Raw genomic sequence first — 115,343 nt, 5'->3', positions numbered from 1 at the left:
CGTGAACAGGCCCGATTGGATCTGGTCGAGAATGATGGTCGATCCACCGTCACCGAACGGGTTGTAGATGATGAACCAACTGACGCCCATCACCACCATGATTCCGGCAGCAGTCACCTGACCGACGAACTTCGTGAGGGCGTCGAGTCCCCACTTGTCGTCGATGATCCCCACCAGGACTATGACACCGCCGGACACCAGCGCCGCTTGAACGTCATGACTGTCGAACTCGAATCCTCGTGTCAGAGCAGGCAATTGCTGCGCGAAGAGTAGCCCGGCAGCCAAACCCACATACATTCCGACACCACCGAGACGAGGCGTCGGCTGAACGTGGACGTCACGGTCGCGCGGTATCGCCACCGCTCCGAAGCGAATGGCCAGGATCCGCACTGCGCCGGTAGCCAGATAGGTGACCACAGCAGCGGTGCACAGAACCAGCAGGAGTTCTCGGATCGGTACGCCCGTTCCCCCGCTGGACTGCGCAAGGATTTCGGTGGCCTGGTGCGTCGTGATCACTGGGGAGAATCACCCGTGTTCTGGCGGGCACCGACCATCGTTACGAAACTCCCTCTACAAGGCTTTCCGGCGTGGTGCCCAACACGTCTGCGATATCTTCCGCTGACACGGCGCCGACTCGCAGAATACGGGGCGAGTCGGCGGTCAGATCCACGATCGTCGACGCCACCGCGTGTGCTGCCGGTCCGCCGTCGAGGTAGACGCTGGCCGAGCCGCCTAGCTGATCGCGAGCCTCGTCGACCGTGGTGGCCGGTGGACGTCCGGAGATGTTGGCGCTCGAGACGGCAAGCGGTCCGACGTCGCGCAGCAATTCCAATGCGACGGGGTGCAACGGCATGCGAAGCATGACCGTTCCCCGCGTATCGCCGAGATCCCAGGCCAGTGAGGGTGCTTGTTCGACAACCAGACTCAGCCCGCCCGGCCAGAATGCGCGAACGAGATCGCGTGCCTGCGGACGGACGCTGTAGACGAGTCCGTCGATGGTGTTCCAGGATCCGACCAGAACGGGAACCGGCATGTCCCGGCCGCGCCCCTTGGCACGGAGGAGGCTCGTGACGGCCTCGCTGTCGAACGCATCAGCAGCCAATCCGTACAACGTGTCTGTCGGAAGGACAACCAAGCGGCCGGCTTTGAGTGCATTCTTAGCGGCAGCTAGACCTGCCGTACGGGTATCAATTTCACTACAGTCGTAAACGGTGCTCACTGGACCATCCTGTCACTCGGCATTCCGTGGTCTCGCTCACGCTGGGCTTCCACGTCGGTGGCGACGCGTCTCGCGACAACAAAACGGGGGCGACCGGCCAGGTCCGGATGCTGCTCCACTTCGCCGAACACCCGTCGACCGGAGAACAGTGCCGCGACGCCGTCGCCGTTGGTGTCGTCGTGCTCGATCCCGGCGGCGCCGCCGATCCGCAGCCAGCGTGCGATGTTGCTGATCATGGGTTTGATGACGGACAAACCGTCCGGACCACCGAAGAGAGCCGTGTGCGGGTCGTAATCCATGACCTCGGGCTGCAGCTGCGCCCCTTCGGGAATGTACGGCGGGTTGGAGACGACGAGGTCGACTTTGCCTTCGAGAGCCTGCAGCAGATTGCGATCGGTGACATCACCTTGATGAAGATGAATCGGGGTGTCCCCCGCTGTTTCACGGTCCGCGGCGTTGCGACGCGCCCACGCCAGCGCGGCGGGCTCTTTCTCCACGGCATGCACCACAGCGTCCGGTCTTGCCTCGGCGATGGACAGCGCAAGCACGCCCGAGCCGGTGCACAGGTCCAGGACAACCGGAGGCCTACTGCCGCATCCTTCGAGGAACGAGAGTGCCCAGCCCATCAGCAACTCGGTTTCGGGCCGCGGGATGAACACACCCGGACCCACGGCAACGTCGATATTGCCCATCGACGCGCTGCCGATGATGTGCTGCAACGGGATTCGTTTCGCGCGCTGCGCCACCATGCCGTTGAACGCCTCGATCACCTCGGGGTCGACCAACGGAATCAGGCCTAGGCGGGTGCGCTCTACCCCGAGCAGATGTGACGCCAGCAGTTCGACATCATTGCGTGGGCTGGGTACGCCGGCCGCGTCGAGCTCTTTGGCTGCCTCGATCAGCGCCAAACGGAGTGGGAGTCTGCTCACGCGTACAGCCTGCCACGCCTGAGAAATTCACGAGTTGTCATGTCGCCCGCCTATTCGGCTGCGAGGCGGGCCTCGCGGTCCGCCTTGCCCAGTGCGTCGAGGAGCGGATCAAGCTCTCCGTCGAGAACGGCGTCGAGGTTGTGCGACTTGAATCCGATGCGGTGATCGGTGATGCGGTTCTCGGGAAAGTTGTAGGTGCGGATACGTTCCGAGCGGTCGACGGTCCTGACCTGGCTCTGGCGTCCGGCGGACGCTTCCGCGTCTGCGGCTTCCTCCGCGACAACCTGCAGACGAGCAGCCAGCACCTGCATGGCGCGGGCCTTGTTCTGAAGCTGCGAGCGTTCGTTCTGGCACGTGACCACAATTCCGGTGGGCAGGTGAGTGATTCGTACCGCGGAGTCGGTGGTGTTGACGCCCTGGCCACCCTTGCCGGACGAACGGTAGACGTCGATGCGCAGGTCACCCTCGTCGATCTGAACCTGTTCGACCTCTTCGGGTTCCGGGTACACCAGGACACCGGCGGCGGAAGTATGCACGCGTCCCTGCGATTCCGTGACGGGCACGCGCTGGACGCGGTGAACGCCGCCCTCGAACTTGAGTCGTGCCCATACGCCGTCTGGGGTATCGGACTTACTCTTGATCGAAATGGTTGCTTCTTTGTATCCACCGAGATCGGAGACCGTCGCATCCAGGATTTCGACGCGCCAGCCGTGACGTTCCGCGTAGCGGACGTACATTCGGGCCAGGTCGGACGCAAAGAGTGCGGACTCTTCGCCGCCTTCACCCGACTTCACTTCGAGAACGACGTCGTCGCCGTCGTGGGGATCACGCGGGGCAAGTTGATCGGTCAGCGTCTGCTCGAGCTGTGCGACCTCGGCCTCGAGGTCCGGAATCTCCGCGGCAAAGCTGGAATCGTCGGCAGCGAGTTCACGCGCGGCTTCCAGATCGTCCTGCGCAGCAGTGAGCTTGTTGTACGTCGACATGATGGGCGAGAGCTCGGCGAACCGCTTTCCGACGCGGCGGGCCGCCGTCGGATCGTTGTGCAGCGCCGGGTCGGACATCTGCGCTTCGAGACCGGCATGTTCTGCCAGGATGTCGTCGATGGCCGAGGGCTTGGTTGCGCCTGCCATGGTTCGCTCCGCTCTGAGTTTTCGTTTCCTACGGTGCGCGCTTACAGATAATTCGACGCTACTACCCGGGAAACGCGCAAAACCGAGTGCAGGCACAAAAAAGCCGACGCCCGATCTGCACATGGCAAATCGGGCGTCGGCGGAACAGCTAGTCTTCGGTCTGAACCTTGCTGTCTGCGCGCTTGCCGTAGCGAGCCTCGAAGCGAGCAACGCGTCCACCGGTGTCGAGAATCTTCTGCTTGCCCGTGTAGAAGGGATGGCACTGCGAGCAAACCTCGACGTTGATGCGTCCGGACTCTTTGGTGCTGTGAGTCTCGAACGTGTTACCGCAACCGCAAACGACGGTGGTCGCTACGTAGGTTGGGTGGATTCCTGCCTTCATGGTGTCCCTTTCAATGGTCGCCGGGTCGACGTCGCCGATCGACATCGTGAACCGGAACCGGACTCGGCCGTTCAGTATGCCAGACGTGGTGGTAGAGCCGGTAATCCGCGTCTGAACTTTCTGAAGGAAGTGGGCTGTACGAATTCCATAACGCACTCCCCCGTCAGTTTGTTCCACAGACGGAAAAACCCCACAGCCAAATCGGCTGTGGGGTTCTTCTTTCGTGACCGAAGATCAGTCGTCGATTGCGCCCGGTGCGGTCTTGGAGACCTGCATCAGGAACTCGAGGTTGTTCTTGCTCTTCTTCAGACGGTCGATCAGCAGATCGATGGCCTGATGCGAGTCCAGCCCGGACAGCACACGACGCAGCTTGTGCAGCACAGCGGCTTCGTCGGGGCTCAGGAGCAGCTCGTCCTTACGCGTACCGGACGGGTTGACGTCCACAGCCGGGAACACACGACGTTCGGCGATCTTGCGATCGAGCTTGAGCTCGGCGTTGCCGGTGCCCTTGAACTCTTCGAAGATCACGGTGTCGCCGGTGGATCCGGTCTCGACCATCGCGGTAGCGATGATGGTGAGCGAGCCACCGTGCTCGATGTTGCGGGCAGCACCGAGGAAACGCTTCGGCGGGTACAGAGCCGTGGAGTCGACACCACCGGAGAGGATGCGTCCCGACGCGGGCGACGAGTTGTTGTACGCACGACCCAATCGAGTGATCGAGTCGAGCAGAACCACGACGTCCTTGCCCATTTCCACGAGACGCTTTGCGCGCTCGATGGCGAGCTCGGCGACCGAGGTGTGGTCTCCCGGCGGGCGGTCGAAGGTCGAGGAGATAACCTCGCCCTTCACGCTTCGCTGCATGTCGGTCACTTCCTCGGGACGCTCGTCCACGAGGACGACCATGAGGTAGCACTCCGGGTTGTTGGTCGCGATGGCGTTGGCGATCGCCTGCAACACGCTGGTCTTACCGGCCTTGGGCGGGCTCACGATCAGGGCGCGCTGGCCCTTACCGATGGGCATCACCAGGTCGATGACACGCGTCGTCAGAATGTTCTGCTCGGTCTCGAGACGCAGACGCTGGTTCGGGTAGAGCGGCGTGAGCTTGTTGAACTCGGGACGCTTCTTCGCAGCCTCGACATCACCACCGTTGACGGTGTCGATACGCACCAGCGGGTTGAACTTCTGACGCTGATTGCTCTGGTCGCCGTCACGGGAGACCCGGACAGCACCGGTGATGGCGTCGCCGCGGCGCAGACCGTTCTTGCGGATCAGATTCATGGAGACGTAGACGTCGTTGGGTCCGGCGAGGTATCCCGACGTACGCACGAACGCGTAGTTGTCGAGTACGTCGAGGATGCCGGCTACCGGCTGCAGGACGTCGTCCTCGCGGATCTCGGTCTCGCGTGACTCGCTGGGTGCACCGCCCTCGCCGCGTTCGCGGCCACGGCCACGACGCTCACGGAAGCGGCGTCCGCGACGTCCGCGGCCACCCTCTTCGTCGTCGTCCGGACCGTTGTTGCGGTTGTCAGTGCGAGGGCCGGCGTTGTTCTGGCCGGCATTGCTCTGATTTCCGCGATCCTGACGATCTTGACGATCCTGGTTACCGCGCTGGCCCTGGTTGTCGCGCTGACCTTGGTTGTCGCGCTGTCCCTGGTTGTCGCGCTGTCCCTGGTTGTCGCGCTGTCCCTGGTTGTCGCGGTTGTTGCGCTCGCGGCGGGGACGCTCGGTGGTCTGCTCGGCAGAGCCGGACTGTTCGGAATCGGTCCGGGTCTCGGCGCGCTCGTTCTGCTTACGCTCGACGGGTGCTTCAGTTGCCGGTGCTACAGCGGCCGGTGCCGACTCCTGCTCGATGTTCAGCTCGCCCTGGTCGGGTGAACCGGCGCGACGTGCAGCGCCGCGACGCTGACGGCCACGACGAGGGGCTCCCGCCTCGGCTTCTTCGGACGTGTCGGTACGCGTGGCTGGTGCTGCTGCGGCGGGCTCGGCTGCGGGAGCTTCGACAGGAGCCGGAGCTTCGGCAGTTTCGGTGCGCGCGGCGCGAGTGCTCTTGGCGCGTGTGCGGGCAACCGGTGCGTCGTCGAGCGTGAGTTCACTCTGAGCGGGTGCCGCCTTGGCGCTGCCGCCCTGACGTTCCTTGATCGCGGCGATCAAGTCGCCCTTGCGCATCCCGGAAGTGCCCTTGATGCCCAGTTCACCGGCAAGACTGCGCAGTTCGGTGAGCACCATGCCGGAGAGCCCGGCGCCACGACGTGCGTCGGCACGCTTCGTGGAGGTCGCCACCGCACCACTGGGTGCTGAAGATGACGCCTGAGAATTGTCGCCTGACTGCGCCCCAGCGGAATTCGCCTTGGGTGCAGTGGTGGCGATGAGGTCCGTATCGGTCACGGAGGTCCTTTCCTTCCCTCACTTGCGCGGCGCAGAGTCGAGGGTTCGTCCCGAAGTTTCGATTGATTACCGAACTCGGAGGTGCCGTACTTAGTTGCATGTCGAGAGTTGCATGTCAAGAACTACCGGCTTGCCCGTCATCAACATGGCCGTCGGAAACCGGTGCTCGAACCGCCCCTGTTTCAAACCGACATGCTGTCGCACACCTGCCGCGACTGACGAAACATCGACGGATTGTGCCGTCGAGGATTCAGACCTTCCCGAGAAGGTACAAGTGCGAGGATCACGTCAAGGATTGTGGACCCCAATTCCCGACTGGGTAGGAGTTTGGCCCCTTGATGATGCACCGGCGACTGACGCGCACGATGTACGGACATTGCCAGGATAGCGCCGATCCACGAGTCCGGCAAGATTATCCGAAACCCGCGTGTGTCACTTCACTTCCCTGGCAACCGGGCGGGAGCCAACTCAGTCCAGGGTCGGACGAACCTCGACACCGGAAGCAATCTCGAGTTCGAGAACTCGGAGACCGTCGGCTCGCGCCGCCTCAGCCAACTGCTCGGGCAACGGTTCCGTGCTCAGCGCGAGCACGGTGGGGCCTGCGCCGGAAACGGTAGCCGCGATACCGGCCTCACGAAGAATCGAGATCCATCGTGTTGTCAACGGCAACGCGGGCGCGCGCTGGCTCTGATGCAGACGATCTTCGGTGGCTGCCATCAACAGATCCGGACGCGTCGTCAGGGCGACGACGGCCAGAGCGCTGCGGCTTGCGTTGAACGACGCATCCTGGTGCGGAACCATCTCGGGAAGCAGTCCGCGGGTGTGCGCGGTGGAGGATCGTTCTTCCGGAACCAGTGCTACTGCACGGATATCGGGATGAACGTCGAGTTTTGCGGCCGAGTAGATCGGCTCGTCGCCATCAACGATGGACGGGCAACTCCACGACACCACTGCGCCGCCCAGGACACTCGCCGACGCATTGTCCGGGTGCCCTTCGAACTCGGAGGACAACTGGACCAACTGCTCGTCGGTAAGGCCGATCTCGGCGTCGAGTGCACGGGCCAATCCGTTTGCGGCAGCAAGTCCGCCCACTGCCGCCGACGCGGACGAACCGAGCCCACGCGAATGCGGGATCACGTTGCGGCACAGCACATCCAGGCCACTGGCCCACACACCGGCAGCTTCGAGTCCGCGCTCGATGGCCCGAACGACCAGATGCGAAGGGCCCCAGGGCACGTCTGCGGCACCCTCACCTTCGACCTGGATATTCAGGCCGGAATCCGTTGTGGTGACCACGATTTCGTCGTACAACCCCAGAGCCAAGCCGAGGGTGTCGAACCCCGGCCCCAAGTTTGCACTCGAGGCCGGGACGCGTGCGGTCACCGAAATACCGACAGGCAGGGTTCTGGTCATGTCAGATACCGGATTCCGCGGAGTGGTTGACGAGTCCACGGACACTATGCAAGCTCGAGGGCAGCCGCAACGGCAACGGGATCAACACCGATGGGCTCGACGTTCGGCATGCCCTTCAGAGCGGTATCGGGATCCTTGAGGCCGTTACCGGTCACGGTGCACACGACGGTCAGTCCGGGCTCCAGCCATCCTTCGGCGCGGGCTGCGAGGAGCCCGGCAACGCTCGCTGCCGACGCCGGCTCCACGAAAACGCCTTCGGTGGCAGCGATCAGACGGTAGGCCTCGAGGATCTTCTCGTCGGTTGCGGCGCGGAATGCGCCGTTCGACTCTTCCTTGGCCGCGACAGCGCCGTTCCAGGATGCGGGAGAACCGATCCGGATTGCGGTGGCGATGGTCTCGGGATCCTTGACGGGCGCACCGTTGACCAGCGGTGCGGCTCCGGCTGCCTGCACGCCGAGCATGCGGGGCCTGACCGTGGTCAGACCGTCCGCGTAGTACTCGGAGTATCCGCGCCAGTACGCCGTGATGTTTCCGGCGTTTCCGACCGGGAGTGCGTGAACGTCGGGAGCCTTGCCCAGGACGTCCATGATTTCGAATGCCGCGGTCTTCTGGCCTTCGATGCGTACCGGGTTCACAGAGTTGACGAGACCGATGGTCGGGAACTCCGCAGTGGTCTTGCGTGCCAGCTCGAGGCAGTCGTCGAAGTTACCCTGGACCTGAATGATCTTGGCGCCGTGCATGACTGCCTGAGCGAGCTTGCCCATGGCGATCTTGCCCTGCGGGATCAGGACAGCGCAGGTCATTCCGGCCTTGGCGGCGTACGCGGCAGCCGAGGCAGAGGTGTTGCCGGTGGAGGCGCAGAGCACGGCGCGCTGGCCACGAGCGAGGGCGTCGGTGACGGCCATCGTCATGCCGCGGTCCTTGAACGAACCGGTGGGGTTGAGGCCCTCGACCTTGAGGTAGACGTCGCAACCGGTGATTTCGGAGAGATGACCGGCCGGCAGGAGCGGGGTGCCGCCCTCACGCAGGGTGACGGTCTTCCAGTTGTCGCCGATTGCCAGACGATCCCGGTATGCCTCGATGAGTCCCGGCCAAGCTTTGTGGACGGGATTGACGATGCCGGTCATTGTTCAGTGCCTTCCAGTCGCAGCACGCTGGTCACAGCGGTGACGAATTCGAGTTCGTTGAGGGCCGCCACGGTTTCGGAGAGAGCCGCGTCGGTTGCTACATGAGTGACGACCACCAGGCGGGCGCCGGCGCCGGCACCTTCCTGACGGACGACGGAGATGCTCACGCCGTGCTTGGCGAACTCGGCGGCGACTGCGGACAGCACGCCTTCCTTGTCCGCCACCTCCATGTTCACGTAGTAGCGCGTGAGGATGTCGCCCATCGGAGCGACCTTGAGCTTGGCGTACTTGGATTCGCGGGGGCCGCGGCCACCGTGAACCTTGTTGCGCGCCGCCATCACGAGATCACCCATCACCGCGGAAGCGGTGGGAGCGCCGCCTGCGCCCTGGCCGTAGAACATGAGTCGGCCGGCGTTTTCCGCTTCCACGACAACGGCATTGAATGCGCCGTTGACGGTGGCGAGCGGGTGAGTGAGCGGAACAAGCGCTGGGTAGACCCGCGCGGAGATCCGTTCCTTGCCCTTGGGCGTGACGATTCGCTCGCAGATCGAGAGCAGCTTGATCGTGCAGTCGAGTGCCTTCGCCGACGCCAGGTCCGCGGAGGTGATGGTGGAGATTCCTTCGCGGTACACGTCGGCGGCGGTGACGCGGGTGTGGAACGCGATGGACGCGAGGATCGCGGCCTTTGCTGCGGCGTCGTAGCCTTCGACGTCTGCGGTCGGATCGGCTTCCGCGTATCCGAGGCGGCCGGCTTCGGCGAGGGTTTCCTCGTAGTCCGCGCCCGTTTCGGCCATCGCGGAGAGGATGAAGTTGGTGGTGCCGTTCACGATTCCGGCAACCTTGTTGACCCGGTCGCCTGCGAGCGACTGCGTCAGCGGGCGGATGACCGGGATCGCGCCGGCGACAGCCGCCTCGAAGTACAGGTCGACCGAGTTCGCTTCGGCTGCCTCCGCCAATTCACCGGTGTGGTCCGCGAGCAACGCCTTGTTGGCGGTGACGACGGACTTGCCCGAATTGAGCGACGAGAGGATCAGCTTTCGCGGCAGCTCGATTCCGCCGATCACCTCGACGACGATGTCCACGTCCTCGCGGGCGACGAGAGATTCTGCATCCGTCGTCTGCATGTCCTCGGGAATACCGCGGTCGGAGCCGATACGACGAACGGCAACTCCCCGCAGCTCCAACGGAGCGCCGACGCGAGCTTCGAGCTCCTCGGCCTGCTCACGAATGATGCGGACGACTTCACTTCCGACGTTACCGAGGCCGAGAACGGCCACACCGATAGCGCGATGCGCCGATTGGCTCGTCACTGCGATACCTCCAAGCTGAGCAGATCTTCCACTGTTTCCCTCCGCAGAATCACGCGTGAAACTCCGTCACGCACCGCCACCACGGCTGGGCGGGTGAGCAGGTTGTACCTGCTCGACATCGAATAGCAGTATGCACCGGTCGCTGCTACCGCAAGTAAATCACCAGGTCCGACGTCCTCGGGCATCCAGGTGTCCCGAATGACGACGTCACCGGATTCACAGTGCTTTCCGACAACACGTGCAACAACAGGATCGGCCTCGGATGTACGTGAGACCAACTTGGCTTCGTACTCCGCACCGTAGAGCGATGTGCGGATGTTGTCGCTCATGCCGCCGTCGACGCTGATGTAGCGGCGTGTCAGTGCGCTGCCCACCGTGACGTCCTTGATGGTGCCGACCTCGTAGAGCGTCACCGTGCCTGGTCCGGCGATGGCGCGGCCGGGTTCGACGGCCAGTGTCGGCTCGGGCAGTCCGGCCAGTGCCGATTCGTTGCGCACGATGTGGCCGAGCTTGGCTGCGAGTTCGTCGACGGGCGGCGGGTCGTCGGACGGGATGTACGAAATTCCCATGCCGCCACCGAGGTCGATTATCGAGATCTGCTTGGTCTTCTCGACGCCGAACTCCGCGACGACGTCGCGAAGCAGCCCGATGACGCGATGGGCTGCCACCTCGAAGCCGTCGACGTCGAAGATCTGCGAGCCGATGTGGCTGTGCAGTCCGACGAGGCGCAGGTTGTCGGCGGCGAAGACGCGGCGCACTGCGTCGATTGCCGCTCCCCCGGCCAACGAGAATCCGAACTTCTGATCTTCGTGTGCGGTGGAGATGAATTCGTGGGTGTGCGCTTCGACGCCGACGGTCAGGCGGATCAGCACGTCCTGGACAACTCCGGCCTCACCGGCGACGCGGTTGAGGCGTTCGATCTCGACTGCAGAGTCGAGGACGACGTGACCGACACCAGCAGCAACACCGGCCGTCAGCTCGGCGACGGACTTGTTGTTGCCGTGCATGGCAATTCGCTCGGCCGGGAAATCGGCGTGCAGTGCGATTGCCAATTCGCCACCGGAGCACACGTCGAGTGACAGACCTTCGTCGGCAACCCAGCGTGCGATCTCACCACACAGGAATGCCTTGGATGCGTAATGCACCTTGGCATCCGGGCCGAACGCTCGCGCCATGTCGCGGCAGCGTGAACGGAAATCGTCTTCGTCGATGACAAACAGCGGCGTGCCGTACTTCTCGGCAAGCTCGCTGACCTTGACACCTGCCAGGGTTACTTCGCCGTCGTCGCCGCGAGCCGCGTTGCGCGGCCACACCTGCGGCGAGAGTTCACCGAAAGCCTCGGGACTGGTGGGACGGTCGGGCAGACCGGGGGCCTGCAACTGCTCGGCATGCTTGGGGCCGGCGGGGTGCGCGTTCACATCTGCTCCGGTGCTGTGACGCCGAGCAGTTCGAGGCCGTTGGCCAGGACCTGCCTGGTGGCGGCGCAGAGTGCCAGACGCGCGCGGTGCACGTCGGTTGCGTCTTCGTCGCCTTGCGGAAGGATGCGGCACGCGCCGTAGAAGCGGTGGTACGCACCCGCGAGTTCTTCGAGGTAGCGAGCAATACGGTGGGGCTCACGCAGGTTCGCTGCACTGGACACGACGCGAGGGTATTCGCCGATCGTGCGAATGAGATCGCCCTCCTGCTCGACCGTGAGCAGGGCGAGGTGGCTCGCGTCGGCGGAAAGTCCGAGGTCTGCGGCGTTGCGGGCGATCGCGGAGAGGCGGGCATGCGCGTACTGGACGTAGTAGACCGGGTTCTCGCTGCTGGTCTTGGTCCAGAGATCGAGGTCGATGTCGATGCTGGAGTCGACGGACGAGCGGATCATGACGTAACGCGACGCGTCGACGCCGATGGCTTCGACCAGGTCGTCGAGGGTGATGACGGTGCCTGCGCGCTTGCTCATCTTGACGGCGGAGCCGTCCTTGACGAGGTTGACCATCTGTCCGATCAGGACCTCGACGGTGTCCGGGTCGTCACCGAACGCGGCAGCGGCGGCCTTGAGCCGACCGATGTATCCATGGTGATCGGCGCCGAGCATGTAGATGCACAGATCGAAGCCGCGGGCGCGCTTGTCCTGGAAGTAAGCAATGTCACCGGCAATGTAGGCAGCGTTGCCGTCGCTCTTGATGACAACGCGGTCCTTGTCGTCGCCGTAGTCGGTGCTCTTGAGCCACCAGGCACCGTCCTCGTGGAACAGGTTGCCCGAGCTTTTCAGGGACTCGACTGCCTTTTCGACTGCGCCGGATTCGAAGAGCGAGTTCTCGTGGAAGTACACGTCGAAGTCGACACCGAAGTCGTGGAGCGTCTGCTTGATGTGCGTGAACATCAGATCGACGCCGATGGCGCGGAAGGTTTCCTGCTGCTCGTCGGCAGGCAGGTCCATGACGTCCGGGCGCTGCTCCATGACGGTCCGAGCGATGTCGGCGATGTAGGCGCCGGCGTAGCCGTCCTCGGGTGCCGGTTCGCCCTTGGCCGCGGCGATCAGCGAACGCGAGAAGCGGTCGATCTGGGCGCCGTGGTCGTTGAAGTAGTACTCACGTGTGACCAGGCCGCCCTGCGCGGACAGGATGCGTCCGAGCGCGTCTCCGACTGCGGCCCAACGGGTTCCACCGAGGTGAATCGGTCCGGTGGGGTTGGCGGAGACAAATTCGAGGTTGATCTTCTTGCCGGCGAGGGAATCGCCCGAGCCGTACGACGGACCGGCTTCGAGAACCGATACGACGATCGCGCCCTGGGCGTCCTTGTCCAGCCGGATGTTGAGGAAGCCAGGTCCGGCGATCTCGGCGGATTCGATTCCGTTGGCTGCGGTCAGCGCTTCGGCAAGCCAGCCCGCCAGCTCGCGCGGATTCGTGCCGACCTTCTTGGCTACCTGCATGGCAATGTTGGTGGCGTAGTCGCCGTGCTCGGGGTTGCGAGGACGCTCGACTGTCAAGGTTTCTGGGAGCACCGAGACGTCGAGGCCGCGTTCGGCTAGGACGCTCGCAGCGGTTCCGCGGAGCAGTTCGGCAAGGTCAGCTGGAGTCACAGGTATTCATCTTATTGCCTGCACACTCGAGGTGGAGACTCGCCTCGCGCCGGGCCGCCTGCGGGTAGGCTGACGACCGATTTGGGCGTGTCGCACGCCACTCTCCCAGATTGCCCTCAGACTCGGAAAGTACAGTGGTAATGCCCGAGCTACCGTCACGTACGTCCGACGGGAGGGTCTGCTGCATATTTGCCCACACACCGAAAGAGCCCAATCGATGCCAAGCGGTTCGGATAGTCGCGGTCCCAATAATAAATCCGGGGCCAAATCAGCCAAAGCCATCAAGGCTGCCAACAAGGGTGGCCGTCCGGCCAAGAAAGGCAAGGGAGGCGTTCCCGCCCCTCGCCAGATCCCGTGGCTGACGATCGGCGCCGGTGCGCTCGTGCTTGCACTGATTGCAGTGCTCGCCGTCAACTTGTGGCCGAAGGTCGAGGAGCAGCAGGCGCTGGAGCCCTATAAGTACAGCTCCGAGAACAAGGATCCGTCCGACAAGATCGACGGTGTCCTCAAGATCGAGTACCCGGCCGGTCAGCACGTCGAGGCCACGCAGCGCGTCGCCTACGACCAGACCCCGCCGTTCGGTGGACCGCACGACTCCACGTGGGCGAACTGCACCGGCACCGTGTACGCGGACCCGATCCGGACCGAGAACGCAGTCCACTCCCTCGAGCACGGCGCAATCTGGATCTCGTACAACCCCGATCTTGTCGACCAGGACCAGATCGACAGCTTGGCGACACGCGTCAACGGCAAGTCCTACATGCTGATGTCGCCGTACCCGGGCCAGAGCAGCCCCATCTCGCTCCAGTCGTGGGGCCATCGCCTCGAAGTCGACAACGCCGACGACGAGCGCATCGACCAGTTCATCACCGCGCTGAACCAGAACCCGAACACCTACCCCGAGGTCGGCGCCAGCTGCTCCAACCCGCTGTTCAGTCCGGAAACGTCACCGTTCGATCCCACCGCTCCGGGCCCCGACGCCGTTCCGATGGACGGCGCAGGCACCACGGCAGCTACCGACGAGCAGATTCCCGCGGGTGGATAACGTGCCAGACACCGACCAGCCGTCGAAGCCCAGTCAGCGCACCGCGCTGCTGATCATCGGGTTGATCGGCGCTATCGCAATCGGCTTCGCCCTTGGTGCGCTCACCAACATGTTGGGTCCCGACGCCGAGTCCTCACTGACTGTCCCGGCATCGGACTCCGTCGATGTGGGCTTTGCGCAGGACATGAGCGTGCATCACAGCCAGGCCGTCGACATGGCATCCATCGCGCTGACGAAGTCCACCGACAACGACGTACGCACGTTGGCCTACGACATCTTGACCACGCAGCAGAATCAGCTCGGCCAGATGCAGGCCTGGCTGACGATGTGGGACCAACCCCTCAGCAAGGTCGGCCCGTACATGGAGTGGATGTCGTCCGACTCGTCCGGGCACAGTTCGCACGGGACCTCGAGCACGATGGACATGGATCATTCGAGCCCGGTCGACACCATGCCTGGCATGGCGTCACCCGAGGACCTGGCCGCACTGCGCGCCGCGTCCGGCACCGAACTCGACGTCCTGTTCCTGCAGCTGATGTTGCGTCACCACGAGGGCGGACTCCCGATGATGGAGTACGCCGCAGCCGATGCCACCGAGGGCCCTGTGCGGTCCCTGGCACAGACGATGGTCGACACGCAGCAAAGCGAGTCCGCACTGATGACCAGCATGCTGGCCGCGCGCGGAGCCGCTCCACTGCCGATGAATTAATCCGGCTCTTTTCCAGACCCGAACTGGGCCTGGTCCTGATCTACTTCAGGACCAGGTCCAGTTTTCTATTTCCGGCATGTCCTCGAGGTGTTCGACGATGTAGCGGGAATGCTTCTCCAGCTGCGACCGACAGAATTCGGCCAGCTCCGGAGATCCGGCCGTTCGCCGCTTCGAGCGTCGTAGTGCCTCGATCACCAGGTGGTAGCGGCTCATTTTGTTGAGCACGACCATGTCGAACGGTGTTGTGGTAGTTCCTTGTTCACTGAATCCCCGAACGTGGAAACGCTCCGGCGACGGCCGCCCGTGCATGAGCTCGTGAATTGCGCGGGAGTAGCCGTGGAACGCGAACACGACGTCGGTCTGCGCGGTGAACAGATCGAGGAAGATTCGCTCACCGAATCCGTGTGGGTGCTCGGTCGGCGTCAGCAACGCCATGAGGTCGACGACGTTGACCACCCGCACCCGTAGGTCCGGAGTGTGCTCTCGGAGCAGTTGGGCGGCGGCAAGAATTTCTTGTGTCGGAACGTCTCCCGCTGCCGCGAGCACAACATCCGGCTCTTCGCCGTGAACTTCCGTTCCCGCCCACTCCCACACCGAAGCACCGGCAGCGCAGTGCGCGTGTGCCTGCTCGAGTGTGAGGTACTGCAGATGTGGCTGCTTGTCGACGACGATCAGATTCACGTGATCAGTGCTGCGCAGGCAGTGATCCGAAATCGACAGCAACGTGTTGGAGTCCGGCGGCAGCCACACACGGATAACACTGGGCGCCAAAGGAATCACGGCGTCGATCATTCCCGGGCCCTGATGGCTGAAACCGTTGTGATCGTTACGCCAACACGTACTTGTGAGCAGTACGTTGAGCGACGCCACCGGAGCGCGCCACGGCAATTCGACTGCATGTTGGAGCCATTTGGCGTGCTGGATGAGCATCGAGACGCTCACCATCGCAAAGGCCTCGTAGCTGGCGAACATTCCGTGCCGGCCGGACAACAGATAGCCTTCGAGCCAACCCTCACACAGGTGCTCGCTGAGCACTTCCATGACTCGTCCGTCTGTGGAGAGTCCGTCGTCGAATTCGGTGATCGGCAATTGCCAACAGCGCTCGGTTGTCTCGAAGACGGCGCCGAGTCGGTTACTCGACGTCTCGTCCGGACAGAAGAGTCGGAAGATTCCGCCGCCGTCGTCGGTTTCGGTGGCGGCGTAGACGTCTCGGAGCAATTCCCCGAGCACCCTGGTGGTCTCGTGGAACGTCGAACCCGGCGATTCGATGGGCAGCGCGTACTTCTCGAGGGCCGGCACGGGAAGGTCGACGCGCAGGCGCCCACCGTTGGCGTACGGCGTGCTACCCATCCGCTTGTCGCCGGCAGGGGCCAACGCGGCCAGGTCGGGTCGCAATGATCCGTTAGCGTCGAACAACTCGTCCGGCCGGTAGGAACGCATCCACTCTTCGAGTTGGCGCAGATGCGCTTCGTTGGTGCGCACTCCCGACAGCGGCACTTGATGCGCCCAGTGGGTACCTTCCACCAATTTCCCGTCAACCGTGTGCGGCCCTGTCCACCCCTTGGGCGTGCGCAGGACAATCGCCGGCCATTTACCCGACCACTCCTCGCCGCCGCGCGCCTTCGCCTGCCGATCACGAATCGTGTTGTGAGCATTGACTATTGCTCGGTACAACTGCGGGAAGACCGCACCGGGATAATCTCCGGACACAACAACGGGATCCCACCCCTGACCGCTGAGAAACGCCTTGACATCCTCGTCGCTGCTGCGCCCGTACACCGTCGGTCCCGCAATCTTGGCGCCGTTGACGTGCAGGATCGGCAGCACCGCTCCATCGCGACGCGGATTGAGGAAGGCCGGGAGTTTCCACGATCCCGACAACGGACCCGTTTCCGCCTCACCGTCACCGATGACACATGCCACCAACAAGTCCGGATGGTCGAACGCGGCGCCCGCCGCGTGTGCGAGCGCGTACCCCAACTCGCCACCTTCGTGAATGCTGCCGGGAGTCTGCACGCTGACGTGACTCGGCACACCGCCCGGAGCCGAGAACCGTCGGCACATCCGATGAATGCCCTCACCGTCCGCCGGTACGTCGGGATAGATCTCCGAGTACGTCCCTTCCAGGTACGTCGACGCGACCAATGCCGGTCCGCCGTGTCCGGGCCCCGTCACGTACAGCCAATCCGCGTCGGTGGCAACGATATGCCGATTCAGCAACGTGTAGATCATCGACAAACCCGGACTGGTTCCCCAATGCCCGAGCAGTCGGGGTTTGATGTGCTTCGCTTGCAACGGTTCTCGCAGCAAAGTGTTGTCCTGCAGGTAAATCTGCGCGACGGTCAGATAGTTCGCGGCTGCCCACCACTGCAGGTCCAGCTCGAGATCGTCGTCGGAATACTGATGATCGGTCATCGTCGACTCCCGTACTTCACGAGGGTGCCCGAGCGGTCCGCCCGAACCTGTGCCCAGAGGCGAGCCTAGGTGCAAACCGCACGGATGTCTTAGTTACCGACGCTCGACGCATTCTTATGTGGGGCCGGTTTGACCACATACGGGTGTGATGCGCTACGCTAACGCAGCCCAAGTCGGCACACCGATTTTTATCGGTGCGCCCCCGTAGCTCAGGGGATAGAGCGTTCGCCTCCGGAGCGAAAGGCCGCAGGTTCGAATCCTGCCGGGGGCACCACGACAGCGCAGGTTTTCTTACCGGCTGCGCGTCTCGGTGCCACATTTTTCGGGCCTCATTTCTCAGCGACTACCGTTGGCAGCATGCCGCGCCGCGATTCTGCCCCGACCTACACGATGCGTCAGCTTGCCGCGTTTGTGGCGGTAGCAGAGACCGGAACCATCACCGCTGCCGCCGATCTCATGCACCTCTCCCCCTCGGCACTGTCAGCGTCCATCACCGAACTCGAACGCGCCCTGAAAGTTCAACTGTGCGTTCGTCGTCGATCATTCGGCGTACAACTCACTCGCACCGGCGAATCCGTTCTGGTGCGCGCACGCGCCCTCCTGCAACAGGCCGACGAACTCGAGTCCGACGCACTCGGAACTGCCGGCACCGTTTCCGGGCCCATTGCGATCGGGTGCTACCCCGCATTGGGGCCGACAATTCTGCCGTCGATGATCGCCGGCTTCACACGCACCTACCCGGCAACACAGGTGGAGTTTCGCGAGGACAACCAGAACCGACTGCAGACCCATCTGGAAAACGGCGAGTTGGATCTTGCGATCGCGTACGACCTGGATCTCTCGTCGGAACTGCGCACGATTCCGTTGACCACCCGACAACCTCTGATCGTCTTGGGCGCCGAGCACCCGTTGGCGCAATCGGAGAACCCCATTCATCTCCCTGATCTCGCCAAGTTTCCGATGGTCCTCCTCAACGCGCCACCGAGCACCAAACACGCACTCGACGTGTGTCGCCTCGGCGGGTTCGTCCCGGACGTTGCCTACCGAACCGGGAACTTCGAGACGGCGCGAGCCTTTGTCGGGCGCGGTCTCGGCTGGACGCTCCTGCTCCAACGCCCGAAGATGGACATTACGTACGAGGGCCTCGAGGTAGTCGTGAAAACGATCGGATCGCCTGCAGTTCCTTCGGTGGACGTAGTGCTCGCCTGGCACCAGGACGCACGCCTCAGTCGAGTGGCACGAAGTTTTATAGAATTCGTTTCACAGCAGGACGATCGCCAATAACGACCCGACCAGGACAAATCTCTCCTTCCATCATTTTTCCGTGGAAGAACCTCCAATTCTTTAGCTTTTCAAGTGTTGTGGCGCGCGTCATTGTGTCTTCAAGCGATATTCATGTCGAAAGGCAATTCATGACCTCCACCGCCACGCCGCATACGGTGCGCGCTGCCGCGAGCGCCAAAGCGCGCAAAGCCGCCCTCGGCAGCTTTGTCGGCACCGCCATCGAGTGGTACGACTTCTTCATCTACGGCACCGCTGCGGCGCTTGTACTCGGCACGCAGTTCTTCCCCGGCACGTCCGAACTCGCCGGAACCTTGGCCGCCTTCGCGACACTCGCCGTAGGATTCATCGCGCGCCCCATCGGCGGAATCGTGATGGGACATTTCGGCGACCGCATCGGACGCAAGTCCATGCTCGTACTCTCGCTGCTCCTGATGGGCGGCGCGACCGTTGCCATCGGCCTGCTGCCGAATTACGACTCTATCGGCGTCTTTGCGCCCGTCCTCCTCGTGACATTCCGCTTCATCCAGGGCCTGGGCGTCGGCGGCGAATGGGGTGGAGCAGTCCTGGTTGCGACCGAAAATGCACCAGAAGGCAAGAAGGGCCTCTACGGCGCGGCGCCGCAGATCGGCGTGCCGGCCGGTGTGCTGATGGCCAACCTCGTGTACCTGCCGCTCGCCGCGTTCATGGACGACAGCACCTTCAACTCCTGGGGTTGGCGAATTCCGTTCCTGCTCAGCGCTGTTCTGGTGGGCGTCGCGATGTGGATTCGACTCGGACTCGAGGAAAGTGACGAGTTCACCGCGTCCAAGGACGACGCTCCTGCGGAGACACTGCCGATCCTCGAGGTGCTGACCAAGCACTGGAAGACCGTGCTGCTCGCCGGTGGCACCTTCATCGCCACCAACGGAATCGCGTACGCGTACATGGTGTACGTCCTCAAGTACGGCGAGAAGGAACTCGGATTCAGCAAGACCACGATGCTGTTCCTGCTCATCGCGTCCTGCCCCTTCTGGATGGCCGGAATGGCATTCAGCGCGCACAAGTCGGACTCGATCGGACGCCGAACCGTCTACATCCGTAGCTCCATCGCGTTGGTCGTCGCCGCGGCAGCATTCTTCCCGCTCATGGACACCGCGATCATCCCGGCGATGTTGTTTGCGATGATCGGCCTTGGCTTCACGCTCGGCTGCTGCGCCGGCCCACAATCCGCGCTGTTCGCCGAACTGTTCCCCGCCCACATCCGCTACAGCGGAGCGTCGCTCGGCTACCAGATCGGTGCCATCCTCGGCGGCGGCCTGGCCCCGATGATCGCCACCGCACTCTTTGCCGGATTCGGCACGTCGCTCGCCATCACCGTCTACTTCGTGGGAATCGCCGTGATCAGCCTCGTCTCGATCCTGTTGCTCCCCGAACCTTCTGCCGCACAGAAAGCCTCGTGATCATGTCGACTTACTTTCATCCGAAGAAGTACGCCGCCGAGGATTTTGCGTCCCTGGCTCCGTCGGCCGACGCGCTCCCGGTAGTGATCGTCGGCGCCGGCCCCGTCGGCATGGGCGTTGCCATGGGCTTGGCCCAGCGCGGCATTCCCGTCACAATTCTCGAAGCGGCAGATCAGGTTTCGTTCGGCAGCCGCGCAATCTGCGTGTCGCGGCACAGCCTCGAAGTTGCCGAGCGTCTCGGCTTCGGCGCCGAACTCGAAGACATCGTTCTGCCGTGGGTGGGTGGCCGGAGCTACTACCGTGATCAGGAAGTGCTGCACTTCCGCATGGCCTCCGCCGATCACGATGCGCGCGGCCCCATGGTCAACGTGTCGCAATCCGAGTTCGAGCAGATCATGACGGACAAGCTGCTCGCTCACCCCCTCGTGAACTTCCACTGGTCGTCGTCGATCGCGGGCATCGCGGCCGGCGACGACGAGGTGACGTTGACCGTCGACACCGCGTTCGGAACTCGCGAACTCCGTGCCGCCTGGGTCGTTGCCGCCGACGGTGGCCGTAGCAAGATGCGCGAACTCAGCGGAATCCGCCTGCAGGGCAACAGCTACGAGGGCAACTACGTCATCGCGGACATTCATTGGGAATCGGAACTACCGGCCGAGCGTCTGGTGTGGTTCGACGCGCCGAGCAACCCGGGTTCCACGATCATCATGCACCGCCAGCCGCGTGACATCTGGCGCATCGACTACCAACTCGACGCGTCGGACGATCCCGAGGCGGAGACGCAGGAAGATCGCATCCGCGACCGCATCACGCGCCACCTCGAATGGCTGCAGAGCGACATCCCGTGGACCCTCGAATGGTTCGGTTTCTACCGCGCTCATGCACTGGCCTTGGAAGATTTCACGCACGGCCGCGTGCTGTTTGCCGGCGACGCAGCGCATCTCGTCCCTATCTTCGGTGTTCGTGGCCTCAACTCCGGCATGGAAGACGCCGAAACCCTGGTGTGGCAGTTGGCCTCCGTCATCAACGGAGCGTCCGATACCGCCATCCTCGACGCGTACTCGACGGAACGTCGCAGCGCGTGGCAGCAGAACGTCGACAATGCAGGCAAGTCGACGCTCATCATGTCCCCGGGTAGCCACGGACACCGAACCACTCGCGACGCGGTGCTCGAACTCGCCACCACTCGAGGCGAATTCGCGCACCTGATCAATCCGCGCCAGTCGAGCGCAACACACGCCCACCTCTCACCGCTGACGTGGCCAACCACTCCCGGCACCCAAGGCGTCCTGCCCGGCGATCCGCTCGAAGACAGGATCGTCGAGGTCTCGGCGGGCGGCTCGGAAACCTCCTTGAATCGTTTGCGCGGTACGGGATTCGGTGTGCTGGCCTTCGGCCTGTCGGCTGAATTGGCTTCCGAACTCGCCGCGCAGGCCGACGTTCTTGCTCGCGCACTTGCACCGGAAACCGTGCGGGTAATCACCGTGGGCGGTGCCGATGCCACGGTCGACGACGCTAGCGGTGACCTTGCTTCCGCCCTCGGTGCTCGCGTCGGCGAGATCTTCGTCATCCGCCCCGACGGTTTGGTTCTGTGCCGGATCAGCGATCCCGCACAATTGGGCGATGTAGCCAAGCATCTCACCGCCGGAACTGCGCCGACCCACTTCGACGCGGCAGTGTCCGTGACAGCTGCAGCGGTCGGAGACGATGCCCGTCGTGAGCACGTGTGGTTGGCACTCTCCAACGCACTCGATCAGGCCGAGCCGGCTGATCGTGAAGGCATGTTGGTGCGCCTGGCCATGATCCTCGGTTCGCAGGCGAGCACTGCCGACTTCGACAGTGCTCTTGGGTCCGCTTCCCGCTAGTCCACGATTCACACGTTCAGCCGCGCAGGAATTCTCCTGCGCGGCTGAACTTTTTTACTAGGAGACGGGCGTCAACTCCTTCTCCGCATCGGTGCGCTTTCCACGTACCGATCTTCCCCGCACCAAGGGCGAAACGGTGATGGCCAAGCCCACCAGCGCAACGCCGGTAACCAGGATCAGTCCGGGATGGAACTGTTGGAACCCGGCAGTCCCCGCGCCAGTCGCGGTGTGCGAGCCAGCGGTGACCAGGGCCGTCGTCAGTGCCAGCACAAGGGCCGCACCGACCTGAGCCGACGTGTTCACCAGACCCGAGGCCAAACCTTGCTCCGAGTCGTCGACGCCAGAGGTTGCCTGAGCCATGATCGAGGTGTAGCCCAAGGCAAATCCAAGGCCGAGCAGAATGACGCTGGGCAGAATTGCCACGACGTACGACGGTGAATCACTCCCGGCAAACAGGAACCAGAGGTACCCGACGCTCAGCGACGTCAGTGCCGCGATGATGAGTGTGGCACTGCCGTACAGGTCGACCAACCGTCCGACAAACGGCGAACCGAAGGCAACGATGATGCCGGCGGGGAGCAGTGCCATTGCCATCTTCAGGGGCGACCAGCCGAGGGCGGACTGCAGGAAGATCGTCATCATGAACTGGAAGCTCAGATAGGACCCGAAGAGCGCGATGATGGCGAGATTCGCGCGGACGATGCTGCCGACGCGCAGAAGTCCAAGGCGCACAAGCGGGTGCGCCACCTTCTTCTCCACGACGAAGAACGTCGCCAAGAGCACCGCTGCCACGGCAAACGACCCCAAGGTCATCGGGTGCGCCCAACCACGAGTCGGAGCCGAGACCATCGTGTAGACCGTGAGCAGCATTCCCGTCACCAACGTGACGGCGCCAACCAGGTCGTGTCCGCCGTTGTCCGCGGGACGGTCCCGCGGAATGAGGAAGTACCCACCGATCAGCGCGATGACAGCGAAGGGCACCGGCATCAGGAACGTGAATCTCCAACCGGCGCTGGTCAACAGCCCGCCGAGAATCAGTCCGGACGAGTAGCCGCTGGCACCGAATACCGAGAACACGGACAGCGCCCGGTTACGGGCCGGACCTTCTTTGAACGTCGTGGTGAGGATGGACATCGCGGTCGGAGCGGTGAACGCGGCAGCGAGTCCCTTCACGAATCGTGATGCGATCAGCAGTGTTCCGTTGTCGACGAGGCCACCGACCAGCGAGGCGATTGCGAACACGGTGAGAGCGATCAGGAAGACCTTCCTACGCCCGAGGAGGTCGGCGGTGCGTCCACCCAGTAGCAGCAGTCCGCCGAATCCGAGGACGTAGCCGTTGATGATCCACTGCAGCGAAGTAGTGGAAAGGCCCAGTTCATCGCCGATGGACGGTAGAGCGACGCCCACCATCGACACATCGAGACCGTCGAGGAACAACACGAGGCAGAGCACCGCGAGGATGCCCCACAGCTTGAGGGACCAACCCTCCCCTGTGGCCGGATCCGTGGATTCCGTAGAACCCGGGGATTTCGGCGAATCGAATGGTTTGAGTGTCGAGTCTGTGCAAGTCACGTCAGCGAGAATAGATGCACATGCACTTAATGCACAAGCATTTAATGCAATTGCACGTAATCGAGTCTTCAACTAGAATGCGGTCGTGACGTCGGAATCCGAATTGCGCAACACCTGGCGCTCGCTGTCGACCAGCTACAACGACATCGCATGCGAACTCGATCGCCAGATGCAGTCTGCGCATGGCCTGAGCATGAGCGACTTCGAGGCTCTCGACCGACTCATGGACACCTCGTGTGAGCGTCCACGGATGCAGGATCTGGCCTCGGAGATGTACCTGAGTCCCAGTGCGCTCTCCCGCAGCGTCGCCCGTCTCGAGAAGGCCGGACTGGTTCAACGAGCGCTGTGCGAGGCCGACCGGCGCGGAGTCTTCATCGACGTCACCGACAAAGGGCGCGAAGTCCACTCGGATGCCAGCAAAATTCAACTGGCCGTGCTGAATTCACACCTGCGCGCGCAATAGCCCTTACTCACTCGACCGTACCGTCGCATGCCCGAACCCCGGGCGATCAACGAACACGGCTAGACTGGCCTGGTACCGACGCGCTTTTCTGACGCCGTCGGCGATCGACAGCAGCGCACCCAGCACGCCCTCAGGCGGTCCTGGTCCAGGCATTCTGCCAGCGTTCCTGCGGCTTCTGCTCTTCCCTCAGGCTCCTGCCTGACATCTCTACCTGCTCCTATCGAGAGATACACAATTGAACAACGTACGCACCCTTGGAGTCATCGGACAGTCGAGCAAACCGGCAGAACGCCGGTTGCCGATCCACCCTGCCCATTTCGATCGGATCGACGCTGAACTTCGCTCGCGCATCTACCTCGAAGAGGGCTACGGCCATGCCTTCGGGTACTCAGACGACACCCTCTCAGGCCTGGTGGCCGGAATCCGCACGCGCAAGGAAATTTTGGCGGAAACCGATGTGGTTCTCCTACCGAAACCGTTGGCGGCCGACCTCGCCGAACTCCGCACCGGCCAGGTGCTCTGGGGCTGGCCGCACTGCGTGCAGGACACCGAACTGACCCAGATCGCGATCGACAAGAAGCTGACTCTCATCGCTTTCGAGGCCATGAACCACTGGCACAGCGACGGATCCTTCAATTTGCATGTCTTCCACAAGAATAACGAGTTGGCGGGCTACAGCTCGGTTCTCCATGCCTTGCAGTTGATCGGTTCCACCGGCGACTACGGGCGACGCCTCACCGCTGCCGTCATCGGTTTCGGTGCCACCGCCCGCGGCGCCGTCACGGCACTCAAGGCGCATGGTATCCATGAAGTCGACGTGCTGACCCAACGCGGCGTCACCGCCGTCAGCTCCCCCATCCACTCGGCTCGGATGGTCTCTTTCGACAACAACAACGGTGATGTTCGCGGCAGTCACGTGATGATCGACAATCACAGCGTGCCGGTTCCCGGTTTCCTCGCCGAGCACGACATCGTCGTCAATTGTGTACTGCAGAACACGGATACACCGCTGACGTTCCTCACCGAGGAAGACCTCGTGAACTTTCAGCCCGGCAGCCTCATCGTCGACGTCTCGTGCGACGAAGGAATGGGATTCAGCTGGGCTCGCCCCACCTCGTTCGCGGAGCCGACCTTCATCGTCGGTGACAACATCACCTACTACGGCGTCGATCACAGCCCGTCGTACCTGTGGAACTCCGCATCGTGGGAGATCAGCGAATCACTTCTCCCCTACCTACCTGCCGTCATGGCGGGCGAGACGGCGTGGAAAGCAGACGAGACCTTGGATCGGGCCATCGAAATCCGTGACGGCGTCATCGTGAATCCGGCCATCACCCGATTCCAGCACCGCTCACCGGACTACCCACACCCGATTCTGGCGTAGTGAACAATCAGCCCTGGCCGGCTGCCGCCGTGATCGGCGCCATGTCGAAGTAGTCGCGCCAGGCGCTGATTCTCCCGTCACGGACTTCGAACACGCCCATCACCGGTAGCGCTACCTCCGCGCCGTTGATGCTGAAGACGTCGATGCGCTCGTTCATGACTACGTCACCGCCTGAGACCTGACGCTTGGTCTGAAAGTCGATGTTGCCGAAGGCACCCACAAACTGCTCGATGAATGTCCGGACGGCCTCGCGCCCGACCACGGGTTCCATCGGAATATTGTGGTAGACGATGTCATCGGTGAAGTAGTCGACGATCTTCGCGATGTCCGCGTCGGCCCATTCCTTGCAGAATTCGGTGACCAAAGTGTCGGGTGTCATTGTGCGTCATCCTTTTTCGGGTGCGGTTCGATAATTGCCATGATGCTTTCGATCTCCCCTGCCGGTATTCCGAAGTACTCGGTGATGAACACCGTGACAGCAGGCGCTTGGCCCGGGGTTCCGAGGTCCATCAGATACCGCGCTACGACGCTTTCGCCCCACTCACGCAGCGCGAGTTCACGTATGGCGACAATTCCGCGGTACTGCTGCCCCTGTTCGAGTTCATTGCTGATGAAAGCGCCGGTGTCACCGGTTCGTTGACCGTTCTCCACGCGCCACGCGTCGGCGGCAAAACGGACCTTGGTTGCGTCGTGAGTGAGCAACGCGTTCACGTACTCCCGCGCCATCGCAACGCGTCCGCTGACGGCAGACTCCGTGGAGTGCTTGGCAATTGCACGCAGAATCGACTCGGCCAGCTCTGGTCGGCAGACCACCAGGTCCGGCAGATACGGATGAGATTCGTTGTACAACAACGGCGAACCGTCGATGCGGCTGCAGTGCAGCCCCGCAGCCTGGGCTACACCGACGGGTGCAGCCGAATCCCATTCCCACTGCCCACCGGCATGCAGGTAGGCGTCGACGTCGCCGCGCACGACGGCCATCGCCTTGGCACCAGCCGAGCCCATGTGCACAACCTCTGCGCCAAGCTCCGCCGCCACCGCATCGGTGAACGCGGGCGGGCGCGAGCCGCTGACAACAATACGAAGTGGCTGGTTGGCCGGTGCATCCGCCACTGCGTCGTTACTCGAGTACACCTGCCCGAGCGCTGGTTGCGACACCGCCGCCGCAGTTATGCCATGTCCGCGTTCCCAGAGCGCGACGTGCACAGCCCAATCGGAGCGAGCGGGCATCCCGTATTCCTTGGATCCGTCGAGAGGGTCGATGATCCACACGCGCGAGGCTTCGAGCCTGGTGCGATCGTCGGCGGATTCTTCGGAAAGGACTGCGTCATCTGGACGGGCCTCGGCCAACTGGTCGAGGATGAAGACGTCGGCCGCTTTGTCCCCGCGCCGGCCCAATTCCCGGCCGTCACCGGCGCCGAGACCCTCCGCTCGAATACCGAGAAGGATCGCTCCGGCGGCTTCTGCCAAGTGCGTCGCCAACTCGGCGTCGGCAGTTCGGCTGTGCGTTGGTTCGCTCACCTGGCCAACACTTCCATAATTCGCTGTGCCAGTTCGGCAGGCGTTCCGTCTTCGGGTCGAATTACCAGTTCGGCGTGTTCAGGGACCTCGTAGGGATCGTCGACGCCGGTGAAGCCCGTAATCTCCCCCGCCCGCGCCTTTGCGTACATGCCTTTGGGATCCCGCGCCTCGCACTGCTCGATCGGAGTATCGACATACACCTCGACAAAACGCAGACCTGCAGCTTTGTGAGCAGCGCGGACGCGGTCCCGATCCTCTCGGTACGGACTGATCAGACAGGCCACGGCGACTGCGCCGGAATCGGCGAACAACTGCGCCACCGATCCCACCCGCCTCACGTTCTCGGCGCGGTCCTGTGCACTGAATCCCAAATCGGCATTGAGTCCATGTCGAAGGTTGTCCCCGTCGAGTCGGTAGGCGGGGGTACCTGCCGCAACCAGCCTGCGTTCGAGTTCCACTGCGATCGTGGATTTCCCGGAAGCCGAGAGGCCGGTAAGCCACACGGTGGCGCCTGCTGTCGCGCGCTCCTCTCGGGAGACTTCGGAGCTGTGCCAGACGACGTGTGAATCCTTGAGCGTCGGGCCGTTGATCATTCCCGCTGCGACGGTATTTCCGGTGATCTCGTCCACGAGGATGAAGCTGCCGGTGACGCGATTACGACGGTAGGGATCGAACATCAGCGGCTGCTGCGTTTTGATGGCGATGCGCCCGATCTCGTTGAGGGACAGCGCCTCCGCGTTCTCGTCGCGGTGCAGTGTATTGACATCGAGGCGGTAGTCGAGGCGCACAATCTGTGCCTTGGTCGAACGAGTGGTGTGCAGCAACGAGTACCGGTTGTTCTCCGACAGTGTGGTTTGGTCGGTGAGCCAACAGATCATTGCGTCGATCTCCTGGCCTACCTGTGGCCGGTTGTTGATCCGACACAGTTGGTCTCCGCGACTGACGTCGAGATGCTCGCTCAGTTCGATGCAGACGGCGGACGGCGCGAAAGCTTCGGTTATCACCGTTCCGCCCGGTCCGTGAACAGCCTTGACCGTCGACGTGAAACCCGAAGGGAGAACTACTACTTCGTCGCCTGGCTTGAAGACTCCACTGGCTACTGTCCCGGCGTATCCACGGAAGTCGTGAAGATCTGCGTCGGTCTGCTGCTGCGGACGGATGACGTACTGCACCGGGAATCGCGCATCGATGAGATTGCGATCCGACGCGATGTGCACCTGCTCGAGATGGTGTAGCAGCGACGGACCGTCGTACCAGGACATGTTCTCGGTACGCGCAACGATGTTGTCCCCCAACAGCGCCGATACGGGGATGAAGGACAGATCGTGGACGTCGAGCTTGATCGCGAACTGCCGGAACTCTTCCTTGATCTCCTCGAACCGGTCCTGCGACCACCCCACCAGGTCCATCTTGTTCACGCACAGCACGAGGTGCGGAATCCCCAAGAGAGTCGACAGAAACGCATGCCGACGTGTTTGCTCGAGCACACCTTTGCGCGCGTCGACCAGGATCAGGGCGAGGTCGGCTGTCGACGCACCGGTGACCATGTTCCGGGTGTACTGCTCATGCCCGGGCGTATCCGCGATGATGAACTTGCGATGCGGAGTGGCAAAATATCGGTGTGCCACATCGATAGTGATGCCCTGCTCGCGCTCGGCGCGCAATCCGTCGGTGAGCAGTGCGAGGTTGGCGTACTCGTCACCGCGTTCACGACTGCTGCGTTCGACCGCTTCGAGTTGATCTTCGAAGATCGATTTGGAGTCGTAGAGCAATCGGCCGATGAGCGTCGACTTACCGTCGTCGACGCTGCCCGCGGTCGCGACTCGGAGGAGTTGCGGCATCAGAAGTACCCCTCTTTCTTTCGATCTTCCATGCCGGCCTCGGAGATTCGGTCGTCCGCCCGGGTTGCTCCGCGTTCGGTGATCCGGCTCGCGGCCACTTCTTCGACGACGGCGGCGGCCGTTTCGGCGGACGACTCCACACACCCTGTACAGGTGGCGTCGCCAACAGTCCGGAAACGCACCAACGCTTCGTACGATTCCTCCCCCGGCTGCAGTTCGAGGAATCGTGTGCGCGCCAACAGCATTCCGTCCCGCGGCACTACCTGCCTTCGGTGGGCGTAGTAGATCTCCGGAAGATTGATCATCTCGCTCTCGATGTACTGCCAGATGTCGAGTTCGGTCCAGTTGGAGAGCGGGAAGATCCGAATATGTTCGCCCTTACGATGTTTGCCGTTGTACAGGTTCCACAGTTCCGGTCGCTGCATCTTGGGATCCCATTGGCCGAATTCGTCCCGGAAACTGAACACTCGTTCTTTTGCTCGCGCCTTCTCTTCGTCCCGGCGAGCCCCACCGAATACGGCGTCGAACTTCCCGTCCCGAATACCGCGGAGCAGTGCGTGAGTTTGCAGACGATTGCGACTCGCCCCGACGCCGGTTTCCTCGCTGACCCGGCCTGCGTCGATGTCGTCCTGCACGCTGGCGATCACCATGCGCAATCCGAACCGGTCCACGGTTCGATCACGAAACTCGATTACTTCGTCGAAGTTGTGCCCGGTGTCGACATGCATGACGGCAAACGGCAACGGCGCCGGCCAGAAGGCCTTGGCCGCGACATGCAGCATCACCACGGAATCCTTGCCACCGGAGAACAGAAGCACCGGCTTTTCGAAAGTCGCGGCAACTTCCCGGAATACGTGGACTGCCTCGGCCTCGAGCGCCCGTAGGTGGGACAGCTCGTAAGCGGGCGGGGTCTGGAGTGCTGGCATCGCTTCAGCTCCTACTCGGTGCCGGTACATTTTTGTACCGGACTGGTTCGAGAATGAACGCATTCACAGAATAGAACTCGTTCTACCTAGCGGTCAATGACTGCGAACCGGAGCCCGCCCACCCACCTCCGCAGTCACGGCATCGGCAGCCGCCACCAACACCGTTGCGCGTCGTTCGATCTCGGAACGCGTAATCGAGCCGCCAACATAGAGCGTCAACACCAACGCCTGATGACCCTCGGCGTCGTAAGTGGGAGCCGCGATCAACGAAACAGGATGCTCGTCGTCCGAGCTGATGTCTCGCCCGAGATAGACCCGCTCCCCCAGACTCGACACCATTTCGCCGAGCAATTCCCGCACCTCGGACGGAAGATCATGTGTCACAACACCTGCCATCAACGTATGCAGGCGTTGACCGATCGGATCGAGACTCTCCACGAGATATCCCGCGTCACGACAGTCGCGCACCACAGTCAACAACCGATCCCGATCGAGGCGCACCGGAAGGCTCGGCTCCCGCGCCAGCCAACTCTCGAGATCATGATCGCTTCCCCACAGCACGTACATCAATCCGACCGGCGGAGCGAACGGATACACCTGACCGACCTTTGCCGCTTTCCGTATACCTTCCGGCCCCGTGACTTCGAGAACGCTGATCCGGTCGCCGACCACCGCCGACGCAGTGCAGGTCGTATCGAATTCAGCGCTCAGTTTCTCCAGCTGAGCCCGGGCAATCGGGCCGACGGCAAATCCACGTTGCGCCGCCCGGCCCGCCGCGATCAGCGCCGGACCCAGCCCGTAGGTCTTCACGGCGTCGTCGCGCGTCAGATATCCACGATCCGCCAACACCGTCAGGATTCCCAGCGCGGTCGGCTTACTGATCTCGAGCGTCCTGGCAAGTTCGGACAACCCGAAACGCTGGTCGGGACGCGCCACCAGGTAGTCGAGCACCTGCACGACGCGTTCAGTGGGTGGAGACTGACGGCCCGCCGAATGCGGCTTCTCGAATTCAGCCATTGACCACTCCCTAGAACGCGTTCTATTGTCAGAATACCAAGATCTACCCCATAGGTACATATTTGTACCACGACGCTCTGGGCCGGCAAGACTGCCGGAACTGTGAGGAGCCAGCGTGCTGACGGACCCGTTTGCCCAGGCCATCGCCGAGGCCGAAAAACTCATCGAGACGGCCCCGCACATCAGATCCGAACAAGACCTGCTCGAGGGCTACCAGTACCTGGCGGGTGGAATTATCGCCACGATGCACGCAGCTTGGGCCGCCGAGAAAACCCACCCCAGTTTCATCCAGGGAACCGGACCCTTCACGAAAATGGGGCTCGACAACCCCGACACCATGTACTTCGGCGCCCGCATCAACGACGATCAGGAATACAAGGTCACGGGAAAGCGCGGCACCACAGCCGATCTCAGCTTCCAGGTCCTGAGCGGCAACTACACCAACTCGAACGTGCCCGGTAGCGAAATTGCGTTCGACGACCGCGAACTCGAGATCGCCGACGACGGCAGTTTTGTCGTATGGTTCGGCCCCGGACCGGCCGATGGCCGCGCCAATTACTACACACTTGCACCGGGATCGTCACAGCTCGTCGCGCGAGAGGTGTACAGCGACTGGAGCCAGGAACGCGGAGTAATCCGGATCGAGCGGACGGATTCGATCGGCACGGCGCCCGCGCCGCTCACCGCCGAGGAAACCGAAAAGCGTTTTGCGCGGGCCGGGAAAGCACTGGTCACGCGGGTCAAGACGTGGCTTCAGTTCCCGGAGTGGTTCTACCTGAAGCTCCCGGTCAACACGATGACCGAACCTCGCCTGACCCCGGGTGGTCTTGCCACACAGTACTCCTCGGTGGGGCACTACGAACTCACCGACGATCAGGCCATGATCATCACCGTTCCGGCCTCGGATGCGCCGTATCAGGGCTTCCAACTCGGCAGCCTGTGGTACATCTCGCTCGACTACATCAATCACCAAACGTCACTCAACAACGGCCAGGCTCAGGTAGACCCGGACGGCAAGATCCGAATGGTGGTGAGCGAGAAGAATCCCGGCGTCACCAACTGGGTCGAAACTGTCGGCCACCCGCGCGGGATCCTGCAGTTCCGCTGGCAGCGGGTCTCGCGTGAACTGACACCCGAGGACGGTCCCACCGTCGAAATCGTTGCCGTTGAGGATATTCCGAAACACCTACCACATTTCGACACCAACGCCATCACTACCGATGAATGGGCAGAGCGAATCGCTCAGCGCCAGGCCGCCATCGACAATCGAATGCTGGGGTAACAGATGACCGAATTACTGAAGGACCGAGTAGTTGTCATTTCCGGAGTCGGCCCGGCACTGGGCCGTGCTCTGGCACTACGCTGCGCCTCGGCGGGTGCGAATCTTGTTCTCGCAGCGCGCACGCAGTCACGATTGGACGACGTTGCCAAGGAGATAGTCGACGCGGGTGGACGCGCTGTCACCGTCGCCACCGACATCACCGATCAGGCGTCCGCCGAAAACCTGGTGGCCGAATCCCTCTCCGCCTACGGCAAAGTCGACACGCTGATCAACAACGCCTTTTCCGTGCCGTCGATGAAGCCGTTGGCGCGCACCGACTATCAGCACATCCGCGACAGCATCGAACTCACCGTTCTCGGCGCACTTCGACTGACCCAACTCTTCACAGCGCCGCTGGCGGAGTCGACGGGCTCGGTAGTGAACATCAACTCGATGGTTCTGCGACACTCTCAAGAGCGGTACGGCAGCTACAAGATGGCAAAGTCGGCACTGCTCGCGATGTCTCAGTCCTTGGCTACCGAACTCGGCCCACAGGGAATCCGCGTCAATTCGATTGCACCCGGATACATCTGGGGTGACACCCTCAAAGGTTACTTCGCCCATCAAGCCGAGAAGTTCGGTATGACCGTCGAGCAGATCTACGAGCACACCGCGGCCAACACCGATTTGAAGCGCCTACCCACCACCGACGAGGTTGCCGACGCGGCAATTTTCCTCGCGTCGCCGATGGCCAGCGCCATCACCGGTCAATGTATCGACGTCAACTGCGGCGAATTCCATCACTAGGAGCATCATGGCTGAGCGCACACACGTCGGAACCGTCGAAGATCTTCATGCATCCGCAACCAAGATGACGGGGCTCACCGATTTCGGCGTCGACGATTACACCGAAGCTCTGTCGGTTCTCCTCGAGTCGTACGACCGCGACGAGGACCTGACTCCGTTCGGCAGCAAAATCTCTCGCGTTTTCCTCCGCGGTGCACTTGTTGCCCGCCTCCTCAGTGAATCTGCGTGGAAGCAGCATCCGGAGCACGCCGAGGTCAAGATCGAACGCCCGATTTTTGTCACCGGGTTGCCCCGCACCGGAACCACCGCGCTGCACCGACTCTTGACGGTCGACCCCGCGCATCAGGGTCTCGAAATGTGGCTGACGGAGTTTCCGCAGCCGCGCCCACCACGCGATACGTGGGCATCGAACCCGGTGTTCGCCAAGATCGAGGAGACGTTCGGCCAACACCACGTCGAACACCCCGAGTTCATGGGTGTGCACTACATGTCCGCCAGCGAAGTCGAAGAATGCTGGCAACTGCTCCGGCAGACCTTCAAGTCCGTCTCGTACGAGTGCCTTGCCAACCTACCCACGTACTCGAATTGGCTGAAGGGCCAGGAATGGTCCAATGCCTATGCGCGCCACAAGAAGAACTTGCAGCTGATCGGACTCCCGGATCAGGAACGCCGATGGGTGCTCAAGAACCCCAGTCACCTGTTTGCACTCGACGAACTGATGGCTGTGTACCCGGACGCCTTGATCGTCCAGACCCACCGCTCCCCCACGACAATCATTCCGTCGGTCTGCAGCCTCGCTGCGCAAGCCACCGAGGGGTGGTCGAACACGTTCACCGACAAGGTGATCGGCGAGAGCCAGCTCGAATTATGGGCCCGAGGGCTCGAACAATTCGACGCGGCACGGGCCCACCACAATCCCGCCCAATTCATCGACGTCGACTACCAGGATTTTGTTGCCGATCCACTCGCCACCGTCGAGAACATCTACACCCACTTCGACCTTCCGTTGACCTCCACCGCACAACAGTCGATGGAGGCAATGCATGACGAAAGTCGTTCCGGTGCACGCAAACCTGCACACAAGTACACCCTGGAGGAGTTCGGCCTGAATGCCGAGCAAGTCGAGGAGCGATTCGGGGCGCGCTGACGCGTCCCGCTCATCGGGAAAAGTCTCGGCGACGGGCCCTCCACTGTGTGATCATCCGCGAGAACCGAACTCGTCGGTTGTAGCCGAAAACCGGAGGGCCCGCTCGCGATGACTCTGCATCTCAACCGATCTGCACTTGTTTCCGGACCGATCGGCGGCGGATCCCACGGGTTCCCCGGTACGTCGACATCGTTGGATATCGCGGCGGCAGGGTACGTCGAACGAGAGTTTTTTGTCAGCGGCGACGCCGTGTCGTACGTCGCCGCAGAAGACTGGGCGTCCGACGGTCAGTGGTCGGTAACGGAAGGACCCACCGCACGGTTTACCACCCGGATCCTGGTACGCACACCTACCGACCCCAGTCGGTTCAACGGAACCGTGGTTGTCGAGTGGCTCAATGTCAGTGGCAACACCGATATCGATGTCGACTTCGGACACATGAACGAGGAGATCACGAGAGGGTATGCGTGGGTGGGTGTTTCCGCGCAGGCTGCCGGAATCACCAGCACCGGAGGCAGCGGCCTCGGAGACGGGGTCGTGGGCCTTCTCACCTGGGATCCCGAGCGATACGGCGCACTTGATCACCCCGGTGACCATTACTCCTACGACATCTTTTCTCAGGTCGGCGCTGCCCTACGTGCGCCCGGCGATGTCGATCCGCTTGGCGGCCTGATTCCGACACAACTGCTCGCAGCCGGGCAGTCACAGTCAGGTTTCCGCATGCTGACCTACGCCAACGCCGTTCATTCTCATGCACGAGTCTTCGACGGCATGATCATTCACGCGCGTGGAGGTATCGGAGCTCCGCTCGGCGACGGCATGATGCTCATGGATCCGGCGCCTGCCCGCGTGCGCACGGATCTAGACGTTCCGGTTTTCCAGTTGATCACCGAGACCGAGCTTTTCGAACTGTGCGGTGGACCAGGACCCACCAGTTTTGTCGCGGCCCGTCAGCCCGACACCGACTTGATCCGAACCTGGGAAATCGCCGGCACAGCGCACTCCGACGCCTATTCTCTGAAAATCCTTCATCCACAATATGTTCGGCAGTTCTCCGACATCAGGGATCTGGCAGCCCTGTTCCCGATCGTCAACGACGGGCCGCAGCGCTACGTCGCCAACGCCGCTTTGCGCGGGCTGCGTCAGTGGGCTGCGGGCGGCGCGGCACCCACATCAGCACCCGTCATCGATACTGCCGACAATGCGGTGCTGCGAGACCGGCACGGCAACGCGACCGGCGGCGTGCGCACTCCTCAACTCGACGTCCCGATTGCCACGTTGACGGGCGAACTGACCCATGTGCCGCATAACGGCGCAACCATCACCTTCGACGCGGCGACACTCACTGAGCTCTACCCAAGCCACGACGTGTACGTCACCGCCTTCTCCGACGCCGCTCGGCGTGCCGTCGACAGCGGTTTCCTGCTCCCCGAGGACGCTGCGATTCTGATCGCCGACGCTCAGGGATCCGACGTCGGCCGCTAGCGGTCACTTCTGCAGGTGCTCTGCGAGCAACCGGTCCAGTTGCTGCGGTGCCTCGTCGGGTATCCAGTGGCTCACGTCGCGAAGAACTTCGAATCGGTACGGGCCGTCCACGTATCGCGTCGTGAGTTCGGCTCCCTTTCTCCCGAGCACGATGTCGCCGTCGCTCCAGATGTGCAGGGTCGGCACGTTGATGCGTCCGGAACCCGCGCTCGGACTGCTGAACGCCAATGCACGGTACCAATTCAGGCCACCGCGTAGACGTCCCGGCATGGCCAGCGCGTCCCGATCACGGCGGGCGCACTCGAGGCTCTGCCCGCTCCTGACCAGGATTGTGTCAGCGGTTCGGCGCAGTATCCATTCCGGAAGGATCGGCAGCTGGAAGGCAAGCATGTACCAGGATCGCAGGGCTTGACTGCTGGTCAGCAATGCTCGGACAAACGCCGCAGGATGCGGAACCGACAACGCCGTCAAGGTGCGGATCAAGTCCGGGCGCTCGGCCGCGACCTGCCAAGCCACTGCGGCTCCCCAGTCGTGGCCGACCAGGTGCACCGGGGCGGCGCCGGCTGCGTCGATCAGGGCAACAGTGTCGGCGGCAAGCTCGCTGCGGCGATACGCACTCCGAGCGCTCGGCCGGGCCTCCGGCGAATATCCACGTTGATCCGGCGCGAGCGTCCGATAGCCCCGGGCATGGAGCAACGGCACCAGCCCATCCCAGGACGTCGAATCCTGCGGAAATCCGTGAAGTAGGACAACTACCGGCCCGTCGAGTGGGCCTTCATCGCGGACGTCAAACGACAATCCAGAGCGTGTGTACCTTCGTAATCTCGGCACCGGGCGCGTCATAACACGACTTTAAGTGCAATTCGTTGCATTTGTGACCCAGTCCACCGTCCACAGAAGCGTGACGTTAGGTATCTTGCTTGCAGCGGTACTGGACCACAGTTCCCACAAACGTAAGGACTTACGACATGCAGTCTGTTGAAGACGTATTGCCCGAAGGCGTCACCCTCGATGACATCACCAAGGTTTTCAAGCTCGGTGCCGCTGCCATCGCCTTCTTCACCGCGGTGTCCGCCTTCAGCTGATCACCACGCTTCACAAAAAACTGGCCGGCCTTCGGGGAGTCCGGCCAGTTTTTGTATGTTGACCCAGATTTCATTCTTCCGAAAGCGGCAAACCGCCCAAAAAGCCGTCAGGCTTGCTAACTTTCTCCTGCACGGCACAACGCCGAGCACTTCAACACTCGGAGGACATTCGTGGGTTCCATCAGCACGCTCAGCACAGTCATCGACGTCCTTGCAGCGATCCAGAAGGCCTTGAAGCTTATTCCGGTGAACAGCTGATCGTTGCAGAACACTCGCCAGATGGTCGGCGAGAAACAAGCGGGGCCGACTTTTGTCGGCCCCGCTTGTCATTTGAGCGGATGGCGGGATTCGAACCCACGTGAACGGCTTTGCAGGCCGGTGCCTAGCCACTCGGCCACACCCGCGTCATGAAGTAACTATGCCCTCGATGCCGCCGCCGAACCACAGTTTTGATCAGCGTGATTCGGGCTACGCCCCTGTGTGCCTTTCCGGTAGCGGGCACTACCAGAAAGGCACACGGGGGCTTAGCCCCCTCTTTGCTGGGTTACTGACCGCCAAAGGAGGGGTACTCGCTTGGGAAATACCGACTGTGCCGTACCAGAACAGGCATGGTTCACTCGGGGCTGGAGTGACGCAAGTTACGCCATGCCCCCGAGACGAAAGGCAGCACCGATGCCCCGAGCACGACTTACGGCCGCGACTGCCCTGGCCGCAGCTGCACTGGCCACATTGACCGGTCTCGTTGCGATCGTCGTTGCACCACCTATCGCCTCGGCCGAGAGCACCAACGGCACCGGCATGGCCTATTCGGACCGGACCTTCCAGCCGTTCACCGCGTCGAACGGTCTTTCGTCGAAATACCACGTGTACGCCGCGGGCATTCCCCAAGACCATGCCGCCGGCTTGGTGCTGCAGTTCCACGGAGACGGGGCGTACGAATTCGCGAACCCCACCTCGTCGTACAGCCTCGGCGGCCCGTCGGGCATCGTGGCACAAGCCCGCTCACGGGGTTACATCACCGTCCCCGTGCGCACCCCGGACTCTGCCGGCGAAATTACGTGGTGGGAAAACGGGAGCGCAAACGCAGACTTTGTCGCAAACCTGCTCGACACTCTCGAAACGGGCTACAACATCGACACCGAGGACATCTGGCTCGTCGGCTACAGCGGGGGCTCCCAGTTCATCACTCAATTCTTCCTACCGAAGTACTCGAGCAAGATCGACGGCGGCGGCACTGTGGTCTTCGGCGGCGGCGGCGTGCCACGCGTCTCGGCGCAGCCCTTTGCCGGCGGCCTGATCGCCGACCTTCCCATGCATTGGTACACCGGGGCCGCCGACAACGGCACTAACGTCAGCGACGGTTACAACGCCGTGCTCGACGCCCAGAAGGGGTCGGCTTGGTATTCGGCACAGGGCTTTACGACGGATCTCGAGTCTCCCGCCGGCCTCGGCCACAACCTCTCCGGCACATTCGGCACGGTTCTCGCGCGTCACCTGGACGATCACGCCCCGAACAATCAGGTTCCCACAACCACCGTCGCCGCTACCCCCGAGCCGACTGCGACCCAGCCGACAACAACCACCCCAGCAACAACAACCAGCCCTCCCCCGATCACCACGACAACGGCGCCGGTCACGACTACAACAACGCCGGTCGCTACGACTACGACAACGCCACCACCGGCGGTGTGGAACTACACGCTGACTCCGACGAGGATCGGCGCAAATCTAGTCGTCACTATTCCTGCCGGAACCAGTCGGACTACGTTCCGGGTCACAGCCACCCAAGGCCCGTTCTACGTGTACAACTACACAACGCGTACCGGTCTGCGGACGCTGAGCATCGTCTCCAGTCTCGCCCCGGATACGACGTACAACTACACCGTGGAAGCCGATGACGAGATCGTCGGGTCGGGGTCCTTCCGAACACTTCCCTGACCGACGGGAACAAATCGGACCGTCCTGTTGCTGACTTGCTTCGTGACTGCCGAGAAGACCGCCACCGCACCACCCGTGGATCCCGCTGCTTCGCCGACAACGGTTGAACGCAAGCCGAGCATCGGAAAGATCCTTGCTCTCGGATCCATGACGGCGCTCGGCCCCTTCACCATCGACATGTATCTACCGGCGTTGCCGGATATCGCCGACGACCTCGGCACCTCGTCGTCGACGGTCCAGCTGACGATCACGGGAACGTTGATCGGACTGGCCCTCGGGCAATTGCTCGTCGGCCCGCTCTCGGACACTCTCGGCCGTAAGAAGCCCCTACTCGCCGGCATCGGCGTGCACATCGTCGCGTCGTTGCTGGCCGTATTTGCGCCCACGATTGCTGTTCTCGGCATTCTGCGGGTATTCCAGGGCATGGGCGCAGCCGCTGCCGCTGTGGTCACGATGGCGATCGTGCGCGATCTGTACAGCGGCAATACCGTAGCCGTCGTCATGAGTCGGCTGATGCTTGTTCTCGGCGTCGCGCCGATTCTGGCCCCCAGCATCGGCGGCGCACTGTTGGTCGCGCTCGATTGGCGCGGGATCTTTGTTGTCCTTGCATTGATCGGTGTCGGCACGGCCATGATCGGCGCTTTCGGGATTCCGGAGACTCTGCCCCGCGAGAAGCGGCGCGCCAGCGGCGTGCGATCAGTTCTCCAGATGTACGGATCGCTTCTCCGTGACCGCACCTTCATGGTCCTGACGCTGGTCTCCAGCGTCGGTATGGCGTCTCTGTTCGCGTACGTTTCCGGTGCCTCGTTTGTCTATCAGGACCAGTACGGCCTCAATCAGCAGGAGTTTGCACTGCTGTTCAGCGCCGGCGCCATTGCACTGATCGGCGCGTCACAGGTCAACGTCCGTCTGCTGGATCGCTGGACGCCGCAGCAGATCACCCGGTCTGCGCTTGTCACTGCAGTTGCCTCTGGAGTCGTGGTCATCGTGGTCGCGGCGCTCGACCTTGGCGGCCTGATCGGATTTGTGATCGCGCTGTGGGTCATGCTCGGCGCGGTGGGATTTGTTCTACCGAACGCCCCGGCACTGGCACTCTCCCGTCACGGAGAAGCAGCCGGAACGGCTGCCGCGATGCTGGGCGCGTTCCAGTTCGGTGTGGGCGCTGCCATCGCCCCGGCTGTCGGACTGCTCGGAAATACCAGTACTGCGCTCGCCGTCACGATGACGGCCTGTGTTTCCGTGGGATTGATCGCTCTGGTGGCGACAAGCCGCACGGCTCAGGTCTAGCCGGCAGCCGCAAACCACTCGCTGTAGAAGGTCGCCAGTCCGATCACGCAGGAAATGGCCACGAAAATCCAGAAGCGAGCGATCACCACCGTCTCGGGCCAACCGAGTAACTCGAAGTGATGATGTATCGGGGCCATCTTGAATACGCGTCGGCCGGACGATCGGAACACAAGCACCTGGATGATCACCGACAGGATCTCGGCCACGAACAGGGCGCCGATGATGACCATCAGTAGTTCGGTGTGTGTGGTGACCGAAAGACCGACAACCAAACCGCCGAGTGCCAATGAACCGGTGTCGCCCATGAAGATCTGAGCCGGCGCCGCGTTCCACCACAGGAACCCGAGGCACGCCCCACCCGCCGCTGCGGCAACTATCGCAAGGTCGAGTGGGTCGCGAACGTCGTAGCACCCGGCAACAGGATCGAGGACGCAGGAGTTCCGGTACTGCCATCCTGCGATGACAACGTAAGTGCCCAGGATCATGCCCATCGACCCGGCTGCGAGGCCGTCGAGACCGTCGGTGAAGTTGACGGCGTTGGACCACGCAAAGACAAGCACGCAGAAGAAGATCAGGAACCCGATGGTTCCCATCGAGAACACCGAGATATCTCGAACGTGGGAGAGATATTGACTGCCGGGCGTTACGCCCTTGCTGTTGGAGAACTGCAGAAACAGCACACCGAAAATGATGGCGCTCGCCAACTGTCCGACGGTCTTCGCCGTCTTGTTCAATCCGAGGTTGCGTTTCTTGCGGATCTTGATGAAGTCGTCGAGGAAGCCGACCACGCCCAACGATGTTGCCAGCGCCAGCACCAACCATCCCGACGCGGACAATCTGGGCAGGCGCGAACCGAAACCGATGGCATGGGCAGCTAGGTACCCGGCCCACATGCCCGCGATAATCGCGATGCCGCCCATGGACGGCGTACCGCGCTTACCCTGATGGCTCTGCGGACCGTCGATGCGGATCTCATGCCCGAGCCCCTGTTTGGACAACACCCGGATGAGGAAGGGCGTCAAGAACAGAGCGACGAACAACGAGACGCCACCCGCGACGAGGATTGAAATCACTCGGAGGACTCTACAGATGTGACGGCCCGCGACACATAATCAGACAAGGCGCTCAGGCTCTGGCAGGCATGGGATGATCGAACGTATGCCTCCCCTTTCGCCGCTTCCCATCGACCCCATCGAAGAGGCACATCGGCAATGGACCGAGCACGGTTGGAGTGACGTTGCCGACGGGATGGCCGCTGTCACGTCGGTGATGCGGGCGCAGCAGATCATGATGGCGCGAGTCGAGGAAGTGCTCAAACCGCTCGGGTTGACGTTCGCTCGCTACGAGTTGTTGACACTGCTTACCTTTACGAGGTCGGGCGCACTGCCCATGACGAAGGCCAGCGCACGCTTGCAGGTTCACCCCACCAGCGTCACGAATGCGGTGGATCGCCTCGAGAAAGCGCAATTGGTACGACGTGTCCCTCACCCCAGCGATCGTCGTACAACACTCATCGAGATTTCGGATTCCGGCCGAGCACTGGCGCTCGAGGCTACGGAACTGCTGAATGCCAAGGTCTTTGCGAACCCAGGCTTGGAACCGGACAAGCTCACGCAATTAGTGACAATCCTCACTGAATTGCGGAAGACCGCTGGCGATTTCGAGGGGTGAAACCACAACGATCCTGAAGGATTTCACTCGCTGAGCGAGCAGAATCCTTCAGGATCGTGGGGACTTGTCAGCGGTGCTTGAACTCAGCTGACCGCTTCTCGACGAATGCGGCCATGCCTTCCTTCTGATCTTCGGTAGCGAAGGTCGAGTGGAAGACCCGACGCTCGAAGCGGACGCCCTCGGCGAGGGAAGACTCGAAGGAGCGGTTGACCGCTTCCTTGGCCATCATCGCGATCGGCAGGGACATCTCGGCAATCTTGGTTGCCGTCTTCAGTGCGTCGTCGAGCAGATCTGCCGCCGGGACGATGCGAGACACCAGGCCGGCGCGCTCGGCTTCTTCGGCGTCCATGTTGCGTCCGGTGAGGCACATTTCCATGGCCTTTGCCTTGCCTACCGCGCGGGTAAGACGCTGTGAGCCACCGATTCCGGGGATAACTCCGAGCTTGATCTCGGGCTGGCCGAACTTGGCGTTATCCGCTGCGATGATGAAGTCGCAAAGCATCGCGAGTTCGCAACCGCCGCCGAGTGCGTATCCGGCGACAGCGGCGATCAGCGGCTTGCGAGCTGCGGCAACTCGATCCCACGGGGTGAAGAAATCCTCGACGTACGCGTCCATGTACGTCTTGGACTGCATTTCCTTGATGTCGGCGCCGGCGGCAAATGCGCGCTCGGAACCGGTGATCAGAATGGCACCGATGTTGTTGTCCGCTTCGAGGTCGGTTACCGCGGCAACAACCTCGTTCATCAGCTCGGAGTTGAGTGCGTTGAGCGCCTTGGGACGGTTGAGCGTGATGACGCCGACGCGGCCCTTACGCTCGAGAATGATGGTATTGAAGTCGGTCACTGCTGTCCTTCGGTCGAACGGTCTCGGATGTCGTTGATGATGGCAGAGAAGTCCTGACCACCGGCACCCGCGGCATGGTACTGGCTGTAGAGCTCAGCAGCCTTGAGACCGAGTTCGGCGTCAACACCATTGGTACGCAGGGCATTTGCTGCCAGACCGAGATCCTTGTCCATCAACGCGACCGCAAAACCCGGCTGGTAGTCATTGTTGGCCGGGCTGGTAGGCACCGGTCCTGGTACCGGGCAGTTGGACGTGAGCGCCCAGCACTGTCCCGATGCGTTGGACGCGACGTCGAAGAGCGCCTGGTTGCTCAGTCCGAGCTTCTCGCCCAGAACGAATGCTTCGCTGATCGCGATCATCGAGACACCGAGGATCATGTTGTTGCAGATCTTCGCGGCCTGACCGACACCGGCGTCGCCGCAGTGAACGACCTTGCGGCCCATCACGTCCAGCAACGGAGACGCGGCCTGGAAGTCCTCTTCGGATCCGCCGACCATGAATGCGAGGGTTCCGGCGGTTGCGCCGACAACACCACCGGAGACCGGGGCGTCGACGCTACGGTGTCCGGCGGCCTCTGCCCGCTCGTGTGCTTCGCGGGCATCGGCGACGTCGATCGTCGAACAGTCGATGAACAGTGTGCCCGGCTTAGCGACGGGCAGCAGATCGTCGTACAGCCCCAGAACGTGCTTACCGCTCGGCAGCATCGTGATGACGACGTCTGCGTCGCGCACCGCATCGACAGCCGAATCCGCTACCGATGCACCGTCTTTGACCGCCTGCTCGAGGGCTGCCGGCGCCAGGTCGAACCCGACTACCGTGTGTCCGGCCTTGACGAGATTGGCCGCCATCGGTCCACCCATGTGTCCGAGTCCGATAAATCCAATGGTGCTCATTAGTGATGCTCCTTCGGCGGTGATCAGTTGCCTTGCGGTTGAGGGGTGAGGCCGAGTTCCTGCTCGCCGAGGGGCGCAAAATACGCGTCCACGGCGGCTTCGGTGACGTCCGCGAGGGTCGCGGGCAGCCACTGCGGGTTGCGGTCCTTCTCGACCACCTGTGCGCGGATGCCCTCGACGAGATCGTGCGAACTCAGTGACGCCGTCGACACCCGGAACTCCTCGTTCAGAACGTCTTCGAGACTGTCGGCACCCTTGGCGTGACGAAGTGAACGCAACGTGACGGCCAGCGCGATCGGCGACTTACCGAGAATCTGCTCGGCGGCCTTCTCCGCTTCGGGAATTCCACTGGCGCGCAGTCGCTCGACAATCGCGACGACATTGTTTGCCGAGTACGCGGCGTCGATCCAACTCTGCTGTGCCAGTAGTTCCGAAACCGGTGCGGGCTCGGCAAATTGAGCAACGGCCTGCTCTACCGTCGACGAAGCGATCGCCTCGATGAACGTCTCGATGTTCTCGGACGGGATGAAGTGATCCGCGAATCCTGTCGCGATGGCGTCGCCGGCACTCAAGCGTGCCGTGGTGAGCGCGATGTGTGTTCCCAGCTCTCCGGGAGCGCGCGAGAGCAGGTACGTTCCGCCGACGTCGGGGATGAATCCGATTCCGGTCTCGGGCATTCCGATCATGGAACGCTCGGTCACGATGCGGACGTCGCCGTGTGCGGACACTCCGACACCTCCGCCCATGACGATGCCGTCCATGATTGCAATGTACGGCTTCGGGTAGTTCGCGATCTCGGCGTTGAGGATGTACTCGTCGCGCCAGAAGTCGAGCGAACCGGTCTTGCCGTCCTTGGCGTCGTGGTAGATCGAGACGATGTCGCCGCCCGCGCACAGGCCACGTTCGCCTGCACCGGTCAGGACAACGGCCTTGACCTCGTCGTCGGACTTCCAGGCCTCGAGTGCCGCGGCCATCGCCGTCACCATCGAGTGGTTGAGCGCGTTGATCGCCTTGGGACGGTTGAGGGTGATGAGTCCCAGCCCGTCGCGCTTCTCGATCAGAACTTCGTTCTCTTCGGTCATGCTGCTCCCTGCTTTCCCTGCCCTGCGATCACACTGCGAGCGATGACCACACGCATGATCTCGTTGCTGCCTTCGAGGATCTGGTGAACGCGAAGATCGCGAACGATCTTCTCGATCCCGTACTCAGCAAGATAGCCGTACCCGCCGTGAAGCTGTAGCGCCCGGTTGGCCACGTCGAAACCGTTGTCGGTCGCGAAGCGCTTCGCCATCGCGCACAGTTCCACGACATCGGGTGCGCCCTCGTCGAGAGCTGCGGCAGCGCGCCACAGCAGGGTTCGCGCAGCTTCCAGGTCGGTCCGCATATCGGCGAGCTGGAACTGCAGAGCCTGCGATTCGATCAACGCCGAACCGAAAGCCTTGCGGTCCACCAGATATCCGACGGCTTTGTCGAACGCCGCCTGTGCGCCGCCCACCGAGCACGCCGCGATGTTGAGGCGACCGCCGTTGAGGCCCTTCATCGCGATGCGGAATCCGCTGCCTTCTTCGCCGAGCATGTTGGCGGCGGGAACGCGCACGTCCTCCATGATCACCTGACGAGTGGGCTGTGCGTTCCAGCCCATCTTGATCTCGTTGGCACCGAAGGACAGGCCAGGCGAATCCTTCGGCACGATGAACGCCGTGATTCCCTTGGCACCAGCAGATCCGGTTCGGGCCATCACGACGTAGACATCGGAAGTCCCTGCGCCGGAGATGAACTGCTTGACACCGTTGAGGATGTAGTCGTCGCCGTCGCGAACAGCCTTGGTGCTCAAGCCGGCCGCGTCGGAACCTGCACCGGGCTCGGTCAGGCAGTAACTGCCCAACTGATCCATCGAGCAGAGTCCGGGTACCCACTTGTGGCGCTGTTCGTCGTTGCCGAACTGGTCGATCATCCACGTGACCATGTTGTGGATGGAGATGTACGCGGCGATCGACGGATCCCCCTTGGCGAGCTCCTCGAAGATCCGAGCGGCGTCGACGCGGGTCAGTTCACTGCCACCGACATCCTCGCGAATGTAGATCCCGCCCATCCCCAGGGACGCCGCCTTGCGGAGAACGTCCACCGGGAAATGCTTGGTCTGATCCCACTCCACCGCATTCGGTGCCAGATGCTCGGCCGCGAAGTCGCGGGCAGTGTCACGAATCGCCCGCTCGTCATCGGTCAGAGTAAACATGGAAAGTGTTCCGATCAGTTCATCGTGGGGATGACGAAGTGGTTGGTCTCTTCCTTCTTGCCGGAAGGCCAGCGCTGCGTCACCGTCTTGGTCTTGGTGTAGAAACGGAAGGAGTCGGGACCGTGCTGGTTCAGGTCACCGAAGCCGGAGCGCTTCCAGCCACCGAAGGTGTGGTACGCGATCGGGACCGGGATCGGCACGTTGACGCCGACCATGCCGACGTTGACGCGGGCCGTGAAGTCACGCGCGGTGTCGCCGTCACGGGTGAAGATGGAAACGCCGTTGCCGTACTCGTGTTCCGTCGGAAGACGCAGTGCCTCTTCGTAATCGGCAGCGCGCACAACCTGAAGTACGGGTCCGAAGATCTCTTCCTTGTAGATGCGCATATCCGACGTAACGTTGTCGAACAGGGTTGCGCCGGCGAAGAATCCGCCTTCGTGGCCTTCGAGGGTGAAGCCGCGGCCGTCGACGACTGCCGTTGCGCCCTCGTCGATGCCGATCTGCACGTAGTTGTTGACGCGGTCGAGGGCGTCCTGGCAGACGAGGGGACCGAAGTCCACACCTTCGTCGTCACTGCGACCGATCTTCAGCTTCGCGACGCGTTCCTTCAGCTTGGCAACCAGCGCATCTGCCGTCTCTTCGCCGACGGGAACGGCAACGGAGATGGCCATGCAACGCTCACCGGCGCTACCGTACCCGGCACCGATCAGGGCGTCGGCAACCTCGTCGAGGTCGGCGTCCGGCATGACGATCGCGTGGTTCTTGGCGCCACCGAAGCACTGTGCACGCTTGCCGTGAGCTGCGGCGGTCTCGTAGATGTACTGGGCGATCGGCGTGGAGCCGACAAAACCGACAGCCTTGATGCGGTCGTCGGTGAGCAGGACGTCGACAACTTCCTTGTCACCGTTGACCACGTTGAACACGCCAGCAGGCAGTCCGGCTTCGAGGAACAGCTCGGCCAGGCGCAGCGGCACGGAGGGGTCACGCTCGGACGGCTTGAGAATGAAGGCGTTACCTGCGGCGAGGGCCGGGCCGGCCTTCCACAGCGGGATCATCGCGGGGAAGTTGAAGGGCGTGATGCCGGCAACGACGCCCAGCGGCTGACGCATCGAGTACACGTCGATACCCGTGCCTGCGCTCTCGGTGAATTCGCCCTTGAGCAGGTGCGGAGCACCGACGGCAAATTCGATGACCTCGAGGCCACGCTGGATGTCACCCTTGGCGTCGGCGACGGTCTTGCCGTGCTCGGACGAGAGGAGGCGAGCGAGGGAATCCATCTCAGCCTGAGCGAGCTGGAGGAATTTCATGAGCACGCGGGCGCGCTTCTGCGGGTTGAAAGCAGCCCAGACCTTCTGCGCCTCTTCTGCATTGGCGATGATGGCTTCGGTTTCGGCCTTGCTTGCGAGCGGGACGCGCGCCTGAACCTTACCGGTGTTGGGATCGAAGACGTCTGCAAATCGATCGGAAGCTCCGGGAACCCGCTTGCCACCGACGAAGTGCGTCAACTCTTGAACTGCCGCATTGTCAACCATTGTGCTAACCCGTTCCTTGCTCGTTGTGGACTGCCCGAGAAGCAGCGCCGAGTATGTCTACCATCCTATAGTTGGATGTCCATGTATGTCTAGGGCCGAAGCCGCGGACAGCGCAATTTCCCGGTCGGTGACCTCATATCCACCGCTACCACCGCCCGGCCCACCGGAACCTTCGACGATCGCGCGAGCGGACAAGTGGATCGCGTCGACTCCGGTCGCCACAATTGCGGCAATATCGGGAATCCGGACGCCGCCACCGGCCATGATCTGGATCCGCCCCGCGGCATGATCGACCAGGGTCCCCAACTCCGCCAGCCCTTCGGCGCAGGTCGGGGCACCGCCCGACGTCAAGACCCGGGTTACTTCGAGATCCACCAAGATGTCGAGTGCCACATTTCTGTCCGGCACCACGTCGACGGCGCGGTGTGCGGTGACTTCGACAGTTGACGGGTCGATGCAGTCGATGATCGAACGCATCGCGTCGACATCGACCGCGGAGGTTTCGGTCAGAGCGCCGATCACTATCCCGGACGCACCTGCTGCCACTGCGGCGCGTGTGTCACGGCATATCACCACCATCTCGTCGGCAGAGTACACAAATCCACCAGCCCGTGGCCGGATCAGGACATGCACCGGAACACCCACTGCCACAACTGCTTCGATCAATCCGTAGCTGGGGGTGAGACCACCGGTTGCCCCCAGTGCCGCACAGAGTTCAACACGCGCCGCCCCCACGGCGAGTGCGATCTGCGCCCCACGAACATCCTGAACGGCAAGTTCGAGAGCGCTCATGTCAGTACGACTGCCAGGGTGGCTTGTTCTCGAGCGCGTACCGGTAGTAGTCGGCCAGCTTCAACCGCCCGGCAGCAGCTTCGTCGATGACCACCGTGACGTGGCGATGCCACTGCAGGATCGATGCGGGGCAAAATGCCGTCAACGGGCCTTCGACGGCTGCAGCAATCGCGTCGGCCTTGCCTTCGCCGGTCGCGATCATCACCAAATGCCGTGCATCACTGATAGTTCCGAGGCCCTGGGTGAGAACGTGATGAGGAACATCGTCAGGACGCTCGAAGAAACGAGCGTTGTCGATTCGCGTCTGCTCCGTCAACGTCTTGACCCGGGTTCGCGACGACAGAGCGGAACCGGGTTCGTTGAAACCTATGTGTCCGTCGGTGCCGATTCCGAGCAACTGGACGTCCACTCCCCCGGCTTCGGCGATACTACGGTCGTAGCGTTCCACTTCGGCATCGGGAATTACTGCTTCACCGTCTGGGCTGAACACCCGCTCCGGATCCAGATTGACGTGGTCGACGAATTCGGCGCGAATCACCGAATAGTACGACTGCGAATGGCTTTTCGGCAGTCCAAGATACTCGTCGAGCAAGAATGCCTGAGCCTGCGAGAAGTCCAGTCCCGACACCCGGTGACGACGCGCCAGCTCGCGGTACGTCCCGATCGGCGACGAACCTGTTGCGAGCCCAAGCGTCGTAGCACCGCGTCGGACATAGCCTTCGACGATGTCTGCTGCCGTCGAGTCGACCTCCAGCGGGGTAGGCATGATGACAATTTCCATCAGATTTCCTTTCCGGCGGCCCGACCGCCGTGTAGTACGCGCACCGGGCGCAGGTGACGATCGGTGACCAGGATGTCGGCGCGGTAGCCGGCAGTCAGCGATCCATGTGAATCGTGCAGTCCCAGCAGTGTTGCCGGGGTACGAGTGGCAGCGGTGACGGCATCGGCGAGTTCAACTCCGCTGTCGAACACGGTGCTACGCAGCACATCCAGCAGTCGTGCCGTTCCGCCGGCTATGGCCCCGTCCGAACCGTCGGATGTGGCAAGTCTGGCGACGCCACCGCTCACCACCACATCCAGAGCGCCGAGTTGATAGTTTCCGTCGGCCATTCCGGCGGCAGCCATGGAATCACTGACGAGCGTGATCTGATCTGCGCCGACGGTATCGAACACCATGGACACCGTTTCCGGAGCCAGATGCACTCCATCGGCGATCAGTTCCACCACCATCTCTCCTCTCCCGGCGGCCGCGAGGCACGCCGCCACCGGACCCGGCGAACGGTGATGCAACGGCGGCATCCCGTTGAACAGGTGTGTTGCGCTCACCCGACCGCTGCGAGCCGCCTGTCCGATCCGGGTCGACGTAGTCGCCGCATCGGCGTCGGTGTGTCCGAAGCTGGGCAGAATTTCGCGTCGACGCATGACGTCGAGCAGTTTCCCGAAATTCTCCGTCTCCGGTGCCAGAGTCATCGAACGCACGTGCCCGCGGGCCGCGTTGCACACCTCTTCGAGCAGGTCAGGGTCCCCGGAAACTATCGCTGCGGGATCCTGGGCACCACATCGAACACAATTGATAAACGGCCCTTCGAGGTGGATACCCAGAATCTCGCCGTCCTCAACCAGGTCGGCCAACATCGCGGCTTGGCGCATCAGATCCGCACGGGGCGCCGACACCAAACTTGCCAACAGACCGGTCGTCCCGTGCTCACGGTGATGCGACGCGGCCACTCGGGCGCCCGCCGCGTCGGTGTTGGGGAAACCCGCTCCCGCGGCGCCGTGACTGTGGACGTCGATCAGCCCGGGAAGTATCACGCAGTCGGTTGCGTCCGGAACATCAGCGGGATCCGGAACATCAGCTAAGGCATAGTCCTTCGCCGCCCCCACCCAGCTGATCAGCTCACCGTCGACCACAACGATGCCGTCGTCGATGCTCCCGGAGGAACCGCCGACAACGATGCCGCGCAGCACGAGTGACTCGGTCACGAGGAATTCCTGATGCTCGCGACCGCCGCCCTGCCGTCGACCGGCGTTCGGGCATTACGAGCCGCCGACGCCATCTGCAGGCATACCTCGAGATCGAGCGCCGACAGTTCCGCGCGAACGGCCCCGATCGCTGCGACGGACATCGACAGACTCGACACCCCGAGACCGACCAACACCGGCGCCAACAGCGGATCCGACGCCGATTCCCCGCACACACCAACAGGTTTGCCTGCGACGGCTCCGGCCTGACCGACCATCGCGATCAGGTCGAGGACTGCCGGCTGCCACGGGTCGAGCAGGTGTGCGAGGCTGCCCGTCATCCGGTCGACCGCACAGGTGTACTGGCTCAGGTCATTGGTTCCGATACTCAGGAAATCCAGATGTTCGAGGAGATCTCGTGCACGCAGGGCCGCAGCCGGAACCTCGATCATCGCGCCCACCTTGCCGACCCCACGGGATCGGGCGAGTTCCGCGAAGCCCGCAGCTTCATCGGCCGTCGCGACCATCGGTGCCATGACGCGCAAATCCGCGCCGGTTGCATCGGCTGCCGCAACCAGTGCGTCGAGCTGGGTTACCAGAGTGTCCGGATACAGATTTGCCACGCGGAGCCCCCGAATTCCGAGCGCCGGATTCTCCTCGACCCCGAGATCCAGAAAGGGCAACGGTTTGTCGGAACCGGAATCGAGGGTCCGCACCACGACGGCGCTTCCGGCAAAGTGCTCGAAAACAGCTCTGTACGTTGCGGTCTGCTCCGCCACGGAGGGTGCATCGTGGCGACCGAGATACGAGAATTCGGTACGGAACAGGCCAACGCCCTCACAGTCGGCGGCGCCCGCACGTTCGGCATCGGCCACGGTCCCGATGTTTGCCGCCAAGCGCACGGCAAAACCGTCGCGGGTACGTCCGGGACCGCGTGCAGTCGCGGCGCGAGCAGCACGGGCCGATGCTTCCCTGGCGACCTCACTGCACTGCTCGGGGCTCGGATCGATCGTCACCGTCCCGCTCGAACCGTCGAGGATCAGAACAGCGCCCGGGATCAGCCGATCGGTATCCGCGCAGTTCACCACCGCCGGAATGCCGAGCGACTTGGCGAGGATGGCGGTGTGACTGGTTGGCCCGCCCTCTGCGGTGAGCAATCCGACCACGTCGGTGTCGCCGAGCGTTGCCGTGTCGGCGGGCGCCAGATCCCGGGCCACCAGAATGTACGGGTAACCGGGGTTGGGGATTCCTGGCATCGGTTCGCCGCGCAGCACTGCGACCACCCGCTGAGCGAGGTCACGCAGATCTGTTGCCCGCTCGGCCATGTACCCGCCAACCGCGTCGAGCTTGGCGCAGAATCCGTCGAAGGCAACCGTCACCGAATGTGCTGTCGGCAGACCTGATTCGAGGTTCTTCTGCGCCGCGCCGACGATGGCCCGATCCCGTGCCATCGCCGCCGACGTGGTCAGGATGTCCGCGGACACACCGTCGACGGATTCGGCGCGGCGCAGGAGTTCCGCACTGACGGTGTCGAGCGCCGCTCGAATTCTGGCCAGTTCGGACTCCGGCTCGCCGGTGATCGGATCCTGCGCCGAAGTACGTTCGGGCACTGCGAAACTCAACCAGGGTGCGCAGACGACCCCGGCACTGACTCCGAGTGCACTGATCTGGTTCCGCTCGGTGATTGTTGCCGTTGCCATGCGTCAGCGCCCTTCCAGTTCCTTGTCGAGTTTCTTCTCCACTTCTGCGACGAGTGGTGCGTCGGTCCGAGTGTCGCCTTCGGCAGCGAGCGCCATTTCGGCTTCGAGGAGCGCAGCATCAGGCTCACCTGCCGCAACTTCGGCTTCTTCTTCGCGGCCTGGCGTGCGCAGGTTCCACTTCTTGATGACAAAGCTGAAGAGGAAGTAGTAGATGAGCGCGTACGCAAGTCCGATCGGGATGAGCATCCAGGCGTTGGTGGCCTTGCCGAAGTTCAGAACGTAGTCGAAGAAGCCGGCCGAGAAGGTGAATCCGTCGTGGATTCCCAGTGCGTTGACCAACGCCATCGACGTACCGGTCAGAAGCGCGTGGATGACGTACAGCGGCCACGCAACAAACATGAACGAGTATTCGAGGGGCTCGGTGATGCCGGTGAGGAAGGCGGTGAGGCCGGTGGAGAGCATGATGCCGCCGACAAGCTTCTTCTGAGAGGGCTTGGCATTGCGCCAGATGGCAAACGCCGCAGCCGGCAGGGCAAACATCATGATCGGGAAGAATCCGGTCATGAACGTCCCGGCAGTGGGGTCACCGGCAAAGAACCGGTTGAGGTCGCCGCGGATGATCTGACCGCTGGCGTTCTGGTAGTCGCCGATCAGGAACCACACTGCCGAGTTGAGGATGTGATGCAGGCCGGTCGGGATGAGCAGACGGTTGGCTGCGCCGTAGATGCCGCCGCCGACAACGGTATTCGAGGCAACTGCTTCACCGACCCAGTTCAGTCCGGAGTTGAACAGCGGGTACAAGAACGCCATGAGGACGCCGACGAGCAGGCCGGTAACGGCGGTCAGGATCGGAACCAAACGTCGGCCGTTGAAGAATCCGAGGTAGTCGGGCAGTTTTGTTCGATAGAAGCGCTGCCACAGAATTGCGGAGAGTAGACCCATCACGATGCCGGCGAGTACGCCGTAATTGATCAACGACTGATCCCCGTTGGGATCGGTTTTTCCTTCGAGAACGATCGGCGACATGGCCTTGAAGACACCGTCGATCACTATGTACCCGACCACCGCGGCAAGGGCGGTGGATCCGTCTGCCTTCTTGGCCCACCCGATCGCAATGCCGACGGCAAAGATCAGCGGCAGCCACGTGAACACGGCTTGACCGGCAGCGGAAATCACCGTGGCCGCGCTCTCGAGCGGACTGAACCGGCCGAGCAGGTCGTCCTGGCCGAGTCGCAGAAGGATGCCGGCTGCCGGGAGAACGGCAATGGGCAACATCAAACTTCGGCCGAGGCGTTGTACGCCGGCGAAGAACGTTGATTCCTTCTTGGGAGTGTCGTCGAGCGTCATCGTTGACCTTCTCTGCTCGCTGGGCCGCAACGGGTCGGCCTGCTGGTTTAGGTACGCGAAGTGGACACCTCGCCCACCGCGAGGAGCCGGAAAATCGTTTTGCCGAAACTGTTGTGGCGTTGCACCGCTAACGGGTACTGTCCGGTCATAACCAGTTGTAGTTTTGCCTGATGAAGCGCAGATGTCAAGACCGGAATGTGATTTAAGTTACGTGTTGACTCGCGTCCCGCTATCAGCCAGAGTGCTTCACCAGCGACAACAACCGACGCATTTACGACCACACACAGGAGCAGCAATGTCGAAAGCGGAAGCAATCATCAAGGGCCTCGGCGGCGCCGGGAACATCGTCGAAATCGAAGCGTGCATCACCCGCCTGCGCACCGAGGTCAAGGACGGCGCCAAGGTCGACGAAGCCGCTCTCAAGGCCGCAGGCGCGCATGGTGTGCTCAAGGCGGGCTCCGTCGTCCAGGTGATCGTCGGACCCGAGGCCGACATCCTCGCCGAGGACATCGGGGACATCCTGTGACCGTCTCCGTCCTCGCTCCGCTTCCCGGCCGTGTGTGCGCACTTGCCGACGTTCCCGACCCGGTTTTTGCCCAGCAGATGGTCGGATCAGGGGTAGCCCTCGAACCCGCCCGCGACCAGGGCCACCTCACCGTTGTCGCACCCATCGCCGGGAAGATCCTCAAACTCCATCCCCACGCATTCGTCATCTTCGGCGAGAAGGCAACGGGCGTACTGGTTCACATCGGAATCGACACCGTCAAACTCGAAGGCAAGGGCTTCACGCTCATCGCATCCGAGGGCGACACCGTCGCGGCCGGCGACCCTGTCGTCAGCTTCGATCCGGCGTTCATCGATACAACCGGCTACTCGGCAATCTGCCCGGTTGTAGTCATGGACTCCAAACCCGATACCGTCGAATCCCCTTCTGTGGGAGAAGAAGTGAAGACCGGCGACATCTTGTTCGACTGGTCTGCCTGAATACGAGCGAGGCGGGCGCACCCTCGAAAGAGGATGCGCCCGCCTGCTGTTCGGGTTGTGATCAGGCGCGTGTGCCTGCTCGTTCGTTTCCCTGAACTTCCATCTGCAGTTGATAACGATCGGAGCGGTACCAACTGCACGTGTGCTCGATCGGCGCGCCCTCGCTGAAGGAAACACGATCGAAGTACAGAACGGGTGCCCCCTTCTTCGTCCCGAGCAGGGTGGCGATCTCGATGGTTGCACCGTCGGCGCTGACGGTCTGTTCCGCGCGGTCGATCGGCTTGTCGTACTTGTCGGCCGTCGCACGATAGATCGACCCGGTCAGGTCGAGGTCGGTGAGCCCGGGCAATTGCTGCGGGTTGTACCAACCGTCGTCGACGCTCACCGGTTCACCGTCTGCCAAGCGCAGGCGTTTGACGTGGTAGCCCAACGATCCCGGCTCCATTCCGAGCGCCGACGCCGTGGCATCGGGCACGGTGTCTTCCTCGTTGACGAGGACCACAGTGGTGGGAACGTGTCCCTGGGCTCGCATTTCCTCGGTGAACGACGCGAGGTGAAGTTTGGATTGAACCTGGCGGTGAGCGACAAAGGTTCCCTTGCCACGCACGCGCACAAGATATCCGTCGTTGACAAGTTGACCGATCGCCTCACGAACCGTGATTCGGCTGACGCCGTAATCCTGCATCAGGTTTCGCTCACTGGTCATCAGGTCACCCGGCTGCAACTCGCGGGTGCACTTGTGCAGCAAAATGTTTCGCAGTTGCTCGTGTTTGGGTATAGCGCTGTCGCGCAGATGTACGGGCATCACGGCGGCTGCCCCTTTCGTGAAGTGAAAGAATCTATCGTCGACAGGTCCCTACCGGACCTATCCACCTCACGATACTGGAACAGGCACCGGGATCCTAGTGGTTGAGCTCAGGAGTCCAATTGCCGGTAAATTGCCCGCAGTTCGGCGAGCGCGACGTTTTGCTGTGCCACATCCAATCCCAGCGCAGCCACCGAGGCCCGCAACGCGTTCACGTCCAGATCGTCTATCGCAGCCCGGAATTCGACTCGCGGCAATCCTGGCAGAAGGGACGAGTCCCCGAACCAGCTTTCTACGTCGACCGCGATCGTGGTCTCGTCTTCCACTCCCCCGATCAGATCGCTGAGATCGACCCCGCGCAGGATCAGAAGTTGCAGCGGATCGGTATCGATCCGCTCGGCAGTCAGGAAGGCCACGGCCGCAGCATGTTTACACGGCCATCCCTCGTCGGGACAGGTGCAGTCGAATTGGAACGCGCCCGGCCCGTCCGGCAGGAGTTGCGCGGCGAGCATGTCCGGAACCACCCCGGAGACCAGCGAGGCCAATGAGCCTGGGACCCGGCGGAGTTTGGTGATGATGTCGTCGATATCCGTGTTGTCGAGAGTGCTGACTGCGAGAGTGGCGGTGAACGGTTCGAGCTGTGTCCCCCAGGCCTCGCCGGTCACGCGTCCCGGCCGAATATCGAGCGGCAAGACCTTGCCTGTGCGAGCAAAAGTTCGACCTCGCGAGACCCGGCCCTTGTCACCGATCTGCTCGATGACCCGGACAAATGCCTTGCCCCAGAACGTCCGACCGAAAGCGGGGCGAGACTTGATCGGCGCCGCTCGCTTACGCGCGCCGGTGTATTCACTGAAATCGGGACCTCCACGGCGCGGACTCATTCGCCTACCGCGTCGTCACCGAGTCGGAGCAATTCGCCGAGCTGTTCGACGCTCATCTCGGTCACCCAGTTCTCCCCTGTTCCGACGGCCAGCTCGGCCAATTCGCTCTTCGTGTCGATCATCGTGTCGATCCGTTCTTCCAATGTCCCGACACAGACCATCTTGCGGACCTGGACATTTCGATTTTGACCGATACGGAACACACGGTCGGTGGCCTGATTCTCGACCGCGGGATTCCACCACCGATCCATATGGACAACGTGATTCGCGGCGGTCAGATTGAGTCCCGTTCCGCCGGCTTTGAGCGAGAGCACCATGATCGGCGGACCGCCGACACTCTGGAACTCCTCGACCATGGTGTCACGGCCGGCCTTCGACACACCGCCGTGCAGGAACGGGACCCCCGTGCTGAACCGCTCGGACAGGTAGGGCACCACCAGTTCCCCGAACTCGCGGAACTGCGTGAACAGCAACACCTTCTCGTCTTCCGCAGTCACCGATTCGACGATGTCTTCGATCAATCCGAGTTTGCCGGAACGATGCTGACCGCGGCGCATCACCGCAGATCCGTCGCGAAGAAAATGCGCCGGATGGTTACAGACCTGCTTGAGTTTGGTGAGAGCGGAGAGCACTGCGCCTTTGCGCTTCATACCTTCCGTGCCCTTGATCTGGGCCATCATGTCGTCGACTACCGCGCGATAGAGAGCAGCTTGCTCTTCGCTGAGATTTGCGCGGACCGTCATCTCGAGTTTTTCCGGAAGATCGGAGATGACAGCGGGATCGGTTTTGACTCGCCGCAGGACAAACGGTGACGTGACGGCGCGCAGCCGCGAAACGGCAAGTTCGTCCTTCTCGCGTTCGATCGGCACGACAAAGCGTTTGCGGAACATCTGTTCCGAACCGAGCACACCACGGTTGGCAAAGTCGAGGATGGATCGCAGTTCGTCCAACCGGTTTTCCACCGGGGTTCCGGTCAGTGCGACGCGATGTGCCGCCGGGATGCTGCGAGCGGCGCGCGCCTGCGATGTCTTTGCATTCTTGATGTGCTGGGCCTCGTCGAGCACAACGCGGCGCCAATCGAGATCCTTCAGGGCAGCGACGTCACGCGTCATCAACGCGTACGTCGTGATCACCAGATCGTGGTTGCGTACTGCGGCCTCGAGCGCCGCGCCCGTTGCGCGATCGGAACCGTGATGGACGTACACCCGTAGGCTCGGAACAAACCGCGCCGTCTCGCGTTGCCAGTTGCCGACCACCGACATCGGGCACACCAGCAGCGTTGGCGTCGTGGACTTCTCGTGCGCAAGCAGCGCCAACAGTTGGAGCGTCTTTCCCAACCCCATGTCGTCCGCCAACACCGCACCCAATCCGAGAGCGCTCATGTACGCCAACCAGTTGAGTCCTCGCCGCTGATAAGGCCGCAGTACCGCTTTGACTTCTGCCGGAACCGGAACCTCTGCCGGTTCGACCGAATTGTTCAGCAGCGCCGACGCCCACCCCGTTGCCGTCACTTCTTCGACGGGAAGGTCTTTGAGGTCGTCGGCGATCAAGTCTTTGATCAATTCGATGATGGCCCGGTCGCCACTCGCATGGCGCTCGCCGACAAAACGAGCGGCCCGGGCAAGCACCTCCCGGTCAGCTTGGACCCACTCACCGCGCAAGCGAACAAGATCCGATTTCGCGTCGACCAGGCGCGACATTTCTTCCGGCGTGAGCACTTTGTCTCCGAGCGCCAACTCCCAGTCGTATTCCACCAACTGATCCAGGCCGACCGTACGATTCTCGGCAACGATCGGTGAAGACGCCGAGGTGACTTTCACGCGCAACGACGGCGACACGACGCTCCACGCTCGAGGCAGCAGGAGCGTAATTCCCTTCTCCTGCAGGGCGATAGCGCCGTGGCCGACCAGATCCATCACCACAGCTGTCGGCAGTAGAAGGTCCAAGCTGTCGTCGTCGCGCGGCACATCCCGAAAGCGAGGGTAGGCGGCGATAGCTTCCTCGAGCTTTCGGCTACCTACTTGCAGGCGCGCGGCATCGGCACGGTGCAGCCTGATCCGTTCGGGGGCTTCACCTTCCGGCCGAAGGCACACTTGCAGTCGCCAGAGTGCTTCCGCATCGATATCGGCGTTCTCGCTCAGTTCCGGTTCGATCAACCGCAGGACCAAGTCGGGCTCATGTGCGGTGAGAGTGCCGCGCCATTGCGTCAGAGACGACGCAACTCGCAATTCCGCGTTGTCGAATGCGTCGCCGCGCACCAATGCCGCCCACAGCCCGGTCGTGGGAGTGTCGACCGACTCGCCGAGCACTCGGCGAACAACCGAATCGGTCAGTTCGAGAACAACGTCGTCCAAAACGGCTCGAGGTGATCCCACTGCGCGCTGCACCGGGGGCATCGCAACAACCAACTCACCCAGCCACGCGCGCTGACGCTCGTCGATCAGCAGCCGCCAGCGCGGCCACCAACTGCCCTCGGCACGGCCCAGTTCGGGAACAACCCGCCCTGCCCGCACCCAACGCTCGATCCCCCGAACAACGTGGACAAGGTAATGCAGGTCGCCGGCAACCCGGCCGTCCGCAGGTTTGATCCGAAGCAGCAGGTCAACGGCATCACCCGGTGCCAGCGCCACCGCCGCGTACTCACTCTGCAGCGGCCCACCCGGCACGGAAGGCATCGCGATACTTACTCGATGACGGAATTTTCGGTGCAGGACAGCACTGACCGGGTCGCGGGGATCATCGACCCCGGCGCCCTCGTGTCCGTGTACCCACAGTTTGAGCCCCGATCCCGGTGACCAGAGTCCATGCAGCATCCGACCATCCAATCAGGTGCTACCGACATAGGCTGTTGTCATGGTCCTGGCATACGGTTTCACCGAGTACGGCGGTCCGCAGACTCAATCGTTCTTCGACGTTTCCCTGCCGCCACCTGGCGCCGGGCAGATTGTGGTGTCCGTCCGCGCTGCCGGCGTCAATCCGGCGGACTGGAAGGTCCGGGCGGGAACCCGCAAGGACACCGTGCCGGTGACACTGCCGGCAGTGCTCGGCCGCGAGGTGTCAGGTGTCGTCACCAGCGTGGGACCACGGGTCACGGAGTTCGACGTCGGCGACGAGGTCTTCGGCTCCACCGCAACAGGATTCGGCGGATATACCGAGGCAACCGTGCTCAATGCCTCCCAGGCCGCACGCAAACCGACCGCGGCGTCCTGGGCCGACGCCGCCGTGATACCCGTTGCCTGCGGAACCGCGTTCGACGCCCTTCACGATCTAGACCTCGCGGCCGGCGCCACGCTGCTGGTGCTCGGCGCGGGCGGTGGAGTCGGGACCAGCACGCTCACCTTGGCCCGAGCGCGCGGCATCACTGTGCTCGGTGTGGCCAGCGCAGCCAAGCAGGATGCCGTCGAGGAAACCGGATCGCTGTGGGTGGACTCAGGTGATCTGTGGGCAGATGCCGTTGCCGCCCTCGCGCCCAGCGGGGTCGACGGTGTCTTCGATCTGGTCGGCGGGGAGACTCTCCAGAGGGCCGCTTCATTGCGGCGTCCGGGCGCCCCGCTTATCAGCATCGCCGATTCCGTCGCTGCTACCGAACTCGGCGGCAGCGGAGTAGAGCGTCGGCGCACCACCGCGGTGTTCACGGCGGTCGCGGAGTTGGTGGCCGACGGCTCCCTCGACCCGGCCGTGAGGCAGCGCTTTCCCTTCGAGCAGGCCGGCTCAGCCCTTGCTGCTGTGGAGAGTGGGCACAGCGCGGGCAAAGTGGTAATCGAGTTCGACCACGCATCCGAAGCCGATCTGTCGGAACCTGGTGATTGAATCTCGATCAAGTGAGAGGGGCAAGCGAGAGGGGCACGGTGGGACGCAGGGGTTCGTGGGCGATAGTGGTCACGATCCTCGCCTGTGTGCTTACGTCCTGCGGCTGGATCGGCAACGAGAGTTCTGCGCCGGGCAGCCCCACCACCACTCAGCTCGAGGATTTGCTCAACCGGGTATCCGTCGTCGATCAGCGCCCGCACCCCGGCGGATATCAGCGCGGCTGCAAGAGTGGGCAGGCGTGTGTCTTCGGCCCCGCGTGGTCCGACGACCAGGACGCCCCGATGGGTCACGACGGCTGCGATACCCGTAACAACGTTCTGGCTCAGGACCTTTCGGAAACAACGTTCAAGCCCGGAACCCGCGATTGCGTCGTACTGTCCGGTGTGATGACCGATCCGTACTCCGGTGATCGAATCGTGTTCGATCGCAGCCAGGCAAGTGCAGTCCAGATCGACCACGTCTATCCCCTGGCCGCGGCTTGGGATTTCGGGGCAAGTACGTGGCCGATGGACCTGCGCCTGCGGTTCGCCAACGACACGGAATTGAACCTGCTGGCAGTCAAGGGAAGTGACAATCAGTCGAAAGGTGACAGCACTCCCGGGCAGTGGCTCCCACCCAATCCTGCGTACCACTGCTATTACGCCTTGAAGTACCTCGCCGTAGCCGTGAGTTACGGACTACCGATCAGCCGAGCCGACCACACAACGCTGCGCGAACTCGAAGAAGCGCGCTGCTGACCTACTTCACCGTGAAAGACCTTGTGTGCCAGCCCGTTGCACCGCCAGGAATGGGCGGAGTCCGTTCCTCGACCTGAACGTTTCCATCCAGATCGATCGCTCGGACCTGCACGGTGTGCAACCCCGGCGCCGCGTCCCACATCCACGACCACTGACGCCATGTGTCGATCGAATACTCCTGCGCGAGGGTTGCGGGTTGCCACGGCCCGTTGTCGACACGAACCTCCACCGCCTTGATACCGCGATGCTGGGCCCACGCTGTTCCCGCCATCTGAATCTGCCCGGCGTTCACGGGCGCCAAGGACGCCGGTACTTCGATCCGAGACGCCGTTTTGATCGGTGCCTGCGCGCCCCATCCTCGTTGCGTCCAATAGGCGTCCACCTGATCGAACCTGGTGAGTTCCCACTCCGTGACCCACTTTGTCGCGGAGACAAAACCGTACAGACCGGGCACGACCTGACGGACCGGATATCCGTGCTCGAACGGCAGCGGCTCCCCGTTCATCGCCACGGCGAGCATGGCGTCGCGTCCGTCGGTCACCACTTCAACCGGGGTGCCGACAGTGAATCCGTCGACGCTGGTCGAGAGCAGCATGTCCGCGTCCGGGTGCACGCCCACTTCCTCGAGGATGTCCTTCATCGGGTAGCCGATCCAGGTGGCGTTGCCCGCGAGGTTGCCGCCCACCTCGTTGGACACGCATGTCAAGGTGATGACCCGTTCGATCGGTGTCCGGGCGACCAAATCGTCGAACGACAAAGTCAGCTCGCGGTCCACCATGCCGTGGATGCGCAGTTCCCACGAGTCCGTCGTGAGCTGCGGGACAAGAAGTGCCGTGTCGATCCGATAGAAATCGTCGTTGGGGGTGATGTACGTCGACGCACCGGCAACACCGATGTTCGCGGCGGCCGGTATCGGTGGCGCTGCCGAGGCAGCAGTCGGAACGACGAAGTCCGCACGGTTCGCGGAAGCCCCGGCGATGCGCTGCCCCACGAACTTTCCGGCAGCACCGGCCGCCGCAGCGACGGCAACGGCAACCCCGGCCAGCATCAGAAACTGTCGACGCGGCAGCCACGTCTCGGGAACACCAGGCGAGGGCGCTACGTCGAGTTGCCCGATCAGCAACCTCAGCGTGACGACGCCGGCAACAACACCCACGATCGTGGGGAACGCGTACATCGCGTCAGCCGTCGGACGGCTCAAGGCCGCATAGACACCCACCAATCCGAGAGCAATCAGGATCGCACTACCCACCGGGCGTCGGCGACGCTCGAGTACGCCCGCTAGTGCGCCGAGCAGCGCGATCAGGATCGACATTCCGATGAAGAGCGCGGGTTTGTCGTTGGTCCCGAAGGTCTCGATCGCAAACTCGCGTGCCCATGCCGGCGTTCGATCCACCGTGGTCGAACCGACTGCATAGAACGGCGAGGAGTCCGGATTGATCAGCAGGGTGACCAGTTGCCCTACCCCCAGAACCACGGCTACGGCAAGTACACCGGAGATGGCACGGGCTGCAAACCTGCGACGCGGCCGTGACTGCGCGGCCGGGTGTTCCTCGATGCTGTCAGTGACCATATGCGTCTCGGTTCTGCTCGGTACGAGTGATGCGTGGGATCGGCTACCTCGTATTCGGAGCAGATCCCGGCGTGGATGGGTCTCATCACGGCCCTGAAGTTCACGGTAGCCCGGATTAGAGTTGACACCATGACTGTCGACCTCAACAAGGACACACTTCTGTGCATGTCGCTATCCGGACGACCGAGCAACATCGGCACCAGATTCCACAACTATCTGTACGAGGAATTGGGCCTCAACTTCGTCTACAAGGCATTCACCACCACTGACGTTCCCGCAGCGGTTGCCGGTATCCGCGCACTGGGCATCCGCGGTTGCGGAGTGTCGATGCCGTTCAAGGAGCAGGTGATCGCTCATGTCGACGTCATGCACGACAGCGCGTCCGCAATCGACTCCGTCAACACCATCGTCAACGAGGACGGCATCCTGCACGCCTACAACACCGACTACCAGGCTGCGGCAAACCTGTTGCGCGAGAACAAGGTCGACACATCACTCTCGGTCGCGGTCTCCGGCAGTGGCGGCATGGCCAAAGCCGTCGTCGCGGCGGTTCGCGACACCGGTTTCACCGACGTCACCGTGGTGGCGCGCAACAAGTCTGCCGGTGACGCGCTCGCCTCGCAGTACGGATTCCAGTGGCGGGAAGACCTCGACGATCTGCGTCCCGGCGTTCTGATCAACGCCACTCCGATCGGGATGGCGGGCGGCCCCGAAGCAGACGCGCTGTCGTTCCCGGATGTCGTGGTGCGCGGCGCGCAGGTCGTTTTCGACGTGGTGGCAATGCCAGAGAACACTCCCCTGATCCTCCTGGCAGAAGAACTCGGCAAGACGGTGATCACGGGCGCCTCGGTGATCGCACTCCAGGCTGCCGAGCAGTTTGCGCTGTACACGGGGGTCCGCCCCAGTGCCGAACAGATCCAACGCGCCTCTGAATACTCGCGGGCGTGACAAACTCGACACTATGAACGACACCGGGGAGAGCCCTCCCGTGCAACTCGCTCGGAACTTCAACGAGCTGCTGCAAGAACTACGAGTCGCTCTCTCCGGTGTTCAGATCTTGTTCGCGTTTCTGCTGGCCGTGGCCTTCACCGAGCGCTACGAGGACGAATCGACGTACATCAAAACCATTCACTTGGTCACGGTCATGCTGGTTGCCATTTCCTTCGGCCTACTGATGGCACCGGCAGTGTGGCATCGAGTCCTCTTTCGGGGCGGATACCGTCAGCGCATCCTGACCATATCCAACCGATTTGCCTTGTGCGGCACCGGTTTTCTCGCGGCGTCCATGACCGGCACCGTGCTCCTGATCGCCGAGATCGCTGTGGGTGGCGTCGGCGCAAAGATTCTGGCCGCCTGCGCCGCCGTCATGTTCACCACGCTCTGGTTCTTCGTCCCCGCACTGATCAGACGAGACGACAGCTGAGAACTACGCTCCAGTGGCGACAGAGCGCGAGCTGTCGTTGGACCACTGCGACCACGAACCGGGGAACAAGGCGGCGTCGTAGCCCGCTATCGCCAGGGCCGCAATCTGATGCGCCGCAGTCACTCCCGATCCGCAGTACACGGCAAAGCGGTCCCCGTCACCCGCTGCGGAGAACCGCTCACGCAAGGCTACGGTGCCGGCAAACTTTCCATTGCCGTCGATGTTCTCACCGGTCGGTGCACTGACCGCACCGGGAATGTGCCCGGCCACTGGGTCGATCGGCTCGACCTCGCCGCGGTACCGCTCAACGGCTCGCGCGTCGAGAAGCACACCACCGCTCGCCGACCACCCGGCCGCCTCGTCGATATCGACAACCGGCATATGTCCGGCGTCGAGCGTCACGTTGCCCTCGGTGATTGCTGAACCGGCACCGACCGCAACCGGGAAATCGGCCGATTCCCAGGCTTGCAACCCACCGTCGAGCAGACGGACATCAGCGAGTCCGGCCCATCGCAACAGCCACCACCCGCGCGCCGCTGCGGTGTTTCCCGTCGCGTCGTACAGGACCACCGAATCTCCGTCGTTGATCCCCCATCGACGTGCAGCGGCCTGCAGGTCCTCGATGGCAGGCAAGGGATGACGCCCCGATTCCCTCGACGCCGGAGCGGCCAGTTCGGTGTCGAGATCCACGAATACCGCTCCGGCAATATGCCCTGACTGGAAGTGCTCGGCGCCGTGAGGATCACCCAGCGCCCACCGAACATCGAGCAGGACCGGCGCGGTGCCGGCCTCGATAAGGGAGGCCAGTTCGGTGACATCGACAAGAACGGGTGCAGTCATGTCCTTCATACTTGCACGATCGTCTCAGGCAACACCGAAGAAAGCACCAAGCGCGACAAGTAGGACTCCACTCACCACGTCGATGCGCTTTCCGACGCCAGGTCGCCTGAGCTTGCGTCCGGCGCCGGCTGCGAGCACCACCACGACTGCCCACCACAGCGCGGCGGCAACCACTGTGGCGCCGGCCAACGTCAAGGTGCGCAGGCCGGCGCCCTGGCCTGGTTCGACAAACTGTGGAAGCAGGCCGAGAAAGAACAACAGCGCCTTCGGGTTGAGAAGGTTGGACAGGAACCCGTAACGGTATGCCCGCAGCGGCGGGGTCGGCTCCGACGCGGCCACTAACGTGTCGCCACCACTTCGAGCTTTGAATGCACTACGAATTGCGGAGATACCCAACCAGGTCAGATACGCCGCGCCGGCATAGGTGAGGGCCGAGAGCAGTTGCGGACGAGTCGCGACAAGAGCCGACAGGCCGAACGACGCGGCGGCCGTATGGACAACCAATCCCGTGATCACGCCCGCTGCGACCACGGCACCGGTCCGACGATCTGCCAGGGAATGGCGCAGGATCAGGACAAAATCCGGGCCAGGCGTGAACAAGACGATGGAAAGTAGGGAGCCAAAAGCGAGCCACTCAGTAAGACTCATCCGAATTACCTCACACCCGAGCGGATTCGACACATGCATTCATAGAGGGAGTGTGCAACTGGATCCGGATAGTTCAAAACAGATCCGGATAGAATCCGGCAGATGACTAAAAATGAGCCTCTGGATTCGGTGGACTGGAAGATTTTGGCCGAATTGCAGAAAGATGCGTCGATCACCAACAAGGTTCTGGCCGACCGAGTGGGACTGGCGACGTCCTCGTGCCACGAACGTGTGCGGCGCTTGCGGGCAAACGGAACGATCAGCGGAATCCATGCCGTTGTCGACCCGGCCGCCGTTGGCCGGTCGATGCAGGCGATCATCGCCGTGCAATTGCGTCCCCACCGCCGCGATCTTGTCGACCGGTTCACTGCCGATGCGCTGGCGCTTCCGGAAACGCTTGCGCTGTTCAATGTCTCGGGGCCGGAAGACTTCTTTCTCCACGTCGCCGTGCGCGACAGTGCCCATCTGCAGAGGGTACTGATCGATCATCTGGCCGCCCATCCGGAAGTGTGGCACGCGCAGACTCACCTCATCTACGGCAAAGCGGTCACAGCGCCCATCCGACCGGATCGCTGAGAACCGTTGCTCCGGCGTCGGGCAGAATCACTGACCATGTCGGACTCCCCATCTACGACCGAACCGGAAGCCACGGTAGGCAACGCACAGCCCATCAGCGCGGGGATCGTGACAGCGCTCGTGGGATTCACCAGTTCGTTCGCAGTACTCCTCACTGGCCTCAGCGCCGTGGGCGCCGACGCCGGTGAGGCCGCATCAGGTCTGTTGGTTCTGTGTGTGACTCAGGCACTGGGCATGCTGTGGCTTTCCCGCCGGTACAAGATCCCGATCACCCTGGCCTGGTCGACGCCGGGTGCGGCGCTGCTGGCCGGCGCCGGCGCGGTGCACGGCGGATGGCCGGCTGCGGTCGGCGCATTTGTCGTTGTCGGAATTGCCATTGTTCTCACGGGACTGTGGCCGACACTGGGCAAGATCATCGCGGCGATCCCGACACCGCTGGCACAGGCAATGCTCGCCGGGGTTCTCCTCCCCCTGTGCCTGGCTCCGATATTCGCGGTCCGGGACGCACCGCTGGCGGTAGTGCCGGTCATCGTGGTCTGGCTTGCGGCACAACGGTTCTCCAAACGGTGGGCGGTTCCACTGGCATTTCTGACCGCAGCCGTCGTGATCTGCATCAGCCTGACGACCACCGACAACAACACGCTCGACGTCGGTGCGATGATTCCCCGCGTCGATCTCACCATGCCGTCGTGGTCGTGGCAGGCACTGGTCGGGATTGCGATTCCGCTGTACATCGTCACGATGGCGTCGCAGAACATCCCCGGTGTGGCGGTGATGAAGTCGTTCGGATACACCGTTCCGTGGCGACCGTCCATGGTCGTGACCGGCCTGGGCACCGTTCTCGGCGCCCCCGCCGGCGGGCACGCCATCAACCTCGCCGCGATCAGCGCCGCCCTCGCGGCAGCGCCGACAGCGCACCCTGATCCGAAGCGGCGGTGGATCGCGGCGAGCACAGCCGGTTGGGCCTACCTGGTGCTGGCCGCAGGTTCTGCCGCAGTCGCAGCTCTTGTTGCTGCGGCCCCAGCCGGAGTGGTGGAAACCGTTGCCGGGCTTGCACTCATGGCAACCTTGGCAGCGTCGTTGACCGCTGCGCTCAGCGACGCCACCGAACGTGAAGGTGCGGTGGTCACGTTCCTCATCGCCGCGTCCGGCGTCAGCGTTCTGGGAATCGGATCGGCATTCTGGGCACTGCTCGTCGGGTTGATCGTCCGGGCCGTGCTGACGAGTGGTCCACTGACCTCGCTAAGGTCGAGATCGTGAGCGCAGCAGATACCGTCATCTCGATCGAGCAGTTTCCCGTCCGCTGGCCGGTACCGACCCGCTGGGACGACAACGACCACTACGGCCACGTCAACAACGTGACCTACTACTCGTACTTCGACACAGCTGTGAATGCGTGGCTCATGTCCGCCACCGGCGTCGACATCCGCACGCTGCCGGCCATCGGGGTTGTTGCGGAGACATCGTGCCGGTACTTGAGTGAACTCACGTTCCCGGAGCAGTTGCAGGTCGGCATCTCGATCGAAAAGTTGGGCACCAAGAGCATCGTGTACGCGCTCGCGATCTTCCACGAAGACGCCGCGGGGAGATGGGTCGCCGCTGCAACGGGACGGTTCGTCCACGTCTACGTCGACGCAGTCACTCGCACACCGGTCGCGATACCGGCCGCGATCAAAGAGGCGGCCGGTTCGCTTGTTGCCAATGAGGTCAGCCCCGCTTAGTGCAATCCCAGCTTTTCGGCGGTCTCGACTGCGCGCGCAACAACTCCGTCGATCAGAGTCGAGGTCGGACCGCCGTGCTCGGCGCGGTTGCGTGGGTCGTCGAGAATGCGGCGCAGTACTCCCTCGGCGATGATCGACAGCTTCCACAGCGCCAGCACGTGCCAGTAGCCCACGGCCGACACGTCGCGACCGGTGGCGGCAACATAGGCGTCGACCAGTTCGTCGCGAGTGGGGAAACCTTCGAGCGTCGACGCCATGAACGGCCCGGCAACTTTGTCGCCCGCTTCGGGCCAATACGCCAGTAGCGCACCAAGATCCGCCAGTGGATCACCCAGCGTGCACAGTTCCCAGTCCACCACTGCCAGCACCTGGCCTCGAGCCGGATCGGTGATGATGTTGTTGAGGTGGAAATCGCCGTGAACCAGGGTGACTTCGGTCTGCTCGGGAATGTTTCGGTGCAGAATGTCCGCGAGCCGCTCCACGTCGGGGATATCTCGGGTTTTCGACTTTTCCCACTGCGCTGACCATCTCTTGAGCTGCCGCTCCGCAAACGGCTTACGACTGGCCAGATCTTCCAGTCCAGTCTCTTCGAGATCTACGCCGTGGATAGTGGCGAGAGCCTTGGGCAACGCCAACCCGACATTCCGCCGCTGCTCTACCGTCAATTTCTGCGCAACCGGTACACCGTCGATGACAACCCCGTCGACGTAACTCATGAGAACTAGCGGCGCATCCGTCACAGCCGGATCCTCGGTGATTCCGATGATCTTGGGCACCGGGACGGCCGTACCTTGCAGTGACGACAGGATTCGGTGCTCACGCACTATGTCATGCGCCGAGGCCAACAAGGTGCCGAGCGGAGGTCTGCGCAGCACCCACCGTGCACCGCCGGCATCGGTGACGGCATACGTGAGATTGGATTGACCGTTGCCGATCCTCTCGAAAGTCAGTGGCGTGGTGGCGCCGACGCCCAGCTCGGCGATCCACCCTGAAACAGCATCTTCGTTCAGTCCGACTGCGTTCACCGCACCGATGCTAGCCGGAGAAATCGTTGCGGCGGGTGGTTCCGACACCTTTGTTACCCACCGGTTCGGAAACTGTGACGGTCTGTCCCTCTTCGAAACCCGCAAGTACTTGCGGATTCTGCGTCGAGGGGGATGCTGGAAGTACAGCACCGAAAAACTGAATATCGCATCGGGATTGCTCGAATCGCCCACAAGGCGCGTCGGGCAGGAGCAGAAACCGAGGTGAACTCACGATGATCGACAACCTCGATTATCCAGTCCAACTCATTCAACCGGACGGCGCGCGGGTGTGCCGACCGGAATACGACCGTCTGATCGCAAACCTGGATCGAGACGATTACCTGTCGTTGTACCGCGACCTCGTGATCAGTCGCCGAATCGACACCACCGCGGTAACACTTCAACGCCAAGGCGAAATCGGTTTATGGGCACCGCTCTTGGGCCAGGAAGCCGCGCAGGTCGGATCAGCACGCGCTCTGGAGCCTGACGATTTTGCATTCACCTCCTATCGTGAGCACGCCGTCGCCTACTGCCGCGGAGTTCCGCCCCACGCGCTGACGGTCCTGTGGCGCGGGTGTGCCCATTCTGCCTGGGACCCAGAAGAATTCAATGTGACCAACCCGGCAATCGTTGTCGGATCCCAGGGACTTCACGCAACAGGCTACGCACTGGGTGCTCACCTCGACGGCGCAGAAATCGCCACCATCGCCTATTTTGGTGACGGCGCCACCAGCCAGGGCGATATCGCCGAAGCACTGGGATTTGCCGCCAGCTTCCGCGCCGGTGTTGTCTTCTTCTGTCAGAACAATCAGTGGGCCATCAGCGAACCGGTCTCACTGCAGTCCCGCACACCGATCTCGCACCGCGCCGACGGCTACGGCATCCCGTCGTATCGCGTTGACGGAAATGACGTACTCGCTGTCCTGGCAGTCACTCGGAAGGCCCTCGACCACGCCCGTGAGGGAAGCGGGCCGACGTTCATCGAAGCGATCACCTGCCGCATGGGTCCACACACCACCTCCGACGATCCATCGAGGTACCGCTCCGACACGGACATGGCGCAGTGGCGGGCCCGCGATCCGATCGAGCGGATGCGGCTGTTTCTCACCTCGCGCGGACTTCTCGATGACAAGGTAGCCACCGAGATTGCCTCGGCTGCCGACGAAGTCGCTTCCGTTCTACGACGCAACACAATCGGCTTTCCTGATCCACCGCCCTCGGCACTGTTCGATCACGTCTACACCGGACCCCATCCGTTGATCGATCACGAACGTGCGCAGCACCAGGAGTATCTGGCAAGTTTCGACAATCAGGAGGTCGTGTCATGACGCTCGTCAATCTGGTGACCGCCCTCAACACCGGGCTACGACGCGCACTCGAGAGTGACCCCCATGTCGTGATCCTCGGCGAGGACGTCGGCCGGCTCGGCGGCGTTTTCCGGGTCACCGATGCACTGCAGAAGGATTTTGGCGAGAACCGAGTCATCGACATGCCACTCGCCGAATCCGGCATCGTGGGAACCGCTTTCGGCCTGGCGCTGCGCGGCTACCGGCCGGTGTGCGAAATACAGTTCGACGGATTTGTCTACCCGGCCTTCGACCAGATCGTCTCGCAAGTCGCGAAGATCCACTACCGCACCCAGGGTCGGGTGCGCGCACCCATCACGATTCGCATCCCTAGCGGCGGCGGAATCGGTGCCGTGGAACATCATTCGGAATCACCGGAGGCCTACTTCGCCCACACTGCGGGGCTGAGGGTGGTGTACCCGAGCAATCCGGCCGACGGGTTCCACATGATCCGGCAAGCCGTCGAGTCCGACGATCCGGTGGTATTCCTCGAACCGAAGCGGCGCTACTGGGACTCGGCTGAGGTGGATCTGAGCGCGGAACCGCCACTGCCACTGCACAGTGCGCGGGTAATCCGCCCCGGCAGCGATGCCACTGTTGTTGCCTACGGATCTATGGTGGCTACAGCCTTGGAAGCAGCGGACATCGCCGAGGACGAAGGCCATCACCTCGAAGTGATCGACCTTCGATCACTCTCCCCGATCGACTTCGACACGCTCGACAAGTCGGTACGACGGACCGGGCGGCTTGTCATCGTCCACGAGGCACCGATGTTTCTCGGGATGGGCGCCGAAATCGCCGCGCATGCCGCATACGAGTGCTTCTACGACCTCAGGGCTCCTGTGCGACGCGTGACGGGTTTCGACATCCCCTATCCCCCAGCCAAACTCGAACAGTTCCACCTACCGGACGCGGATCGAATCCTCGACGCACTCGATGAAGTGCTGGCCGCATGACTACCGCGGAGTTCCGACTTCCCGATCTCGGTGAGGGTCTCACAAGCGCCGAATTGGTGTCGTGGCACGTTGATGTCGGCGAACACGTGCGCATCGATCAGGTGATTGCCGACGTCGAAACCGCCAAGGCACAAGTCGAACTTCCGTCGCCGTACGCCGGAGTTGTCACCGAACTTCTTGCCGAACCCGGCGAGGCGGTGCCAGTGGGGGCACCGATCATTCGCATCGAGAGTGCGGACCCTGCTGGTGCGAGTACGTCGGCTCCGCCGGTCCTGGTCGGCTACGGGCCGCAGACGGCTCATGCAAGCCGCCGACGCAAGAGAGTCCCGCCCGCACCCGCGCAGCACAGAGAGATGGCACGGGCGATGACCGGCAGCGCCCGCACACCCCAGGCAACGGTATTCGTCACGATCGACGTCACCGCGTCGATGGAACTATTAGACACACTGCGCACATCCGCAGACTTCGAGAACTGTTCGGTCACACCGTTGACTCTTGCAGCGAAATCTCTGGTGACGGCCATAGCGTCGCACCCGAGCATCAATGCGACGTGGGACGAGGCGGCCGAGCGCAGTGTTGTGCATCCACGGATCAATCTGGGGATTGCCGTGGCGTCGGACCGCGGACTCCTGGTTCCCAACATCAAAGACGCTGGCAGCCTGACACTGCGAGAGATTGCGCGCCTCATCACCGAACTGACCTCGATGGCCCGCGCCGGCCGAACCGACGTCGAGCATCTCACCGGCGGCACGGTCACGATCACCAATGTCGGGGTCTTCGGCGTCGACGGTGGTGTTGCACTCCTCAATCCGGGCGAGGCTGCCATCCTCGCTCTGGGTAGCGTGAACGAGCGACCGTGGGTTCGCGGCGGGCAGATTGTCATTCGACAGGTTGCGACGCTCTCGCTGACATTCGACCATCGCGCCCTGGACGGACAACAGGCGTCGCAGTTCCTCACGCTCGTGGCGTCGATGCTCGCCGACCCGGCGGTCCTTCTCGCCCATCTGTGACGCAACCTCAGTCCTGGCAGACTGTCACGGTGAGCATCGCCCCCACTCCCACTCTGATTCGCGCACGCGCCGGCATTTTCGGCATCTTCGGTATCAACGGCTTCCTGCTCGCGATGTGGGTGGTGCACATCCCGTCGATCGAGCACCGCGTCGGCATCAGCCACTCCACACTGGGGTCCCTGCTTCTCCTGCTTGCCGTCGGCGCCATTGCCGGCATGCAGCTCAGTGGCCCGCTCGGCGACCGCTACGGGAGCCGAAGGATGGTAATCCTGGCGGGAACCGGCCTGTCCGCCGCCGTGCTCGGTCCGGGATTTGCCACCAACGCGTGGCAATTGGGCGCTGCACTTGTAGCTTTCGGTTTTGCCAACGGCGCCTTGGATGTCTCGATGAATTCCCAAGCCGTCGAGGCCGAACAGTTGTACCGGCGGCCGATCATGTCCGCGTTCCACGGCATGTTCTCTGTTGGCGGAGTGGTGGGTTCGGTCATCGGAGCGGGCACTCTGGCACTCGGCCTTGCACCCTCCGTTACGCTGACCGCCGCCTCACTGGTCGGGTTCTTGGCAGTCACAATCTGCTCCCGGCCACTGCTGCCCCGCGCCCTGCACCACGCCGACGACGTCGCAACGGAACAACCGCACGGCCACTTCTCTGCCAAGGTGCTTGCACTGGGCGCACTGGCGTTTGTCCTCATGCTCGCCGAAGGTGTGGCAAACGATTGGAGTGCACTACAAGTCAAGGAAGATCTCGGCGTCTCGAATGCCGTTGCAGCCCTGTCCTTCGGAGCTTTCTCCGCGATGATGACAGTCGGCCGATTCACCGCGGATCGCATCAGCGCCGCACTCGGCCCCGTCGCGGTTGTTCGCTACGGCGCCATGATCGCTTCGGTGGGAATGTTGACAGTCGTTCTGTCCGGGTGGCTTCCGCTCACGCTGTTCGGCTGGGCACTCTTCGGCGCCGGACTGTCCGGATGCATCCCCCAGATCTTCACGACCGCCGGCAACCTGGGCTCAGGATCAGCTGGTACCAACATGTCTCGGGTTGTGGGTTTGGGCTACATCGGGTTTCTCGCCGGCCCCGCGACGATCGGGTGGGCGACACAGATTGTGCCACTCACCACAGCGATGCTCATCCCACTTCTCTGTGTGCTGGTCGCAGCACTGTCCGCCGGTGTCGTTCGTCGCGATTCTTCGACCACCCACCGAGATCACAGCTGATCCTCACGCTTGTCACAGACAAAGCAGGGATGCTGGACATGTGACCGTCTCGACCTCCGCCCCCCACTCCCCGTCCGCTACAACCCGCTTCCTCGCCCTTGCCGCATTGTGTGCCGCAGCGCTCGGTATTTTGTACTTTCTCCGACCTGATTCACCGACGGTCACTGTTCCGGAATCGTTGAGATCCGTTGCCGATCAGATCGTCCGCATCGTGGACGTCACGGCGGTATTGACGGCCACCGCCGCCCTCGCCGCGGTATCGATGATCCGCACATTGCCGTACGGTATCGGCGCCATACTCATGCTCGGGGTGGGCGCAAATCTGACCAGTGCTGCGCTGGGTTCATGGCTCACGGATGCGCCGACGGCCTTGCTTCCCAGCGGGCATGTTGTTGCCGCAGCAGCGTTGTACGGTTCGGCTGTTCTGATCTCTGCGCCGCGGTGTCGACCCGTCATTGTCGGACTGGGCATCTCAGGAGTCGCCGCAGTCGCGGTCAGTGTGGTCGCCACCGAGATGAGCGGAATCTTTGGTGTGGTTGCCGGACTCCTGATCGCAGCGGCCTGGGGTTGTGTGGCAGCCATTCTGATGGAGCACTCGCCGGTCGCCGCGAAACGTGAAGCAGCACGACCGGATACGGCAGCCATCGCGTTCTCCCGCGATCGGCGCATCCACCTGTAAACCGAAAGGGCGCCTACTCACCCTCGTGAGTAGGCGCCCTTTTCTGAAGCAGAAAAACTTACAGAGCCTTGAGTTCTTCCGTGACCTCGGCGACGGACTTCTTCGCGTCACCGAAGAGCATCGACGTGCCCTCGGCGAAGAACAGCGGGTTGTCGATACCGGCGAAGCCGGAGTTCATCGAACGCTTGAGCACGATGACGGACTTCGACTGATCCACGTTCAGGATCGGCATACCGTGAATCGGCGAGTTCGGATCATTACGCGCCGACGGGTTGGTGACGTCGTTCGCGCCGATCACCAACGTGACGTCGGTGCGGGAGAACTCGTCGTTGATGTCGTCCATTTCCTTCATCGCGTCGTACGAGACATCCGCCTCGGCGAGAAGAACATTCATGTGACCGGGCATACGACCGGCAACGGGGTGAATGGCGTACTTGACCTCGACGCCCTTCGACTCGAGCAACTTCGCCATGTCCTTGACGGCGTGCTGAGCCTGCGCCACGGCCAAACCGTAACCGGGAACCACGATCACCTGATTGGCGTACGCCATCTGGATGGCAGCATCGGCCGCGGAGGTCGCCTTCGCGGTGCGCACGACACCGTCGGAGGATGCGGCTTCTCCGCCGCCGCCACCGAAACCGCCGGCAACAATAGCCGGGATGGAACGGTTCATGGCCTTCGCCATGAGGTTGGTCAAGATGGTGCCCGACGCGCCGACGATCATGCCGGCCACGATCATGGCCTGGTTGTCGAGCGCCAAACCTGCTGCGGCAGCCGACAAACCGGTGAGTGCGTTGAGCAGGGAGATCACGACGGGCATGTCGGCGCCGCCGATGGGCAGCACCACCATCAGCCCGAGGATGCCCGAGAGTACGAGGACACCGACGATCCAGAGGGAACTGGTCGGGCCTTCCGGGGAGATCGCCTTGATACCGATGATCACCGAAAATGCAACAGCGGCGATGAGCAGCAGAGCATTGAGGGGTTGCTGCAACTTGCCGATGCCGATCGGGCGACCCGGCAGGGCTTCCTGCAACTTCAGGAACGCAATCACGCTGCCCCAGAAGGAGATCGAACCGATCACCGCAGCGAAGAGCGATGCGATGACGATGTGCACCGTCGGGGACTCACCGTGCTGGAACGCGGTGAAACCGTCCGAGTCGAGAAATTCTGCGTACGCGATCAACGCGACAGTACCGCCGCCGACACCGTTGAACAGTGCCACCAACTGCGGCATGGCCGTCATCTTCGTGCGCAGCGCCGGCGGAACACCGAGCACAACACCGATGATCAGACCGGCCGCGATGAGGATCCAGTTCCCCATCTCCGTGTCACGGATGGAAATCAGCGTCGCGATGACGGCGATGAGCATGCCGACAGCGGCGATCTGGTTGCCGCGCACCGCGGTCTTCGGGCCGGTAAGACCCATGAGACCGTAGATGAACATCGAGAACGCGACAATGTACAAACCATTGACCAGGTATTCCATTACTGGTCACCATCCTTCGAAACAGTCTTGGCGGCGGGCTTGGCCTTGAACATCGCCAGCATGCGGTCCGTGACCACAAAGCCACCGACAACGTTGACCGTTCCGAAGACAAGTGCGACAAACAAGATGATCTGCAGTCCGATGGACGGATCGTGTACCTTGCCCAAAACCACGAGTGCGCCGAGGACGACGATGCCGTGGATGGCGTTGGTACCCGACATCAGCGGGGTGTGCAGAGTGTTCGGGACCTTCGAGATCACCGCGAAACCGACGAACCCGGACAACACCAGGATCGCGATATTCGACAACAACGATGTGTACATCAGGCGCCCTTCTCTTCACGGGTGACGCACGCACCGGCCAGAACCTCGTCGGAGAAATCGGGCGCGAGTGCGCCTTCCACCAACATCAGTTCGATCAGCGCGGAAATGTTCTTCGAGTACAGCTCCGAGGCATGCTCGGGCATCGACGCCGGCAAATTCAGCGGCGAGCAAATCGTGACGCCGTGCTTGACGACGGTCTGACCCGGCTCGGTCAACTCGCAGTTTCCGCCCGTCTCACCGGCAAGGTCCACGACAACGCTGCCGGGCTTCATACCCTCCACAGCGGCCGCGGTCACCAGACGCGGAGCGGGACGACCCGGAACCAACGCCGTGGTGATCACAACGTCGAAACCCTTGATGGCGTCTTCGAGAGCCTGCTGCTGCTTCGCGCGCTCGTCGTCGGTGAGCTCACGGGCGTATCCGCCCTCACCGGCTGCGTCGATACCGAGATCGAGCCACTGTGCGCCCACCGAGCGCACCTGATCGGCTACCTCAGGTCGCACGTCGTAGCCGGTGGCGCGGCCACCGAGACGCTTCGCCGTGGCCAGTGCCTGCAGACCGGCAACACCGACACCGAGAACAAGCACCGTCGCGGGCTTGACCGTACCGGCAGCCGTTGTGAGCATCGGGAAGAATCGCGTCGACTCCGACGCCGCCAGCAACACAGCCTTGTAGCCGGACACATTTGCCTGCGAGGACAGAGCGTCCATCACCTGGGCACGGGAAATACGCGGAATAGCTTCCACCGCATACCCCTCGATCCCGGCAGCCTTGAGCTCGGCGATGCGGTTGTCCGCGTTGCGCGGGTTCAGGAACCCGATCAACTTGGCGCCGGAGCTGATCTTGCCGATCTCGTCCGACGACGGCGGCGCGACCTTGACCACAACATCGGCGGTCCACGGATCGCCGATCTTCGCGCCGGCAGCGGTGTACAACTCGTCCGGGATCAACGCACCCAGACCGGCACCGGACTCGACAACAACGTCGACGCCCTTACCGATCAGAGCCGCCACGATCTTCGGCACCAACGCGACCCGACGCTCACCGTCACTCGACTCCCGAGGGACGCCGACCGACGGACGCACTTGTGCGCTCTTCGATGTTTCCATTTGTTCCATTACCTTCTGCGGTTGGTGGTTCGCCTGCTGCGATGAGCGGCGGCCAACATGGGATGAGCGGAAGATGACCCGCTTTTGGGTGAATGGTGACTGATACTAGCCAGACTTCTCCGTGCAAAGTGAACACGGAGAACTACTTTCTTCATCTGAATCGAGTCCGAACAGTATCTTTACCTATGTACAAGTCAGTATAATGTGAGCCCCATCACATCGGGGTGTCGACCAATTCCACGATGTGAACCACAATCGATGCATGAGGTGTCGATCGTGAAGCGTCGAAAAATTGTCGTAGAACGGATCTACGAACAGTCCGGTTCGGAAAACGCGGTGCGGTTGTTAGTGGATCGGCTTTGGCCGCGCGGGATACGACGCGACGAGTTGTCGTTCGACGACTGGGCCAAGGAATTGGCCCCATCTTCCGAACTACGAAAGTGGTACGGCCACGACACGACTCGCTTCGACACGTTTTCCGCGAGATATCGCGCAGAACTCGACGCACGTCCTGTCCGCGAGTACCTGGCGCGCGTCACACCCGCAGCGGACCCGCACCCCATCGTGCTGCTCACCGCGAGCAAGGACCTCACCCACAGCCACGCGTCGGTGCTGGCCGACTATCTCCGAACAATGGTGTAACGATTGATCAACTATTCACATACTGGGATCGCAACTTGTGCTTGACGAGTTTTCCCGTGGCAGTTCGAGGTAATTCGTCGGCGAAATCGATGGACCGCGGCGCCTTGAAATGCGAAACGCGATCACGCACGTACTTCAGCAATTCTTCGGCGACATCTGCCGAAGGCTCGATTCCGTCCACTAACTGGACGACCGCCTTGACTTGTTCACCCATCTCGTCGTCGGGAATTCCGATTACCGCGACGTCGAAAACCTTCGGGTGGAGAGTCAGAACATTCTCCGACTCCTGCGGATAGATATTGACGCCGCCCGAAATAATGGTGAATGCCGCCCGATCGGTGAGATAGAGGAACCTCTCGTCGTCGATGTACCCGATGTCGCCGCTCGTGGTCCAGTTCGGATGATCGGGGTGCTGCGCGGACGCAGTTTTCTCCGGATCGTTGTGATAGCGGAACGGCAACTTCTCACGTTCCCAGAAGACTGTGCCGACCTCACCGACGGGAAGGTCCGCGCCGGAATCGTCACAGATATGGACAATCCCCATTACTCCGTCACGACCGACCGAACCTGGATGCGACAGCGACTGCTCGCTGTTGATGAATGTCGCGCCCGCACCTTCCGTCGACGCGTAGTACTCGTTGATCACCGGACCCCACCAGTCGATCATCGACGCTTTGACCTCCGGCGGGCACGGTGCCGCGGCATGAATGGCCACCTTCATGCTCGACACGTCGTATCCGAGTCGTGTCTCCTCGGGAAGTTTGAGCATCCGCACAAACATCGTCGGCACCCACTGACTGTGCGTGACGCCGTACTCGCCGATCAGAGACAGCGCCGTCTCGGCGTCGAAGCTGTCCATCAAGATCACTGTGCCGCCCACCGAGTTGATGACCCCGCAGAACCGCAGCGGCGCAGCATGATAGATCGGCGCCGGGCACAAATAGACTGTGCTGGAATCGAATCCGTACATCGGCGCGAACACGGCGGTAAACGGATCCATCGTGACGTCGACTTCACCTTCCGGCAGATCTCCCTTGATCCCTTTGGGGCGACCGGTTGTTCCCGAGGAATACAGCATGTCCGTGCCGCGGGGTTGCAAATCCAAAGGCTCCGTCGATTGCGCCGAGACAGCCGCGTCGTAGTCTTCGAATCCCGCGAGCTCACCCCCGTACACCAATCTGTGGAGAACTCGCGGCGTCAGCGCCGGATCTGTCGGAACAGCGTGTGCTGCTCCAGCGGACGCGATCAGTACTTTCGCCTCGCAATCGTCGACGATGTACGCCGACTCCTGCGCCGTCAGGTGACAGTTGACTGCGGTGATGTAGAAGCCGGACCGCAGTGCGGCCCAATACACTTCGAACGCACGCAAGTCGTTGTTCGATATGAGCGCAACATGATCGCCAGGCTTCATCCCCAGCCCGCGCAGATGCCGGGCGAGTGCGATCGACCGCTCGTCGAGTTCCCGGTACGTGATCGACTCACCGGTCGACGGACGGATGATCGCCGGCTTGTCCGGTGTGGAAGCAACAAAATTTCCAGGAAACACGCGCACTCCTCAATCAGCTTCTCGTCCGTCCACCCCGGTCTATCACAAGGCGGCGCGGTCCGATTCGATTTCGGCAGAACGGCACCGTTGGCTCGGCGGCCGAACTTTCTCGCCCTACAGTGAGAAGTCAGTGAACCATCGAAATCTACGGAGAAAAGTCTTATGAGCGACTGGCCCCAGGAATCCGTCACCGGTTTGTTGATCGAGCAATGGCAGGTCATCGACTCGCTTCTGTCCGCCCTCGACGGCGACGCCTGGTTCTCCCCCACCAATCTGCCGGGGTGGACGGTGCACGACATCACCGCGCACCTGATCGGAACCGAATCGCTGCTCTCGGGAATCGAACCGCCGACCACAGACGTCAACGTTCACGCCCTCCCCCACGTTCACAACGAGATCGGCGCATTCAACGAGCGCTGGGTCGAGGGACTTCGACGGGTCCCGTCGCCGCAACTACTCGAGCAGTACCGCGAGATCACGTCTGCTCGCACCGCTACCCTTCGCACTTTGAGCGAATCCGATTGGAATGCAGAGTCTTCCACTCCCGTCGGCCCGGCGCCGTACGGCCGCTTCATGCGAATCCGATTGTTCGACTGCTGGCTACACGAGCTCGACATCCGCGACGCCGTCAGGGCTCCCGGAGACGAGGGCGGTCCGCGCGCGGAAATGGCGTTCAAGGAAATCTCGAGTTCCCTCGGATTTGTTGTCGGCAAACGGGGCAAGGCACCGGACGGCTCGCGCATCACCTTCGATCTCGGCGGCCCGCTGACCCGCGAACTACACATCGCCGTCGACGGTCGCGCCGCTCTGGTTCCGACGCTCGATGAGCCGCCCACCGTGACCGTGCGGATGAGTTCCTCGCTCTTCACGAGACTTGCCTGCGGACGGGTCCGCGCGGCTGATCATCTTGACGAGATCACGATCGTAGGCGATCACGCGCTCGGCAAACGGATTCTCGACAACCTTGCGTTCACGATCTGAACCACGCCGTCCGATGAAGTTGTTCCTGGCGTCGTACCGGTTCGGCGACCACCACACACGGTTCGCGGAACTGGTCGGCCCTGGCGCTCGGATCGCCGTCATCGCGGCGGCCGCAGACGCTTGGCCGGCAGCCGCCCGAGCGTCCGCGGTCACCAGCGAACTGACGCCACTACGCCGAGCGGGATACGACGCCGAGGAACTCGACATCCGCGACTACGCTCCCTCACCCGACGCACTGGAGCACGCACTGCGGACGTTCGACTGCGTCTGGGTCCGCGGCGGAAACACCTTTGTCCTGCGGGCGCAGTTAGCGCGGACGGGAGCGGACGACGTCCTCGAACGCCTTGTCCGTAATGGAGATCTTGCCTACGCGGGATACAGCGCCGGCGCTGCTGTGGCCACACCGACCTTGACCGGGTTGGACGTCACCGATGATCCGTCCGATGTACTGGCCACGTGCGGAATCGAGACGGTGTGGACCGGGCTCGGACTCGTCGATTTCGCGATTGTTCCACACGGCGGTGGTTCTGTACTCGAGGATCCTGCGGCCACGGCACGAACAATCGCCATACTTACAAAAGAACGGATTCCGTTTAGGGTGCTGAGCGATCAGCAGGTTGTGGTTGTCGACGGCGGCGAGGCAGACGTCATCTGACGACCTCAGTCGTCAGTTGCCCTTCAACCGTGCTCGGCGACGGGCGCCGGGTGAACGCTATGTGACTGGCGATCGAGTCGCGCCCACGCGATTTCCCACCGCTTGACCGACACTTCGTCCGCATCTTCGAGGAGCGCGTCGAGAAGGAGCCGTGGGTTCTTGTGCCACGCGAGTTCTGCCGCTCGAACCTCGGCCGCGGAAAAGAGTCCGGATGCCGCAAGGTCGCGGATCCAGTCGTCGATCTCGCCGCGGTGAATGCGTGCAATCGTCTCGTATCCGATGTGCTCATCGAGGAAGTCGTACGAAAATATTGCAGCCAGGTAACTGTTCGACTCACGCTGTCCGAAAATCATGTGCGTTCCTTCCTCGAAGTGTTCGACGACGATGTGACGACTGCCCGTTGCCTGGATGCACCCGAGACCTTTTTCCGGTGACCCTGTAACGCTTCGTTTATCCCCGACGATGCACACGCTAACCCCCCAAGGCTTCGTTTGGGTTGCGCTCTGGAAAACGTTGCCGTGTCAGTGCCTATTCGAGACCTAAGGCCATCGCCTTCACGACATTGGTCCATATCTGGAGCCAGTCGGCCTGACCTGCGATTTGCCCGTTTTTTCGGCCTCCAGGAGAGCAACACGCCCGGTTGCGAAAAAATCTTTTTCAACTATCTCATCAGGTGGGATCGTTACGGTAGCAAATCACATGTATCGCCGTTTTCCCATGCATCTTCACACCAAGAATCCCTAGTACACAGCCTATTTCTGACGACACAACGCCCTACACGATCAGCTTTGAACGGCTGTCCAATTGGGCGAGCAGCAATCGAAGACCGCTGACTCGAAGCGCCTCCCGCGCCGTCCACAGACCCGGGTACCGTCGAGGAGACATCCCTCACCGATACGGAGCCACCAACAATGACCGACAAGATCGTGCACAACGTCGACGAGAGCCGCTTCGATATTTATTCGGACGACGAACTCGCAGGTTTTGCGGAGTATTCCGAATCGGATGGTGTGCGCGATTTCCACCACACCGTCACCTACCCGCAATTCCGTGGCCGTGGGCTCGCTGCCGTCGTCGTGCGGCAAGCCCTCACACAAACGCAGTCGGACGGCAAGAAGATCGTCCCGTCCTGCTCGTACGTCGAAAAGTTCGTCGCGCAGAATCCGGAGTTTCAGATCCTCCTGTAACTCGCTTGTTGCCTCGGGGATAACTGACCCCGAGGCCGAGCGAGCCGTCAAAAATCAGTCGCGGACATGACGCGCGTCGGGCAGTGTTGGTCGGGCAGTGTTGATGGAAACAGCACTTTTGCTGCCCCGCTGCCCGGAAGGAATGTCCGTGACTGTCACGCCCCGACTCGGACGCGCGGGCACGTCCGAACAGATCCACTACCTTCCGTTGGTTCTGATCAACCTCGCGACGCTGTTCTCCGCAATCGGAAACGGCATCTCCATGGTGGTCATCCCCTGGCTCGTTCTCGAGCGCACCGGGCGCGCCACCGACGCGGCAATTGTTGCCGGTGCCGCCGCCGTGCCACTACTGATCGCAAGTTTGTTCTCCGGCACTCTCGTCGATCGATTCGGTCGTCGGCGCACCTCGCTGGTGTCCGACGCGTTGTCCGCTGTGTCGGCTTCGGCAATTCCCATCTTCGCGGTCACCTCAGGTCTGAGCATTCCGGTGATCGCCGCTCTCGCTGCGCTCGGTGCAACATTCGATCCGGCCGGCATGGCAGCGCGAGAATCGATGCTGCCGGCGGCGACGCGCGCCGCGGGGTGGAAGCTCGATCGGACCAACAGCCTGTACGAGGCGAACTACAACGTCGCGTATCTGATCGGTCCCGGAGTCGGCGGCGTCCTGATCGCCACGATCGGCGCGGTCAGCACCCTCTGGGTGACTGCGGCGGGGTTCGTGCTTTCGATCATCGTCGTTGCCTTCATCCGTCTGGCCGACGCCGGAACACCAGACCCCGGCCTACGTCCGGCGTCCATCTGGCACGGCACACTCGAGGGCTTGAAGTTCGTGTGGAACAACAAGCTTCTCCGAACTCTGGCACTGGTCGACATGGCCGTCGTGGCTTTGTACATGCCGGTGGAGAGTGTTGTTTTCCCCGTGTATTTCACCGAGCTCGATCAACCCGCACAGCTCGGGTCGGTGTTGATGGCGTTGGCGATCGGTGGAATCGTGGGCGCCTTGGCGTACGCGCCGCTTGCTCCCCTGATGTCTCGGCGACTGATCATGATCTGTGCAGTCGGCGTGCTCGGCGTTGCCATGCTCGCGATGGCCCTGCTCCCGCCGTTGTGGGTGATTCTGGTCCTGGCGGGCCTGCAAGGTCTTGTGTACGGCCCGGTGGGGCCGATAGCCAACTACGCCATGCAGACTCGCAGCCCCGAGCACATGCGAGGCCGGGTTGTCGGTGTGATGACGTCGACGGCCTACGCCGCCGGTCCACTCGGATACCTCGTTGTCGGCCCACTTCTCGATCAGCTCGGTATTGCATCAACCTTTGTGGCACTGTCGATTCCGATCGTTGTCATCGCGATCGTGTGCGCGGCGCTTCCGGTGCTGCGCGAACTCGATCACCCCTGACCGCTATTTGAATCCCATCACCTCGGTCCCCCAGGCGATGCGCAGCACCTCGTCAGCGTCGTGGACCAACGAGTCCGGCGAATCGATCAGTAGCGTGGATCGAGCCTCTTCGTCATACGGCGGCCAGTGTTTGGACCCGTCGAGCGCGGCCGGCACTCCATGCCGGGCAAATGCCAGCCACCGTCGTTGCATCCGACCGGCCACCTCCATTGCAGCCTTGCGTCCACCCAACCAGAATGTCGGATCGACGTCCAGGGTTCCGAAATTGCCGAAAACATACGGCAATTCGGTTGCGTGCCCGGCTCCGATGCGCGCGGCCTTGAGCATGGGCGTGGCGTGGTCGAATCGATAGAGCCACGTCGGCGAGTGCCGTGCATGCGCGTCGGCAATCCATAGTGTCGGCATCCGAAACGCCGCGTCACGCGAGAGCGCCAAGGCACCGCTGGGTTTGGCGTGATCAGGATAGGCGGACATGATCTCGGCCAGCCGCGTCGGCGAAATGTCCGGGTGGTCGTCGGCCAGTGCCTGCAGCATCGCCTCCACCGACTGCGCACTCACCGGCATCAACGGCGATTTCATGAATTTGAAGATCGACGCCTCGTCCTTGTTCGATCCGATGATCAGTGGGATTCTGTGGGCATACCCCTTCTGGAAAGCTGCAACGGGGTAGTGCGGCACCAGATCTCGATCCACCACTGGGGCCATGGCGAGGGTTCCTGGAATGCGGGTCGGGATTTCGTTGACCAGTTCGTCACCGGCCTTGATGATCAGTTCGAGATCGGCGTCGATCAGATCGCCGGCATCGCCTGGGGCAATCGAGATCAGTTCGAGGAAGCGGAGTGCCACCGAGCGCGCGCGATCACGTCCGTATACCGATGTGGCCGGCGGGCTTTGAGCGATCGCGCGATGAAATAGGCCTTCGGCTGTTGGGCACGTCATCAACGTCGTGATGGAACCGGCACCCGACGACTCCCCGAATACCGTCACCTCACCCGGGTCACCGCCAAACGCAGCAATGTTGTCACGCACCCACTCGAGCGCTGCAATCTGGTCGCGCAAGCCACAATTCGACTCGAACACCACGTTTGGTGTCGAGAAGGAAGACAAGTCCAGGAACCCCATCGCGCCGACGCGGTAGTTGAACGAGACGAGAACAACGTCACCGGTCTCCGCCAGGTGCCGACCGTCGTAGATGCTTTGGGCTGCCGAACCCAGACAATAGGCACCGCCGTGAATCCACACCATAACCGGCCGCGGCGTGCCGTCTGGTCGTGGCGCCCACACATTGACGGACAGACAATCCTCGTCGACCACAAACGCCCGATCTATCGGCACCGCCGGGCTTTGCCCCTGCGGTGCGATGGGACCGAAGGCGCGGCCATCCCGCACGCCGTCCCATGGTTCGGCCGGTAGTGGCGCTCGGAACCTTCGCTCCCCGGTCGGGGCGGCCGCGTACGGGATACCCTTCCAGGCGAAAACCGAACCATCGGCATATCCCCGGACGTCACCGGCTGGGGTATGGACGACAAGGGTGCTCTCGCCTGTGTCTCCCGGTCGAATCTCGGTGTCCATGCCTGAATCTCCTCACGACCTCGACTTTGAGAGAATCTGTCCCAAACCTACCAATTTCCGAGAGGTGGGGACGAGCAACGAAAAGCGGCGGTGTTAAGGTCGCCTTGTTCTGACACGGGGTGCTCCGCATGGGCGGGGCTGAGATCAAACCCGGGAACCTGATCAGGTAATGCTGACGAAGGGATGTCATGGCTACCACACAGCCTGCATACAGTTCTGCCGAAAATACGTCCGTCTCGAACACGGCGCTCATCGAATCGACTTCGGACCGATTCACCGACCGCCTCTGGGACGAGACCAAAGTGCTGCGTGAGTCCATCGACTCACTCGAATTCCTGCGCCGACTCGGCGACGGCACCTTGCCGCTCGACGCGTTCCGCACCTACATCGAGCAAGACAAGCTCTATCTCGAGGGGTACTCCCAAGCGCTGTCTCTTGTTGCCGCTCACGCCCCGAACCCGCAGGCAGCGGGATTCTGGTCCAACTCCGCATCCACGGCAGCCACAGTCGAGTCGTCACTGCATGACGGCCTTCTCGCCGGCGGGATTCTGCCGGCCGAGACCAGTCGGCTCGAGCATTCACAAGCCTGCTTGGGATACGTGTCCTATCTGATCGCGACTGCCGCCACCGCGCCGTACGCCGTCTCGGCCGCTGCGGTACTCCCCTGCTTCTGGATTTACGCCGAGGTCGGCCGCGACCTGGCCGCGTCAGCGCGGGAAGTTCTGGATGCAGATCCGACGCATCCCTACGCGCAGTGGGTCAGCACCTACGACGCGCCGGAGTTCCACGAGTCCGTCGCGAAGGCACGGGAGCTCGTCGACGCAGCAGCCGACGCCGCTACCGAAGCAGATCGAGAAGCGATGAGCGAGGCGTTCCGAATCGCAAGTCGATTCGAGCTGATGTTCTGGGATTCGGCATTGCACCCGCAGCCTTGGCCCGCGTCATGATCTCGGTAAGGCGTGTTCTCGCCACGACCGCAGCTCTCGCAGCCACACTGACCATGATCAGTGGATGTTCCAGTGGCACAGAATCTTCGGATGCCATCCGGTTTGCACTCGACTGGACTCCCAACACCAACCACACCGGGCTCTACGTCGCGATGCAGGAGGGCTACTTCGACGACGCCGGACTGGACGTGTCGATCCTTCCCTACAACAACACCTCCCCCGACACCCTGGTGGATGCCGGCAACGCCGAGTTCGGGATCAGCACCCAGAGCCAGGCGACGTTCGCTCGCGCTGCGGGCGCGGACACGGTCTCCGTCATCGCGCCACTTCAGCACCGTGCCACTGGAATCGGCGTCAAAGCCGACCGATCGGACATCACCCGTCCGCGGGATCTCGACGGCAAGGTCTACGCCGGCTTCGGCGATCCCGGCGAGGTCGAAACGCTGCAACAGGTGATTCGCAATGACGGCGGGACCGGCGACTTCACGACCGTCACGTTGGGTACGTCCGCCTACGAAGCTGTGTATTCGGGGCAGGCTGATTTCACGGTGTCCTACTTTGCGTGGGAAGGTCTCGAAGCGGAGCGCAACGGAACCCCGATGCGCTACTTCCAGTACACCGATTACGGATTTCCCGACGCGTATTCCATTGTGATCAACGGTAATCAGCAGTGGATGAAGGATCACCCCGAGGAAGCTGCCAAGTTCGTCAAGGCCGTGCAGCGCGGATATCAGACCGCCGCCGAGGATCCCGATCGCGCTGCACAGGATCTCATCGATGCCAATCCCGGCGCCTTCACCGACGAGGACCTCGTGCGGGACAGCCAACGGATGCTTGCCGCTGATTACATGTTGGACGCAAACGGCGTTGTCGGAACCCAGAATCTCGAAACATGGTCCGGCTATTCGGGTTTCCTCTTCGACAACGGCCTACTGGCAGGCCCGGACGGCAATACGCTGACTCAGAAACCGAATTGGTCGGAATACTTCACCAATGAGTACCTCGACGCGCCCTGAAGTGGCGACTCGATGGGGATCCGTCACACGGCGAGCGTTGCCTGCGCTCGCCGTGGTGATCTTGCTCGTTGCGGCCTGGCAGATCTACGTCGATGTCAGCGGCATCCGTCCCCAAGTTCTGCCGTCGCCAGGCCGAGTGCTCTCGCAGGGGTGGAACAACCGCGACGTGATCTCCGGCCATGCGTTGTCGACGCTTCAGGTGACGCTGATCGGATTCACCGTCTCTTTGGCACTCGCATGGATTCTTGCTGTGGTGGTGGACTTTTCACCATGGCTCTCGCGCGCGTTGGTTCCACTGTTTGTCGTCTCGCAGACGTTGCCGATCATCGCGATCGCCCCACTCATGATCATCTGGTTCGGATTCGGACTGTTGCCGAAGGTTCTGGTGATCGCGCTGGCAACGTTCTTCCCGATGACTATCGGTTTGATCGAGGGTTTTGCCGCGGCCGATCGTGAAGCCGGTGCGCTCCTGCGCAGCATGGGTGCCTCCCGCTGGCAAGAATTCCGGTACGTGCGACTCCCGTCGGCAATTCCACGGTTCTTCACGGCGCTGCGCATCGGTATCACCTACGCCGTCGTGGGGGCGGTGTTCTCCGAATACGTCGGCGCGACCTCCGGTTTGGGCATCTACATGAGCACCCAGAAGAATTCCTTCCGCACCGACCTGGTCCTTGCTGCGGTTCTGGTGACCGCTCTGATCAGTGTCACCTTGTACCTACTGACCTTTGCGGTGGAACGCGTCGTTGCGCCGTGGGCTCTGAGCGAAAGGACACCGCGATGAGCACCGAACGCATTGTCGACGTGGCCTCACTCAGCAAGGAATTCAGCACCCGGGCAGACACGCGACAGGTTCTCGACGACGTGTCGTTCTACGCTGCCCCAGGCGAATTCGTGTCGATCATCGGACCGAGTGGATGCGGCAAGAGCACCATCTTCAATGTCTTAGCCGGACTCGAAACACCCACGTCGGGAACCATCTCCGTTGGTCTACCGGACTCGGGAAGCGGCATCCCGACTGCCTACATGCCTCAGAAGGATCTCCTGTTTCCGTGGCGTTCGGTTCTCGACAACACCGCACTGGGACTCGAAGTACAGGGTGTGCCGCGGAAAACCGCACGCAACAAGGCACGAGAGCTGTTTGCCGCCTTCGGACTGTCGGGTTTCGAGAATGCCACTCCGTCGCAACTGTCGGGAGGCATGCGCCAGCGGGCTGCCCTGCTGCGCACCGTAGTTCAGGGCAAGCCCGTTCTGCTGCTCGACGAACCGTTCGGCGCCCTCGACTCGTTGACCCGAACCGAAATGCAGTCCTGGCTCCAGGATGTGTGGCAGCAGTATCGGTGGACAGTTCTGATGATCACCCACGACATTCGTGAGGCCATCTATCTGTCCGATCGCGTCGTCGTTCTCTCCGCACGGCCCGCCACGGTCAAACGCGTCGTCGACGTGCCACTTCCGCGCCCCCGCGAACTTGACATGATCACCTCGCCAGAATTTGCCGCGGTCGAGCGCGAATTGCTCCAGGTGCTGCACAGCGAGACTTTGACCGCACTGTCCGATCAGTCCCCTCCTGGCGATTACTGAAGATAAGCTGAGAGTCACACGCAGTTCACCGAGAGTTCAGGCCAGACCGATTGATCGACGCCCAGGTCAACCCTCGGAAATATCTATTGGCGACCAAAACTGCTCACTACCAGAGAGATCGCGCTCGCCGAAATTCAAGTATGTGTGTCGGACGTTCCACAAAACTCTCCGGTAACGTAGTGTGGACCGCCTACGCAACCACTCACCGCAAGGTAACTGGCGAGTGATGCTTGCGTGGCAGGACCCCACCGCAACAGATTTGGAAAGGGACAGTGTGAGCACACTGCAGTCAGGCCAGAGTCTCGCTATCGGCCAGGAACTTAAGTCCGACAACGGTTCCTACGCCCTCACCCTGCAGGAAGACGGCAACCTGGTTCTCTCCGAGGACGGCCGCGCAGTCTGGGCAGCCGGCACAAACGGATCGGGCGCTAACCGCGCGGACGTGCAGGCTGACGGCAACTTCGTCCTCTACAAGGACGGGGACGCAGTCTGGGCATCGCAGACCTCCGGCAACGAAGGGGTCTCCCTCTCGGTGCAGGACGATCGCAACGTCGTTCTGTCCGCAGGCGACCGCATCCTGTGGTCCACTGACACCGCCGTCGCAGCTCCCGCACCTGAGCCCACCCCGGAGCCTGCCCCGGCAGCACCGGAGCCCGAACCGGCTCCCGCCGCTCCGGCAGCGCAGACCTACACGGTCGAAGGCGGCGACACCCTCTGGGCGATCGCCGAACGCTTCTACGGCGACGGCAACCAGTACCAGCGCATCGCCGATGCCAACGGTATTGCCAACCCGGATCTCATCAACGCCGGCCAGGTTTTGACCATCCCGGCATAGCCTGTTTCGCCGCGAGGCCCCGGGCGTTCAACGCCCGGGGTTTTGCACGTGAAGCGGCCTTTGTGTTCTACAACACACTTATTCGCGTCCCACCCAATAGTTTTCGATGTGCCACTACTGTTCGATTTCGCCTACAGTGCTTTGCGTACTGCTCCCGGAGAACAGGTTGTGCATGAGAGACAGAACTGTCATGGTCGGCGCGCTCACAGTTGCCGGCATTTCTGTCGCTTCCGGCTTCCTCTTCGGTGGAGCAGCCGGAGCATTCGGCGGCGGCGGCCCGATCGTCACCCCGCCCGCGTTGGTTTCCACCGTCACCGTCGACTCACTCGCGGATATCGAACCTGCCTCGTTCTACACCTCGATAGTCGTACCTACCGTCGTGATTCCACCGACACCGACGTGGCAGGTCGCACCCGAGCTCACGGCCCCGCGCAACGTACCGCTGACATCCGTAGTGGCGTCGACGACAACGTCCACCACTGCTGTATCAAGCACCAGTTCCACCACTGCGGTGTCATCGACGCCTGCTTCGTCCACTCCTGCGTCAGCGACGCCGTCGAGCGCGCGCCCGTCCGGAACCGTGACTTCTACGACGGTCCCGACCAGCACAGGAATCCCGGTCGTCACCATCGATTCAGAGCGCCCGTCCAGCGGAGACTGAGACATTCGCCGTGAACTATCACGGTGACCGGCGTTACATCCCCTACCTGCAAACAGCTGCTTTGTCGGCACCTCGCGTTACCGTATAGGTCTCAGCGTTGCGTTAGGAGGTGACTGATGGCCGTGCACGGATTCGACCTCGATATCAGTGTCGACCGAGCGTGGGCGGAATTTCAGGCACGCCTGGCCGACCACATCTCGATCATGGTGGACGGTGACGTCCTTGCTGTCGAGGCTGCAACCTCCGACATCGACACCGCTGAAGGCGGAGCGCCCTGCGTCCAGTTCCTGATCTGGGACACCGACATGGTGCGGTGTGAGGTTCCCTCCAACAATTTTCTGCACCCGCGGTTCGCCCTCGACGAGTCCGGCCTCGAGACTCTCGTCGCGCTCGGCTGGGCTCCCCCGTCGGACGGTCCCGATACCGACAACAGCTCCCCCGCCTTCTGCGTCGACAAGAGGCAGAACTGGTCGGACCAACTGGCTTCGATGACCGTTGCGGCATTTCGCACGGTTTTCGGTGTCCATCACCCGGCGTTTCTGTCCAGTGATCTCACCGGCAATCAGCTGACACCGGATTTCGATCCGTCGGCCACCACCGTCGACGAGTTACCGCTGCTCGATCCCGCTGCGGCGTACCTGCCCAACGACGTCGACCATCTCAAAGAACTTGTCACCCTTGCCCTGGTTCCCATGCTCGGCAGCCTCCCCGAACGCGACAGCGACGGAGACATCCCCATTCGCGTCGGCTCCACCGTCATGTTCGTCGGACCGCTCTCGGATTCGCTTGACGTTCAACTGTTCTCACCGCTGGTACAGGACATCAGCGATCGCACCCGCGCCAGCGAGGTCATCGCGGACCTCAACCGCAAATGGTCCCGGATCAAGTTCGTTCTGATCGACGACAGGTTGTCCGTCTTCCTCGAAGTCGCGGGCTCACCGTTTGTGCCCAAACATCTCACCGATACGTGCGCCTCGTTGACGTCGTTCCTTCGTACCGTCGACGACGAGTTCGCGTCGCGCTTGGGCGGCGATCTCTTCTTCGCGAACAAGGGCGGCGAGTCGGGCACACTTCAACCCGAGCTCACCATGGAAGATCTGCCGCCGGAACTCGAGACGCTGCTTCATCTCGATCTCGATGTTGCCGATGACCTCGAGGCCGTCGCCGACGTGTGCGGACGCGACCGCGACCTGATCCTGCAGTTGCTCCACATCAGCAACGAGTGGCAGATCCAGTTGCGGAGCCAAGCCGTCGACGCACACAGCCGCGACGACGCTGAAGAAGCCGCCGGATTCAATGACCAGGTCAGTACGTGGGAACGCATGGTCGATCGCCTGCGCGGTGCACTTCGTCTGGTTGTGTTGCCCGATGCCAAGTCGGATCCGCCGGCAAAACCGCAGCCCGAACAAATGGGGTTATTTGCCGACCCCACTCAGGAAACTCTGTTCGACGACCCGTCCTGACGTCGAAAATTCAGCGCCGACGAAGCCGCCACAACGAGGTGGTTTCACGCGCACGCGCGGCATGCAGAGCGTCCGTTCGGTCACTCACCTTGGCGTGCGTCGGTTTGACGTCGATGCGATCGATCACCGTCAATCCACCTGCTGCGATCATCGCGTGCAGTTCGGTCCGCGTGCGCAGGCCCAGGTGTTCGGCGATATCGGAGAGAATCAGCCAGGCCTCGCCGCCCTCCGCGAGATGATCCCCCACTCCGGTCAGAAAGCCTTTCAACATCGCTCCGGCCGGGTCGTAAATCGCGTATTCGATCGGCGAGGTTGCCTTGGCCGGAATCCACGGCGGGTTGCAGACCACCAGTGGCGCAGCACCTTCCGGGAACAGATCGGCCTCGATCACCGTCACCTGATCGCTGTAACCCAACCTGTCGAGGTTGGACCGCGCGCACTGCAGGGCCCGGGGATCTTGATCCGTCGCCGTCACTTCCGTGACTCCACGCGCAGCGAGCACCGCGGCCAACACCCCCGTGCCGGTACCGATGTCGAAGGCACTCTCAGTCGACGGCAACGGCGCAGCGGCCACCAGGTCGATGTACTCACCGCGCACGGGCGAGAACACTCCGAATGCCGGATGGATCCGAGCGTCCAACGCGGGAATCAGAACGCCTTTGCGGTTCCACTCGTGCGCGCCGATTGCACCCAACAGATCACGCAGCGAACGAACCGACAGCTGATCCGTGACGCCGAATGCCTCGGTGAACGCCACATGGGCGTCGGGCGCACGACGCAATGGGATCGAGAGATCCGCGTCGAGGGGAATCAGGAGCATGCCGAGAATCTGTGCGCGCCGGCCCTGTGTCTGGCGGTGAAGATGGAAGGCCTGTGCCGGATCATCCGAGTCTCTGCGCGGTTTGCGATCCATCCGGGCAGCCACAGCCTTGGACAGTTGACGCGCGTTCTGGAAGTCACCGCGCCATAGAAGGGCTGTTCCCTCGCAAGCCAATCGGTAGGCTTCGTCCGCCTTCATCGTGTCGTCTGCGACCAGTATCCGCTTGGGGGCCGGTGCCCCGCTCGTGGACCCCCAGAGCGCACGGCGCTCAGTATCGTTCTCGGTCCACACAACGTACTGTTCGGTCATCAAAGGCCCTTCCGGCGTCGGACATGGAGCGGATAGGGCGTTCGACGCACTGCGGCCGGTCCCGGCTCGCGTGTTCCAGTTCTGCACATCTGCTTGTCTGGTTCCACACTAGCCGGGACCGGCCGAATTAATGACCTCGCGCGGGGCGTCTCAGCTCGCCGTGCGCAAACGAACTGCCTGTGCGATACGCGCCTCGGCGACGGAGTCTGCTGCATCGCCCGCGAGGATTGCTTCAGCCTTCGCCTTGGCAAGAATCTCGGCTACCGTGTCGAAAATCTTCTCCACCTGAGCCCTGACCTGCTCAGCCGTATGCTCTTTCAGCTCGCCCGCAACCTGAATGAGGCCACCACCGTTGGCGACATAATCAGGTACCCACGTAATGCCGCGCTCGCTCAGAACGGACTCGACCTCGGGTTCGGTCAGCTGGTTGTTGGCTGCGCCGCAGATCACCGCGGCTGTGATTGCCTCTGCTGTGGCGTGCGAAAGCGTCGCACCCATTGCGCAGGGCGCATAAACATCGAGATCGGCGTCGATGGCACTGTCCACGATCTGCACCTGCGGGAAATCCGCCTTCACGCGGTCGAGTGCCGTCGCGTTGACATCAGTTGCCAGCACGGTCGCGCCGTCGGCCAGGAGCAGCTTGATGAGTTCGTACCCAACCTTGCCGGTGCCCTCGACTCCCACCGTCTTTCCGGCCAGATCACGCGAGCCCCAGTGAGCCTGCGCAGCCGCCAACAGTGACTGGAAAACGCCGAGGGCCGTCATCGGCGCGCTGTCGCCCGAGCCACCTGCCTTCGCATTGCGACCCACCACGAAGTCCGTTCCGAGCCCGATCACGTCGAGATCGTCCGAGTTGGTTCCCACATCTCCGGCCGTGATGTAGCGGCCGCCAAGTGTCTGAACGAATTTTGCGTAGGCGCCGAGCAATTCGGCAGACTTCGCCGTTGCCGGGTCGCCGATGATGACGGCCTTTCCGCCGCCCAGATCAACACCCGCAACTGCGGCCTTGTAGGTCATTCCGCGAGAGAGCCGCAAAACGTCTGTGACAGCGGAAGATTCGTCCGCGTACGGGTAGAAGCGGGTGCCGCCGAGCGCCGGCCCGAGCGTCGTGGAGTGGATTGCAACAATCGCCTTGAGTCCGCTCGCCGGATCCTGGAAGAAGCTCACCTGCTCGTGCGGGTAATCGCGAAGATAGTCTGCGCGATCGAATACGCCGGCAGTGTCGTCGGAGATGTGGGCGGAGTTCACAGGCTCGGCGGTGAGAGTCATTGTGAGATAGACCTTTCCAAAGGACTTGTACGACACAGGCGTGAGATCGAGACGAATCGTCGATGGGTACAGTGATCTACGCAAACTGTTCCGCTGAGCAATTCGTAGAACCAATGCTCTTCCTGAGCTACGATTTGGTCAATGCAAATCTATTGAACTAAGCAATACGATCATCCAGTGACCTCGATCACTGAAGAAAGGTTCACAAAGTGCTCAGCATCGACAAGCTCGACGTCCAGCTACTCGGATTGCTCAGCAAGGATTCGCGCATGAGTGTCGCCGAACTCGCGAACTCGTTGGGAGTCGCCCGGAACACTGTCCAGGCTCGGATGAAGCGCATGGAATCAGGCGGAATTCTCACCGGGTTCCGCCCCAATCTCGATCTCCCCGAAGTTGGCATTCCCATCCAGGCATTTGTGGGCCTCGAACTGGAGCAGGGAAAGATCAGCGCCATCGCGAGGAGCTTGGCCGAGTTGCCCGAGGTGATCGAAATTCACGCCACCACGGGACGCGAAGATCTGCTGGTGCGGGTAGCCACCTCCACTCACGCTGCGCTGCAGAAGTTGGCGGAGCAGATCGTCAGCCTTCCGGGTGTCACTCATTCCACCACCACGATCGCGCTGACCAATCCTCTTCCCTACCGAATCCAGCCGCTGCTCGAGCACCTCACCAACGATGCAGGCTGGGGGCGCTCCACGGCGTTCCCGCGGCAGCAGGATTGAGACATGCATTCGCGACGACGCTTCCTGGTGCAGTAGTTTCGTCGTTATGAGTGACATCCAGGGACAGCGCATCGCGTTCATTCAGGCGACGTGGCATCGCAACATCGTGGACCGTGCACGTGACGGATTCACAGACGAAATAGTCGGTTTGGGCTACGCCCGCGATTCAGTCGATTTCTTCGAGGTGCCGGGCGCTTTCGAGATCCCGCTGCATGCGCGCCGTTTGGCGCAGACGGGCCGTTACCAGGCAATTGTGGCCGCTGGCCTCGTCGTCGACGGTGGCATCTACCGCCACGATTTTGTGGCGACCGCCGTCATCGATGGTTTGATGCGAGTGCAGCTTGATACTGATGTTCCGGTCTTCTCCGTCGTTCTGACGCCGCACAACTTCCACGAGCATGCCGAGCATGTCGACTACTTCAGCACCCATTTCGTGAAGAAGGGCGCCGAAGCAGCACGCGCCGTGGACGCTACGGTCACCTCGCTGAAGTCTCTGCCCACCGCCTAGTCATTTCACAGTCTCGCTGAGTCGGATGCCCTCCGGCTCAGCGAGATTTTTTGTGCCTATTCGGGGATCTCGAGCCTCCCATGGGCGGCGGCATTCTCCGTGTCCACGGATTCATAGCGGTCGATGCAGGCTTGGAAATAGGCTCGCATCTCCTTCACCACAGTGATGTGGCTGTCGAGAGATTTCTCCAGCGAGTCCTCGCCACCAATGGCCTTCTTTGCAAACTTGTCGGCCAAGGCGCGTCCCGATTCCAGAGTTCCCATGCCTTTGACGTCGCTGAGTCGCTCGCTGAGCACGACCATCAACTTAAGTTCACCTATCCATGCGTCACACGCTGCAACCATTGGTTTGGCCACTTTCGGATCGACGAACAGTTCGCCAGATTCCTGACTCGCCACTGGACCTACTCTCGGAGATTTATCGGGGCAAGGACGAAACAAGCTGCAATGCAAAACTTTCGACAAGTCCACAGGTAGAGCCTTGGTGCGGCGTCCCCGCGTCTGCTTCGATGTTGAGCCACACCGAACCTTGAGATGCCGCAAACGCTAGGTAGCACCCGTCGATGGTTTCGTCAGATTCCCGCTGAAACCACAGTCCGACTCGATCAGCAATTATCGACTCATCGAATTTTGTGTAATCCGAATTGCTTCGCACATCATCAAGCGTGTATTTCGTCGACATGATCGTGAAGAAGTACCACGTCGATTTCCACATACACATCTTCCATCCTGGTTGCTCTACACCGTCAATATCGATGAGTTCCGTCGAAGGGTCGAGACCGACCTCCTCGATCACCGAGTCCGGAATGTCCGTACAGGGGTTGAACAATCCCTCCTGACCAGATGCACGCTCAGGCACACCCTCGACGGTTGAACCACACCCCACCGCAAACAACCCAATGACAATGGCCGCCGCAATAAGTCGAAGCCCTGCCAATCTAGGAACCCGATACTTCATGCCGCGCCATGCGGTTGGCATTGTCGTCGTCCATGGACTCATAGCGGTCGATGCAGGCTTGGAAGTAGGCGCGCATCTCCTTCACCACAGCGATATGACTGTCGAGTGTTTTCTCCAACGAGTCCTCGCCACCAACTGCTTTCTCTGAGAATTTCTTAGCCAAGTCGATGCCCGATTGCAACGTCCCCATTCCCTTCACCGCGGCGAGGTCATCAAGCCCGTCCTTCATCGCAACGAGTTCGTCCCGAAGTTGTCTACACGCAGACACCAACTTACGGGCGACGTCGCGGTCAACACTCAAACCCCCAGACTCAAGGTCAGCAGTCAATGCTGACCACATCGAACGAGCATCTAGAGATTCTGAACCTTCAAACTGCGGTGGCATTGTCCCTCCACTTCCGATGTTCAACCGCCCCAGAAATCACCGAGGGAGGTTGCTTTCCAATGCATCCGCATACCGGCGTGTCAACGAACAAGTCGGTTCTGTTTGCACGAATGTTGCCTTTGTATTCACACTTAGCCACACCATTCCTTGGTCCACTGCAAGCGCTACGAAACAGCGAGTGAGCGAAGGGTCATCTGCTTTGTGAAATTCGACGCCCATCCGGGTTCCGATAGGTATCGACTCGATATCGACATACTCCTCATTAGCCCGAAGCCGTTCAATCGGGTGTTCGGTCGAGAATATTGTGAAGAAGTACCACTCACCCGACCATTTGCAAATCTTCCACCCGGGCTGTTCGACCCCGAAAATATCGGCGCTTTCCGTCGCCGGATCAAGCCCCACTCCCTCAATCACAGAGTCCGGAATGTCCGTACACGGGTTGAATAGACCTTCCTGACCAGACGCACGCTCGGGCTCGCCCTCAACCGTCGAACCACAGCCCATCGCAAAAAGTCCAACGACAAAAGCTGCCAGCATAAGTCGAAGCCGTGCCAATCTAGGATCCTGACACTTCATGTCGCGCCAGACGACCCGCATTCTCCGCCTCCACAGCGAAATAGCGCGTCACGCATTCCTGAAAGTACGCTTCCATCTCATTGAGAACGTCGATGTGACTGACCAGCGACTTCTCGAGCGAGTCCTCGCCTCCAGACGCTTTCAGGGAGAATTTGCGCGCCAAATCAATACCTGATTGGAGCGTGCCCATTCCCTTCACATTTGATACCCAATCGACCTCCCCAAGGGCCATTTCCAACTCCGCACGCAATGCGCTGCAGCTATCACGGAGTTTGCGGGCCACCTCAAAGTCCACCGCGATGGCGCCGCGTTCGATTCCGTCTTTCCAAGTCAGCCACTGTGACAGTTGGGATCCGTCAGGATTAGCCACTTCACTTCCCCTTGTCCAGTAATTCAATCATCAACTTGGCCAATAAGTTTCAAGTTCCAAACCATATCTCTGCATGAGCACGCATGTAGGCTCCTCGATCGGACGCAGGCCCATCCGGGAGATTTGAAGCCAGATCGAACCTTGTTTGACTTGCGTCGCGAAATAGCAGGACGCACCAACTTGATCCTGAGCACTGGAGTACTGAACACCTTGCCTCTGGCCGATTTCAACTTCGTGAAATCCGGTGAAATCGGTGTTCGCCCGAATATCTTGCAATGAGTGCATGTTCGAAAAAATGACAACGAAGTACCACGGGCCTTTCCACGAGCAGATCTTCCATCCGGGGATTTCAACACCCTCGATGTCAACCTCCTTCGTGTACGGATCAAGTCCGACGCCCCTGATCGCAGAATCCGGAATGTCCGTACACGGATCGAATAATCCCGCTTGACCGGATAGCGGCTCAGCCTCCCCCTCCACGGCTGAGCCGCATCCGACCAAAGCCCATACCAAAATCCCTGCCACGAGAAGCCGACCCCCCATCGACATTCTCATCGGGCCCCCTTCGGTATGAACTCACTCTATTTGATGCGCCGGAAACTCAATCGGTTCCCGCTACCGACAAATTCCCAGTTCACGTCCCCATGTTCGCTTGCAGCGCATCTGTAGCGATTGACGCTGCTCGTGACAGTCGCATACTGGAGGGGTTGACTACAACGTCGGGGAGGGCACCGAGTGAACACGCCGAAAGCACCTGCCAAACCAGCTATCCTCAGCGTCGACGACGACCCCGGGGTTTCCCGCGCCGTCGTCCGCGACCTTCGTAAACGCTACGGCGAGAAATATCGGATCATCCGCGCCGAATCGGGCGATCAGGCGCTCGAAACTCTGCGCGAAATGAAGCTTCGCGGAGATGCTGTCGCCGTTATCGTCGCCGACTACCGCATGCCCGGTTTGAGCGGAATCGAATTCCTCGAGCAGGCAATGGATCTCTACCCCATAGCTCGACGCGTTCTGCTCACCGCGTATGCAGATACCGAGGCCGCGATCGACGCCATCAACGTCGTCGACCTCGATCACTACCTGCTCAAACCCTGGGACCCACCGGAAGAAAAGCTCTACCCGGTCATCGACGCTCTCCTCGACGCGTGGGCCGGCTCCAGTCACCATCCTGCCGAGGAGACCAAAGTCGTCGGCCATCGTTGGTCGGGACGATCCTCTGATGTTCGAGAGTTCCTGGCACGCAATCAACTTGCATACCGTTGGTACATGTCGGACGAGCCTGAAGGACAACGACTCCTCACCGCCGCAGGGGTCGACGAGTTAAACCTTCCCGTCGTCATTGCTCCCAATGGTGACGTACTGGTCGAGCCGACGGATACCGAACTCGCGGACAAACTCGGCCTGAGCACCACCCTGTCCGAGGACTTCTACGATTTGGTCGTGATCGGCGGTGGACCGGCGGGGTTGGGTGCTGCTCTCTATGGAGCCTCGGAAGGTTTGCGAACTGTCCTCATCGAACGACGCGCCACAGGTGGACAGGCCGGTCAAAGCTCGCGTATCGAGAACTATCTCGGCTTCCCGGACGGTGTTTCCGGATCACAGTTGGCCGATCGCGCGCGGAGGCAGGCAACAAAGTTCGGCGCTGAGGTCATCACAGCCCGCGATGTGACGGGTCTCGAAATCAACGGCTCTGCCCGCACAGTTCGTTTCGACGACGGCACATCCGTTGATGCGCATTCTGTCATCTTGGCCACGGGTGTTTCGTACCGTCAACTTTCGGCTCCCGGTCTCGACACGTTCACCGGCCGAGGCGTGTACTACGGGTCTTCTGTCACCGAAGCCGCGCGATGTAGTGAGCAGGATGTCTACATCGTGGGTGGGGCAAACTCCGCCGGCCAAGCAGCTGTTTATCTTTCACGCGGTGCACGATCCGTCACGATCCTCATCCGGGGCGCTTCACTCGAAGCATCCATGTCCTACTACCTGATTCAGCAGATCGAGAAAAATCCGAAGATATCGGTTCGCGCCTGCACCGAAGTAATCGCCGCTGACGGTGACGATCACCTCGAGCGAATCACGCTGCTGAACAGAGCAACTGGTGAAGAAGAGATCGTCGACGCACATTGGCTGTTCATCTTCATCGGCGCCGCTCCGCTGACGGATTGGCTCGGCGACGTTGTTGTTCGCGATCGACATGGATTTATCGTCGCCGGCCCCGACCTCGCCGCCGACGGCATCACACCGCAAGGGTGGCCCCTCGACCGAGCACCCCACCACCTCGAAACCAGTGTTCCCGGAGTCTTTGTCGCCGGTGACGTGCATGCCGAATCAGCCAAGCGGGTCGCATCGGCTGTCGGTGAAGGAGCGATGGCCGTGATGTTCGTCCACCGCTATCTCGCTCAACAATAGGGAGATTTGATGTCTGTCCCAGAATGCAGTCCAGAACTTCTTCGCACGCTGTTCCTGTTCGAGGAGCTCACCGACGATCAACTCGAAACACTCTGCCAGAGTGGCCACATCACTGAAATCGACCGCGGCCAGGTCTACCTCGAAGGCGACCCGGCATCGTGCTTCTACGTCCTGATCGAGGGCGAGCTGATCATGTCGAAACTCTCCGGCGGCGAAGACATCGAGATGGTGCGCACCTCCCAGAGAGGCGTCTACTCCGGCGGTTGGACGTCGTACTTGGGTGATCGTGTCCCGCAAATCTATTCGGCGTCGCTGCGCGTAACGAAGCCGTCGACCTTCTTCGTTCTCGACGCCGACAAGTTCGGCGCTGTAGTGCGCGAATGGTTTCCGATGGCTGTGCACCTTCTCGAAGGAGTGTTCTTCGGGAACCAGAACACCCGCCAGATCATGGATCAACGTGAGCGTCTTCTCGCCCTCGGCTCCCTCTCCGCCGGATTGACCCACGAACTGAACAATCCCGCAGCCGCCGCAGTGCGGGCGACCGCGTCGTTGCGCGAACGCGTCGCCGGCATGCGGCGCAAACTGGGGATGATCGCCTCAGGCTTCTACGATCGCGACTCACTTGTCACCCTCATGCATATGCAAGAGGAAGTCGCCGAAGTTGTTGCCAAGGCTCCGACGCTCACGCCCCTTGAAGCATCCGATCGAGAAGACTCCCTGGGTGAATGGTTCGAGGACCATTCAATCCGCGAAGGTTGGGACCTAGCACCAACCTTCGTCCAAGCTGGCCTCGACACCAACTGGCTGGAGACTGTTGCCGCAGCAGTGGACGAGTCCGTGCTCGAGGGGGCAATCCGTTGGTTGAACTACACCATCGAGTCTGAGCTACTGATGAACGAGATCGCCGATTCCACCACCCGAATCTCCACGCTTGTCGGTGCGGCCAAACAGTATTCGCAAATGGACCGCGCGCCCTTCCAGACCATCGACGTTCACGAATTGCTTGACAGCACGCTGATTATGTTGGGACAGAAAATCGGTGACATCACCGTCGTCAAGGAATACGACCGGGCACTCCCACCCATCGATGCGTATGCAGGCGAACTCAATCAAGTGTGGACCAATCTGATCGACAACGCTGTCGCTGCTATGGATGGCACTGGGACCTTGACTGTTCGCACCAGCCGCGACGGCGATCGAGTCTGCATCGAAATCTGCGATACAGGATCAGGAATCCCCGACGACGTCATCGACAGAATCTTCCAGCCCTTCTTCACCACAAAACCTGTCGGTGAGGGAACGGGCTTGGGCCTGGACATTTCGTGGAGAATCGTTGTCGGCAAACATCACGGTGAACTTCGGGTCACATCCGAACCCGGGGACACCCGCTTCCGTGTTCTCCTGCCGATCTCCGGACCAGAGCGCAACCATGACGACGATGCCGAGTAGCGCACGCCCGACTCGGCGCGCACGATGAATAAGCAGAGCCACTTCAACGAAGGGACTGACCATGACCGACGGACTTCCAGCTGGAATTGATCCGAGTGTGCCGCCGAGCGGTGCCGGGTGCGTCGAATGCGACGCTGCTGGCGGTTGGTGGGTGCATCTGCGTCGATGTACTCAGTGCGGTCACATCGGATGCTGTGACTCATCCCCGTCACAACATGCCAGCGCTCACGCCGCGGCTACCAAGCACCCCTTCATGCAGAGTTTCGAGCCTGGCGAGGATTGGTTCTGGAGCTTCGAAACTCAGGAAGCCTATGACGGTCCTGAATTGGCCCCGCCCACTTCGCATCCCGCCAACCAGCCGGTTCCTGGTCCGGCCGGCCGAGTACCAGCTGATTGGCAGGAGCACATCCACTGAATCTGAATCTACGTCTGTCACTTCACCGGTATGTCGAACGTGAGCCGTGAAGGCTGGACATAGTCTGCCGGATCGGTGAGCAGTCGTAGTTCGGGTGATGTCGGCAAGCCTGCGAGCGCTTGACGCAGTCTCTCTTCGTACGCGACGGCCGGTGCGGAGAGCGGCGCGAGCCAATTGTCATGGTGCGCCGGAACGAAGAGCGAAGGCCGTAGTGCTCGGATGTAGTCGAGCGGGTCGCTGAGCCCGTTCGAGTATTGGTTGTAACCCTGAATAGACCCGATCTGAACTGTGGACGCCGGCAGCGCTCGCAGGGCGTCCAGGATCTCCGGAGCGTCGGTGAAGAGCGGCCCTGTGCTGTCGTGCCAGGTCAGTACGAAGTCACCGACCACGAACTGGTAGAGCAACGATCCACCCTCGGCGTCGTTGAAATGCGACGCCAGGTGTGCAGTGTCGTGAGGTGTCGGCGGATGTTCGATGGCCGGACTGAAATCGGGCACAAGAACGAGTGGCGGCTGCTCGCCTCGCGGGGCCCGCAGCGCGGAGTGCAAGTGCCGAACAGAGTGCACGGCAACACCGTTGGATAGCGAGAAGTCAGTTCGGTCAGAATCCAGCGGCAACGTTCGGAGCTCAGTTCTCGCTTGCTCTGCGATCTGACTGCAATGCTCGTCGGTTCCAACGATGGTTGCTCCACACCTCGAGGCAATTTCGGCAGCGTCAGCGGCGTGATCGAAATGCCCATGCCCAATCAGGATGTGGCTCGGAGCTAGCGCGGCCAGTTCTTCAGGGCTGGTCGGCACATAGTTCGAGAACTCGCCTCGAGGAACCCATGCGTCCAGTAGAACGACGTTGCCCGCGATGGCCATCGCAAAATTCGTGACACCGAACCACGAAAGAATCGTCTTTGACGAGTCAACGTCGCCGGTCGCTGGATCAACATTCTCGGGTCCGAAGAACCTTTGGCGCGCAGTGATAGTCGGATTCACTGAAGCTGGAACGGAAGCCGACGCGTTCGTCATTCCAAGCGTTGAGGCAGCCGCGGCTGCAGCTCCCACGACAAAGGTCCGACGGCTAACTTCGTTCGAAAACATGACTGCAGTCTAGGTGGCGAGTGCGCACATCAAACTTCATTCCCCACTGTCAGATCATCGACGACACCATTGGACACGCTCCCCGTTCCACCACATTGCAATCCATTGCAACCCTTCACACCCCACCATCGGAGTCCTAGCGTTGATCTACCAGCGGATTCACAACGAAGTGAGGTGCGGATCTATGAAGGCAGCACGGTTCCACGGTCAGAAAGACATCCGAATCGAAGACATTCCCGAGCCCGAAGTGCGGCCAGGTACCGTCAAATTGAAGGTCGCCTGGTGCGGGATTTGTGGCACCGATCTCCATGAGTACCTCGAGGGTCCAATCTTCATCTCGGCGCCCGGCCACCCCCACCCCCTCTCTCATGAGAACGCGCCGGTCACTATGGGGCACGAATTCTCGGGCACTGTCGAAGAAGTCGGCGAAGGCGTGACCGACGTCGAAGTGGGCGAAAACGTCGTCGTTGAACCGTATTTCGTCTGCAACGAATGTGCTCCGTGTAAAGCCGGCAACTATCACCTGTGCACTCAGATGGGATTCATCGGATTGGCCGGCGGCGGTGGCGGACTCAGCGAAAAGGTTGTGGTTGACCGACGTTGGGTTCACAAGATCGGCAACATCCCATTGGACGAAGCTGCGCTGATCGAGCCGTTGAGCGTTGCACACCATGCCGTCGTTCGTAGCGGCGCCCAAAGTGGCGACATCGCGATAGTCGGAGGCGCCGGACCTATCGGGCTGCTGGTCGCCGCAGTACTCAAAGGTCTTGGCGCAACAACGATCGTCACGGAACTCAGCGGTGCGCGTAAAGAAAAGGCACTGTCCAGCGGTGTCGCTGACTATGTCATCGATCCGAGCAGCGAGGACGTGAAGGCCCGCGTTCTCGAGATCAGCGATGGCATCGGCGCGGATATCGGATTCGAATGTGCCGGTGTCAACGCAGTGCTCGACACCATGCTCGACACCGTTCGACCCGCGGGAGTGGTTGTCAACGTGTCAATTTGGGGCAAGCCCGCGACCATCGACATGCAGAAGCTCGTCCTCAAAGAGATCGATCTGCGAGGAACAATCGCGTACGTCCGCGATCATGAAGCTGTCATCAAAATGGTTCAGGACGGAGTTGTCGACCTCGCCCCGTTCATCACCGGACGCATTCACCTCGAAGAGTTGATTTCAGAAGGCTTCACAACCTTGATCGAACACAACGACACAGCAGTCAAGATTCTAGTTCGTTCATAATTCAACAACCGGGAAATGCGGTGGGGACGTCATGTCTCCACCGCTCCTTGGTTTAGGAGGCTTCCCGCTCCTGCTCAACACACATCGCCGAGTATCGCGCGAAGGCATCGTTCAAGGTCAGGGACTTACGCTTGTCGCCGATATCGCGCGGCGGCGCCTGCCTGGCACATCGCTTCGCGTGCTCGATGACTGCTTCGCGCACGACGCTGGATATGTCCGCGCCCGTAAGCTCCCGGAGCGCCTCGAGAGCCTCGAGTTCCTCTGAATCAAATCTCACTGTTACCGATCGTCTAGCCACATTCAGGATGCTACGTCGAGTCACAGCAATATTGGGAGCTAGGTTCGAGCGACACCCGAAAACTCTTCTCGCCAAACGACTTGAATTCCGATCAGGCTGGTCTGAAAGCTGGGGAACACCAACTCTGTCGGTAGGTTGACGCTCCGATGGGCGATCTCCTCGACTACCCTGCTACGGGGAAGCTAATGCACGAAAATGCAAGCACAACGAGCATTTGAGATTGCCCTGCAACCCCACCCTGACTTATGCTTGCAAAATAAGGCATAGGAGCGGCAATGAGTCAGCCACGTAGAAGTTCACCGACGCGCAGCAGTCCTATGCCTGAAATTGCACGCATAGGCGAGCTGTTTGCCGAACGCAGGGTCCAACTCCGACTCACCCAGCAAACACTCGCCGACCTAGCCGGGGTGTCCCGATCCAGCGTTCAAGCGCTCGAATACGGCACCGGATCCGTGAAGCTGGCATCAATCGTCGAAATTGCCGACGCCCTCGGACTGCGCCTGCAGCCAATCACGATCGCCGAACTCGAGGCGCCTCAATGAGCAGCCCTCTCAGCACGACGCTGACGGACATCGACAATGCAGACGTCTACATCGACGACGTGCAGGTTGCCACCCTCACACGCCAAACAAACGACACGATCGAATTCGACTACAGCACGCTGTCATCGACCGGGGCATCGATCCGATCTCACTCAGTGTCATGGTCGTTGCTCGCGAATGGGCACTACCCCGTGGTCACCACCGGCGGTGCGGTTCCCCCCTTCTTCGCAGGCCTTCTCCCGGAGGGTGTTCGCCTCGGCGCGGTAGTTTCCTCGACCAAAACCTCGATCGACGACCATCTGACTCTGCTATTGGCCGTCGGCGCCGACACCATCGGAAATGTGCGGATCGCGCCCGCAGGTAGTGTCCCACCGGAACCGCAACCGATGTTTGCGCCGGAACGAGACGCCAACTTCCACAGCCTATTCAATCGCCTCGCCGGTTCGGTCGACGCAGATCCGCTTGCACTTTCCGGAGTCCAGCCCAAGGTCAGTGCCAATATGTGGTCGGTACCGACAAACACTCCCGCCGGGCCCGCGATCCTCAAACTCACTCCGCCCGTTGGATTCCCACTGTTGTCGGAGAACGAACACTTTTTCATGAGAATGGCGGCAGCATGTGGGCTACGCGTGCCGACCACTCAACTTCTCCACGACGCCGACGGCAGGAGTGCGTTACTTGTCGAGCGTTTCGACCGTCGCGATGGCCACCGCATCGCTCAAGAGGATGCATGCCAAGTTGCCGGCATCTATCCGGCGTCCAAGTACCGGATGAAAACCGAGACTGCCATCACGGCGCTTACCGATGCCTGCGAAGCGGGCGGCGGCTCCAAATCTGCATCCACACTGGAATTGCTTCGCACAGTGACCTTTTCATGGCTCATCGGCAATGGAGACTTACACGGAAAGAACCTGTCGATCTACGCGCCCAACGCATTGTGGCAACCGAGTCCGGCTTACGATCTACTCAGCACTCAGCCGTACACCGGCTGGAATGATCCGATGGCGATGAACCTGTACGGGCGCGCCAATCGCCTGACCCGCGCCAACTTCATCGACGCCGGACTACGGCTCGGACTTCGCGAACGCGCGGTCACCCGAATGATCGACGCGCTGGTCAAAGCTGCACACGGCTGGGCCGAGCGATGCACCGAGATCGGATTCGATGCAAGGACAACAGAACTTCTCGCCGGCCTTCTTCGCCATCGCCTGACAACACTCATGTGACAACTACTTCGATCGGAGCTCGACGTGAGCATTGACCACGTAATTTCAGCAGTCGGTAGCGCCGACGCAGAAAAGATCAAGACCGCGCTGTCAGCGCTCGCTCAAACCTCAACTGCCACGACGACGCTCGTGATCGACGGCGTGACAATCGACGTCCCGGCCTCAGTGGGCGATGCCGTCGTAGCGCTGCTGAAATACCTAGCCAACGGTGACAGTGTTGCGCTCGGTGCCGTTGCCGAACTACTCACAACGTCTCAAACCGCGGAAATTCTCGGCGTCTCGGACACGTATGTCCGCAAGCTTGCCGATGCCGGCAAGCTCCCGATCGAGCTACGCGGAACGCACCGCCGATTCCGACTCGACGACGTCATAGCCTACCGCGAGCAGTTCCCCAAGCGCTCCTAGCTCTTGGTGTACATGCCTTCGATTTCCTTGGAGAACCGGTCGACGACTACGTTTCGCTTGATCTTGAGGGTTGCCGTCATTTCACCGTCTTCCTCAGTGAGATCCCGATCGAGAATCACGAACTTCTTGATCGACTCGGCATGCGAGACAGCCGAATTGGCGTCATCGATCGCCTTCTGCATTTCTGCCCGAAGATCATTGTCGTCACGCAGTTCGGCGACGGTTGCTTCGGCGGGCTTGCCGTTATCGGCCTTCCACTTCTCGAACACCTCGGGATCAACCGTCAGAAGTGCCGTGACGTAAGACTTTCCATCGCCGACGACCACTGCCTGCGAGATGATGGAATGCGACCGAATACGGTCTTCCATCGGGCCGGGTGAAACGTTTTTGCCACCTGCCGTCACCAGGAGGTCTTTCTTGCGGCCGGTGATGGAAAGGTAACCGTCACTGTCGAGCTCACCGAGATCACCGGTGCGGAGCCAACCGTTGTCGAAGGACTCTTCGGTGGCTTTTTCGTTCTTCCAGTAACCCTTGAAGACCACTCCACCGTTGAGCTCGATCTCGCCGTCTTCGGCAATGCGAACTCCGTTGCCACCCATAGGCTGCCCGACCGTGCCGATCTTCTGAGCCCCGGGAATGTTGACGCAGTGCGCTGCCGTGGTTTCGGTGAGTCCGTAACCTTCGTAGATCGGAACGCCGAGCCCACGGAAGAAGTGACCGAGTTCCGGGGTCAGTGCACCGCCGCCGGAAATGGCGAACCAGCACTCGCCGCCGAGTGCTGCGCGCAGCTTCGAGTACACAAGCTTGTCTGCGACGGCATGCTTCGCCTTGAGCACCAGGGACGGGCCACCGGCGTCGAGAGACTGGCTGTACTCCTTGGCCGTTGCTTCTGCAAAAGCAAAGATTGCACCGGGAACCTTGCCGCCGGATTCCGCCTTCCGCGCCGCACCGTCGCGAACCTTCTCGAAGACCCGCGGGACGCCGAGGATCGTATTGGGCTTGTACCGCTCGAATTGCGTTGTAATGTTCGAGAAATCAGACCAATGCGCCTGCGCAGCACCAGCTTCGAACGTCGCCAAGGACACTGCGCGAGCAAGTACATGTGCCAGGGGAAGGAAGGTCAGAACTCGGTTCCCCGGAACCGCGACCTTACCGATCGACGCAGTCAGAATGCCGCGCACCTCGGACAAGAAATTCCGATGAGTGAGGATGCAGCCCTTCGGCCGGCCCGTCGTTCCGGACGTGTAGACGAGCGATGCAAGGTCGTCAGCGCGGATACCGTCGAGGCGCTTCTTCAGTTCGGTTTCGTCGACGTCGATGCCCTGCTTGGTCAGCTCTGCCACAGCGCCGGCGTCGATCTGCATGACAGCGCGCAGGCTAGGCGGCGCATCCTGGAACAACTGCTCGTGCGTCCCCGTCTCCACGATGGCCATGACGGACTCGGAATCCTCGAGGATCCAAGCAACCTGGCCCTTCGATGACGAGTCGTAGATCGGAACCGTCGCAGCGCCGGCCGCCCAGATGGCGAAGTCGAAAAGCGTCCACTCGTAGCGAGTGGCCGACAGAAGCGCGACGCGGTCCCCTGGCTGAACTCCGGCGGCAATCAACCCGTTTGCCACGCCCATGACCTGCTCGGCAAATTCCTTCGCCGAGACGTCGACCCACCCGTTGCCCATCGGCCGCGAGAACACCGTGAGGTTCGGGGTGCGCTCGGCGTGAGTGAAGACTGTGTGCACCACCGACTCGTTGTCGGAGATAGTGAACTGGGCTTTGGCGCTGTACTCACTCACAGGGTGTCATCTCCGTCGGTCTGCGATTCTGTGCTGATTCTGAAGCGGTGAAGTGCACGGGCGAATTCCTCGATCTCGGACTCAGTCCAATCGTGCAGCCTGCTGACGACTTGGTCGAGTCGACGCGCGTCGGCGGCGTCGAGATATTTGCGACCCTCGTCAGTGAGGTGGAGCGGATTGCCCAAGCGAACGGGTCCCGGATCGGCATACACCCAGCCTGCGTCGATGCATCCACGCACTTGGCGCGAGATGGTCGAGCGGTTGACGCCGAAAACGTCGGAGATCTCTGTTGCCCGGCAGCCGTCATTGCGGCCGATGAACGAGAGGAACGAGTGCTGCGCGATGGACGGCTGATCGTCGGAATGCCGATCCCCCGTCATCAGCTGTCGCGTCAGATGCACCAGCTCGTCATGGACGGCCGGCGGCCCGGTGAGCGACTTTGCTCCGTTGTGTTGCACTGAGCAACTATAACGCCGACCCCTGTGTCCGACGCAATATGACCGCCGCCACCGACAGCAAGTGTGTCGGTGGCGGCGTGAACAGTTACACCAGATCCTCACCGTTGCGGCGAGCAGTTGCCCAATCCTTGAAGAATCCCTTGCTGATGACTCCCAAGACAACCAGCACCAACGCCGGCCAGATCAGAACATAAACGGTCAGTAGAGCTGTGCTCATTCGAATTCCTTCCAGGTGACTCGACGGTTACTTTCCGGACGCTCCCACAGCAGGAAACTCTTCCTCGTCGAAGTCTCCCGTCCGCTGCTTGATCAGTTCGAAATCGAACGTCTCACGCTGATTGACGGACATCGCAAAACACACGACGGTACTGACGGCATAGGCCACCAAAGATCCGCTGAGCGTTGGGTAGTCGTGCAGGAAGCCGATCGCGAACGGCGCGGACAGCACGATCGCCAGGCCACCGACGATCTGCGCAACCTTCAGACCGAAGAATCCAAATGCCATGAGCCCCAGCACCACTCCGATACCGACAACGGCAACGATGTCGGAGAGTATCCCGAACATCCCATCCATCGGCACCCAACTGAATCGGACGGGCAAGAAGGCAGCAAGAGCCACCAGCACCGACACAGTGAAGGCTTTGTTGGTGACCTTGCCCCAGTAGAAGCTCGCGATAACCGGGAACACCAAAGCGCCCCACAGCGCGCCGACGAACACCAACAGATCCAGAATGCTCAATTGCAGACTTGCCAAGGAGATAGCCGCCGCCGTGGCAACAATCATCGTTACTCGGCCGATAAGCAGCATCCGTCGAGGGTTCGCATTAGCCTTGCCGGCGACAGCCTGGCCGTAAACGTCGGTCATCACGATGGACGATAGTGCAGCAAGGTCCGAGTCCGCCGTCGATGACAGCGCGCCGATGATCATGACAAAGAAGACAGCAAGCAAAATTCCGGGCAGGTACGACGCGGCCATCTGCGGAATCAGGTTGTTGACGTCACCATCAGTTGGCTCGATTCCGAGGTACAGCGCGAGAACACCCAGCATTCCGACACCGATGACCGTTGCGCCGTATCCCACAGTTGCGGTGATGAAGGTGGGCTTGATCAGGTCTTCGCGGACCGCGAAGAGTCGTTGGGCGATGGTCTGGTTGCCAATTGCGTAGGCAAGAACTGCCGCGATGTACGGCGCACCCTGTTCGAAGAAGGCAACGCTCGAGAAGAAGTTGCCCTGCTCAGCAGTGAGGTTGCCTGCGCCGGATTCGAAGGCCGCCGGGAACCCAGCTGCGAAGAAGATGAACGGCACCAAAACCGCTACCGCACCGAGCATTCCGATCAGCTGAACGAAGTCGGTCAGCACCGAAGCACGGAAACCCGACCACAACGTGTACAGCAAAACGCCCAACGCGACGATGAACACACCCTGAATGAAGTTGAACGGCGAAAGCAACGCGATCAGCAGACCACCAGCGAGGAAGTTCGACATCAGACTGATGAGACTGCCGACGATATTGGAACCCGCGAGCATCAGCTGACTCGAGCGTCCGTGCCGCGCGTACATGACCTCAGCCAGAGTATGGGCTTTCGGTGCCACTTTACGAATTCGCTGACCAAAGGGATAAATGAAGAGAATCATCAACGCGCCCCACAAACCGTAGTGAATGGGGCCGGAGATTCCGTAGGTGTAGCCAGAAGTGGCGGATGCGTACATCGACGACGCCCAAATCCAAGTGGCCGTCATACTCGCGGCCGAAACACCAAATCCTAATTTGTTTCCGGCGGTCATAAAACCGTCGGCATTTTCCTGCTTCTTACCGATACGAAGAGAAATCAGAAATGTTCCACCATAAAAAGCAACAAGCAGTGAAACAATTACCAAGGTACTGAACTGGACCATGTCGGACCCCGTCACATGCCACACCCTTCGCACATAATCGGCAGAACAACGCGCAAAAACCCCTGTTCAGGATCTTTGCGCTTCGCTTCTGCACGCCCTAGGAGCGACCGTCATACCAACACCGGTCACATATTCAATTGACTAGCAACACGCACTTCGTCTTTTCCGAAACCCAACCTCCACAAAATAAATCTTCTGCGCAAGCTTTTGGCTCGACCACGCAATTCAACAACTGAGGATCGACCCTAGCATGATGGCAATTTCGAACAAAAACTCGCATATTTTGCCACCCGAAAATATTCGGGATTCCGTCGCCGGAAAATCATGCGCTTCCAGCACATATAACAACTCTGCATCGATTGATATCGACGGTCGATTCGATCGGGTAATTATTTAGACAGAACCATCCGGGCAAAACGTCGGCCCCACTCAGGATCGGCGGAAACATGCTGGTCCAACGGATTGGAGACAATCGCCCCGATCATTCGCAGGTACAGGAGAGTGCCTCTCACCATCCACATCCAATCGTCGTCGCCGAGGAGTGTTCCGTCGGTTGTCGACCAACCCAATGCCGTGAGTCCTTCGATCATCACTTCACTACGTTCGGACTCCGACAAGCCGGCAGCCAACGTAAGGAACAGAATTCGGCCGGCTTCCTGCGCCAGCTCGCCCTTTCCCAACGGCATGGTCATCACGATGTGGCGCCACAGCTCGCCTTCATACGCTAGAACTGACGCGCCGAGTCGAGTCAGAATCAAAGTGCCTCGGAGTTTCCGGACCAATCTCAGGGTCTTGGCGATCTCAACAAGTACTGCTAATTGCGAGTCACTCCCTACCGCGGCATCGATCCACTCACTGTCCCAATCGAGTTCGTCTCGAGCAGACGCACCAAGGTCCGGAGGCAGTGCCCCGGACGACGTCAACACGATCCCACCACCTCGCGCAGAGTTCAGTAGCCACAGCAGCTGGCGTGTTGCTCCCTCACGCATTGTCTCGAAGTAGTTGTCATATCCGCCGCAAAGTTCCGCTTTGGCAACTGCGGCAAACAGTTTCGGCGCGGAATGAACCGACAGGCGACGCAAGAACTTCTCGAACAGCGAACTGCCCACAGGCGGTGACCTATGCAGTGCCACCGACGTGGTGACTGCCGCATTGGACACTGTGAGAACAAAACGTTCGGGATCGAACAGCCCGGTACGCACCTGCGCGTTCAGGAACTCGAGATACACGACCGGACCGCCAGAATCCTCCGGCGGGCACGCTCTCGCGCCATCAAGACAGGATGGCGCAGAAATCGGCTGGTCTTCGACAATCTGCTCGAGAAACAACGTGTGACTCCACTTGGCACGTACGTTGTACTCGTATCGGACGTACTCCCCTACCGCGGTGACCGCCTCGTCGATCCGGACTTCGTCCTCACCAAACTCGTCTTCCCGATATCCATCGCGCTCGATCGCCTCTCGCGCGATATACCGATCTGGGCCATTGCTCGTTGAATGATGGACGCTCACCCACTGATGTGCGTGTTGATCACCCCATCCCATGACCGCCTGGATGATCGAATGCAATTGGTCGAGTTCGATATTCGACGGCACCGAGAACCTTCGCCAAATGGGTGGCGCGACGCAATCAAGTTCGATCCGCATGACAAAGTTCGCCACCTCCGGCCGTCGACGCTGATTCCGCATCTGCCTCGGCGTACGGACGGTTTGTGCCGCTTGAAATGCAGGCACCAAACGCAGATGTGAAGCTCGTCGAACTCGCTGACCCGTCATTTGTGGAGACTAGATCTACCTACCGACAAGCCGAGATACTCACTGCCACAAAGCTGCCGGATTTGTCGGGACTCGAGTCACGTCGCTCTGCGCCGGCGAAGTTCTACTCAGCGCCCGTCGAAAGGGACACTATTGGATGATCCACTAAGCGGACAAGAGTGTGCGCCGACTACCGTAGACCTGACACCCACCGCACGAAAACAGTGCCAAGCGCCTGCTCGGACTGGCACAGAACATGAGGATCCATGAGCGACCACGACACGACCGCCGACCAGCCCCTCCACATCAACGGCGCCATTGCCCTAGTGACGGACGAGCGCGACGAATTGGTTCGCCTGTGCGTTCAGACTCTCGCCGAACTGCTGGGCAGCGAGCCCGACACCGACGACGACGGCGACATTGTCGTGCCGGTTCACGGGTTTGTCGTTTACGTGACGGTCGCGGATGACGGCCCCCAGATCAACGTCTGGTCCTCGGTCCTCACGGGTCTCGGTAATCCCGCCCATGCTGCAACCCAGCTGATCGAACTCGCACAGGAATGGCCGCGCCTGCGCTTCGCCTTCAGTGGCGACCACCTGCTGGTCTCGACGATGCTTGATGCGGACCCCTTCGCCCCGCAGCATCTCCTCAACCTGGTCGACGAGGTTCACGCCTTCACTCACGAGCTCGACGACGATTTTGCAGAGTCCTTCGGCGGCACCCTCGACTGCGACGAAGATGACGACAGTTACGCCGGCGAATGCAACACCGGTGGCTGCGGCGACGATTGTGACTGCGATTGCGGCGATGACGCCGACGGTGAGCCTGGCATCACGGCAGTCGCCTCGACGCCCGGCAGTAGCTAGCGGCCCACGATTTATATTGCGCGCGTGCATCTCTCCAACTAAGCGATGCACGCGCGCGGGCGGTTTCGCCAGCGCCGGGACCGAACCGACATAGGCCGCCCTATCCGCGACAGGTCCTGCGAGCACAGCGCGAGCAACGTCAGCCAGCGGACTGAAACTTCTTGTAGCTCAGTGCAAGCAACTCCGGGTCGGGGCGTTCAGATCTGAGCGCTGGAATCACCATCAACTTCTGACCGTGACGCTCCTTCAACCCGTGCTCCAACATCGGACCATCGATCTCTTCGAGAAGATCCTGCCTGATCTCGACGACGAGATCAGGACTGATCCCCAGAATATGAACATCGAATGCAGCGTGGTGGATCTTGCACATTGCCAAGCCATTTCGCACCGAAGCTACTCCAGCTTCATCGGAATCGGGCACAATATGCGCCGCATCAAGCAATGAGCTGTGACCTAAAGAGCAGACAGCGCACCGCGTTTCGTAGGCCCGCATCACTGTAGCTCGGAATACCGGCTGGTGCAGCCGTCGCTTGGTTTCTGCGATTAGGTAACGACGAAGATGAGATTCGATCGGAGAATCCGTCACGTGGAGATCACGAGCAAATTCGGTGGCAACGACAAACTGATGGAGACCCACCTCTTCGTCAACCAAGTAGACCGGGAAGACCGGCTGAAACTGCCCAGGTCCCACACCGAAGAACCAGATCAGCGGCACTTTCTGCTCCATTGCCGCACGCAGCCCGCGGTTGTCCTGGTGATCCGGGTCCACACCGCTCCACTTGTACCGAAGAAATCCGTCAGCTCCGACCGCATCCTCATATGGTCGGTCAGCGCCTTCACGACGATAAACCGTGCTGATCGAAAGAGCCGACGAGAGCTGACGTGGTTTGCGGATACCTCGTTGGGGATCCATCAGTCTGAACATTTCGCCGTCGATGGTGAAGTCGAGCATCTCTTGCTTGCTAATGGAGTTGAGACCGTCGTTGGTTCGCACTGTAAGAAACTGCATTGCTTCGCGCCGCAGACGCGTATCAAAATCCTCAGCACCGTGCGCGATACTCACAATGTCAGTCACCCAGGCGTCCTATCCCCCACATGTTCATGCACACGCACTGGCGTTCACGTTATCGGAGGTAACGACCTCGATCCCGGCGCCACGCCGGCCACCTCGAGCGATATGTCGGTGAGACGTGCCAGGATCGCCCACATGCATATCGAGGACGACGGATTCGAGACGCCAGAGGCGTGCGTTCAATGGTGCCAGACACGGACTTACGATCTGCATGTACTCGACGATGGAGCCCGAGTGGATCTGGACTGGTGGAATGCCCACCTAAGAGAGGCCAAGCACGAGATCCAGCTATACGGCCGAGACGACGACGGCAAGGTTGTCACGTCTGGTCTGGCTACCGTGCAGCGCAACGACCTTCGACCCGGCAGTGAGCTCTTTACCGCGGACCATGCTGGACTCGGATTGCTATTTCTGTGCGCGGCTTGGCAAAGTGCTCACCGCAGTCGCCGATTCAAACGCAGATTCCCTGACGTATTCAGCACGCAGGTCGCTGAGGGTGACGATCCTTTGAAGACGATCAAGACTGTCCTCGATTACTGCATCAAGACCCGCACCATGCCGAATATCCACCGTGACACGTGGTCGGGGTGGCCAATGACACCAGGCGTTGGGGTCTCTCTCCTGTCGGCATTCATGTGGGCTGCTGAAGTCTCAGTGGAGGGCGGCCGCGCACAATTGATCGACCAATTCGGTGTCTCGACCCTGATACACGAAGGTTGGCTGGAAGATCCATCCGTCAGCAGTTTTACGTTGCGTCGCTATCACCGCTACAACCAGTTGGTCACCTCATGGGCAACCAAAACCCGGACAAACCCAGAGCTGATTGAGATGTGGCTTGTCAAGCGCTGGACTGCTCGCGTTGCCGAAGCTCGTCACGGCGAACGTGCAATGCCCACCTTGTTCTGAAGTACGCGAGTCGCAACACCTGAGATGGCAGCGAATGGTCGAGCTGTCGAAGATTTTAGTTCCAAGAGCTCCGGAGTATCGCCGCCTTTGAATTCGAGATGGTATCGATATCGAAGTCCACAAGGTTGCGAGTGACCGCGCCTGGCAGTGCGTCCCGCGAACATGATCAGTCCTCGTCTACCTTAACGCCGTAACCGACTGCCATTGCACCAAGATCATGGTCGTAACCCTGACCAACGGCGCGCAGACGCCAGACATCTCCGCGGCGATAGATCTCGGTAAGCACCATGGTGCGTTCGACTGTCCCGAGATCGAGTACAAACGTCGCAAATGTTCCGTCGGGGCCGTCGATGCTGACAGTGACTGCTCCCAGGTCGCCGAAGGTCTTTTCATCGTCGACAGCAGCTGCGATCACAACCCGCCGGCATTCGGCAGGTAACGCATCGAGATCTGTCCGGATACTTTGCTCGCTGTCCCCGTCAACGGAAAGCTCAACTGCGCCATCTTCGTCCGCGACGTTGTTGTAGAAAATGAAGTCTTGATCGGAGTCGACCTTGTCCGTGTCATCAAGAAGGAAGGCGACCACGTCTACATCGAATTCTCCGCCGACGTTCTCCGCCCGCCACGCAACATTGACCGACCACGCCGACCGAGCTGCGGGAAGATCGATAGCCTCGCCACGAATCAAAATAGGTGCAGACAAACGTGATTCAAGCTTCATGTGCTCCGGAACCACACCGGAAACCAACGCCTCGTTGACATCGGACTCGGCTATCTGTGGGAGCCCTCGTTCGGTAACCCTAGCCATCCGCTTGTCAGACTGGCCTCCGTCGAGCATCAAGACGTCAGTAACCGCAGTGGTCAGATTGAGTGATGGCCTGGCACCTAATTGAACAAGACGTGACCGCATAATCACACCGTCGAGATGACTGCCACCAAGAATCAGGACCCGACGGCCATTCCACGCCTTCGCTTTTCGGTTCGGATCTGGTGAGGCAGCTGCAATTGGCGACCGGACAACAGGGGCTGGCCCATCCAGCGACTGCACCGGCACAACGATTTCCGGGACCAGTGTCACTACGATCGGAGCGCTATCTGTCTTGAGCACACCCGGCAATGCTCGCGCCAACAGTTCGTCAAGCTGTTGCTCCGAGATGACGGGGATACCGTTGGCGCCGGCCTTACGCACCTTCCCGCTTTGCGACGCGGGGTTCTCACACACCACAACACTCGTCTGTCGACTAACTCCGTTCATCACGTCGAACCCTGCCTCGGTGAGGCGGGCTGCCAACGCAATTCGAGGAGTACGTGTGGATCCGCTGATAACAACTTTCATCCCCTGGACCAGGCCGTGCGCAAGATCCAGGCGCCCAGGATTGGCAAACGACGACGGCATCCGCTTGATCTGTTGTGGGTAGACAGTGACACGACGGTCATTGCAACCGACCACAGGCAGCGGAAGCTGAAGTGATTCTGCGAGTGTTGCGCTCCGCCCGAAGACATCGACAAGCACCCGTGCGTCGTCATACGCATCATGCGCGTTGAACT

At 61.6% G+C, this 115,343-nt stretch carries 111 protein-coding genes, 2 tRNA genes and 1 riboswitch (2 of these 114 cut by a window edge); of the genes, 52 read left to right on the top strand and 61 right to left on the bottom strand.

The genetic code is table 11. The annotated features are described in order from the left end of the window. The 11 genes from C7T36_RS16955 to argS form a co-directional block, all read right to left on the bottom strand. Positions 1–516, bottom strand: partial view of a glycosyltransferase family 4 protein gene (locus tag C7T36_RS16955; protein ID WP_033236100.1) — the 5' end (the start) only. The gene continues 669 nt to the left of window position 1, outside the view; 516 of the gene's 1,185 nt are visible here — the first part of the coding sequence; it begins with the start codon at positions 514–516; its stop codon lies beyond the left edge, outside the window. Between the two features lie 40 nt (positions 517–556). Next, positions 557–1,219, bottom strand: coding sequence for an L-threonylcarbamoyladenylate synthase (locus C7T36_RS16950; protein ID WP_045071320.1), 663 nt, complete (start codon positions 1,217–1,219; stop codon positions 557–559). Continuing rightward, a complete protein-coding gene (gene prmC, locus C7T36_RS16945; RefSeq protein ID WP_033236098.1) occupies positions 1,216–2,148 on the bottom strand; it encodes a peptide chain release factor N(5)-glutamine methyltransferase in 933 nt (310 codons plus the stop codon). The genes C7T36_RS16950 and prmC overlap by 4 nt, the downstream gene beginning before the upstream one ends. A gap of 50 nt (positions 2,149–2,198) precedes the next feature. After that, entirely contained in the window at positions 2,199–3,278 is a 1,080-nt protein-coding gene (gene prfA / locus C7T36_RS16940) for a peptide chain release factor 1 (protein WP_045071323.1), read from the bottom strand. Between the two features lie 148 nt (positions 3,279–3,426). Continuing rightward, a complete protein-coding gene (rpmE, locus tag C7T36_RS16935) occupies positions 3,427–3,660 on the bottom strand; it encodes a 50S ribosomal protein L31 (protein ID WP_033236138.1) in 234 nt (77 codons plus the stop codon). A gap of 234 nt (positions 3,661–3,894) precedes the next feature. Further along, complete coding sequence (gene rho, locus C7T36_RS16930) at positions 3,895–6,045, bottom strand: transcription termination factor Rho (RefSeq protein ID WP_045071324.1); 2,151 nt, start codon at positions 6,043–6,045, stop codon at positions 3,895–3,897. A 468-nt stretch (positions 6,046–6,513) separates the two neighbouring features. Beyond that, complete coding sequence (gene thrB, locus C7T36_RS16925) at positions 6,514–7,458, bottom strand: homoserine kinase (protein ID WP_033236137.1); 945 nt, start codon at positions 7,456–7,458, stop codon at positions 6,514–6,516. Positions 7,459–7,502: 44 nt separating this feature from the next. Further along, positions 7,503–8,585 carry a threonine synthase gene (gene thrC, locus C7T36_RS16920; RefSeq protein ID WP_033236095.1) on the bottom strand — a complete coding sequence of 361 codons (1,083 nt, stop codon included), beginning with the start codon at positions 8,583–8,585 and terminating at the stop codon, positions 7,503–7,505. Continuing rightward, positions 8,582–9,895 (bottom strand): homoserine dehydrogenase, encoded by a 1,314-nt coding sequence (locus C7T36_RS16915; RefSeq protein WP_033236094.1) that lies wholly within the window; start codon positions 9,893–9,895, stop codon positions 8,582–8,584. Before C7T36_RS16915 ends, thrC begins: the two co-directional genes overlap by 4 nt. Beyond that, the gene (gene lysA, locus C7T36_RS16910) at positions 9,892–11,313 is read right to left on the bottom strand and encodes a diaminopimelate decarboxylase (protein ID WP_033236093.1); all 1,422 of its coding nucleotides are present in this window, start codon (positions 11,311–11,313) and stop codon (positions 9,892–9,894) included. Before lysA ends, C7T36_RS16915 begins: the two co-directional genes overlap by 4 nt. After that, on the bottom strand, positions 11,310–12,962 hold the full coding sequence (argS, locus tag C7T36_RS16905; protein ID WP_045071326.1) for an arginine--tRNA ligase: 1,653 nt from the start codon (positions 12,960–12,962) through the stop codon (positions 11,310–11,312). The genes lysA and argS overlap by 4 nt, the downstream gene beginning before the upstream one ends. A gap of 217 nt (positions 12,963–13,179) precedes the next feature. On the opposite strand from argS, the gene C7T36_RS16900 reads away from it, so the two are divergent. Together C7T36_RS16900 and C7T36_RS16895 are read left to right on the top strand one after the other, a co-directional pair. Then, positions 13,180–14,007 (top strand): DUF3105 domain-containing protein, encoded by an 828-nt coding sequence (locus C7T36_RS16900; RefSeq protein ID WP_045071329.1) that lies wholly within the window; start codon positions 13,180–13,182, stop codon positions 14,005–14,007. A gap of 1 nt (position 14,008) precedes the next feature. After that, complete coding sequence (locus C7T36_RS16895; protein WP_375128975.1) at positions 14,009–14,716, top strand: DUF305 domain-containing protein; 708 nt, start codon at positions 14,009–14,011, stop codon at positions 14,714–14,716. Between the two features lie 45 nt (positions 14,717–14,761). Here C7T36_RS16895 and C7T36_RS16890 read toward each other — a convergent pair whose 3' ends face one another. Next, positions 14,762–17,131 (bottom strand): phosphoketolase, encoded by a 2,370-nt coding sequence (locus C7T36_RS16890; protein WP_045071335.1) that lies wholly within the window; start codon positions 17,129–17,131, stop codon positions 14,762–14,764. Between the two features lie 198 nt (positions 17,132–17,329). Between C7T36_RS16890 and C7T36_RS16885 the strand changes: the two genes are divergently transcribed. The 4 genes from C7T36_RS16885 (at position 17,330) to C7T36_RS16870 (ending at position 21,719) form a co-directional block, all read left to right on the top strand. Further along, positions 17,330–17,405 (top strand) — tRNA-Arg (locus tag C7T36_RS16885). Between the two features lie 83 nt (positions 17,406–17,488). After that, the gene (locus C7T36_RS16880) at positions 17,489–18,415 is read left to right on the top strand and encodes a LysR substrate-binding domain-containing protein (protein WP_033236088.1); all 927 of its coding nucleotides are present in this window, start codon (positions 17,489–17,491) and stop codon (positions 18,413–18,415) included. Between the two features lie 128 nt (positions 18,416–18,543). Next, positions 18,544–19,854: an MFS transporter gene (locus tag C7T36_RS16875; RefSeq protein WP_033236087.1), complete on the top strand. Its 1,311-nt coding sequence runs from the start codon at positions 18,544–18,546 to the stop codon at positions 19,852–19,854. Positions 19,855–19,856: 2 nt separating this feature from the next. Further along, on the top strand, positions 19,857–21,719 hold the full coding sequence (locus C7T36_RS16870) for an FAD-dependent monooxygenase (protein WP_033236136.1): 1,863 nt from the start codon (positions 19,857–19,859) through the stop codon (positions 21,717–21,719). A gap of 57 nt (positions 21,720–21,776) precedes the next feature. Here C7T36_RS16870 and C7T36_RS16865 read toward each other — a convergent pair whose 3' ends face one another. Beyond that, entirely contained in the window at positions 21,777–23,291 is a 1,515-nt protein-coding gene (locus tag C7T36_RS16865) for an MFS transporter (RefSeq protein ID WP_033236086.1), read from the bottom strand. 85 nt (positions 23,292–23,376) lie between these two features. Here C7T36_RS16865 and C7T36_RS16860 point away from each other — a divergent pair, with 85 nt between their 5' ends. Continuing rightward, the gene (locus C7T36_RS16860; RefSeq protein ID WP_033236085.1) at positions 23,377–23,754 is read left to right on the top strand and encodes a MarR family winged helix-turn-helix transcriptional regulator; all 378 of its coding nucleotides are present in this window, start codon (positions 23,377–23,379) and stop codon (positions 23,752–23,754) included. A gap of 235 nt (positions 23,755–23,989) precedes the next feature. Continuing rightward, entirely contained in the window at positions 23,990–25,138 is a 1,149-nt protein-coding gene (locus tag C7T36_RS16855; RefSeq protein ID WP_033236084.1) for a N(5)-(carboxyethyl)ornithine synthase, read from the top strand. Positions 25,139–25,145: 7 nt separating this feature from the next. Here the strand turns inward: C7T36_RS16855 and C7T36_RS16850 are convergent, their stop codons facing one another. From C7T36_RS16850 to C7T36_RS16830, 5 genes are all read right to left on the bottom strand, one after another. Then, the gene (locus tag C7T36_RS16850; protein WP_045071338.1) at positions 25,146–25,517 is read right to left on the bottom strand and encodes a limonene-1,2-epoxide hydrolase family protein; all 372 of its coding nucleotides are present in this window, start codon (positions 25,515–25,517) and stop codon (positions 25,146–25,148) included. Next, complete coding sequence (locus C7T36_RS16845) at positions 25,514–26,659, bottom strand: 3'(2'),5'-bisphosphate nucleotidase CysQ (RefSeq protein WP_045071341.1); 1,146 nt, start codon at positions 26,657–26,659, stop codon at positions 25,514–25,516. Before C7T36_RS16845 ends, C7T36_RS16850 begins: the two co-directional genes overlap by 4 nt. After that, positions 26,656–28,500, bottom strand: a complete 1,845-nt coding sequence (cysC, locus tag C7T36_RS16840; protein ID WP_045071343.1) for an adenylyl-sulfate kinase — start codon at positions 28,498–28,500, stop codon at positions 26,656–26,658. Before cysC ends, C7T36_RS16845 begins: the two co-directional genes overlap by 4 nt. Beyond that, a complete protein-coding gene (gene cysD / locus C7T36_RS16835) occupies positions 28,500–29,426 on the bottom strand; it encodes a sulfate adenylyltransferase subunit CysD (RefSeq protein WP_033236080.1) in 927 nt (308 codons plus the stop codon). Before cysD ends, cysC begins: the two co-directional genes overlap by 1 nt. 93 nt (positions 29,427–29,519) lie before the next feature. Beyond that, a complete protein-coding gene (locus tag C7T36_RS16830; RefSeq protein ID WP_045071346.1) occupies positions 29,520–30,443 on the bottom strand; it encodes a helix-turn-helix domain-containing protein in 924 nt (307 codons plus the stop codon). A gap of 115 nt (positions 30,444–30,558) precedes the next feature. Between C7T36_RS16830 and C7T36_RS16825 the strand changes: the two genes are divergently transcribed. The 4 genes from C7T36_RS16825 (at position 30,559) to C7T36_RS16810 (ending at position 35,143) form a co-directional block, all read left to right on the top strand. Then, positions 30,559–31,725 carry a hypothetical protein gene (locus C7T36_RS16825; RefSeq protein WP_033236078.1) on the top strand — a complete coding sequence of 389 codons (1,167 nt, stop codon included), beginning with the start codon at positions 30,559–30,561 and terminating at the stop codon, positions 31,723–31,725. Positions 31,726–31,728: 3 nt separating this feature from the next. Then, complete coding sequence (locus C7T36_RS16820) at positions 31,729–32,511, top strand: SDR family oxidoreductase (protein WP_033236077.1); 783 nt, start codon at positions 31,729–31,731, stop codon at positions 32,509–32,511. A gap of 7 nt (positions 32,512–32,518) precedes the next feature. Then, on the top strand, positions 32,519–33,658 hold the full coding sequence (locus tag C7T36_RS16815) for a sulfotransferase (protein ID WP_045071349.1): 1,140 nt from the start codon (positions 32,519–32,521) through the stop codon (positions 33,656–33,658). 108 nt (positions 33,659–33,766) lie between these two features. Beyond that, positions 33,767–35,143 carry an alpha/beta hydrolase domain-containing protein gene (locus C7T36_RS16810; RefSeq protein ID WP_052683657.1) on the top strand — a complete coding sequence of 459 codons (1,377 nt, stop codon included), beginning with the start codon at positions 33,767–33,769 and terminating at the stop codon, positions 35,141–35,143. Positions 35,144–35,146: 3 nt separating this feature from the next. On the opposite strand, the gene C7T36_RS16805 is transcribed toward C7T36_RS16810, so the two are convergent. Both C7T36_RS16805 and C7T36_RS16800 read right to left on the bottom strand, forming a co-directional pair. Continuing rightward, complete coding sequence (locus C7T36_RS16805) at positions 35,147–35,986, bottom strand: alpha/beta fold hydrolase (protein ID WP_045071351.1); 840 nt, start codon at positions 35,984–35,986, stop codon at positions 35,147–35,149. 575 nt (positions 35,987–36,561) lie between these two features. After that, positions 36,562–36,632, bottom strand: a tRNA-Cys gene (locus C7T36_RS16800). Positions 36,633–36,900: 268 nt separating this feature from the next. On the opposite strand from C7T36_RS16800, the gene C7T36_RS29855 reads away from it, so the two are divergent. Both C7T36_RS29855 and C7T36_RS16780 read left to right on the top strand, forming a co-directional pair. Beyond that, complete coding sequence (locus C7T36_RS29855; protein ID WP_045071352.1) at positions 36,901–38,166, top strand: hypothetical protein; 1,266 nt, start codon at positions 36,901–36,903, stop codon at positions 38,164–38,166. Between the two features lie 75 nt (positions 38,167–38,241). Then, on the top strand, positions 38,242–39,453 hold the full coding sequence (locus C7T36_RS16780; RefSeq protein WP_045071500.1) for a multidrug effflux MFS transporter: 1,212 nt from the start codon (positions 38,242–38,244) through the stop codon (positions 39,451–39,453). On the opposite strand, the gene mraY is transcribed toward C7T36_RS16780, so the two are convergent. Next, positions 39,450–40,526 (bottom strand): phospho-N-acetylmuramoyl-pentapeptide-transferase, encoded by a 1,077-nt coding sequence (mraY, locus tag C7T36_RS16775; protein WP_033236072.1) that lies wholly within the window; start codon positions 40,524–40,526, stop codon positions 39,450–39,452. The two genes, C7T36_RS16780 and mraY, sit on opposite strands and share 4 nt — an antisense overlap. 85 nt (positions 40,527–40,611) lie before the next feature. On the opposite strand from mraY, the gene C7T36_RS16770 reads away from it, so the two are divergent. Continuing rightward, on the top strand, positions 40,612–41,124 hold the full coding sequence (locus C7T36_RS16770) for a MarR family winged helix-turn-helix transcriptional regulator (RefSeq protein ID WP_033236071.1): 513 nt from the start codon (positions 40,612–40,614) through the stop codon (positions 41,122–41,124). A gap of 67 nt (positions 41,125–41,191) precedes the next feature. On the opposite strand, the gene C7T36_RS16765 is transcribed toward C7T36_RS16770, so the two are convergent. The 10 genes from C7T36_RS16765 to C7T36_RS16720 are packed head-to-tail and all read right to left on the bottom strand — an operon-like array spanning position 41,192 to position 52,430. Beyond that, positions 41,192–41,968: an enoyl-CoA hydratase gene (locus C7T36_RS16765; RefSeq protein WP_045071355.1), complete on the bottom strand. Its 777-nt coding sequence runs from the start codon at positions 41,966–41,968 to the stop codon at positions 41,192–41,194. Then, on the bottom strand, positions 41,965–42,861 hold the full coding sequence (gene mmsB, locus C7T36_RS16760) for a 3-hydroxyisobutyrate dehydrogenase (protein WP_033236069.1): 897 nt from the start codon (positions 42,859–42,861) through the stop codon (positions 41,965–41,967). The genes C7T36_RS16765 and mmsB overlap by 4 nt, the downstream gene beginning before the upstream one ends. Before the next feature lie 23 nt (positions 42,862–42,884). Then, a complete protein-coding gene (locus C7T36_RS16755; protein WP_045071358.1) occupies positions 42,885–43,943 on the bottom strand; it encodes an enoyl-CoA hydratase/isomerase family protein in 1,059 nt (352 codons plus the stop codon). Further along, a complete protein-coding gene (locus C7T36_RS16750) occupies positions 43,940–45,097 on the bottom strand; it encodes an isobutyryl-CoA dehydrogenase (RefSeq protein ID WP_033236067.1) in 1,158 nt (385 codons plus the stop codon). The genes C7T36_RS16755 and C7T36_RS16750 overlap by 4 nt, the downstream gene beginning before the upstream one ends. A 14-nt stretch (positions 45,098–45,111) precedes the next feature. Continuing rightward, positions 45,112–46,629, bottom strand: coding sequence for a CoA-acylating methylmalonate-semialdehyde dehydrogenase (locus C7T36_RS16745; protein WP_033236066.1), 1,518 nt, complete (start codon positions 46,627–46,629; stop codon positions 45,112–45,114). A gap of 57 nt (positions 46,630–46,686) precedes the next feature. Then, complete coding sequence (locus C7T36_RS16740) at positions 46,687–47,421, bottom strand: copper homeostasis protein CutC (protein WP_045071361.1); 735 nt, start codon at positions 47,419–47,421, stop codon at positions 46,687–46,689. Between the two features lies 1 nt (position 47,422). Further along, positions 47,423–48,202, bottom strand: a complete 780-nt coding sequence (gene nagB / locus C7T36_RS16735) for a glucosamine-6-phosphate deaminase (RefSeq protein ID WP_045071364.1) — start codon at positions 48,200–48,202, stop codon at positions 47,423–47,425. Next, positions 48,202–49,404 (bottom strand): N-acetylglucosamine-6-phosphate deacetylase, encoded by a 1,203-nt coding sequence (locus C7T36_RS16730; protein WP_045071366.1) that lies wholly within the window; start codon positions 49,402–49,404, stop codon positions 48,202–48,204. Before C7T36_RS16730 ends, nagB begins: the two co-directional genes overlap by 1 nt. Further along, complete coding sequence (gene ptsP, locus C7T36_RS16725) at positions 49,401–51,083, bottom strand: phosphoenolpyruvate--protein phosphotransferase (protein WP_045071368.1); 1,683 nt, start codon at positions 51,081–51,083, stop codon at positions 49,401–49,403. Before ptsP ends, C7T36_RS16730 begins: the two co-directional genes overlap by 4 nt. Before the next feature lie 3 nt (positions 51,084–51,086). Continuing rightward, entirely contained in the window at positions 51,087–52,430 is a 1,344-nt protein-coding gene (locus C7T36_RS16720; protein ID WP_033236061.1) for a PTS transporter subunit EIIC, read from the bottom strand. Between the two features lie 295 nt (positions 52,431–52,725). Between C7T36_RS16720 and C7T36_RS16715 the strand changes: the two genes are divergently transcribed. Then, positions 52,726–52,956: a glucose PTS transporter subunit EIIB gene (locus C7T36_RS16715; protein WP_045071371.1), complete on the top strand. Its 231-nt coding sequence runs from the start codon at positions 52,726–52,728 to the stop codon at positions 52,954–52,956. After that, entirely contained in the window at positions 52,953–53,414 is a 462-nt protein-coding gene (locus C7T36_RS16710) for a glucose PTS transporter subunit IIA (protein WP_045071373.1), read from the top strand. Before C7T36_RS16715 ends, C7T36_RS16710 begins: the two co-directional genes overlap by 4 nt. A 61-nt stretch (positions 53,415–53,475) precedes the next feature. Here the strand turns inward: C7T36_RS16710 and C7T36_RS16705 are convergent, their stop codons facing one another. The 3 genes from C7T36_RS16705 to C7T36_RS16695 all read right to left on the bottom strand — a co-directional run bounded on the left by C7T36_RS16705 (position 53,476) and on the right by C7T36_RS16695 (position 57,913). Next, positions 53,476–54,222, bottom strand: a complete 747-nt coding sequence (locus C7T36_RS16705; protein ID WP_045071374.1) for a GntR family transcriptional regulator — start codon at positions 54,220–54,222, stop codon at positions 53,476–53,478. A 107-nt stretch (positions 54,223–54,329) separates the two neighbouring features. Continuing rightward, positions 54,330–55,100 (bottom strand): SWIM zinc finger family protein, encoded by a 771-nt coding sequence (locus tag C7T36_RS16700; RefSeq protein ID WP_033236059.1) that lies wholly within the window; start codon positions 55,098–55,100, stop codon positions 54,330–54,332. Next, entirely contained in the window at positions 55,097–57,913 is a 2,817-nt protein-coding gene (locus C7T36_RS16695; protein ID WP_045071375.1) for a DEAD/DEAH box helicase, read from the bottom strand. Before C7T36_RS16695 ends, C7T36_RS16700 begins: the two co-directional genes overlap by 4 nt. A gap of 40 nt (positions 57,914–57,953) precedes the next feature. Between C7T36_RS16695 and C7T36_RS16690 the strand changes: the two genes are divergently transcribed. Next, positions 57,954–58,910: an NADP-dependent oxidoreductase gene (locus C7T36_RS16690; protein WP_045071376.1), complete on the top strand. Its 957-nt coding sequence runs from the start codon at positions 57,954–57,956 to the stop codon at positions 58,908–58,910. 38 nt (positions 58,911–58,948) lie between these two features. Continuing rightward, positions 58,949–59,647 carry an HNH endonuclease family protein gene (locus tag C7T36_RS16685; protein WP_052683658.1) on the top strand — a complete coding sequence of 233 codons (699 nt, stop codon included), beginning with the start codon at positions 58,949–58,951 and terminating at the stop codon, positions 59,645–59,647. 1 nt (position 59,648) lies between these two features. Here C7T36_RS16685 and C7T36_RS16680 read toward each other — a convergent pair whose 3' ends face one another. Continuing rightward, the gene (locus C7T36_RS16680) at positions 59,649–61,220 is read right to left on the bottom strand and encodes a molybdopterin-dependent oxidoreductase (protein ID WP_045071380.1); all 1,572 of its coding nucleotides are present in this window, start codon (positions 61,218–61,220) and stop codon (positions 59,649–59,651) included. Between the two features lie 129 nt (positions 61,221–61,349). On the opposite strand from C7T36_RS16680, the gene C7T36_RS16675 reads away from it, so the two are divergent. After that, positions 61,350–62,168, top strand: coding sequence for a shikimate 5-dehydrogenase (locus C7T36_RS16675; protein WP_045071502.1), 819 nt, complete (start codon positions 61,350–61,352; stop codon positions 62,166–62,168). A gap of 13 nt (positions 62,169–62,181) precedes the next feature. Continuing rightward, the gene (locus tag C7T36_RS16670; RefSeq protein ID WP_033236054.1) at positions 62,182–62,643 is read left to right on the top strand and encodes a DUF6328 family protein; all 462 of its coding nucleotides are present in this window, start codon (positions 62,182–62,184) and stop codon (positions 62,641–62,643) included. A 3-nt stretch (positions 62,644–62,646) separates the two neighbouring features. Here the strand turns inward: C7T36_RS16670 and C7T36_RS16665 are convergent, their stop codons facing one another. Beyond that, positions 62,647–63,483, bottom strand: a complete 837-nt coding sequence (locus tag C7T36_RS16665) for a sulfurtransferase (RefSeq protein ID WP_045071504.1) — start codon at positions 63,481–63,483, stop codon at positions 62,647–62,649. A gap of 24 nt (positions 63,484–63,507) precedes the next feature. After that, the gene (locus tag C7T36_RS16660; RefSeq protein ID WP_045071382.1) at positions 63,508–64,131 is read right to left on the bottom strand and encodes a LysE family translocator; all 624 of its coding nucleotides are present in this window, start codon (positions 64,129–64,131) and stop codon (positions 63,508–63,510) included. Between the two features lie 102 nt (positions 64,132–64,233). Here C7T36_RS16660 and C7T36_RS16655 point away from each other — a divergent pair, with 102 nt between their 5' ends. The 3 genes from C7T36_RS16655 to C7T36_RS16645 are packed head-to-tail and all read left to right on the top strand — an operon-like array spanning position 64,234 to position 66,428. Beyond that, positions 64,234–64,707 carry an Lrp/AsnC family transcriptional regulator gene (locus C7T36_RS16655; protein WP_045071385.1) on the top strand — a complete coding sequence of 158 codons (474 nt, stop codon included), beginning with the start codon at positions 64,234–64,236 and terminating at the stop codon, positions 64,705–64,707. Between the two features lie 36 nt (positions 64,708–64,743). Next, positions 64,744–65,967, top strand: coding sequence for a benzoate/H(+) symporter BenE family transporter (locus C7T36_RS16650; RefSeq protein ID WP_045071387.1), 1,224 nt, complete (start codon positions 64,744–64,746; stop codon positions 65,965–65,967). After that, the gene (locus tag C7T36_RS16645; RefSeq protein WP_033236050.1) at positions 65,964–66,428 is read left to right on the top strand and encodes a thioesterase family protein; all 465 of its coding nucleotides are present in this window, start codon (positions 65,964–65,966) and stop codon (positions 66,426–66,428) included. The genes C7T36_RS16650 and C7T36_RS16645 overlap by 4 nt, the downstream gene beginning before the upstream one ends. On the opposite strand, the gene C7T36_RS16640 is transcribed toward C7T36_RS16645, so the two are convergent. Next, entirely contained in the window at positions 66,425–67,453 is a 1,029-nt protein-coding gene (locus C7T36_RS16640) for a phosphotransferase family protein (RefSeq protein ID WP_045071389.1), read from the bottom strand. The genes C7T36_RS16645 and C7T36_RS16640 overlap by 4 nt on opposite strands. Positions 67,454–67,686: 233 nt before the next feature. On the opposite strand from C7T36_RS16640, the gene pdhA reads away from it, so the two are divergent. The 5 genes from pdhA (at position 67,687) to C7T36_RS16610 (ending at position 72,658) form a co-directional block, all read left to right on the top strand. Further along, a complete protein-coding gene (gene pdhA / locus C7T36_RS16630; RefSeq protein WP_045071391.1) occupies positions 67,687–68,781 on the top strand; it encodes a pyruvate dehydrogenase (acetyl-transferring) E1 component subunit alpha in 1,095 nt (364 codons plus the stop codon). Beyond that, positions 68,778–69,755: an alpha-ketoacid dehydrogenase subunit beta gene (locus tag C7T36_RS16625; RefSeq protein ID WP_045071392.1), complete on the top strand. Its 978-nt coding sequence runs from the start codon at positions 68,778–68,780 to the stop codon at positions 69,753–69,755. Before pdhA ends, C7T36_RS16625 begins: the two co-directional genes overlap by 4 nt. Beyond that, positions 69,752–70,765, top strand: a complete 1,014-nt coding sequence (locus C7T36_RS16620) for a dihydrolipoamide acetyltransferase family protein (RefSeq protein WP_045071393.1) — start codon at positions 69,752–69,754, stop codon at positions 70,763–70,765. Before C7T36_RS16625 ends, C7T36_RS16620 begins: the two co-directional genes overlap by 4 nt. Positions 70,766–70,878: 113 nt before the next feature. Next, positions 70,879–71,979 carry an MFS transporter gene (locus C7T36_RS16615; RefSeq protein ID WP_239654827.1) on the top strand — a complete coding sequence of 367 codons (1,101 nt, stop codon included), beginning with the start codon at positions 70,879–70,881 and terminating at the stop codon, positions 71,977–71,979. Between the two features lie 40 nt (positions 71,980–72,019). Further along, positions 72,020–72,658, top strand: a complete 639-nt coding sequence (locus C7T36_RS16610) for a hypothetical protein (RefSeq protein WP_045071395.1) — start codon at positions 72,020–72,022, stop codon at positions 72,656–72,658. A 58-nt stretch (positions 72,659–72,716) separates the two neighbouring features. Here the strand turns inward: C7T36_RS16610 and C7T36_RS16605 are convergent, their stop codons facing one another. Genes C7T36_RS16605 through C7T36_RS16595 form a run of 3 tightly spaced genes read right to left on the bottom strand, consistent with a single transcriptional unit; the run spans position 72,717 to position 75,579 of the window. Then, entirely contained in the window at positions 72,717–74,147 is a 1,431-nt protein-coding gene (locus tag C7T36_RS16605; RefSeq protein WP_045071398.1) for an NAD(P)(+) transhydrogenase (Re/Si-specific) subunit beta, read from the bottom strand. After that, positions 74,147–74,470: an NAD(P) transhydrogenase subunit alpha gene (locus C7T36_RS16600; RefSeq protein ID WP_033236042.1), complete on the bottom strand. Its 324-nt coding sequence runs from the start codon at positions 74,468–74,470 to the stop codon at positions 74,147–74,149. Before C7T36_RS16600 ends, C7T36_RS16605 begins: the two co-directional genes overlap by 1 nt. Then, entirely contained in the window at positions 74,470–75,579 is a 1,110-nt protein-coding gene (locus C7T36_RS16595) for a Re/Si-specific NAD(P)(+) transhydrogenase subunit alpha (RefSeq protein WP_045071404.1), read from the bottom strand. Before C7T36_RS16595 ends, C7T36_RS16600 begins: the two co-directional genes overlap by 1 nt. Positions 75,580–75,855: 276 nt before the next feature. On the opposite strand from C7T36_RS16595, the gene C7T36_RS16590 reads away from it, so the two are divergent. After that, complete coding sequence (locus tag C7T36_RS16590; protein ID WP_106939802.1) at positions 75,856–76,221, top strand: DUF488 domain-containing protein; 366 nt, start codon at positions 75,856–75,858, stop codon at positions 76,219–76,221. 7 nt (positions 76,222–76,228) lie between these two features. Here the strand turns inward: C7T36_RS16590 and C7T36_RS16585 are convergent, their stop codons facing one another. After that, entirely contained in the window at positions 76,229–77,767 is a 1,539-nt protein-coding gene (locus C7T36_RS16585) for an AMP-binding protein (RefSeq protein ID WP_045071510.1), read from the bottom strand. Positions 77,768–77,929: 162 nt separating this feature from the next. Between C7T36_RS16585 and C7T36_RS16580 the strand changes: the two genes are divergently transcribed. Beyond that, complete coding sequence (locus tag C7T36_RS16580; protein ID WP_045071406.1) at positions 77,930–78,748, top strand: maleylpyruvate isomerase family mycothiol-dependent enzyme; 819 nt, start codon at positions 77,930–77,932, stop codon at positions 78,746–78,748. Between the two features lie 13 nt (positions 78,749–78,761). After that, positions 78,762–79,403, top strand: a complete 642-nt coding sequence (locus C7T36_RS16575; protein ID WP_045071407.1) for a Type 1 glutamine amidotransferase-like domain-containing protein — start codon at positions 78,762–78,764, stop codon at positions 79,401–79,403. A gap of 23 nt (positions 79,404–79,426) precedes the next feature. On the opposite strand, the gene C7T36_RS16570 is transcribed toward C7T36_RS16575, so the two are convergent. Next, positions 79,427–79,756 carry a hypothetical protein gene (locus C7T36_RS16570; RefSeq protein WP_033236037.1) on the bottom strand — a complete coding sequence of 110 codons (330 nt, stop codon included), beginning with the start codon at positions 79,754–79,756 and terminating at the stop codon, positions 79,427–79,429. Positions 79,757–80,314: 558 nt separating this feature from the next. On the opposite strand from C7T36_RS16570, the gene C7T36_RS16565 reads away from it, so the two are divergent. Beyond that, a complete protein-coding gene (locus tag C7T36_RS16565; RefSeq protein WP_045071408.1) occupies positions 80,315–80,590 on the top strand; it encodes a GNAT family N-acetyltransferase in 276 nt (91 codons plus the stop codon). Positions 80,591–80,738: 148 nt separating this feature from the next. Next, positions 80,739–81,986: an MFS transporter gene (locus C7T36_RS16560; RefSeq protein WP_233364420.1), complete on the top strand. Its 1,248-nt coding sequence runs from the start codon at positions 80,739–80,741 to the stop codon at positions 81,984–81,986. 3 nt (positions 81,987–81,989) lie between these two features. On the opposite strand, the gene C7T36_RS16555 is transcribed toward C7T36_RS16560, so the two are convergent. After that, a complete protein-coding gene (locus tag C7T36_RS16555; RefSeq protein ID WP_045071410.1) occupies positions 81,990–83,558 on the bottom strand; it encodes a carboxylesterase/lipase family protein in 1,569 nt (522 codons plus the stop codon). Between the two features lie 105 nt (positions 83,559–83,663). Further along, positions 83,664–83,759, top strand: a riboswitch (TPP riboswitch). On the opposite strand from C7T36_RS16555, the gene C7T36_RS16550 reads away from it, so the two are divergent. The 7 genes from C7T36_RS16550 (at position 83,747) to C7T36_RS16520 (ending at position 90,061) form a co-directional block, all read left to right on the top strand. Continuing rightward, positions 83,747–84,505: a TenA family protein gene (locus C7T36_RS16550; RefSeq protein ID WP_045071412.1), complete on the top strand. Its 759-nt coding sequence runs from the start codon at positions 83,747–83,749 to the stop codon at positions 84,503–84,505. It overlaps the preceding riboswitch by 13 nt. Continuing rightward, complete coding sequence (locus tag C7T36_RS16545; protein WP_045071414.1) at positions 84,502–85,521, top strand: ABC transporter substrate-binding protein; 1,020 nt, start codon at positions 84,502–84,504, stop codon at positions 85,519–85,521. Before C7T36_RS16550 ends, C7T36_RS16545 begins: the two co-directional genes overlap by 4 nt. Next, positions 85,499–86,302: an ABC transporter permease gene (locus C7T36_RS16540; protein WP_045071416.1), complete on the top strand. Its 804-nt coding sequence runs from the start codon at positions 85,499–85,501 to the stop codon at positions 86,300–86,302. The genes C7T36_RS16545 and C7T36_RS16540 overlap by 23 nt, the downstream gene beginning before the upstream one ends. After that, a complete protein-coding gene (locus tag C7T36_RS16535; RefSeq protein ID WP_045071419.1) occupies positions 86,299–87,102 on the top strand; it encodes an ABC transporter ATP-binding protein in 804 nt (267 codons plus the stop codon). Before C7T36_RS16540 ends, C7T36_RS16535 begins: the two co-directional genes overlap by 4 nt. Positions 87,103–87,328: 226 nt before the next feature. Further along, positions 87,329–87,937 (top strand): LysM peptidoglycan-binding domain-containing protein, encoded by a 609-nt coding sequence (locus C7T36_RS16530; RefSeq protein WP_045071421.1) that lies wholly within the window; start codon positions 87,329–87,331, stop codon positions 87,935–87,937. A gap of 172 nt (positions 87,938–88,109) precedes the next feature. Beyond that, complete coding sequence (locus C7T36_RS16525; protein ID WP_045071422.1) at positions 88,110–88,598, top strand: hypothetical protein; 489 nt, start codon at positions 88,110–88,112, stop codon at positions 88,596–88,598. A gap of 116 nt (positions 88,599–88,714) precedes the next feature. Then, positions 88,715–90,061, top strand: a complete 1,347-nt coding sequence (locus C7T36_RS16520; protein ID WP_045071423.1) for a hypothetical protein — start codon at positions 88,715–88,717, stop codon at positions 90,059–90,061. 10 nt (positions 90,062–90,071) lie between these two features. Here C7T36_RS16520 and C7T36_RS16515 read toward each other — a convergent pair whose 3' ends face one another. Both C7T36_RS16515 and C7T36_RS16510 read right to left on the bottom strand, forming a co-directional pair. Beyond that, positions 90,072–91,190 carry a class I SAM-dependent methyltransferase gene (locus C7T36_RS16515; RefSeq protein ID WP_045071424.1) on the bottom strand — a complete coding sequence of 373 codons (1,119 nt, stop codon included), beginning with the start codon at positions 91,188–91,190 and terminating at the stop codon, positions 90,072–90,074. 150 nt (positions 91,191–91,340) lie between these two features. Next, positions 91,341–92,459, bottom strand: a complete 1,119-nt coding sequence (locus C7T36_RS16510) for a Glu/Leu/Phe/Val dehydrogenase (RefSeq protein ID WP_045071513.1) — start codon at positions 92,457–92,459, stop codon at positions 91,341–91,343. A 209-nt stretch (positions 92,460–92,668) separates the two neighbouring features. Between C7T36_RS16510 and C7T36_RS16505 the strand changes: the two genes are divergently transcribed. Further along, on the top strand, positions 92,669–93,181 hold the full coding sequence (locus C7T36_RS16505) for an Lrp/AsnC family transcriptional regulator (RefSeq protein WP_033236034.1): 513 nt from the start codon (positions 92,669–92,671) through the stop codon (positions 93,179–93,181). Between the two features lie 46 nt (positions 93,182–93,227). Beyond that, on the top strand, positions 93,228–93,689 hold the full coding sequence (locus tag C7T36_RS16500; protein ID WP_033236033.1) for a 6,7-dimethyl-8-ribityllumazine synthase: 462 nt from the start codon (positions 93,228–93,230) through the stop codon (positions 93,687–93,689). A gap of 56 nt (positions 93,690–93,745) precedes the next feature. On the opposite strand, the gene C7T36_RS16495 is transcribed toward C7T36_RS16500, so the two are convergent. Genes C7T36_RS16495 through C7T36_RS16470 form a run of 6 tightly spaced genes read right to left on the bottom strand, consistent with a single transcriptional unit; the run spans position 93,746 to position 96,532 of the window. Continuing rightward, entirely contained in the window at positions 93,746–94,087 is a 342-nt protein-coding gene (locus C7T36_RS16495; protein WP_239654819.1) for a hypothetical protein, read from the bottom strand. 19 nt (positions 94,088–94,106) lie between these two features. Continuing rightward, positions 94,107–94,667, bottom strand: coding sequence for a DUF3558 domain-containing protein (locus C7T36_RS16490; protein ID WP_258190616.1), 561 nt, complete (start codon positions 94,665–94,667; stop codon positions 94,107–94,109). Next, the gene (locus C7T36_RS16485) at positions 94,627–95,031 is read right to left on the bottom strand and encodes a hypothetical protein (RefSeq protein WP_239654821.1); all 405 of its coding nucleotides are present in this window, start codon (positions 95,029–95,031) and stop codon (positions 94,627–94,629) included. The genes C7T36_RS16490 and C7T36_RS16485 overlap by 41 nt, the downstream gene beginning before the upstream one ends. A 36-nt stretch (positions 95,032–95,067) precedes the next feature. Then, complete coding sequence (locus C7T36_RS30785; RefSeq protein WP_375129316.1) at positions 95,068–95,535, bottom strand: DUF3558 domain-containing protein; 468 nt, start codon at positions 95,533–95,535, stop codon at positions 95,068–95,070. A gap of 52 nt (positions 95,536–95,587) precedes the next feature. Beyond that, complete coding sequence (locus C7T36_RS16475; protein WP_239654822.1) at positions 95,588–95,977, bottom strand: hypothetical protein; 390 nt, start codon at positions 95,975–95,977, stop codon at positions 95,588–95,590. A 30-nt stretch (positions 95,978–96,007) separates the two neighbouring features. Then, on the bottom strand, positions 96,008–96,532 hold the full coding sequence (locus C7T36_RS16470) for a DUF3558 domain-containing protein (RefSeq protein WP_051730671.1): 525 nt from the start codon (positions 96,530–96,532) through the stop codon (positions 96,008–96,010). A 180-nt stretch (positions 96,533–96,712) separates the two neighbouring features. Here C7T36_RS16470 and C7T36_RS16465 point away from each other — a divergent pair, with 180 nt between their 5' ends. From C7T36_RS16465 to C7T36_RS16455, 3 genes are all read left to right on the top strand, one after another. Further along, positions 96,713–98,389: an FAD-dependent oxidoreductase gene (locus tag C7T36_RS16465; RefSeq protein ID WP_033236032.1), complete on the top strand. Its 1,677-nt coding sequence runs from the start codon at positions 96,713–96,715 to the stop codon at positions 98,387–98,389. A gap of 9 nt (positions 98,390–98,398) precedes the next feature. Further along, positions 98,399–99,838 carry an ATP-binding protein gene (locus C7T36_RS16460; protein WP_045071430.1) on the top strand — a complete coding sequence of 480 codons (1,440 nt, stop codon included), beginning with the start codon at positions 98,399–98,401 and terminating at the stop codon, positions 99,836–99,838. Positions 99,839–99,899: 61 nt separating this feature from the next. Continuing rightward, entirely contained in the window at positions 99,900–100,253 is a 354-nt protein-coding gene (locus C7T36_RS16455; RefSeq protein WP_084703074.1) for a UBP-type zinc finger domain-containing protein, read from the top strand. A 17-nt stretch (positions 100,254–100,270) separates the two neighbouring features. Here C7T36_RS16455 and C7T36_RS16450 read toward each other — a convergent pair whose 3' ends face one another. Beyond that, positions 100,271–101,116, bottom strand: a complete 846-nt coding sequence (locus C7T36_RS16450) for an MBL fold metallo-hydrolase (RefSeq protein WP_146153447.1) — start codon at positions 101,114–101,116, stop codon at positions 100,271–100,273. Between the two features lie 409 nt (positions 101,117–101,525). On the opposite strand from C7T36_RS16450, the gene C7T36_RS16445 reads away from it, so the two are divergent. Then, positions 101,526–102,581, top strand: a complete 1,056-nt coding sequence (locus tag C7T36_RS16445; protein WP_045071434.1) for a 2,3-butanediol dehydrogenase — start codon at positions 101,526–101,528, stop codon at positions 102,579–102,581. A gap of 52 nt (positions 102,582–102,633) precedes the next feature. Here the strand turns inward: C7T36_RS16445 and C7T36_RS16440 are convergent, their stop codons facing one another. Further along, positions 102,634–102,858: a hypothetical protein gene (locus C7T36_RS16440; RefSeq protein ID WP_033236028.1), complete on the bottom strand. Its 225-nt coding sequence runs from the start codon at positions 102,856–102,858 to the stop codon at positions 102,634–102,636. Positions 102,859–103,154: 296 nt separating this feature from the next. On the opposite strand from C7T36_RS16440, the gene C7T36_RS16435 reads away from it, so the two are divergent. The 3 genes from C7T36_RS16435 to C7T36_RS16425 are packed head-to-tail and all read left to right on the top strand — an operon-like array spanning position 103,155 to position 105,052. After that, positions 103,155–103,421 (top strand): helix-turn-helix domain-containing protein, encoded by a 267-nt coding sequence (locus C7T36_RS16435; protein WP_033236027.1) that lies wholly within the window; start codon positions 103,155–103,157, stop codon positions 103,419–103,421. Then, positions 103,418–104,647, top strand: coding sequence for a type II toxin-antitoxin system HipA family toxin (locus C7T36_RS16430; RefSeq protein ID WP_033236026.1), 1,230 nt, complete (start codon positions 103,418–103,420; stop codon positions 104,645–104,647). Before C7T36_RS16435 ends, C7T36_RS16430 begins: the two co-directional genes overlap by 4 nt. Positions 104,648–104,671: 24 nt before the next feature. Next, positions 104,672–105,052 carry a helix-turn-helix domain-containing protein gene (locus C7T36_RS16425; RefSeq protein WP_045071438.1) on the top strand — a complete coding sequence of 127 codons (381 nt, stop codon included), beginning with the start codon at positions 104,672–104,674 and terminating at the stop codon, positions 105,050–105,052. Here the strand turns inward: C7T36_RS16425 and C7T36_RS16420 are convergent. From C7T36_RS16420 to C7T36_RS16405, 5 genes are all read right to left on the bottom strand, one after another. Further along, positions 105,049–106,842: a long-chain fatty acid--CoA ligase gene (locus C7T36_RS16420; RefSeq protein ID WP_045071440.1), complete on the bottom strand. Its 1,794-nt coding sequence runs from the start codon at positions 106,840–106,842 to the stop codon at positions 105,049–105,051. The two genes, C7T36_RS16425 and C7T36_RS16420, sit on opposite strands and share 4 nt — an antisense overlap. Next, positions 106,839–107,300: a MarR family winged helix-turn-helix transcriptional regulator gene (locus C7T36_RS16415; RefSeq protein ID WP_045071444.1), complete on the bottom strand. Its 462-nt coding sequence runs from the start codon at positions 107,298–107,300 to the stop codon at positions 106,839–106,841. The genes C7T36_RS16420 and C7T36_RS16415 overlap by 4 nt, the downstream gene beginning before the upstream one ends. Before the next feature lie 85 nt (positions 107,301–107,385). Further along, the gene (locus tag C7T36_RS30380) at positions 107,386–107,517 is read right to left on the bottom strand and encodes a putative transporter small subunit (RefSeq protein WP_045071446.1); all 132 of its coding nucleotides are present in this window, start codon (positions 107,515–107,517) and stop codon (positions 107,386–107,388) included. Positions 107,518–107,544: 27 nt separating this feature from the next. Then, the gene (locus tag C7T36_RS16410; protein ID WP_045071525.1) at positions 107,545–109,197 is read right to left on the bottom strand and encodes a sodium:solute symporter family protein; all 1,653 of its coding nucleotides are present in this window, start codon (positions 109,195–109,197) and stop codon (positions 107,545–107,547) included. 389 nt (positions 109,198–109,586) lie between these two features. Further along, the gene (locus C7T36_RS16405) at positions 109,587–110,843 is read right to left on the bottom strand and encodes a plasmid pRiA4b ORF-3 family protein (protein WP_052683664.1); all 1,257 of its coding nucleotides are present in this window, start codon (positions 110,841–110,843) and stop codon (positions 109,587–109,589) included. A 374-nt stretch (positions 110,844–111,217) separates the two neighbouring features. On the opposite strand from C7T36_RS16405, the gene C7T36_RS16400 reads away from it, so the two are divergent. Continuing rightward, complete coding sequence (locus tag C7T36_RS16400) at positions 111,218–111,817, top strand: hypothetical protein (protein ID WP_045071451.1); 600 nt, start codon at positions 111,218–111,220, stop codon at positions 111,815–111,817. Between the two features lie 139 nt (positions 111,818–111,956). Here the strand turns inward: C7T36_RS16400 and C7T36_RS16395 are convergent, their stop codons facing one another. Next, entirely contained in the window at positions 111,957–112,892 is a 936-nt protein-coding gene (locus tag C7T36_RS16395) for an HNH endonuclease (RefSeq protein ID WP_239654824.1), read from the bottom strand. Between the two features lie 132 nt (positions 112,893–113,024). Here C7T36_RS16395 and C7T36_RS16390 point away from each other — a divergent pair, with 132 nt between their 5' ends. Beyond that, positions 113,025–113,795 (top strand): hypothetical protein, encoded by a 771-nt coding sequence (locus C7T36_RS16390; protein WP_045071453.1) that lies wholly within the window; start codon positions 113,025–113,027, stop codon positions 113,793–113,795. A 166-nt stretch (positions 113,796–113,961) separates the two neighbouring features. On the opposite strand, the gene C7T36_RS16385 is transcribed toward C7T36_RS16390, so the two are convergent. Next, positions 113,962–115,343 carry the 3' portion of a TerD family protein gene (locus C7T36_RS16385; RefSeq protein ID WP_045071456.1) on the bottom strand. It continues 469 nt past the right edge of the window, so only the last 1,382 of its 1,851 coding nucleotides appear in the window; the start codon falls outside the window, past its right edge — the gene reads right to left on this strand; its stop codon occupies positions 113,962–113,964.

Origin of the sequence: Rhodococcus sp. AD45-ID, from assembly GCF_003023755.1 — a bacterium.
GTDB lineage: Bacteria > Actinomycetota > Actinomycetes > Mycobacteriales > Mycobacteriaceae > Rhodococcus_F > Rhodococcus_F globerula.
Note: the sequence above shows the minus strand (reverse complement) of the source record. Positions and strands in the feature narration are given on the sequence as shown.

Coding starts and splice junctions, on each gene's coding strand:
- C7T36_RS16550 (WP_045071412.1), top strand. CDS start 83,747: ATGGCTACCACACAGCCTGCATACAGTTCTGCCGAAAATACGTCCGTC.
- thrC (WP_033236095.1), bottom strand. CDS start 8,585: ATGACCGGCATCGTCAATCCCGTCCACAAAGCTTGGCCGGGACTCATC.
- cysC (WP_045071343.1), bottom strand. CDS start 28,500: ATGCCGCAACTCCTCCGAGTCGCGACCGCGGGCAGCGTCGACGACGGT.
- C7T36_RS16680 (WP_045071380.1), bottom strand. CDS start 61,220: ATGGTCACTGACAGCATCGAGGAACACCCGGCCGCGCAGTCACGGCCG.
- C7T36_RS16430 (WP_033236026.1), top strand. CDS start 103,418: ATGAGCAGCCCTCTCAGCACGACGCTGACGGACATCGACAATGCAGAC.
- C7T36_RS16615 (WP_239654827.1), top strand. CDS start 70,879: ATGTGGGTGGTGCACATCCCGTCGATCGAGCACCGCGTCGGCATCAGC.
- C7T36_RS16625 (WP_045071392.1), top strand. CDS start 68,778: ATGACGCTCGTCAATCTGGTGACCGCCCTCAACACCGGGCTACGACGC.
- C7T36_RS16605 (WP_045071398.1), bottom strand. CDS start 74,147: ATGGAATACCTGGTCAATGGTTTGTACATTGTCGCGTTCTCGATGTTC.
- C7T36_RS16580 (WP_045071406.1), top strand. CDS start 77,930: ATGAGCGACTGGCCCCAGGAATCCGTCACCGGTTTGTTGATCGAGCAA.
- C7T36_RS16715 (WP_045071371.1), top strand. CDS start 52,726: ATGTCGAAAGCGGAAGCAATCATCAAGGGCCTCGGCGGCGCCGGGAAC.
- C7T36_RS16690 (WP_045071376.1), top strand. CDS start 57,954: ATGGTCCTGGCATACGGTTTCACCGAGTACGGCGGTCCGCAGACTCAA.
- C7T36_RS16400 (WP_045071451.1), top strand. CDS start 111,218: ATGAGCGACCACGACACGACCGCCGACCAGCCCCTCCACATCAACGGC.
- C7T36_RS16900 (WP_045071329.1), top strand. CDS start 13,180: ATGCCAAGCGGTTCGGATAGTCGCGGTCCCAATAATAAATCCGGGGCC.
- C7T36_RS16390 (WP_045071453.1), top strand. CDS start 113,025: ATGCATATCGAGGACGACGGATTCGAGACGCCAGAGGCGTGCGTTCAA.
- C7T36_RS16435 (WP_033236027.1), top strand. CDS start 103,155: ATGAGTCAGCCACGTAGAAGTTCACCGACGCGCAGCAGTCCTATGCCT.
- C7T36_RS29855 (WP_045071352.1), top strand. CDS start 36,901: ATGCCCCGAGCACGACTTACGGCCGCGACTGCCCTGGCCGCAGCTGCA.
- C7T36_RS16620 (WP_045071393.1), top strand. CDS start 69,752: ATGACTACCGCGGAGTTCCGACTTCCCGATCTCGGTGAGGGTCTCACA.
- C7T36_RS16890 (WP_045071335.1), bottom strand. CDS start 17,131: ATGACCGATCATCAGTATTCCGACGACGATCTCGAGCTGGACCTGCAG.
- rpmE (WP_033236138.1), bottom strand. CDS start 3,660: ATGAAGGCAGGAATCCACCCAACCTACGTAGCGACCACCGTCGTTTGC.
- C7T36_RS16750 (WP_033236067.1), bottom strand. CDS start 45,097: ATGTTTACTCTGACCGATGACGAGCGGGCGATTCGTGACACTGCCCGC.
- C7T36_RS16530 (WP_045071421.1), top strand. CDS start 87,329: ATGCTTGCGTGGCAGGACCCCACCGCAACAGATTTGGAAAGGGACAGT.
- C7T36_RS16510 (WP_045071513.1), bottom strand. CDS start 92,459: ATGACTCTCACCGCCGAGCCTGTGAACTCCGCCCACATCTCCGACGAC.
- prfA (WP_045071323.1), bottom strand. CDS start 3,278: ATGGCAGGCGCAACCAAGCCCTCGGCCATCGACGACATCCTGGCAGAA.
- C7T36_RS16555 (WP_045071410.1), bottom strand. CDS start 83,558: ATGGACACCGAGATTCGACCGGGAGACACAGGCGAGAGCACCCTTGTC.
- C7T36_RS16540 (WP_045071416.1), top strand. CDS start 85,499: ATGAGTACCTCGACGCGCCCTGAAGTGGCGACTCGATGGGGATCCGTC.
- C7T36_RS16815 (WP_045071349.1), top strand. CDS start 32,519: ATGGCTGAGCGCACACACGTCGGAACCGTCGAAGATCTTCATGCATCC.
- C7T36_RS16875 (WP_033236087.1), top strand. CDS start 18,544: ATGACCTCCACCGCCACGCCGCATACGGTGCGCGCTGCCGCGAGCGCC.
- C7T36_RS16520 (WP_045071423.1), top strand. CDS start 88,715: ATGGCCGTGCACGGATTCGACCTCGATATCAGTGTCGACCGAGCGTGG.
- C7T36_RS16820 (WP_033236077.1), top strand. CDS start 31,729: ATGACCGAATTACTGAAGGACCGAGTAGTTGTCATTTCCGGAGTCGGC.
- C7T36_RS16485 (WP_239654821.1), bottom strand. CDS start 95,031: ATGCCACCGCAGTTTGAAGGTTCAGAATCTCTAGATGCTCGTTCGATG.
- C7T36_RS16515 (WP_045071424.1), bottom strand. CDS start 91,190: ATGACCGAACAGTACGTTGTGTGGACCGAGAACGATACTGAGCGCCGT.
- mmsB (WP_033236069.1), bottom strand. CDS start 42,861: ATGAGCACCATTGGATTTATCGGACTCGGACACATGGGTGGACCGATG.
- C7T36_RS16665 (WP_045071504.1), bottom strand. CDS start 63,483: ATGACTGCACCCGTTCTTGTCGATGTCACCGAACTGGCCTCCCTTATC.
- C7T36_RS16830 (WP_045071346.1), bottom strand. CDS start 30,443: ATGGCTGAATTCGAGAAGCCGCATTCGGCGGGCCGTCAGTCTCCACCC.
- C7T36_RS16745 (WP_033236066.1), bottom strand. CDS start 46,629: ATGGTTGACAATGCGGCAGTTCAAGAGTTGACGCACTTCGTCGGTGGC.
- C7T36_RS16805 (WP_045071351.1), bottom strand. CDS start 35,986: ATGACGCGCCCGGTGCCGAGATTACGAAGGTACACACGCTCTGGATTG.
- C7T36_RS16600 (WP_033236042.1), bottom strand. CDS start 74,470: ATGTACACATCGTTGTTGTCGAATATCGCGATCCTGGTGTTGTCCGGG.
- C7T36_RS16535 (WP_045071419.1), top strand. CDS start 86,299: ATGAGCACCGAACGCATTGTCGACGTGGCCTCACTCAGCAAGGAATTC.
- C7T36_RS16700 (WP_033236059.1), bottom strand. CDS start 55,100: ATGAGTCCGCGCCGTGGAGGTCCCGATTTCAGTGAATACACCGGCGCG.
- C7T36_RS16595 (WP_045071404.1), bottom strand. CDS start 75,579: ATGGAAACATCGAAGAGCGCACAAGTGCGTCCGTCGGTCGGCGTCCCT.
- C7T36_RS16695 (WP_045071375.1), bottom strand. CDS start 57,913: ATGCTGCATGGACTCTGGTCACCGGGATCGGGGCTCAAACTGTGGGTA.
- C7T36_RS16525 (WP_045071422.1), top strand. CDS start 88,110: ATGAGAGACAGAACTGTCATGGTCGGCGCGCTCACAGTTGCCGGCATT.
- C7T36_RS16500 (WP_033236033.1), top strand. CDS start 93,228: ATGAGTGACATCCAGGGACAGCGCATCGCGTTCATTCAGGCGACGTGG.
- C7T36_RS16545 (WP_045071414.1), top strand. CDS start 84,502: ATGATCTCGGTAAGGCGTGTTCTCGCCACGACCGCAGCTCTCGCAGCC.
- C7T36_RS16675 (WP_045071502.1), top strand. CDS start 61,350: ATGACTGTCGACCTCAACAAGGACACACTTCTGTGCATGTCGCTATCC.
- C7T36_RS16575 (WP_045071407.1), top strand. CDS start 78,762: ATGAAGTTGTTCCTGGCGTCGTACCGGTTCGGCGACCACCACACACGG.
- C7T36_RS30785 (WP_375129316.1), bottom strand. CDS start 95,535: ATGGGCTGTGGTTCGACGGTTGAGGGCGAGCCCGAGCGTGCGTCTGGT.
- C7T36_RS16650 (WP_045071387.1), top strand. CDS start 64,744: ATGTCGGACTCCCCATCTACGACCGAACCGGAAGCCACGGTAGGCAAC.
- C7T36_RS16720 (WP_033236061.1), bottom strand. CDS start 52,430: ATGACGCTCGACGACACTCCCAAGAAGGAATCAACGTTCTTCGCCGGC.
- C7T36_RS16445 (WP_045071434.1), top strand. CDS start 101,526: ATGAAGGCAGCACGGTTCCACGGTCAGAAAGACATCCGAATCGAAGAC.
- C7T36_RS16755 (WP_045071358.1), bottom strand. CDS start 43,943: ATGACCGAAGAGAACGAAGTTCTGATCGAGAAGCGCGACGGGCTGGGA.
- C7T36_RS16655 (WP_045071385.1), top strand. CDS start 64,234: ATGACTAAAAATGAGCCTCTGGATTCGGTGGACTGGAAGATTTTGGCC.
- C7T36_RS16850 (WP_045071338.1), bottom strand. CDS start 25,517: ATGACACCCGACACTTTGGTCACCGAATTCTGCAAGGAATGGGCCGAC.
- C7T36_RS16405 (WP_052683664.1), bottom strand. CDS start 110,843: ATGCGGATCGAACTTGATTGCGTCGCGCCACCCATTTGGCGAAGGTTC.
- C7T36_RS16460 (WP_045071430.1), top strand. CDS start 98,399: ATGTCTGTCCCAGAATGCAGTCCAGAACTTCTTCGCACGCTGTTCCTG.
- nagB (WP_045071364.1), bottom strand. CDS start 48,202: ATGGAAATTGTCATCATGCCTACCCCGCTGGAGGTCGACTCGACGGCA.
- C7T36_RS16565 (WP_045071408.1), top strand. CDS start 80,315: ATGACCGACAAGATCGTGCACAACGTCGACGAGAGCCGCTTCGATATT.
- C7T36_RS30380 (WP_045071446.1), bottom strand. CDS start 107,517: ATGAGCACAGCTCTACTGACCGTTTATGTTCTGATCTGGCCGGCGTTG.
- C7T36_RS16770 (WP_033236071.1), top strand. CDS start 40,612: ATGCCTCCCCTTTCGCCGCTTCCCATCGACCCCATCGAAGAGGCACAT.
- C7T36_RS16410 (WP_045071525.1), bottom strand. CDS start 109,197: ATGGTCCAGTTCAGTACCTTGGTAATTGTTTCACTGCTTGTTGCTTTT.
- C7T36_RS16670 (WP_033236054.1), top strand. CDS start 62,182: ATGAACGACACCGGGGAGAGCCCTCCCGTGCAACTCGCTCGGAACTTC.
- C7T36_RS16455 (WP_084703074.1), top strand. CDS start 99,900: ATGACCGACGGACTTCCAGCTGGAATTGATCCGAGTGTGCCGCCGAGC.
- C7T36_RS16740 (WP_045071361.1), bottom strand. CDS start 47,421: ATGAGCGCTCTCGAACTTGCCGTTCAGGATGTTCGTGGGGCGCAGATC.
- ptsP (WP_045071368.1), bottom strand. CDS start 51,083: ATGGCAACGGCAACAATCACCGAGCGGAACCAGATCAGTGCACTCGGA.
- C7T36_RS16660 (WP_045071382.1), bottom strand. CDS start 64,131: ATGAGTCTTACTGAGTGGCTCGCTTTTGGCTCCCTACTTTCCATCGTC.
- C7T36_RS16570 (WP_033236037.1), bottom strand. CDS start 79,756: ATGATTTTCGGACAGCGTGAGTCGAACAGTTACCTGGCTGCAATATTT.
- pdhA (WP_045071391.1), top strand. CDS start 67,687: ATGATCGACAACCTCGATTATCCAGTCCAACTCATTCAACCGGACGGC.
- thrB (WP_033236137.1), bottom strand. CDS start 7,458: ATGACCAGAACCCTGCCTGTCGGTATTTCGGTGACCGCACGCGTCCCG.
- C7T36_RS16470 (WP_051730671.1), bottom strand. CDS start 96,532: ATGAGAATGTCGATGGGGGGTCGGCTTCTCGTGGCAGGGATTTTGGTA.
- C7T36_RS16450 (WP_146153447.1), bottom strand. CDS start 101,116: ATGGCCATCGCGGGCAACGTCGTTCTACTGGACGCATGGGTTCCTCGA.
- C7T36_RS16880 (WP_033236088.1), top strand. CDS start 17,489: ATGCCGCGCCGCGATTCTGCCCCGACCTACACGATGCGTCAGCTTGCC.
- C7T36_RS16870 (WP_033236136.1), top strand. CDS start 19,857: ATGTCGACTTACTTTCATCCGAAGAAGTACGCCGCCGAGGATTTTGCG.
- C7T36_RS16810 (WP_052683657.1), top strand. CDS start 33,767: ATGACTCTGCATCTCAACCGATCTGCACTTGTTTCCGGACCGATCGGC.
- cysD (WP_033236080.1), bottom strand. CDS start 29,426: ATGCCAGCACTCCAGACCCCGCCCGCTTACGAGCTGTCCCACCTACGG.
- C7T36_RS16490 (WP_258190616.1), bottom strand. CDS start 94,667: ATGCCAACCGCATGGCGCGGCATGAAGTATCGGGTTCCTAGATTGGCA.